At 45.9% G+C, this 88,823-nt stretch carries 75 protein-coding genes, 1 tRNA gene and 1 pseudogene (1 of these 77 only partly in view); 52 read left to right on the forward strand and 25 right to left on the reverse strand.

Going from position 1 to position 88,823, the window contains the following annotated elements; translation table 11 throughout:
- The 13 genes from prc to RHEIN_RS02480 form a co-directional block, all read left to right on the forward strand.
- Nucleotides 1-1,897, forward strand: partial view of a carboxy terminal-processing peptidase gene (gene prc / locus RHEIN_RS02420; protein ID WP_008897378.1) — the 3' portion only. Its footprint begins 122 nt before the window's first position; the window shows 1,897 of its 2,019 coding nt (coding positions 123-2,019); the start codon falls outside the window, past its left edge; the stop codon is at nucleotides 1,895-1,897.
- 106 nt (nucleotides 1,898-2,003) lie between these two features.
- Nucleotides 2,004-3,551 (forward strand): Na+/H+ antiporter NhaC, encoded by a 1,548-nt coding sequence (nhaC, locus tag RHEIN_RS02425; protein ID WP_008897379.1) that lies wholly within the window; start codon nucleotides 2,004-2,006, stop codon nucleotides 3,549-3,551.
- Between the two features lie 188 nt (nucleotides 3,552-3,739).
- Complete coding sequence (gene pepN, locus RHEIN_RS02430) at nucleotides 3,740-6,322, forward strand: aminopeptidase N (protein ID WP_008897380.1); 2,583 nt, start codon at nucleotides 3,740-3,742, stop codon at nucleotides 6,320-6,322.
- Between the two features lies 1 nt (nucleotide 6,323).
- Nucleotides 6,324-6,545 (forward strand): DUF2835 family protein, encoded by a 222-nt coding sequence (locus tag RHEIN_RS02435; protein ID WP_008897381.1) that lies wholly within the window; start codon nucleotides 6,324-6,326, stop codon nucleotides 6,543-6,545.
- A gap of 303 nt (nucleotides 6,546-6,848) precedes the next feature.
- Nucleotides 6,849-8,999 (forward strand): DUF1302 domain-containing protein, encoded by a 2,151-nt coding sequence (locus tag RHEIN_RS02440; RefSeq protein ID WP_008897382.1) that lies wholly within the window; start codon nucleotides 6,849-6,851, stop codon nucleotides 8,997-8,999.
- Nucleotides 9,000-9,019: 20 nt separating this feature from the next.
- Nucleotides 9,020-10,381: a DUF1329 domain-containing protein gene (locus tag RHEIN_RS02445; RefSeq protein WP_008897383.1), complete on the forward strand. Its 1,362-nt coding sequence runs from the start codon at nucleotides 9,020-9,022 to the stop codon at nucleotides 10,379-10,381.
- Between the two features lie 76 nt (nucleotides 10,382-10,457).
- The gene (locus RHEIN_RS02450) at nucleotides 10,458-11,477 is read left to right on the forward strand and encodes a WD40/YVTN/BNR-like repeat-containing protein (RefSeq protein WP_008897384.1); all 1,020 of its coding nucleotides are present in this window, start codon (nucleotides 10,458-10,460) and stop codon (nucleotides 11,475-11,477) included.
- A 1-nt stretch (nucleotide 11,478) separates the two neighbouring features.
- Nucleotides 11,479-13,797, forward strand: a complete 2,319-nt coding sequence (locus tag RHEIN_RS02455; protein WP_008897385.1) for an efflux RND transporter permease subunit — start codon at nucleotides 11,479-11,481, stop codon at nucleotides 13,795-13,797.
- A 237-nt stretch (nucleotides 13,798-14,034) separates the two neighbouring features.
- A complete protein-coding gene (locus RHEIN_RS02460; protein ID WP_008897386.1) occupies nucleotides 14,035-18,870 on the forward strand; it encodes an NAD-glutamate dehydrogenase in 4,836 nt (1,611 codons plus the stop codon).
- Nucleotides 18,871-18,971: 101 nt separating this feature from the next.
- On the forward strand, nucleotides 18,972-19,985 hold the full coding sequence (gene pyrD / locus RHEIN_RS02465; RefSeq protein ID WP_008897387.1) for a quinone-dependent dihydroorotate dehydrogenase: 1,014 nt from the start codon (nucleotides 18,972-18,974) through the stop codon (nucleotides 19,983-19,985).
- A gap of 109 nt (nucleotides 19,986-20,094) precedes the next feature.
- Nucleotides 20,095-20,613, forward strand: coding sequence for a cell division protein ZapC domain-containing protein (locus RHEIN_RS02470; RefSeq protein WP_008897388.1), 519 nt, complete (start codon nucleotides 20,095-20,097; stop codon nucleotides 20,611-20,613).
- Nucleotides 20,614-20,711: 98 nt separating this feature from the next.
- Nucleotides 20,712-21,890, forward strand: a complete 1,179-nt coding sequence (locus RHEIN_RS02475) for a lysophospholipid acyltransferase family protein (protein WP_008897389.1) — start codon at nucleotides 20,712-20,714, stop codon at nucleotides 21,888-21,890.
- Nucleotides 21,868-22,128, forward strand: coding sequence for a DUF2960 domain-containing protein (locus RHEIN_RS02480; RefSeq protein ID WP_008897390.1), 261 nt, complete (start codon nucleotides 21,868-21,870; stop codon nucleotides 22,126-22,128). Before RHEIN_RS02475 ends, RHEIN_RS02480 begins: the two co-directional genes overlap by 23 nt.
- A gap of 79 nt (nucleotides 22,129-22,207) precedes the next feature.
- Here the strand turns inward: RHEIN_RS02480 and RHEIN_RS20255 are convergent, their stop codons facing one another.
- A complete protein-coding gene (locus RHEIN_RS20255; RefSeq protein WP_008897391.1) occupies nucleotides 22,208-25,216 on the reverse strand; it encodes an HD domain-containing protein in 3,009 nt (1,002 codons plus the stop codon).
- 204 nt (nucleotides 25,217-25,420) lie between these two features.
- Here RHEIN_RS20255 and RHEIN_RS02490 point away from each other — a divergent pair, with 204 nt between their 5' ends.
- Nucleotides 25,421-25,603: a type II toxin-antitoxin system CcdA family antitoxin gene (locus RHEIN_RS02490; RefSeq protein WP_008897392.1), complete on the forward strand. Its 183-nt coding sequence runs from the start codon at nucleotides 25,421-25,423 to the stop codon at nucleotides 25,601-25,603.
- A gap of 100 nt (nucleotides 25,604-25,703) precedes the next feature.
- Here the strand turns inward: RHEIN_RS02490 and RHEIN_RS02495 are convergent, their stop codons facing one another.
- Both RHEIN_RS02495 and ald read right to left on the reverse strand, forming a co-directional pair.
- Entirely contained in the window at nucleotides 25,704-26,132 is a 429-nt protein-coding gene (locus RHEIN_RS02495) for a DUF192 domain-containing protein (protein WP_008897393.1), read from the reverse strand.
- Nucleotides 26,133-26,229: 97 nt separating this feature from the next.
- On the reverse strand, nucleotides 26,230-27,351 hold the full coding sequence (gene ald, locus RHEIN_RS02500) for an alanine dehydrogenase (RefSeq protein WP_008897394.1): 1,122 nt from the start codon (nucleotides 27,349-27,351) through the stop codon (nucleotides 26,230-26,232).
- A 135-nt stretch (nucleotides 27,352-27,486) separates the two neighbouring features.
- On the opposite strand from ald, the gene lrp reads away from it, so the two are divergent.
- The 7 genes from lrp (at nucleotide 27,487) to RHEIN_RS02535 (ending at nucleotide 34,720) form a co-directional block, all read left to right on the forward strand.
- On the forward strand, nucleotides 27,487-27,972 hold the full coding sequence (gene lrp / locus RHEIN_RS02505; RefSeq protein WP_008897395.1) for a leucine-responsive transcriptional regulator Lrp: 486 nt from the start codon (nucleotides 27,487-27,489) through the stop codon (nucleotides 27,970-27,972).
- 197 nt (nucleotides 27,973-28,169) lie between these two features.
- Complete coding sequence (locus RHEIN_RS02510) at nucleotides 28,170-30,827, forward strand: DNA translocase FtsK (RefSeq protein WP_050801132.1); 2,658 nt, start codon at nucleotides 28,170-28,172, stop codon at nucleotides 30,825-30,827.
- 11 nt (nucleotides 30,828-30,838) lie between these two features.
- The gene (gene lolA / locus RHEIN_RS02515) at nucleotides 30,839-31,465 is read left to right on the forward strand and encodes an outer membrane lipoprotein chaperone LolA (RefSeq protein WP_008897397.1); all 627 of its coding nucleotides are present in this window, start codon (nucleotides 30,839-30,841) and stop codon (nucleotides 31,463-31,465) included.
- On the forward strand, nucleotides 31,462-32,787 hold the full coding sequence (locus RHEIN_RS02520) for a replication-associated recombination protein A (protein WP_008897398.1): 1,326 nt from the start codon (nucleotides 31,462-31,464) through the stop codon (nucleotides 32,785-32,787). The genes lolA and RHEIN_RS02520 overlap by 4 nt, the downstream gene beginning before the upstream one ends.
- Entirely contained in the window at nucleotides 32,787-33,161 is a 375-nt protein-coding gene (gene crcB / locus RHEIN_RS02525; RefSeq protein ID WP_008897399.1) for a fluoride efflux transporter CrcB, read from the forward strand. The genes RHEIN_RS02520 and crcB overlap by 1 nt, the downstream gene beginning before the upstream one ends.
- Before the next feature lie 5 nt (nucleotides 33,162-33,166).
- Nucleotides 33,167-34,459 carry a serine--tRNA ligase gene (gene serS / locus RHEIN_RS02530; RefSeq protein ID WP_008897400.1) on the forward strand — a complete coding sequence of 431 codons (1,293 nt, stop codon included), beginning with the start codon at nucleotides 33,167-33,169 and terminating at the stop codon, nucleotides 34,457-34,459.
- A gap of 63 nt (nucleotides 34,460-34,522) precedes the next feature.
- Nucleotides 34,523-34,720, forward strand: coding sequence for a hypothetical protein (locus RHEIN_RS02535; RefSeq protein WP_008897401.1), 198 nt, complete (start codon nucleotides 34,523-34,525; stop codon nucleotides 34,718-34,720).
- Between the two features lie 29 nt (nucleotides 34,721-34,749).
- Here the strand turns inward: RHEIN_RS02535 and RHEIN_RS02540 are convergent, their stop codons facing one another.
- The 5 genes from RHEIN_RS02540 to RHEIN_RS02560 all read right to left on the reverse strand — a co-directional run bounded on the left by RHEIN_RS02540 (nucleotide 34,750) and on the right by RHEIN_RS02560 (nucleotide 37,025).
- Complete coding sequence (locus RHEIN_RS02540; protein WP_008897402.1) at nucleotides 34,750-35,085, reverse strand: TusE/DsrC/DsvC family sulfur relay protein; 336 nt, start codon at nucleotides 35,083-35,085, stop codon at nucleotides 34,750-34,752.
- Nucleotides 35,085-35,336, reverse strand: coding sequence for a DsrH/TusB family sulfur metabolism protein (locus RHEIN_RS02545; RefSeq protein ID WP_008897403.1), 252 nt, complete (start codon nucleotides 35,334-35,336; stop codon nucleotides 35,085-35,087). The genes RHEIN_RS02540 and RHEIN_RS02545 overlap by 1 nt, the downstream gene beginning before the upstream one ends.
- A 1-nt stretch (nucleotide 35,337) precedes the next feature.
- On the reverse strand, nucleotides 35,338-35,691 hold the full coding sequence (gene tusC, locus RHEIN_RS02550) for a sulfurtransferase complex subunit TusC (protein WP_008897404.1): 354 nt from the start codon (nucleotides 35,689-35,691) through the stop codon (nucleotides 35,338-35,340).
- A complete protein-coding gene (gene tusD, locus RHEIN_RS02555; protein ID WP_008897405.1) occupies nucleotides 35,691-36,053 on the reverse strand; it encodes a sulfurtransferase complex subunit TusD in 363 nt (120 codons plus the stop codon). Before tusD ends, tusC begins: the two co-directional genes overlap by 1 nt.
- 303 nt (nucleotides 36,054-36,356) lie before the next feature.
- A complete protein-coding gene (locus tag RHEIN_RS02560) occupies nucleotides 36,357-37,025 on the reverse strand; it encodes a Bax inhibitor-1/YccA family protein (protein WP_008897406.1) in 669 nt (222 codons plus the stop codon).
- 168 nt (nucleotides 37,026-37,193) lie between these two features.
- Between RHEIN_RS02560 and RHEIN_RS02565 the strand changes: the two genes are divergently transcribed.
- Nucleotides 37,194-37,284 (forward strand) — tRNA-Ser (locus RHEIN_RS02565).
- A gap of 198 nt (nucleotides 37,285-37,482) precedes the next feature.
- Here RHEIN_RS02565 and sppA read toward each other — a convergent pair.
- Nucleotides 37,483-39,366 carry a signal peptide peptidase SppA gene (sppA, locus tag RHEIN_RS02570; RefSeq protein ID WP_008897407.1) on the reverse strand — a complete coding sequence of 628 codons (1,884 nt, stop codon included), beginning with the start codon at nucleotides 39,364-39,366 and terminating at the stop codon, nucleotides 37,483-37,485.
- 340 nt (nucleotides 39,367-39,706) lie between these two features.
- Here sppA and RHEIN_RS02575 point away from each other — a divergent pair, with 340 nt between their 5' ends.
- The 5 genes from RHEIN_RS02575 to RHEIN_RS02595 all read left to right on the forward strand — a co-directional run bounded on the left by RHEIN_RS02575 (nucleotide 39,707) and on the right by RHEIN_RS02595 (nucleotide 45,836).
- Nucleotides 39,707-41,725: an oxidoreductase gene (locus tag RHEIN_RS02575; RefSeq protein ID WP_008897408.1), complete on the forward strand. Its 2,019-nt coding sequence runs from the start codon at nucleotides 39,707-39,709 to the stop codon at nucleotides 41,723-41,725.
- A 401-nt stretch (nucleotides 41,726-42,126) separates the two neighbouring features.
- Nucleotides 42,127-43,359 carry a glucose-1-phosphate adenylyltransferase gene (gene glgC / locus RHEIN_RS02580; protein ID WP_008897409.1) on the forward strand — a complete coding sequence of 411 codons (1,233 nt, stop codon included), beginning with the start codon at nucleotides 42,127-42,129 and terminating at the stop codon, nucleotides 43,357-43,359.
- 55 nt (nucleotides 43,360-43,414) lie between these two features.
- Nucleotides 43,415-44,818 carry a glycogen synthase gene (locus RHEIN_RS02585; protein WP_008897410.1) on the forward strand — a complete coding sequence of 468 codons (1,404 nt, stop codon included), beginning with the start codon at nucleotides 43,415-43,417 and terminating at the stop codon, nucleotides 44,816-44,818.
- Between the two features lie 123 nt (nucleotides 44,819-44,941).
- A complete protein-coding gene (locus tag RHEIN_RS02590) occupies nucleotides 44,942-45,502 on the forward strand; it encodes an NAD(P)H nitroreductase (RefSeq protein ID WP_008897411.1) in 561 nt (186 codons plus the stop codon).
- A gap of 28 nt (nucleotides 45,503-45,530) precedes the next feature.
- Nucleotides 45,531-45,836 carry a hypothetical protein gene (locus RHEIN_RS02595; RefSeq protein WP_008897412.1) on the forward strand — a complete coding sequence of 102 codons (306 nt, stop codon included), beginning with the start codon at nucleotides 45,531-45,533 and terminating at the stop codon, nucleotides 45,834-45,836.
- Between the two features lie 69 nt (nucleotides 45,837-45,905).
- On the opposite strand, the gene asnS is transcribed toward RHEIN_RS02595, so the two are convergent.
- The gene (gene asnS, locus RHEIN_RS02600; protein ID WP_008897413.1) at nucleotides 45,906-47,306 is read right to left on the reverse strand and encodes an asparagine--tRNA ligase; all 1,401 of its coding nucleotides are present in this window, start codon (nucleotides 47,304-47,306) and stop codon (nucleotides 45,906-45,908) included.
- Nucleotides 47,307-47,407: 101 nt separating this feature from the next.
- Between asnS and RHEIN_RS02605 the strand changes: the two genes are divergently transcribed.
- Entirely contained in the window at nucleotides 47,408-47,782 is a 375-nt protein-coding gene (locus RHEIN_RS02605) for a hypothetical protein (RefSeq protein WP_008897414.1), read from the forward strand.
- Here RHEIN_RS02605 and bioA read toward each other — a convergent pair.
- The gene (bioA, locus tag RHEIN_RS02610) at nucleotides 47,779-49,086 is read right to left on the reverse strand and encodes an adenosylmethionine--8-amino-7-oxononanoate transaminase (RefSeq protein WP_008897415.1); all 1,308 of its coding nucleotides are present in this window, start codon (nucleotides 49,084-49,086) and stop codon (nucleotides 47,779-47,781) included. The genes RHEIN_RS02605 and bioA overlap by 4 nt on opposite strands.
- A 119-nt stretch (nucleotides 49,087-49,205) precedes the next feature.
- On the opposite strand from bioA, the gene bioB reads away from it, so the two are divergent.
- The 5 genes from bioB to htpX all read left to right on the forward strand — a co-directional run bounded on the left by bioB (nucleotide 49,206) and on the right by htpX (nucleotide 53,849).
- On the forward strand, nucleotides 49,206-50,252 hold the full coding sequence (gene bioB, locus RHEIN_RS02615; protein WP_008897416.1) for a biotin synthase BioB: 1,047 nt from the start codon (nucleotides 49,206-49,208) through the stop codon (nucleotides 50,250-50,252).
- Between the two features lie 8 nt (nucleotides 50,253-50,260).
- Entirely contained in the window at nucleotides 50,261-51,412 is a 1,152-nt protein-coding gene (locus RHEIN_RS02620) for an aminotransferase class I/II-fold pyridoxal phosphate-dependent enzyme (RefSeq protein ID WP_008897417.1), read from the forward strand.
- On the forward strand, nucleotides 51,409-52,188 hold the full coding sequence (locus RHEIN_RS02625; RefSeq protein WP_008897418.1) for a methyltransferase domain-containing protein: 780 nt from the start codon (nucleotides 51,409-51,411) through the stop codon (nucleotides 52,186-52,188). The genes RHEIN_RS02620 and RHEIN_RS02625 overlap by 4 nt, the downstream gene beginning before the upstream one ends.
- A 3-nt stretch (nucleotides 52,189-52,191) precedes the next feature.
- On the forward strand, nucleotides 52,192-52,863 hold the full coding sequence (gene bioD, locus RHEIN_RS02630) for a dethiobiotin synthase (RefSeq protein WP_008897419.1): 672 nt from the start codon (nucleotides 52,192-52,194) through the stop codon (nucleotides 52,861-52,863).
- Between the two features lie 119 nt (nucleotides 52,864-52,982).
- Nucleotides 52,983-53,849, forward strand: a complete 867-nt coding sequence (gene htpX, locus RHEIN_RS02635; protein WP_008897420.1) for a protease HtpX — start codon at nucleotides 52,983-52,985, stop codon at nucleotides 53,847-53,849.
- Nucleotides 53,850-53,915: 66 nt separating this feature from the next.
- Here the strand turns inward: htpX and RHEIN_RS20260 are convergent, their stop codons facing one another.
- Nucleotides 53,916-54,857, reverse strand: a complete 942-nt coding sequence (locus RHEIN_RS20260; protein ID WP_008897421.1) for a GGDEF domain-containing protein — start codon at nucleotides 54,855-54,857, stop codon at nucleotides 53,916-53,918.
- Between the two features lie 188 nt (nucleotides 54,858-55,045).
- Here RHEIN_RS20260 and RHEIN_RS02645 point away from each other — a divergent pair, with 188 nt between their 5' ends.
- Nucleotides 55,046-55,279: a TIGR02647 family protein gene (locus tag RHEIN_RS02645; protein ID WP_008897422.1), complete on the forward strand. Its 234-nt coding sequence runs from the start codon at nucleotides 55,046-55,048 to the stop codon at nucleotides 55,277-55,279.
- A 28-nt stretch (nucleotides 55,280-55,307) separates the two neighbouring features.
- Here the strand turns inward: RHEIN_RS02645 and RHEIN_RS02650 are convergent, their stop codons facing one another.
- From RHEIN_RS02650 to RHEIN_RS02660, 3 genes are read right to left on the reverse strand one after another with little or no spacing between them, the layout of a single operon-like run.
- Nucleotides 55,308-57,206, reverse strand: a complete 1,899-nt coding sequence (locus tag RHEIN_RS02650; protein ID WP_008897423.1) for a transglutaminase family protein — start codon at nucleotides 57,204-57,206, stop codon at nucleotides 55,308-55,310.
- Nucleotides 57,200-58,147, reverse strand: coding sequence for a DUF58 domain-containing protein (locus RHEIN_RS02655; RefSeq protein WP_008897424.1), 948 nt, complete (start codon nucleotides 58,145-58,147; stop codon nucleotides 57,200-57,202). The genes RHEIN_RS02650 and RHEIN_RS02655 overlap by 7 nt, the downstream gene beginning before the upstream one ends.
- Nucleotides 58,144-59,058 carry an AAA family ATPase gene (locus RHEIN_RS02660; protein ID WP_008897425.1) on the reverse strand — a complete coding sequence of 305 codons (915 nt, stop codon included), beginning with the start codon at nucleotides 59,056-59,058 and terminating at the stop codon, nucleotides 58,144-58,146. Before RHEIN_RS02660 ends, RHEIN_RS02655 begins: the two co-directional genes overlap by 4 nt.
- A gap of 234 nt (nucleotides 59,059-59,292) precedes the next feature.
- Here RHEIN_RS02660 and RHEIN_RS02665 point away from each other — a divergent pair, with 234 nt between their 5' ends.
- Nucleotides 59,293-60,642 carry a class II 3-deoxy-7-phosphoheptulonate synthase gene (locus RHEIN_RS02665; RefSeq protein WP_008897426.1) on the forward strand — a complete coding sequence of 450 codons (1,350 nt, stop codon included), beginning with the start codon at nucleotides 59,293-59,295 and terminating at the stop codon, nucleotides 60,640-60,642.
- Nucleotides 60,626-61,717: a 2-dehydropantoate 2-reductase gene (locus RHEIN_RS02670; protein ID WP_008897427.1), complete on the forward strand. Its 1,092-nt coding sequence runs from the start codon at nucleotides 60,626-60,628 to the stop codon at nucleotides 61,715-61,717. Before RHEIN_RS02665 ends, RHEIN_RS02670 begins: the two co-directional genes overlap by 17 nt.
- On the opposite strand, the gene ppsR is transcribed toward RHEIN_RS02670, so the two are convergent.
- A complete protein-coding gene (ppsR, locus tag RHEIN_RS02675; RefSeq protein WP_008897428.1) occupies nucleotides 61,714-62,523 on the reverse strand; it encodes a posphoenolpyruvate synthetase regulatory kinase/phosphorylase PpsR in 810 nt (269 codons plus the stop codon). The two genes, RHEIN_RS02670 and ppsR, sit on opposite strands and share 4 nt — an antisense overlap.
- Before the next feature lie 139 nt (nucleotides 62,524-62,662).
- Between ppsR and ppsA the strand changes: the two are divergent.
- Nucleotides 62,663-65,037 (forward strand): annotated as a pseudogene (gene ppsA, locus RHEIN_RS02680) (phosphoenolpyruvate synthase).
- A 172-nt stretch (nucleotides 65,038-65,209) separates the two neighbouring features.
- Nucleotides 65,210-66,166 carry an ADP-ribosylglycohydrolase family protein gene (locus RHEIN_RS02685; protein ID WP_008897429.1) on the forward strand — a complete coding sequence of 319 codons (957 nt, stop codon included), beginning with the start codon at nucleotides 65,210-65,212 and terminating at the stop codon, nucleotides 66,164-66,166.
- A 42-nt stretch (nucleotides 66,167-66,208) separates the two neighbouring features.
- On the opposite strand, the gene fur is transcribed toward RHEIN_RS02685, so the two are convergent.
- Nucleotides 66,209-66,649 (reverse strand): ferric iron uptake transcriptional regulator, encoded by a 441-nt coding sequence (gene fur / locus RHEIN_RS02690; RefSeq protein ID WP_008897430.1) that lies wholly within the window; start codon nucleotides 66,647-66,649, stop codon nucleotides 66,209-66,211.
- 152 nt (nucleotides 66,650-66,801) lie between these two features.
- On the opposite strand from fur, the gene RHEIN_RS02695 reads away from it, so the two are divergent.
- A complete protein-coding gene (locus RHEIN_RS02695; RefSeq protein WP_008897431.1) occupies nucleotides 66,802-67,278 on the forward strand; it encodes a DUF4442 domain-containing protein in 477 nt (158 codons plus the stop codon).
- Between the two features lie 36 nt (nucleotides 67,279-67,314).
- Here RHEIN_RS02695 and fldA read toward each other — a convergent pair whose 3' ends face one another.
- From fldA to RHEIN_RS02715, 4 genes are all read right to left on the reverse strand, one after another.
- A complete protein-coding gene (gene fldA, locus RHEIN_RS02700; RefSeq protein WP_008897432.1) occupies nucleotides 67,315-67,845 on the reverse strand; it encodes a flavodoxin FldA in 531 nt (176 codons plus the stop codon).
- Nucleotides 67,846-67,857: 12 nt separating this feature from the next.
- Entirely contained in the window at nucleotides 67,858-68,130 is a 273-nt protein-coding gene (gene ybfE / locus RHEIN_RS02705) for a LexA regulated protein (protein ID WP_008897433.1), read from the reverse strand.
- A 14-nt stretch (nucleotides 68,131-68,144) separates the two neighbouring features.
- On the reverse strand, nucleotides 68,145-68,342 hold the full coding sequence (locus RHEIN_RS02710; RefSeq protein WP_008897434.1) for a DUF2788 domain-containing protein: 198 nt from the start codon (nucleotides 68,340-68,342) through the stop codon (nucleotides 68,145-68,147).
- Nucleotides 68,343-68,405: 63 nt separating this feature from the next.
- Entirely contained in the window at nucleotides 68,406-69,167 is a 762-nt protein-coding gene (locus RHEIN_RS02715; RefSeq protein ID WP_008897435.1) for an alpha/beta fold hydrolase, read from the reverse strand.
- Nucleotides 69,168-69,469: 302 nt separating this feature from the next.
- Between RHEIN_RS02715 and seqA the strand changes: the two genes are divergently transcribed.
- From seqA to RHEIN_RS02745, 6 genes are all read left to right on the forward strand, one after another.
- A complete protein-coding gene (gene seqA / locus RHEIN_RS02720) occupies nucleotides 69,470-70,036 on the forward strand; it encodes a replication initiation negative regulator SeqA (RefSeq protein ID WP_008897436.1) in 567 nt (188 codons plus the stop codon).
- A gap of 9 nt (nucleotides 70,037-70,045) precedes the next feature.
- Nucleotides 70,046-71,692, forward strand: a complete 1,647-nt coding sequence (pgm, locus tag RHEIN_RS02725) for a phosphoglucomutase (alpha-D-glucose-1,6-bisphosphate-dependent) (RefSeq protein WP_008897437.1) — start codon at nucleotides 70,046-70,048, stop codon at nucleotides 71,690-71,692.
- Nucleotides 71,693-71,846: 154 nt separating this feature from the next.
- Nucleotides 71,847-74,342, forward strand: coding sequence for a glycogen/starch/alpha-glucan phosphorylase (locus RHEIN_RS02730; protein WP_008897438.1), 2,496 nt, complete (start codon nucleotides 71,847-71,849; stop codon nucleotides 74,340-74,342).
- A gap of 184 nt (nucleotides 74,343-74,526) precedes the next feature.
- Nucleotides 74,527-74,835 (forward strand): hypothetical protein, encoded by a 309-nt coding sequence (locus RHEIN_RS02735; RefSeq protein WP_008897439.1) that lies wholly within the window; start codon nucleotides 74,527-74,529, stop codon nucleotides 74,833-74,835.
- 123 nt (nucleotides 74,836-74,958) lie between these two features.
- Entirely contained in the window at nucleotides 74,959-77,997 is a 3,039-nt protein-coding gene (gene ydiJ, locus RHEIN_RS02740; RefSeq protein WP_008897440.1) for a D-2-hydroxyglutarate dehydrogenase YdiJ, read from the forward strand.
- Between the two features lie 178 nt (nucleotides 77,998-78,175).
- Entirely contained in the window at nucleotides 78,176-79,969 is a 1,794-nt protein-coding gene (locus RHEIN_RS02745) for an AsmA family protein (protein WP_008897441.1), read from the forward strand.
- A 67-nt stretch (nucleotides 79,970-80,036) separates the two neighbouring features.
- On the opposite strand, the gene RHEIN_RS02750 is transcribed toward RHEIN_RS02745, so the two are convergent.
- Both RHEIN_RS02750 and fabA read right to left on the reverse strand, forming a co-directional pair.
- Nucleotides 80,037-80,411, reverse strand: coding sequence for a VOC family protein (locus RHEIN_RS02750; protein WP_008897442.1), 375 nt, complete (start codon nucleotides 80,409-80,411; stop codon nucleotides 80,037-80,039).
- A gap of 142 nt (nucleotides 80,412-80,553) precedes the next feature.
- On the reverse strand, nucleotides 80,554-81,066 hold the full coding sequence (gene fabA / locus RHEIN_RS02755) for a 3-hydroxyacyl-[acyl-carrier-protein] dehydratase FabA (RefSeq protein WP_008897443.1): 513 nt from the start codon (nucleotides 81,064-81,066) through the stop codon (nucleotides 80,554-80,556).
- Nucleotides 81,067-81,183: 117 nt separating this feature from the next.
- Here fabA and RHEIN_RS02760 point away from each other — a divergent pair, with 117 nt between their 5' ends.
- Both RHEIN_RS02760 and RHEIN_RS02765 read left to right on the forward strand, forming a co-directional pair.
- Nucleotides 81,184-81,441, forward strand: coding sequence for a hypothetical protein (locus tag RHEIN_RS02760; protein WP_008897444.1), 258 nt, complete (start codon nucleotides 81,184-81,186; stop codon nucleotides 81,439-81,441).
- Between the two features lie 78 nt (nucleotides 81,442-81,519).
- The gene (locus tag RHEIN_RS02765) at nucleotides 81,520-82,374 is read left to right on the forward strand and encodes a 6-pyruvoyl trahydropterin synthase family protein (RefSeq protein WP_008897445.1); all 855 of its coding nucleotides are present in this window, start codon (nucleotides 81,520-81,522) and stop codon (nucleotides 82,372-82,374) included.
- Nucleotides 82,375-82,410: 36 nt separating this feature from the next.
- Here RHEIN_RS02765 and RHEIN_RS02770 read toward each other — a convergent pair whose 3' ends face one another.
- On the reverse strand, nucleotides 82,411-83,421 hold the full coding sequence (locus RHEIN_RS02770; protein ID WP_008897446.1) for a metal-dependent hydrolase: 1,011 nt from the start codon (nucleotides 83,419-83,421) through the stop codon (nucleotides 82,411-82,413).
- 116 nt (nucleotides 83,422-83,537) lie between these two features.
- Nucleotides 83,538-85,334, reverse strand: coding sequence for a M61 family metallopeptidase (locus RHEIN_RS02775; protein ID WP_008897447.1), 1,797 nt, complete (start codon nucleotides 85,332-85,334; stop codon nucleotides 83,538-83,540).
- Nucleotides 85,335-85,384: 50 nt separating this feature from the next.
- On the opposite strand from RHEIN_RS02775, the gene hinT reads away from it, so the two are divergent.
- The 5 genes from hinT to RHEIN_RS02800 all read left to right on the forward strand — a co-directional run bounded on the left by hinT (nucleotide 85,385) and on the right by RHEIN_RS02800 (nucleotide 88,784).
- Nucleotides 85,385-85,735 (forward strand): purine nucleoside phosphoramidase, encoded by a 351-nt coding sequence (gene hinT, locus RHEIN_RS02780; protein ID WP_008897448.1) that lies wholly within the window; start codon nucleotides 85,385-85,387, stop codon nucleotides 85,733-85,735.
- Between the two features lie 90 nt (nucleotides 85,736-85,825).
- Nucleotides 85,826-86,224 (forward strand): acyl-CoA thioesterase, encoded by a 399-nt coding sequence (locus RHEIN_RS02785; RefSeq protein WP_008897449.1) that lies wholly within the window; start codon nucleotides 85,826-85,828, stop codon nucleotides 86,222-86,224.
- 77 nt (nucleotides 86,225-86,301) lie between these two features.
- On the forward strand, nucleotides 86,302-86,769 hold the full coding sequence (locus tag RHEIN_RS02790) for an Mpo1 family 2-hydroxy fatty acid dioxygenase (protein WP_008897450.1): 468 nt from the start codon (nucleotides 86,302-86,304) through the stop codon (nucleotides 86,767-86,769).
- A gap of 121 nt (nucleotides 86,770-86,890) precedes the next feature.
- Nucleotides 86,891-87,973: a sensor histidine kinase gene (locus tag RHEIN_RS02795; RefSeq protein ID WP_008897451.1), complete on the forward strand. Its 1,083-nt coding sequence runs from the start codon at nucleotides 86,891-86,893 to the stop codon at nucleotides 87,971-87,973.
- Complete coding sequence (locus RHEIN_RS02800) at nucleotides 87,957-88,784, forward strand: LytR/AlgR family response regulator transcription factor (RefSeq protein ID WP_008897452.1); 828 nt, start codon at nucleotides 87,957-87,959, stop codon at nucleotides 88,782-88,784. Before RHEIN_RS02795 ends, RHEIN_RS02800 begins: the two co-directional genes overlap by 17 nt.
- Nucleotides 88,785-88,823 lie beyond the last annotated feature (39 nt).

Genomic DNA, 88,823 nt, shown 5'->3' on the forward strand with positions numbered 1-88,823 from the left:
AATTACCAATTACTTTACCCGAGAGCATTATTTAGGCTTACGCATTGACGATGAATTGTCGTCTAAAGTCTTCGACCGCTACCTGAAAAGTCTGGATTTTTTCCGTAACGTTTTGCTTAAATCTGACGTGGACAGCTTTGAAAAGTACCGTAACGAATTTGATAACGGTTTAGCGAAAGGTCAGTTTGATTTCGCTTTTCAGATGTTTAATTTAAGTCTGACCCGCCGTTTAGAGCGTTATGACTACGCTATCAGCCTGCTGGACAAACCTTTTGATTTCACTCAAAAAGACAGCTATGAGTTTGAGCGCGAAGACGCCCCTTGGGCCGCCGACGTAGCACAACTTAATGAGTTGTGGCGTCAGAAGGTGAAGTTTGATGCGCTGAATCTGAAGTTAGCAGGTAAAACAGCAGAAGAAACGACAAAACTGCTGAAAAAACGCTACGAAAACGCAAAAAAACGTTTATTACAAACTGAAAGCGAAGATGTGTTTCAGATCGTGATGAACTCTTACGCCCGCAGCATTGAAGCTCATACCTCGTATTTATCGCCACGTAACGCTGAACGTTTCCAGCAGGAAATGAATCTGTCGCTGGAAGGCATAGGGGCTGTACTGCAAAGTGATGATGATTTCACTGTTATTATGAGTCTGGTGCCTGGTGGCCCTGCTGATATGACAAAAAAAATCAAACCCAAAGATAAAATCATTGGTGTGGCGCAGGGTGAAGAAGAATTTGTTGATGTGGTCGGCTGGCGTCTTGATGATGTCGTGGATCTGATCAAGGGACCTAAAGGCTCCACTGTACGTTTACAGGTGTTAGTGGGCGGTGATGCGTCCAAAGGCGTTCCTACTCAGATTTCTATAGTGCGGGATAAAATCCGTTTAGAAGACAGAGCAGCAAAAGCTGAAGTGCTGGAGCCTAAATTAAGCCCCTTGGGTAAAAAGATTGGCGTAATCAATATTCCAAGCTTTTATAACAACCTGACCGAAGATGTGAAAAAAGAAATTGCCAGCTTAAAGCAGCAGAATGTGGACGGTATTATTGTCGACTTACGTGGCAACGGTGGTGGTTCTTTACCTGAAGCAGTGTCTTTAACAGGTTTGTTTATAGAAAAAGGCCCTGTAGTACAAATTCGCGAAGCAGGCAATCGTATCGGTATCAGTCAGGATCAGGACGCCAGTATATTTTATGACGGCCCTTTAACTGTGATGGTGGACCGATACAGTGCTTCGGCTTCTGAAATTTTCGCTGCAGCTTTGCAGGATTATGGTCGTGCTTTGATTGTAGGTGAACACACCTTTGGTAAAGGTACAGTGCAGCAGCACCGTGCTTTAGGCCGTGTTTATGATATGTTTGAAGAGTCGTTAGGTTCGGTTCAGTTTACTATCGCCAAGTTTTACCGTATCGATGGTGGCAGTACCCAACACAAAGGGGTGACTCCGGATATTTTATTCCCTTCACCTATAGAACCAGGCGAGTGGGGCGAAAGCAAAGAAGAAAACGCTTTGCCGTGGGACAGTATTCCAGCTGCTAAATACAGTGCGTCAGATGAGATTAAAAAGGCGTTGCCTCTGTTACAGCAAAAACATCAGGAACGATTCAGCAAAGAAACTGAATACAAGTACCTGATGGACGATATAGCGCTGTATACCAAAGAAAAAGATGAAAAGACCATCTCGTTAAATGAGCAGGAGCGTCTGAAGAAAAAAGACGAAAACACAGCCCGTGATTTAAAACGAGTGAATGAACGTTTAACCCGACTGAAGTTACCAGTGGTAAAAAGTCTGGATGACTTGCCTGAAGTGCTGGAGAAGCTGGACCCATTGCTGGAAGAAACAGCTCAGATCACCGCGGACATGTTAAGTCTGGGTCATCTGGCAAAACGCGCTCACTAACATAAATATGAAGGGGTCAGAGTGATTGGTTGCAAGCAACCCATGACTCTGGCCCTTTGCTCATTACAACAGAAACTGGCTGAAGCCAGTCGTGAAGAGAAGCCCCATGGAACAAAAATCTGCACCACGCCTTATTAAAGCCCCCAGTTTTTTAGATGCCAGCATACCGCTGATTGTTTTAGTAGTTTTACTCAGCCTGTCGGTTTACCTCTATGGCAGTGACTCCTCTTATGGCGCCAACCAAATCGCTTTGTTTGTGGCTGCTTTTGTTGGTGTGATTATAGGTTTAAAAAATGGTTATGGCTGGGCTGATATTGAACAAGCCATGGTTAAAGGCATTTCGTTGTCTTTAGGGGCTTTGCTGATCCTGTTTTCTGTTGGAGCTTTAATTGGTACCTGGTTGTTGGCCGGTACTGTGCCTACATTGATTTATTATGGTTTGCAGCTGTTGGACCCGTCCTGGTTTTATGCTGCAAGTTGTATCTTGTGTGCCATTGTTGCCATCAGTATCGGCAGTAGCTGGACTACAGCTGCCACTATAGGTGTGGCTTTGATAGGTGTAGCAGCAGGTTTGGGGATGTCGCCTGCTATCACAGCTGGCGCTATAGTCTCAGGTGCTTATTTTGGCGATAAAATGTCGCCTGTCAGTGAAACCACAAACTTAGCTCCTGCTGTGGCCGGTTCAAACTTATTTGACCATATCCGCCATATGACCTGGACTACAGTACCCAGCCTGATCCTGGCTTTGATTATTTTTGCTGTGATTGGATTTAACGCTGACGCTGCGGCGGATGACACACAAATTCGCGCTATCAGTGAATCCTTGCAGCAACATTTTAATATCAGCCCTGTGATGTTGGTGCCTTTATTGGTCTTGATGGCGATGGCTGTGAAAAAAGTACCGGCTTTTCCAACTGTATTTATCGGCGCTTTGTTAGGCGGACTCTGGGCTGTGTTATTTCAGCCTGAGTTGGTGGCTAAAATGGCAGCTCCAGTAAATGCAGGTTTGACATCCAGTATAAGTCTTTTGTTTCTGACTATTGATTTAGAGGCGTTAAACCATGTATTAGCTCCATTACAAGTAGTCTGGAGTACTTTGCATGGTGGTTTTGTTATAGAAACCCAGAATGCTCAGTTGGATAAGCTGCTAAACGGCGGTGGTATGGTGAAGATGCTCAATACCTGTTGGCTGATTTTTTCGGCCATGATGTTTGGCGCTGTGCTGGAACATGTAGGTTTATTACGTAAGTTTGTTGAAGCAATTTTGCATAAAGCACACAGTACAGGTTCATTAATTACCAGTACTATTGCCACTTGTATTGCGACTAATATTTTAACCGCCGATCAGTATATGGCCATTGTGATGCCAGGCCGGATGTTTAAAGAAGAGTATGAGCGTCGGGGTTTAGCTCCTGTGAATTTATCCCGTACTTTAGAAGACGGCGGTACTATTACCAGCCCGTTAATTCCGTGGAATACCTGTGGTGCCTATATGCACGGTGTATTAAACGTGAACCCGCTGGATTACGCCATGTATGCATTTTTTAACCTGATTAATCCGGTTCTGGCCGTGATCTATGCTTATATGGGCATTAAGGTACTCAAACTGACACCACCAGATACGCCAATTACAGCGGCCGTACAAGGTAAATAACAGAAAAGGCCAGTTGAAGAACTGGCCTTGTTTTATTCGCAGCCATCCATGGCGCTCCCCCTACCGGGCCAACGCTTCGCGTTGTTAAAAATTGCTCCGGGAAATTTTTATGTACAGGATGTACGGTACGTCGGAAATGCAGGAGCACAATTTTCGACGTTAGCATTAACAAAAAGAGAGAGTTTGTGATGAGCCAGGTATCGAGCCGTCAGGCAAAAAAACTAAGTGACTACAAAGCACCAGAATTTACTATTACCGACGTTGAGCTGAGTTTTGAGCTGAACCCACAAGCGACAAAGTTAACTGCGGTATATCAATTGGAGTCAGCCAGTGGTCAAGCTGGCACTTTGATTCTGGATGGACAAGAGCTGAAGTTATTGTCTGTATCATTAGATGGTCAGCTATTAAATGCCGATTGTTATCAGGTCACTGCTGAGCAGTTGATCCTGCCAGGTATGCCAGCCAAAGCACAACTCGAATTGAACATAGAGCTCAACCCTCAGGCCAATACGGCGCTCGAAGGTTTGTATTTATCCAATGGCGCCTATTGCACTCAATGTGAAGCTGAAGGTTTTCGTCGCATCAGCTATTATCTCGACAGACCTGACGTCTTAGCCCGTTTTACCACTCATATTATTGCTGACGATACAGCTTATCCAGCGCTGTTAAGCAACGGCAATCTGGTCAGCTCCACTCTGCTGTCTGATGGTCGTCGCCATGTCACCTGGGTGGATCCATTCCCAAAACCAAGTTACTTATTTGCCTTGGTTGCAGGGGACTTTGATTGCTTAAAAGGCAGTTACACCACAGGCTCTGGCCGCGAAGTAGCACTGGAATTTTATGTCGATAAAGGCAACAAAAACCGAGCTCAGTTTGCGTTAGAATCGCTGCAGCGCGCTATGTTGTGGGACGAGCAAACCTTTGGCCTGGAGTACGATCTTGACATCTACATGGTGGTAGCAGTCGACTTTTTTAATATGGGCGCGATGGAAAATAAAGGCTTAAATGTCTTTAACAGCAAGTATGTGCTGGCCGACCAGGAGTCTGCTACAGACACCGACTTTTTTAATATTGAATCTATTATTGGTCATGAGTATTTCCACAATTGGACAGGCAACAGAGTCACCTGCCGTGACTGGTTTCAGCTGAGTTTAAAAGAAGGCTTAACTGTATTTCGGGATCAGCAATTCAGCGCTGATATGGGCTCAGCTACCTTAAATCGTATTGATGCCGTGAAAACCATTCGCACAGCGCAATTTGCTGAAGATGCCGGCCCCATGGCCCATCCTATCCGGCCACAGCAAGTGCTGGAAATGAATAACTTTTATACCGTCACTGTGTATGACAAAGGGGCTGAAGTTATTCGTATGCTACATACTTTATTGGGCCAGGACGGTTTTCGAAAAGGTATGGATTTATACTTTAAACGTCACGACGGTCAGGCGGTCACTTGCGATGATTTTGTCAATGCGATGCAGGATGCGAATAAACGCGATTTAACGCTGTTCAGCCGCTGGTATCAGCAATCCGGTACGCCAGAATTAAAAGTTCATAGCCAGTTTGATGCAAAAAAACGTGAATTTAAGCTTTTGATGCAACAGCACACGCCTGCCACTGCGGATCAGACCGATAAAGAGCCTCTGCTGCTGCCTGTGCGCGTTGAATTGCTGGCTGAAGGGGTAAGCCTGCCTTATCTGCTGGAAATGACGGAAACGCAGCAGGAGTTTAGTTTTGCTGTCAGTCAAAAACCTGTGCCTGTACTTTTGGCTGATTTTTCGGCACCAGTAAAATTACAGTATCAGTACAGCATGGATGAGTTGTTGCAAATTGCCCGTGATGCCAAAGATGGGGTTGCGCGTTGGGATGCCATACAACAGCTGTGGCAAATTCAGGTGAAAGCCGCTATTGAAGCAAAAAGCTCAGGATCTGAGTATCAACTGCCTGCTGCTTTGTTTGAGTTTTACCGGCAGCTGTTGTTCAAGCCTTTGGATGATTTAGCCTTTACTGCAGAACTATTAACAGTGCCTGCTTACGATATGGTGGCAGAACAATTTGATGAAATACCAGTTCAGGATCTGGTTTTTGCTTTGCATAGTTTTCAACAGCAGTTGGCCACTCAACTGGCAGAGCAGTGGCAGCTTTGTTATCAGTCCTTGCAAGCAGAGGCTTATCAGTATCAGCAGCAACAGGTTGCTAAACGTGCTTTGCGTTCTGTTTGTTTGCATTATCTGGCTTTTGTTGCTGGCACGGATGGATTATTACGTCAGCAATACGACAACAGCGATAATATGACCGATCAGTTAGCTGTACTGCGCTCTTGTCGCAGTGCTTCGCATCCGCTGTTCACAGAATTGATGAATGCCTTTGAGCAGCGTTGGAATAAAGATGTATTGGTGCTGGATAAGTGGTTCAGTTTGTCGGCTTCTTACCCGCAACCCTCGGTCTTTTCAAGCTTGCAGCAGCTGACGGCGCATCCGCAATTTAGCTGGCAAAACCCGAACAGGGTACGGGCTGTATTTGGTGCTTTTTATCAGCAAAATCCTGCTATGTTTCACTCCGACGACGGTCAAGGCTATCAGCAGCTTGCCGATGTTGTGCTGAAAATGGATGCTATTAACCCTCAGGTTGCATCCCGTTTAGTTACCCCTCTGTTGTCGTGGAAAAGGTATCAGAGTGTTCGCCAGCAGCAACTAAAAGCGGTATTACAGGCTATGCTGGCAAGGGATCTGAGTAATGACTTGTATGAAAAAGTGAGTAAGAGCTTAAGTTGATATGCGACAGTACAAATTCAGACTGATGCTGGATGTTGATCAATGTCTGGCTTTTTATCAGGGCTTGTACACCGACGTGGTGGTGCAGGCCGATAATGGCCAGACAGTACAGCTGCCGCTGCGGTATTTCCGGCCTTACATCAGCCATGCCGGAGTGAATGCGCGCTTTGTATTAACCTTAACCGAACAGGGCAAGTTCAGCAGTTTAGAAAAAATAAATTAGAGTTATTACTTAAAACGCTAACTTAAAACAAAACAGGCAAAATCTGTCACTTTAGCTATTATTTTCATTCAGTTAGATGATCTTCACTCAACTGGTCAAACCGGATTGAGTGGCAGTAGGGTACTTTAAGCAGGGCAAAGGGAAAAAACTGAATAAAAATCAACAGATTTGACTGTTCGCAAGCCTTGCGCCACGATCAAAATGATGTAATGATTTCTTCGATACAAGCTGACCTCCGAGCAGTTGGTTGGCTCAAAATAAAAAATAACAAAATACCTGCAGGGACAGGGGGGGAGATAACGAATGAATACTAAGCCAGGTGCCTTCGTCAGAAGTACTTTAGCTCTGGGTGTTGCTTCTGCACTATTGGCCTTGTCGGCCACCAGTGCTCAGGCTGCCACCTTTGATTTTGATGATGTGAAAGTTGTATTTGACTCTACGTTTTCTTACGGTGCCAGTTGGCGTGCCGAGGATCGCGACTGGGACACCATCAGTAAGGTGAACCACCCACGATTCAACTGGACAAATTACAGTGCTTTTAGCAATCCTATTTACACAGGTGCACAAATTTGGGCTCAACCTGGTGCGTATTCCAGTAATGGTGATGCCGGTAACCTGAATTATGACCGCGGCGATATGTTCTCAGAAGTGTTCCGTGGTACTCATGAATTATCTATAGCTAAAGATGATTTTGGCTTTTTTGGTCGTTTCACTTACTTCTACGATTCTGCCTTAATGGATGAAGAGGGTGCTTATACCAATCCTATTTCAGGCAACAGAGCAGACCCTTGTGCTGATGACGACGCAAAAGCTTTGGCGTGTCGTGATCTACGTTTATTAGATGCTTATGTCTATGGCAACTTTGCATTAAACGATGGCGCAAATCCGTTATCTGTGCGGGTAGGTAATCAGGTATTAAGCTGGGGTGAAAGTACCTTTATTCAGCACGGTATTAACATTACTCCGATTGACGTGGGTGTAGCACGTAGCCCAGGCGCTGAATTAAAAGAAGCTTTTATTCCTGTTGGTATGGCATGGGCTTCTTTAGGTTTAACTGAAAACCTGACGGCTGAAGTGTTTTATCAGTACGAGTGGAAAAACAGCTATCTGCCAGTGCCAGGCACTTATTTCTCAACCAACGATTTTGCTGGTAAAGGTGGTTACGACCAGAATATTCAGTTAGGTTTTGCGGGTAACCCGGATATCGATCTTGATTTCCTCGTCAGCGAAATGAACTTAATATCACAAAGCGCACCGGCTTTACTGGCTGCTTTGACAAACCCCGCAGCGACAACGGCTCAGCGTAATGCCGCTGTAAACGCTATGCTGGCTTATTCCACTAAAGTCACCTTAAGACCAAAAGGCTCTGCAGGTGAAATTGAACCTGAAGACGGTGGTCAATACGGTCTTAAGCTTGAATATTTCGCGTCAGAGCTGAATGACACTGAATTTGCCGTTTACCATATGAACTACCACAGCCGTACCCCTCTGATTTCAGGTATAGCTTCAGATTTTGGTACTAAAGACCCGGTGACTGGTGTTCCAGGTCTGCAAGGCATACGGCAGTCTCTGCAATATCTGTCAGACAACGTCGGTGGTATTACCAAAGACAATATTGTCAATATGGATGTGTTTTCCAAAGGTCTGATTGAATACCCTGAAGATATTAAACTTTACGGTTTCAGTTTTAACACTACAGTAGGTGGCACCTCAGTGGCAGGCGAATTGTCCTACCGTCAGGATGAACCTCTGCAAATTGATGACGTGGAAATTCTGTACGCTGGTATGCCTGAGCAGTTAGCCAACGCAGGTTTGCGTGGTGAACTGGAAGGGATCAGTCAGATTGGCCGTTTTGATGGTAACAAAGTAGCTCCGGGCGATTCTGCTCAGGGTTACATTCTGTCTGACACCACTCAGGCTCAGGTGACTATCACTCACTTATTTGGTCCTATGTGGATCGCTGATAACTTCTCTATGTTAGCTGAAGTGGGTGGTATCAAAATTAACGATATGCCGGATCCATCGGTGTTACGTTTAAATGGTCCAAATACAGACCGTAGCGGTGGTCCTTTGATGGGTACCATCAATGGTGGTCCTCTGGTGAATAAAGATGGTGTGCATACCGCATTATCTAATGGTGCCGAAACTAACCCTTTCCCAACTGCATCAGCCTGGGGTTACCGTTTATTAGCTAAAGCAGATTTCAACGACGTGTTTGCTGGTGTGAATATGTCACATCGTGTGGTGTTCTCTCATGACGTGAACGGTATTACACCTGATCCACTGTTTATGTTCTCCAAAGATAAAAAATCTGTGGGTTACACTGTTGCTTTTGATTATCTGAACCGCTGGTCATCTGAGTTTTCTTACAATGCCTTCTGGGGTGGTGTAGGCACAACGAACAATACAGCTGACCGTGATTTTGTATCTTTTAACATTAAATACTCTATTTAAGGGACGAGGCGAAAACCATTATGAAAAAACTCACCCTGATTGCATCCACTATTGCGCTGGTTCTTAGCTGTGGTGCTATTGCGAAGTTAACTCCGGATCAGGTAGCCCGTCTGGGTGCTGATCTGACGCCGCTGGGCGCGGAAAAAGCAGGTAATGCCGATGGCAGTATTCCGGCATGGGAAGGTGGTATTACTGCAGCTCCTGCTGGTTACAAACCAGGTGATCACCACCCTGATCCATTTGCTGGCGACAAAGTACTCTTCACTATTGATAAATCCAATCTGGATCAATACAAAAACATGTTGAGTCCAGGTCAGATCAAGCTGTTTGAAGCTTATCCAGACAGTTACAAAATGAATGTGTACCAAAGCCGCCGTACCGCGTCTTACCCACAGTATGTTTATGATGCAACAAAGAAAATTGCAGCAAACGCAGAACTGGTAGAAGGTGGTAACGGTATCATTAACGCAGCCATTGGTATTCCTTTCCCAATTCCTGCGAACGGTTTAGAGGCGATTTGGAACCATATTTTACGTTTCCGTGGTGTCGCAGCCAGCCGTAACGGCGGTCAGGTTGCACCTACAGCTTCTGGTGACTACGTGACCATCGGCTTTGATGAACAAATTATGTTCAAGTATTCAGCGCCTGATGCGACAGTTGAAGCGCTGGAAAAAGAAAATATTTTGTTCCGCTTTAAGCAAGCTGTGACTACACCAGCTCGTTTGGCCGGTACTGCGCTTTTAGTGCATGAGACTATGGATCAGGTAAAAACACCTCGTCAGGCATGGACTTATAACACTGGTCAACGCCGTGTACGTCGCGCACCAAACGTCGCTTATGATGCACCAGGTACAGCTTCTGATGGCCTGCGTACTACAGATGACTTTGATATGTTTAATGGTTCACCAAACCGTTATGACTGGAAGTTAGTGGGTAAACAAGAGCTGTTTATTCCTTACAATAGTTATAAACTGCACAGCAAAGACGTGAAGTATGCCGACTTGATCAAACCAGGTCACATCAATCCTGAATACGTTCGCTGGGAAAAACACCGTGTCTGGGTGGTGGAAGCCAACCTGAAAAGTGGCACCAGCCATGTGTATGGCAAGCGCGTATTCTTTATTGACGAAGACAGCTGGCAGGTTCACGTAGCAGACTTGTATGACAACAGAGGCGAGTTATATCGTGTTGCTGTGGCCCATGGTCTGAACTACTACGAAGTACCAACACACTGGAGTACGCTGGAAGTTTTCCACGATCTGAATACCCGTCGTTATATTGCGATTGGTTTAGACAACGAAGACAAGATGTATGATTTCTCTGTGCCGTTAACAGACAACGACTTTACCCCAGCGGCCTTACGCCGTGAAGGTACCCGTTAATCTGTAAACATTGAATAAACGGTTGGCTTTATGCCAACCGTTTTTGTTTTTAAATTGATGCTGAGTGTAAACTCTAATGAAGGTTAAACTTTTATCCTCTGTCGCAGCGCTGCTGCTGACAACCCAAATTCAGGCTGAGTCTGCGGCACCAACGCCTTCTTACATGATGCCTTTGGCTGAAAAAGCTGTGCTGACGGATTTGATCCGCGTCAATGACCAGCTTTTTGTTGCTGTGGGCGATCGTGGCCATGTGTTGGTCAGTAAAGACAGCAGCCACTGGAATCAAATTCAGACCCCTGTGCAAAGCTTGTTTACTTCAGTCTATTTTTCCGATGACAAACATGGTTGGGCTGTAGGGCACGACGCGACTATTATTGCCACACAAGACGGTGGTCAAAGCTGGCAGTTGCAGCAATTTAAACCAGAAACGGACAAACCTCTGTTTGATATTTTATTTGCTGATGCCAACAATGGCATAGCTTTAGGTGCTTATGGCATGTTTTACCGGACTACTGATGGCGGTAAAAGCTGGTTAGATGAATTTCATCTGGAACTGGTTGGCGCTGAGGATCAGGAGTATTTGAAAGAGCTGCAGGAAACCGACCCTGATGCCTATTTAGATGAACGGGCATCTGTATTGCCACATTTTAATCGCATTTATCAACACAACAATGTGTTGTATCTGATTGGTGAAGCGGGTTTTTTTGCAACCAGTTCAGATTTTGGCAAAAGCTGGACCCGTCATCCTGAATTTTACAATGGCTCTTTATTTGGCCTGGCTATGACAGCAAAAAACACGCTGATTGCAGCAGGTTTACGCGGCAATGTGTTCAGAAGTACGGATCTGGGCCAAAGCTGGCAAGAAGTACAACATGGCCAAAGCAGCACATTAAACAGTGTGTTAACTGACGCAGGCACTATCTATCTGACGGGTAATGCCGGTACTTTGTTAGTTAGCCAGGACGATGGTGTCAGTTTTACCTCTGTGCCAACACAAGACAGTAAAGCCATTTTGAATGCCGTCGCAGTCAAGGATCAGCTGATTATAGTGACCGAAGCTGGAATTCGAACCTTAGCAATCAAGAAGCCGGAATAACATGAGTCTGAACCGAATTGTAACCAGCTGCGAGACGGTATTATTCCGTCACAGACCTGCTGTGATTGTACTTTTTATACTCGCCACTTTGTTTTTATTATTTAAAGCCAGCCAGATCAAACTGGATGCTGCTTTTACGAAGAATATTCCTCTGCAGCACGAATATATGCAGACTTATATGCAACACGCCAAAGATTTTGGTGGTGCCAATAATATTCTGGTGTCGGTTTGTGATGCCAAAGGCAATATTTTTAATCCGGATTTTTTTGCATCCTTTAAAAAAATCCATGATCAAATTTATTACCTGCCGGGAGTAGACCGTAGCCTGGTCAAATCTTTGTACAGCCCCAGCACGCGTTTTGTTGAGGTGGTAGAAGATGGCTTTGCCGGTGGTCCTGTAATTCCGGCGGAGTTTGCGCCTACAGCTGAAGGCTTGGCAGTGGTTAAATCCAATGTGGAGAAAGCCGGTATTGTCGGCCGTATGGTGGCTGACGATTTCAGCTGCGCTATGGTGACAGCACAACTGTTAGAAGTAGACCCTGATACCCAGCAGAAACTCGATACTATTAAGTTTGCTGCGGATCTTGAACAGCAGGTGCGCGGTCAATACCAAAACGAAAATCTGACCGTACATATCATAGGTTTTGCCAAAATGGTCGGTGATGTGGCTGACGGTGCTAAAGGCGTATTGGCCTTTTTTGCTGTGGCCATCGTTATTACTGCCATCATGGTTTATCTGTTTAGCGGTTCTGTGATGCTGACCTTATTGCCTATCAGTTGCTCGTTAATTGCTGTGATCTGGCAAATGGGCACGCTGACTGTGTTAGGTTTTGGTATAGACCCCATGTCGATACTTGTGCCATTTCTGGTATTTGCTATAGGTGTCAGTCATGGCGTACAGATGATCAACGCCACAGGTAAAAACGTCGCTTTGGGCATGGATGCAAAAACTGCAGCTCAGGCCAGCTTCCGTAAGCTGTTGATCCCAGGTGGTATTGCGCTGCTATCCGATACAGTTGGTTTTTTAACCTTGTTGATTATTGAAATTGGTGTGATCCGCGAGTTGGCTATCACCGCAAGTTTGGGTGTGGGTATTATTATCCTGACCAACCTGATCTTATTGCCAGTATTGATGTCTTACGTCAAATTTAGCGACAAGTACAAGCAGAAAGTACAAACTCCTCATCCCCGTATAGAAAAGTTCTGGTACAACTTATCTGCTTTTGCCACCCCTAAATATGCTGTGGTCATTTTATTAGCTACGGCAGCGCTCTTTGCTTTGGGCTGGCAGCAAAGTTCTTACCTGAAAATTGGTGATTTGCATCCAGGCGCTCCGGCCTTGCATGAAAGTTCAGTCTATAACCAGGATACCTTCCTGATCACAGACCGTTATGCGATTTCAGTGGATTACATCAATGTGATGGTAGAAACACCAGCCAATGGCTGTACTTTCCATGATGTGATGAACAGGGTGGATCAGTTCCAGTGGCAAATGGAAAACGTGCCAGGAGTGCAGTCAGCAGTCTCTTTGGCGTCCGTGTCTAAGTCCATTAATGCGGCCTTTAACGAAGGCAATATGAAATGGAAAGTATTGCCTCGTACTACAGAAAGCCTGGTGCAGTCATCCAGCAGGGTAGAAACCAGTACGGGTTTACTGAACAGTGATTGTTCTGTGATGCCGGTGATCCTTTTCTTAAATGATCATAAAGCCGAAACCATAGAAACTGTGGTCGCTGCTGCGAAAAAAGCGGGCGCTGAACTCAGCACAGACGAGGTGAAGTTTAAGTTAGCTTCAGGCCCTGTAGGTGTCATGGCTGCAACCAATGAAGCGGTAGCTGCAGCCCAGACGCCTATGATGTGGTATGTCTATGGTGCCGTGATAGTGCTGTGTTTAATCAGCTTCCGCTCAGTCAAAGCCACTGTTGCCGTCATAGTTCCGCTTTATGTAGTGTCGGTGCTGGCTACCGCACTGATGACCAAACTTGAAATAGGTTTAACTGTATCCACTTTGCCGGTGATAGCGCTTGGGGTAGGTATAGGTGTCGACTACGGTATTTATATCCTGTCGAACATGACGCAATTGCTGCGTGATGGTATGCCACTGCGTCAGGCTTATTTCACTGCATTAAAAGAAACGGGCAGTGCAGTATTGTTTACGGGTATTACCTTAGCTATTGGTGTCAGCACCTGGGTATTCTCAGCGCTGAAATTCCAGGTGGATATGGGCATATTGCTGACCTTTATGTTTTTAGTGAACATGTTGGGTGCAATTTTGGTATTACCTGCGCTTGCAGCCTTTTTCTGGCGAAAAAATAACTAGTTTTTTTTATGTAAAAAGTTGCATGTTTAAACAAGAAAATGGCCGTAAGGCCATTTTCTATTTACAGCGGATGAATAACTTGTCAAATCAGCTATTTTTACTCTGGTACAACCAGTAACAAAGACATAAATAAAGCTCGAAAAGCCCGTCAATACTCAATAAACTTCGCACCTGACACGCTCTGTATGTAAGTAAACCCGGTATCAACAGGCCGAGGTTTCAAAAAAGGATACAAAAATGGCACTGATAGACGGTCAACCTTCTGTACTACTACAAAATGTAAGTAAGCTTATTCGTTCTAAAGTCAAAGATCAGGTCGAACTGGTCGAAAAATTTGCCCACACTCTGTATGGCAATATGTCTCATGAAGATTTGTTTGGTCGTAACGACAGCGATTTATATGGCGCTGCGCTTAGCTTATGGCAAAGCTTTAATGGTCATACCGGAGGGACAGCACTGATCCGGGTGTTTAACCCTGAAATTGCAAAACACGGCTGGGAATCTAAACACACTATCGTAGAAATAGTGGTCAAAGACAGCCCGTTTTTAGTGGACTCTGTTCGTATGGCGTTAACACGTCAGTCCATTACCACTCATTTGTTATTGCATTACCCACTTCAAACGCTCCGTAACGATAAAAACGACATCACGGACTTTTTTAAGCTGGGCACTGTAGAGCAAGCCAGCGCAGAACAAACTGTGTTCCATATCGAAATTGATCGCATGACAGACAAAGCTGCAGTAGAAGGCTTAACCTCTGAACTGCAGTCTGTGATGGAAGATGTGTCTTTAGCTGTGCAGGACTGGAAACCTATACGTGCAAAATTGTTGCAGGTGATAGCTGACTTGCCAAAACAAGCGTCAGTGAATGCAACTGAACTTGATCAAGCCGTCGAATTCTTAAACTGGATGGCAAAAGACAATTTCACCTTACTTGGCTATCGTGAATACCGCATCAAAGCGGTGGAAGGCGATCATAAAATTGAAAGCGTCAACGACAGCGCTTTAGGTTTAATGCGCCGTTCTACGTCACGAGATTTAATGTTGTCTGATTTACCAGAGCAGGCGCGCAAACAAGCTTTAAATACGTCGTTGCTGATCCTGACCAAAACCAATAATAAATCCCGAGTGCACCGTCCTGCCTATATCGACTACGTCGGTATTAAACGTTTTGACGACAAAGGCCATGTGATAGGGGAAGACCGTTTTATTGGTTTGTATTCATCCTCTTTATACAACAACAGCGCCGCTGATATTCCGTTGTTGAAAAACAAGCTGGCGAAAGTGATGGGCAAATCTGGTTTTGCTCAGGGTACCCATGCTTACAAAGCACTGCTGAATATTCTGGAAACTTATCCACGGGATGAGTTGATCCAGGCGACGACAGACGAGCTGTTGGATGTGTCGACAGGCGTACTGCAAATGCAGGAACGTGACATGACACGTTTATTTGTACGCAAAGACGCCTTTGGCCGTTTTGTGTCAGCTATGGTGTATGTGCCCCGTGAGCGATACAACACTCAGTTGCGTAAAGTCACCCAACAAATTCTGGCGCAGTCTTTGGGCAGCACTGAAGCAGTAGAATTTACGACCTACTTCTCTGAATCTGTGTTGGCACGTACCCATTATTTCGTTCGGATCAACGATAACAATATCGAGTTTAATGTGAAAGAAATTGAACGCAATTTAGTTGAAGCGGCCCGTACCTGGGAAGATAAACTGGAAGCTGCGCTGGTTGGCCATTATGGTGAAGCCCGTGGCCGTGAGCTGGGTCGCAAGTACCTGACCGCTTTCCCTTCGTCCTACAAAGACGAAATGTTGCCAAACGATGCTTTGGTTGACATTGAAAAAATTGAGTCGCTTAACGACGAACACCGTCTGGACATGCTGTTTTACCGTCCACAGGAGGAGCGTAACGACAGCAAAGCTGTGCGTTTGAACCTGTTCCACAAAGACCACCCAATCCATTTATCAGATGTATTGCCTATTCTGGAAAACTTCGGTTTACGAGTGATAGGTGAAACTCCTTATGCGGTGCGTTGCCCGGATGGCTCTGTCAGCTGGATTTTAAACTTCGCTATGGAAGTCAACGGCGCTATGCCAACAGACTTCGAACAGGCGCAGTTATCTTTCCAGGATTCTTTTGCCAAAGTATGGAAAGGCGATCTGGAAGACGACGGTTTTAACCGTCTGATTTTAGGCGCTGGTTTAACAGGTCGCGAAGCCTCGTTATTACGTGCTTATGCTAAATACAAACGTCAGATCGGTGGTACGTTCAGCCAGTCTTATGTAGAAAACGCTTTTGCCCGTTATCCAAAACTGGCGCATTTGTTAGTGCAGCTGTTTAACACCAAGTTCGACCCAGAAAACACCGGTGATGCAGCAGCTATCGAAGCCATTGAAAAGCAGTTAAACGAGCAGTTAGACAACGTAGTAAACCTGGATGATGACCGTATTATCCGTCGTTTTGTTGCCATGATGTCGGCGACCTTACGTACTAACTACTTCCAGCCCAATGCGCAAGGTCAGCAGAAGAGCTACATCTCCTTTAAGGTGAAGTCGTCTTTAGTGCCGGATATGCCATTACCAGTACCAGCTTTTGAGATTTTTGTGTACTCACCGCGCGTTGAAGGTGTGCATTTACGCGGCGGTAAAGTAGCCCGTGGTGGTTTGCGTTGGTCAGACCGTCGTGAAGACTTCCGTACTGAAGTTCTGGGTTTGGTAAAAGCTCAGCAAGTGAAAAACACTGTAATAGTACCAGTAGGTGCTAAAGGTGGTTTTGTTTGTAAAAAATTACCAGAAACAGGCGGTCGTGAAGCTTTCTTAAACGAAGGTAAAGAATGTTACCGCACCTTTATCCGTGGTTTATTAGACGTGACCGACAACATAGTGCAAGGCCAGATAGTTCCGCCTAAATCTGTGGTGCGTTTAGACGAAGATGACCCGTATTTAGTAGTAGCAGCCGATAAAGGCACAGCCACGTTCTCTGATATAGCCAATGCTATTTCTGCTGAATACAACCACTGGTTAGGTGATGCTTTTGCATCAGGTGGTTCAAATGGTTATGACCACAAAGGTATGGGTATTACAGCCCGTGGTGGTTGGGAGTCGGTGAAACGTCACTTCCGTGAAGTGGGCATTGACTGTCAGACCACTGATTTCACTTGTGTGGCTATAGGTGATATGGCCGGTGACGTCTTTGGTAACGGTATGCTGTTATCCAAACATATCCGTCTGCAGGTGGCATTTAACCATATGCACATTTTTGTTGACCCGAATCCGGATGCAGCAAAAACTTTTGTTGAACGTGAGCGTTTGTTTAACCTGCCAACGTCCACCTGGGATGATTACGATAAGTCGTTGATCTCAGAAGGTGGTGGTTTGTTTGCCCGTAGCGCCAAGTCCATCAAGCTGACTCCACAAATTCAGCAGATGTTGGGCACTACTGCAGTCAGCCTGACGCCTAACGAATTTATCCGCGCCGCCTTGATGATGGAAGTGGATCTGATTTGGAACGGTGGTATTGGTACTTATGTCAAAGCCACTGACGAAACTCATGCAGAAGTCGGTGACCGTGGTTCAGAAGCAGTTCGCGTCAATGGTAAAGACGTGAAGGCCAAGATGATAGGCGAGGGTGGTAACTTAGGTACTACCCAGCGTGGCCGTATCGAATACGCTGCCAATGGTGGCCGTATTAACACCGACTTTATTGACAACGTGGGTGGCGTAGACTGTTCAGATAACGAAGTAAACATCAAAATTCTGTTAAACGCTCTGGTAGCCAGCGGTGATATGACACTGAAGCAACGTAACGAGTTATTGGCAGCAATGACCAGTGATGTGGCCGACATTGTTATTAACGACTGTTACCGTCAAACTCAGAGTATTTCTGTGTCTTCAGTGCTGGGCGCTGAGCAGATGAAAGAATACACCCGCTTTATCCATTCACTGGAAAAAGATGGCAAGTTAAACCGTGAACTGGAGTTTTTACCTTCAGACGAAGCCCTGGCAGAACGCACTGCTAAAGGTCAGGGTTTAACCCGTCCTGAGCTGGCCATTCTGACCGCTTACGGCAAGATGGTGATGAAAGAGTGGCTGGTACTGCCGGAAATTTATGAAAACAGTTACTTCAAACGCCATCTGTTTACTGCATTTCCAAAAATGTTACAGCAGAGTTATGCCAAAGAGATGGAAACTCACCCGTTAAAGGCTGAGATCATCGCCACCAAACTGGCGAACCTGATGGTTAACGATATGGGCGCTAACTTTGCTCAGCGTATGATGGAAGAAACAGGTTCTTCTGTGGCTGAAGTTGCAGTTTGTTACACCATAGCCCGCGACTTGTTTGATGTGGAAGCGGTGTGGACCAAACTGGAAGAGCTGGATAACGTCATTCCAGCTGCACTGCAAATTAAACTGTTCCACCAGTTACGTCGCACTATGCGCCGCACCACGCGTTGGTTCTTACGCCACCGTAACAAAGCGCTGGATATTCAGCAGACTATTGATTTCTTCAAACCAGCTTTTGTTGAAATCAGCAATAACCTGCAAAAACTGCTGGCCCCGGCCGAAGCGGAGCAACTGGCAGCCAACGAACAAGCCTTTATTGAACAAGGCGTGCCTGCTGATGTTGCCCGTTATTTAGCTCAGCTGAGCACCAGCTTCTCTGTGATGGATATTGCACAAGTAGCTGATGCTGAGAAAAATTCTCTGCTGTTAAGCGCAGAAATTTACTTCAAGTTGGGTGATCGTTTGGATCTGCACTGGTTCCTTGAGCAAATTACTCAGCAACCTGTGGCAAACCACTGGCAGGCTCTGGCCCGCGCTTCATACCGCGAAGAGCTGGACTGGCAACAACGTGCGTTATCTGCAGTAGTGATACGTGGTTGTGCAGGAGCTTGTGATGCAGAAGCTGTGATCGGCAGCTGGATCACTGAGCATGAACCAGTACTGTCGCGCTGGCGCCATATGCTGGCCGAGTTCAAAACCACCAAGAGCCATGAGTTTGCTAAATTCTCAGTGGCACTGCGTGAACTGATGTTACTCAGCCACCACTGTGATCCTGTGAAATAATTCAGGTTCCAGCTAGAATACACCGGCTCTTTTTAGAGCCGGTGCTTTTTACAGCACACTATGGTATTTGCCTTCCCCTTTACTGATAAAAGCAGGTTGTTATGTTCTATTCAATGGCGCGTTCTTTAATGTTTTGTACAGATGCTGAGTTTTCACACCACCTGGCCCTTGGCAGCTTAAAGCATTTAAAAAATACCCCGGCATCATTGCTGTGGCGTCAGGATTTGCCGAAAAAACCTGTCACAGTAGCCGGTATCCATTTTGATAATCCAGTAGGTTTAGCTGCTGGCCTGGATAAAAATGCCGATTGTATCGACGCTTTTGGTCAGATGGGTTTTGGCTTTATTGAAGTAGGCACAGTGACTCCACGGCCACAGGTCGGTAATGACAAACCACGTTTATTCCGTTTACCTGAAGCCAACGCCATTATTAACCGCATGGGGTTTAATAACAAAGGTGTGGACTATCTGGTTGAGAACGTGAAAAAGTCGACTTACAAAGGTGTGCTTGGCATCAATATAGGCAAAAACAAAGACACGCCCAACGAGCAGGGTAAAGACGACTACATTGCCTGTATGCGTAAGGTCTATGCCCACGCCAGTTATATCACGGTCAATATTTCTTCGCCCAACACACCGGGTTTGCGGGATCTGCAATTTGGTGACGCGCTGTTTGATTTATTGCAGGCGGTGAAAAATGAGCAGCTGGATTTGCAGGCTCAGCAAGACAAATACGTGCCAATTTTTGTCAAAATAGCGCCTGATATGGACGAAGTGGCAGTGCAGCAAGTGGCCGAAACTTTGCTTCGCAGCAAAATGGATGGCGTAATTGCGACCAACACCACCCTGGATAAAAGCTCAGTGCAACACCTGAAATATGGCAATGAAATGGGCGGTTTAAGCGGTTTGCCCGTGCAACAAAAAAGTACAGAGATTATCCGCCAGTTCCGCGCTGCATTAGGACCACAACTCCCTATTATTGGCGTAGGTGGTATAGATTCAGCTAAAGCTGCACAGGAAAAAATGGACGCCGGCGCTAACCTGGTTCAGGTCTATTCTAACTTTATTTACCAGGGCCCTGCTTTGATTAAAGAGATCGTAGAAAGCCTGAAATAGCCCATATGCCGATCAATTTTGGATCCCTGAATCTTAGTCCAAAATAATCTTTAACAGGCGTTAAAAACAAGTGTAGAAAGGCAACATCTTGAATTCACAAGGATTGAGTATGTTGTCTTTATGCCCTGACTGGTGCTGGCAGTATTGCGTTGAGCAAGACCGTTTGGTGTTGCAGTTATCAAACAGCCACCATATTCAAACTGCCTTTAGTGCCAAAGAATTGAAAATGTTACCAGAGCAGCAACGCCTGTGCATGGAACAAGCCCAGCTGTTGATGGATTTTGCCGAAGCTTTGGAAGGCTTATTGCCTGATACTGAACTCTTGACAGTTGCAGCTCAGGCCGTTGCTGCTTTGAGTTTTGTTAAAGCTCCTGTGCAAAAAAGTCACTTGTTTAACTTCTCCAGCATCGAATGTCATACCAATTTAATGAGCATCGCAAAACTTGAAGGTGCAAGCCGGGCTAAAGTGGTGCTGGTGGCCAAAGCAGATCCTATGGTGGATTGCCTGCTGCTCGAATCGATGGAGCTGTTAAACGGCAAGCAGTTAGCTGCAGGCCAGCTGGTTCGGGTGCAACAAAACCGTTTAATGCCGGTGCAATTTGCGCCTCTCTACGCTCTGACTGCCTAATAAAACATCAACTGCAAAGTGATCGGGCCAGATTGCTCTGGTGATCCGTCTGACAACGGGTAGAATAGGGCTCATTTACAACTTTGGGTTTAAAAGCTGTGCCAAATCAAACGGATCCTTTTCAGGATATTCGCCCTTATTTTGACCATGAAGTACCACAAGCGATTAGTCGTTTATTGGACGACGCCGATTTTTTGCATGCCATTTTAAATTACCGTCTGGCCAGCTGGCCTAAAACCGTTCGTTATTTGTTTACTCCTGTATTGCGTTGGTTATTGGCGCGCAAAGCCAAAGGCCTGCGTACTGTGGCCGATGTGCAAAATATGGTGGCTGATTTCTTACAGCAAAGCCTGCAGAAAAGCTCTGCTGGTGTCAGTGTCAGTGGCCTGGAACATCTCGATCCAAAACAAGCTTATTTATTTATATCCAACCATCGTGACATTGCTATGGATCCTGCGTTGCTGAACTGGTGTCTGCATCAAAAGAGCATGGACACTGTGCGTATTGCCATTGGCGATAATCTGCTGAAGATGCCCTGTGCCACTGAGCTGATGAAACTGAATAAAAGCTTTATCGTCAAACGCTCTATTAAAGCTCCCCGCGAAATGCTAAAGGCTCTGGGCCATTTGTCGGCTTATATCAAAGATTCTCTTGAGACTGGCCATTCCATCTGGATAGCGCAAAAAGAAGGCCGGGCTAAAGATGGTTTGGATCAAACCGACGAAGCTATTTTAAAAATGTTTAATATCGAAGGTAAAAAACGCGGTATGGATTTTGCGACTTATATGCAGTCGCTCAATATAGTGCCAGTGTGTTTATCTTATGAATTTGACCCTTTGGATCAGGCCAAAGCCAACGAGCTGTATATGCTTGCCAGCACGGGCGAATACAAAAAATCTGAAATGGAAGATATTCAAAGCATAGTGCAGGGCATAGTAGGGCAAAAAGGCCGGGTGCATGTGCATTTTGGCGAAGCCATTCAGGCTACGTTTCAGGACCCTGCCGCTTTAGCTGCGGAGATTGACCGCCAAATCTGGGCTGGTTATAGGTTATATCCGGTCAATTATTTAGCCGCAGAAATGGACGTAGAATTGGACCCTGGCGAAGACAGTCTGTGGTACCAAACCAAAATGGCTTCATTACCTACAGAATTAAGATCCTATGTGCAGCAAATGTATGCAGCACCCGCACTGAAACAGCAGCAGACTTTAGCGCAGCAAGAACAGCTGGCTGCACAACACAAGGAGCTGGAAGATGGCGCGACATATCAGTTATAAATTCAAAGGTGAATGGAAAAAAATTCCTTTCAGCTACGACAAATACGCCGATAGCTACGAAGCCGTCGCTGCAGCCGAAGGCATAGACTTAACTGCCTTTCGTAAAATGGAGCAGCAAGTCGCCATTACCGCCAAAGGCACAGGTGCGCTGAAGGACTATCGCAAAAACGCTTTTGTTAAAATGGGCTTTAGCGAAATTTTGCTGCTGCGGGATGATCAGGAACCTTTTAATCTTTGATATGTAATATTATTTGGTGCAATTACTCAGAACATTGCACCTTGAAGTCGCCAGCAAACTGTTAAAAATCTTATGTAGATTAATCAATTAATTCTCTACTACGTCTCCATTCGACTTTGTGTGGGCTATTTTCCATAACCGTATTATCTATATAGTTAATTAGTTGTTTATAAATGTTCTTTATTTCAGCTATAGGTAAGTCGGATTTGAGATTGGGCTGAACCCACATACAAAGCGCTTCCAACTGGACATCAGTACATTCAATTGAATTAACTATGTCTCCTAAGTTACCCTTGAACAAATAAGGTAATAATAATATATCTGACTCAGGGTGAACGAAATCAAAAAGATCATAAGCTCTTACTTCTTTTCCCTCTTTTAAAAATAGTTTTGACCAAGCACTGTTTTTCTCACAATGTAAAGTATATCTCCTGTTTCTCCGACCTCGAATGCAAGATGCCAGACTGTTTGACAAACTATCTTCATTATAATACGGTTGGTATTCTCTCTTTAGCTGATAATAAACCATTTTTCTGTAGCGACTGGTATTTGTCTGTTTTGTGGGCATATTTTTTCCAGCATCTATTATTTGAATGGTTCCCTTAATCGTTTTTAACCAATAGCTGAACATTATATGCATGCTTAAGTCACGGATATCGCTGCCAAACGCTATGTCACAATTAGCTGGCACTTGACCATCAGATGCTCGTTTGGCAACGAATAACTCGTTACAACCAAATGCATCATTATATGTTTGATGTTTTGAATGCTCTGGGCAGTTAAGGTTTAACCATTCCTCTGATAATTTTTTAGCCAGATCAATCCAATCTGCGCCATACCCAATAGCCATCGCCTCCAAAAATAGTGAATAAGAGTGTCTATTCTTACCCTCAAGTAGTTCGCATTGTTCTATGTTTGATAAATCATATTGAACTTGGTCTTTTAGCGCTTCCAAGAGAACGTCTCTAAATTCTGTTTCTGCATCATTTATTAGGCGCTCTCTATTTGCTGTAAGCCATGAACTTGCTTTTCCTGACATAAGATTCATTTCAATATCTACATATGGTATAACTTTTTTATATTCAAATGATTGTCCACGAAAAAATACACTCAGGTAGTTAAACCAGTCATTTGGAGCATACTTTAGTGTAAGTTGATGTTTGCCTATACTAATCAGCCTTCTGCTTTCTGTATTTATATTGGGCTCAATATCAATATGGTGCTTTCCATCTTTAGTAACTAGTTGAGGGATCGTTTGAATAAGTGAGTTCTCATAGAATTCTAAAAACTTATCTGCTATTGTCGCTGCTTCAAGCGGAAATGTTTCATGAAGTACAGGGTCCATAGACGCAAAAAATTGGCTTGAAACTTTTCTGTTTTCTCTCGAAGACAATACCCAAGAGCGAGCAAATTTATCTAACTCAAACTCAGCTTTAATTTCTGTTCCAAAAGGGTGCGTAAAGTCATTATCCATTAACTCTAAGCTGACTAAGCCTTGTTTCGGTCCTGTTGGACTATACAATGTCACTTTTAGTACTTGATTCGTGAATATGCTTTTTGTTGTGACAATTATTTCGTCGCAAAGCAGGAAAATACTTTGCAATCCAATACCAAAAGTACCGGAAGGTTTCATCCATTCAGGCATAGTATTTATTCGGTTTTGCCGCTCAGTATTTCTATGTGAACCACCAATCTGCAACATATAACCTAAATCATCTAAACTGATGCCAGTTCCTTCGTCGGATATCGTCAAGCACCAGCGAGATTTGTCAGGGTTGCTTCCGGTTCCTAGTTCGGTCAGGGTTGCTTTGACATTAGCTGAATTAAGAAGCTCTTGCATTTTTGGAGTGTAGGGTGACTCATAGTCAGCGGGCGAAAGTTGTTTTTCGTTTAAAAGCCATATTTTCAACAAAGTTGCATCTACAGCATTTTGTAATAATTCGCGGATACAGGAATATTTTGAGCTGTATAAGTTGTTACCCTGAAGTAGTTCTATTGCTTTTTTTGTATCTAATCCAAATTGTGGTTTTTGTCCTTCATTGAGGATTTGTAGTTTTCCACTCAACCTTACTTCAAGCGCCCCAAGGGTAGGTAGCAAGCCTAAGTCTCGGCTGGGCACGATATCTTGCCAATTTACCATCTGATATTGGATTTCTTGCTTCAGCCAGTTAAACCAGTTAAATGTCTCCAGATAGCCATCAATCGACGAGCATTCTGCGCTAATTTCAATACGCTCCCTGTCTATCCTCAAATGCCGAATACCAGCATGCTTATCTTCATGTGCTTTGGTCAACTGAGGCCTGTTTTCACCTGCTATACGCTGCATAACAGGGCAAAACCTGTTGTCGTCCAGATCAAGCAAATCGCCCATACGCAGTAAGCAAGCAATAAATCGTGGGTGACAATCTTCTTGGGCTAAACCAGCTTCACGAAATGGCAGGCCTTTAGGGCCTAAAATTTCTTCGAACGGAGCACCATGCATTTGGCAGACACGGCCAAGTAACTTGAAAAGTCGGGCTGGAATTAGTTCTGTTCTGGGGGAGCTGATGCCAGCACTATCCCATGGCGTTTGGACTATTTTTTCTGCTCTGGCTGGATGTTGTCGTCTAAACCATTCAGCCATCAGGTTACGAAAACTTTCTACTGCTTCCAATGGAGTATTGGAGCCAGAGAAGCAGGTTGTCATTTTTTTTGTGTCAAAACTTTTAGCGAATGTGTGGAGCGGGTTATTTGGTTCGTTGCGAATTGAATTCAGATAGTGTTTGAACTCCTGAGTCGCAAAAGCTTCTTCAATGTCGCTTTGGGGGACAACCATACCAATGTCATGCCAGTAGGCTGCTTCAAGTAACAGCCATGTGTCAGTAGCCGTGAGGAGCTTAATATCTTCCCCCAGTAACCGCTCAATGTTGATTAGAATTTGTTTGCTATGAGATTCATCGTGGCGGCTATAGTGCGGAAAAATACTGCCAATAGTCTGTAGGGCTTTAGGTATTAACTTCTCATCAAAGCCCCACTGATTAACAAGCAGTGATAATGCGGAGTGTTCTTTTTCTTTATCTTTTAAATGCTGTATTAACCGATCTGCCATAGTTCGCCGCCTTTCTTCCTTGTTTTTACGTGGGATGAATATCTGAACAGTCTTAGCGCTGTTTATGGAAACAAGATGACATGCGACAAAGTGTTTGTAAATTCAGATTAGCGCCTCTCATAATGAGAGGCTAAATAAACTTACCTGCACATGCCAATGTGCATATGCAATTTTTCTAGCATAGACAATCTTGTAGAGGTTTTTATGGCCGATTTGTATGCTGTAGCAGCACCCCAAAAATCAGCGCCCCTTGAGCGTGCGCTGAAAGAAAAACTGACTAAATACGAAGCGGCTCAGTGGGTTGAAGATAATAGTGCAGCCATTAAACGCTACAACGAATTTGTGGAACAGCATGGCTGTTTTGGTGATGAATTCAGGAGCTTTTAATCGCCGTTCTTGATGTATATGCAAAAATTGGACTTCGTTATCCATAAGTAATGTCTCTGTTGCAATGCCGCGTCGCGGCGATTGCAACCTACAGGTCCGATTAATCACATTTCTTACCACAACGGATAATCTTAGTACCGGCTGCTAAACCCTGAGCTTTAAACCAACCTTGCGGCATTTCCAAAGCGCCTATAGCCGGACCTTGGGATTTTTTGCCTTTTTTATCATAGGGATAAAGGAATTGTATTGGCTCTATGGTCCAGTCCGCTTTGATATAGGCGATATCCAGTGGCACTTTGGTGTTCAGCATCCAAAATGACAATATGCGCTCTTCTTCGTAAATAAATAACATGCCGTTTTCTACTTTATCGCGGTACATCAGGCCGCGGGCGCGTTGCTCTGTGGTTAAGGCCAGCTCTACTTCGAGTTCAAGGTGGCCCACTTTGATCCATTCTTTTTCAAACTGGATATCCTCAACAGCAACAACAGAAAAACTTAAAGCAAAAAGCGCAGATAACAGATAGTTCATGATAAAAAACCTTTGAGGATCAAGCCGAAAGACTAACGGAATTTGCAGAAAAAAAAAGGGCGACCTAAGGCCGCCCTGATAAGAAGTGCTGTAAAAATTACAGTGCTGCTAACACTTGCTTAGGTTCAACAAATGGCAGATTTAACGCGTCTGCTACGTGTTGGTTTACCACATGACCATTGATCACGTTTAAGCCGTTTAACAGGTGTGCATCGTCCAGCAATGCCTGTTTGTAGCCTTTGTTGGCTAAACGGATAATAAATGGCAAAGTAGCGTTGTTCAGAGCAAAAGTAGACGTCAGTGGCACTGCGCCTGGCATGTTGGCCACACAGTAATGCACTACGTCATCAACAATGTAAGTTGGATCAGCATGAGTAGTGGCTTTAGAGGTTTCTACACAACCGCCCTGATCGATAGCCACGTCAACAATGGCAGAACCAGGCTTCATACGTTTGATATGATCCGCAGTCACCAATTTAGGTGCAGCAGCGCCTGGAATTAATACACCACCAATGACTAAGTCAGCAGATAACACATGTTTTTCCAGCGCATCTACAGTGGAGTACACAGTTTTTACTGCGCCGTTGAACTGAGCATCGATACGACGTAATACGTCTACGCTGCGGTCCAGTACCACAACGTCAGCACCCATACCCACAGCCATCTGAGCTGCGTTAGTACCGACCATACCGCCACCAATGATGACAACTTTGGCAGGCTCAACACCAGGTACGCCACCTAATAACATACCGCGACCGGCACATGATTTCTCTAAAGCACGGGCACCAGCCTGAATAGACATACGGCCAGCAACTTCAGACATAGGGGCTAATAAAGGCAAGCCACCACGGTTGTCTGTGACTGTTTCGTAAGCGATACAAATAGCTTTGGATTTGATCAGGTCTTCTGTTTGCGGCAGATCCGGTGCTAAGTGCAGATAAGTGAACAGGATTTGGCCTTCACGTAACATAGCGCGTTCAACAGCCTGTGGCTCTTTTACTTTGACAATCATGTCAGCTTGAGCAAAAACTTCAGCTGCAGTTGCTAATACTGTTGCACCAACGGCCTGATAGGCGTCGTCACCAAAACCAATGCCACTACCTGCATTGTGTTCAACAATAACACTGTGGCCCAGAGCTGTCAGTTCACGCACGCTGGCTGGGGTCATACCGACGCGGTATTCGTGGTTTTTAATTTCTTTAGGTACGCCAATAATCATGATATTCCGCCTGTGTAGGGTTGGGTAAAATTTTTGCCTAGTATAGTTATAGATTTGTAGTTTTACCTGTTGTTTTTTCGATGAAGTGCAGTTATAAATCCTGTTATAAATTCAAAAGTAAAATTTTTATCTGCTATGTACGAAACCAGTAAAAGTGTGAAAAAACTAGACAGGATTGACCGCAAAATTCTGACTGAATTGCAAAAAGATGGCCGTATTGCCAATGTTGAATTGGCCAAAAGGGTAGGGCTCAGCGCAACTCCTTGTCTGGAGCGGGTGCGTAAATTAGAAGCCGAAGGCTATATTCTGGGCTATACAGCGCAGGTTGACCCGAATAAAGTAGGTTCCGCGTTACTGGTTTTTGTTGAGATCACCTTAAGTAAAACTTCACCCGAGGATTTTGATGAGTTCAGCAAAGCGGTGCAGAAGTCGCATGAGATCCAGGAATGCCATTTAGTGTCCGGTAGTTTCGACTTCTTACTCAAAACCCGGGTTGCTAATATGGCGGCTTACCGTGAGTTGTTGGGCGAAACCTTATTACGTTTACCCAGTGTGCGCGAAAGCCGTACTTATGTGGTGATGGAAGAAGTAAAACAGACCACTTTTATTGCGGTGAACTGATTCAGGCGTCTTCAATAGGGCTATAGCATCAAAGACGTAGGGGTTTTGTACAGCCGGTGTTCAGGCGTTAAAGTTTATATAAGCCTTAGTCGCTGTAGTTATAGTCAATAAGGCTGTAGCTTCAGGTTATGCGGCCATAAAGGGGTGCATCAGAGTTGTCTCTCTGGTATCTTAAGTGGGTAGAATTCTTAGAATAAATGGGACTTGTTGTGTTGAGTGAAGCCAGAAGGTTGCGAGCCAAATTATTGTTTTCTTTAAACGGAATGCAGCGTTTATCTGAAGTAGGGTTAATCCTCAGCTTTGGTTTAGCTGCCTTTATGTTATTGGCTTTGATGTCATTCGATCCGGCCGACCCAAGCTGGTCTCAGGCGGGTTATCAAACCGCTGTGCATAATTACGCAGGGCCTAAAGGCGCCTGGATTGCTGATATTCTGTTATTTACCTTTGGCTGGATAGCTTATTTAGTGCCGCCACTGGTGGCCTTTGCTGGTTATTTGTTAACTCGCCGCGCTAAAGCGCTGATGGAGATGGACTTTCTGATCCTGGGTTTACGCCTTATAGGTTTAGTTTTAACTATCCTTTGTGCCAGCGCCATCAGCAGTATTAACTTTAACGATATTTTCTATTTTTCATCCGGCGGCGTAGTAGGGGATGTTGTCACTTCTATGCTGATGCCAAACTTTAATTTTATTGGCACCATACTGTTACTGCTCTGTGGTTTATCTACGGGTTTAACTTTGGCTACAGGTATTTCCTGGGTCACAGTGGCAGACGAGCTGGGCGCTTTAACTATGCGTCTGCTGGTGGCGTTGTATCAGGCTCCAACCCGTTTAGGACATTATCTGGCGCAGCGCTCTGCGGCTAAAGCGGCGTCGCCTTTATCCTTTCAAACCGAATCCACAGTACCGCAACAGCGTCGTGAACCAGAAATGGACACTGAAATGTCCAAACTGACGCACACCGAACCTGCTGTGGCACCGGAAATTATCAGATTAAGCCCTGTGCGTAACGAAGCCACAGAGTCCGCCTTTGTTGCACCTGAAGAAGAACAAATTCCTTTGCCAGAGATTGAAGAGGTGCAAACTCAGCCAAGCCGGGCTTATTTCCCTGGAGCAGAGCGGGTAGAGCCTTTGCCTTTTGCTCCTTTGGATGAAAAAACCGAAGCAGTGGCTTTTGTTAGTGTAGATACGCTGGCTGACGACGATTTAAGTTTTTCAGCTGTGGACGATGCTTATTACCCTGAGCAATTACAACATCTGGAACAAAGTTTTGCAGAGTTAGAACGTCAGGCTGTGGTTGAGCCAGTGATGATCGACGAGGAAGAAGACGATACACCGGACGCTGCTCATTTCAGTCCGGATGATTTACCTTCTTTAGCTTTATTAGACAGACCAGACAAGGCCACTAATCCTATAGATCCTGCTGATTTAGAGCGTGTATCCCGTTTAGTGGAAACCAAGCTGCTGGATTTTGGTGTCGATGCCAAAGTAGTAGCTGTATTGCCTGGCCCTGTGGTCACCCGTTTTGAGCTGGATTTAGCACCAGGCGTGAAAGTCAGTAAAATTACCGGTTTATCTAAAGACTTAGCTCGTTCTTTATCTGCCATCAGCGTGCGGGTAGTAGAAGTGATACCGGGTAAGTCTTATATAGGTTTAGAGCTGCCTAACCAGTTCCGCGAAATAGTTCGTTTATCTGAAGTGATAGGCGACGACATCTTTATTCAGTCTAAATCGCCATTAACTATGGTGCTCGGTAAAGATATTGCCGGTAAATCCGTAGTGGCCGATTTAGGCCGCATGCCGCACTTATTGGTTGCCGGTACTACAGGCTCTGGTAAGTCTGTGGGTGTCAACGTAATGATCTGTAGTTTGCTGTATAAATCCACGCCTGAAGATGTGCGCTTTTTAATGATTGACCCCAAAATGCTGGAATTGTCTGTCTATGAAGGTATTCCGCATTTATTGACCGAAGTAGTGACCGATATGAAAGAAGCGGCCAACGGTCTGCGCTGGTGTGTCGGTGAAATGGAACGTCGTTATAAGCTGATGTCGGCCCTTGGTGTACGTAACTTAAAAGGCTACAACCAGAAAATTCAGGACGCCATAGCTGCAGGTACTCCTATTCGTGACCCGATTTGGAAGCCAAGCGATAATATGATGACCATGCCACCAGAGCTGGAGAAGTTGCCTTCTATTGTGGTGGTCATTGACGAATTTGCCGACATGATGATGATTGTGGGTAAAAAAGTAGAAGAGCTGATTGCCCGTATAGCGCAAAAAGCCCGTGCTGCAGGTATTCACCTGATTTTAGCGACACAGCGTCCTTCAGTGGACGTGATCACAGGTTTAATTAAAGCCAATATTCCAACCCGTATGGCCTTTCAGGTCTCGTCAAAAATTGACTCCAGAACTATTTTGGATCAGCAGGGCGCGGAAAGCTTATTAGGTCAGGGTGATATGTTGTATCTGCCGCCAGGTTCTGGTGTGCCTACCCGTGTGCATGGTGCTTTTGTGGATGACCATGAAGTGCATGCTGTGGTGTCGGACTGGAAACGCCGTGGTAAACCTAACTATATTTCCGAGATTTTAAACGGCGAGCCGTCAGAAGATAGTTTGCTGCCGGGCGAGAGTATGGAAGGCGATGACGCCGAATCCGATCCGCTGTTTGATCAGGCGGTGGCTTTTGTCACAGAAAGCCGCAAAGCTTCGGTTTCAGGTGTACAAAGACGCTTCCGTATTGGCTATAATCGCGCAGCCCGTTTGGTGGAACAAATGGAAATGAGTGGTATCGTCAGTGGTGCAGGCCACAACGGCAACCGCGAAGTATTAGCGCCTCCTCCTCCTAAAGTATTTTAACTAAGGTGTATATGAAAAAAACTGTAGCAAATAAAGCTGTTGTCCTGGTGTTGTCTCTGATGCTGCCTGCTTTTATGGCTGTGGCGGATCAGGCGGATGCTTTACAGAACAAATTAGCCCGCTTAACCAGTTTTCAGGCCAGTTTTGATCAAACCGTTGTGGATGCCAGCAACAAGCTGATCCAGCAAGGCGAAGGCATGTTGTCACTGAAGCAGCCTTCTTTATTTCGTTTTGAAACTCAGACGCCAGAGCCAAATCTGTTTATCGGCGATGGCAAAACGCTGTGGTTTTATGCTGAAGTTTTAGATCAGGTCAGTATTTATGATGCCAAAGAGCAAGTGCAGAAAACTCCTTTTGTGCTCTTAACTTCGCATGACCCTAAGTTATGGGCTCAGTACGATGTTACAGGCGCTGATGAGCAGTTTGATATCACACCAAAAGATCCTGGCAATGCAGTAAAAAAACTCAGCCTGAAATTTTCTGGTTTGGCGTTATCGCAAATGGTCGTGATGGACAGCAATGGTCAGAACAGCACTTTTGAATTTAATCTGGTGCAATACAACACACCGCTGGCATCAGAGCTGTTTGAGTTTGCTATTCCAACGACTGCTGAAGTGGATGATCAACGCGTCAAGTGAACAACCTCGGCTTTGAATTTCACGACGATATAAGGCCTCTGGCAGCGCTGCTGAGGCCAACTCAATTATCGGATTATGTCGGGCAGCAGCAAGTGCTGGGGCCTGGCACACCTCTGCGCAAAGCGATAGAAGCGGGGCGCATTTCTTCGCTCATTTTATGGGGCCCTCCTGGCACAGGCAAAACGACTTTAGCCGAGCTTATCGCCATTTATGCCAAAGCAGCCATTGCGCGTTTATCTGCTGTTACTGCTGGTGTCAAAGAAATACGCGAAGAAATTCAGGCCGCCAAACAACGTTTAGCCCAGAACCAGCGCACCTTGTTATTTGTTGATGAAGTGCACCGCTTTAATAAAGCACAGCAGGATGCGTTTTTACCTCACATCGAAGATGGCACCATTATTTTTATTGGTGCCACCACAGAAAACCCGGCTTTTGCGCTGAATAACGCTATGTTATCCCGTGCCCGTGTCTGTATTTTAAAAAAGCTGACAGCAGAGGATCTGACCTTGGTGACAGAGCGCGCTGTGGCTCATTATCAGCAGCATGGCCAGCAGGTTCAGATAAGCAGTGACGCCCAATCTTTATTGCTGCAACTGGCTGATGGCGATGCCAGACGTTTATTAAACTTATTTGAACAAGCGGTTGAAACTGCGCAGCAAGGCACAGCTGTGACTGAACTGACTGCTGACTTATTTCGTCAGTTGGTGCCACGGCAATTGCCGGGTTTTGATCAGCAGGGTGATATTTTTTACGATTTAATTTCGGCCTTTCATAAATCGGTGCGGGGTTCTAATCCTGATGCCGCTTTGTATTGGTACTGCCGTATTTTAGAAGGTGGCGGCGATCCTTTGTATGTGGCTCGCCGTCTGCTCGCTATCGCCAGTGAAGACATAGGCAATGCTGATCCACGGGCTTTAACTATAGCTTTGGATGCCTGGGATACCTTTGCCCGGGTAGGACCTGCCGAAGGTGAGCGGGCTATAGCTCAGGCTGCTGTGTATATGGCGTTGGCGCCTAAATCCAATGCGGTGTATAGCGCCTTTAACCAGATGCGCCAGTATGTGCAGCAACACCCCTCTTATGAAGTGCCGGATCATTTACGTAATGCGCCTACTGCTTTGGCAAAACAACAAGGTTTTGGCAAGGCCTATCGTTATGCACACAATGAACCTGGTGCATATGCAGCGGGTGAGGTGTATTTACCGGAGCAAATGGCTGGCCTGAAGTTTTACACGCCTTCTGATCGTGGCTTAGAGAAACAAATGCAGGACAAAATGGCCTATTTAGCTATGATGGACCAACACGCAAAAGGACAGGGTTAATGCATGCCTATCTGGCTGTAGCTATTGGTGGCGGATTAGGCGCTTGTTGCCGTTTTGGTTTAGGCGAATTAATGCTGCATCTTTGTGGTAAATCATTCCCTTTTGCGACTTTGCTGGTTAATATTCTCGGGTCTTTTGTATTAGGCCTGCTTTATGGCCTGTTTTTAGCCGAACATCTGACGGTTGATCCGTGGAAAACCTTGATCGGCGTAGGTTTTTTAGGTGCCTTTACTACCTTTTCGACTTTTTCACTCGACACTGTTTTACTGCTGCAACAAGGCGATTTGGTGAAAGCCGGCCTGAATGTTGTGCTGAACGTGCTGATTTGTTTAACACTCGCCTGGCTGGGTTTAAAGCTGGGCTCAATGAAGTAATCACTATGTTAGATGCAAAATTTTTAAGAGCCGAATTGGCTCAGACCGCCCAACGTTTAGCGGACCGTGGTTTTCAACTGGATGTTGCTACGCTGGAGACGCTGGAAGCACAGCGCCGTGAGTTGCAAATGGCGACTCAGGATTTACAGAATTCACGTAACACTAAATCCAAGGCGATAGGCCAGGCCAAAGCCCGTGGCGAAGACATCCAGCCATTACTGGCGGAAGTGGATGGTTTAGGTGCACAGCTGGAAGAGGCTAAGCAAAAGCTCGATGCGGTATTAGCCCAGTGGGATACTATTGTCAGCGCTATTCCAAACTTGCCTCATGAGTCTGTGCCAGCAGGTAAAGATGAAACCGGCAATGTGATGGTGCGTCAGTGGGGTGAAGCCCGTGCTTTTGAATTTGAACCTAAAGATCATGTGGCCTTAGGCGAAGCGCTGGACAAAGGTCTGGATTTTGAAAATGCGGTAAAAATCGCAGGTTCACGTTTTGTCGTGATGCGTGGGCAAATTGCCCGCCTGCACCGTGCTTTAAGCCAGTTTATGCTGGACTTACACACAGAACAGCATGGCTACACTGAGCTGTACGTGCCTTATCTGGTGAACGCTGCTTCATTGTACGGCACTGGCCAGTTGCCAAAGTTTGGTGCAGATTTATTCCATACCAAACCAGCCACTGAAGAAGGTGTGGGTATGTCGTTGATCCCAACGGCCGAAGTACCTGTGACTAACCTGGCTCGTGACTGTATTTTTGAACTGACAGAATTGCCACAAAAATACACTGCTCATACGCCGTGTTTCCGCAGCGAAGCGGGTTCCTATGGCCGTGATACCCGTGGCTTAATCCGTCAGCATCAGTTTGATAAAGTGGAATTAGTCCAGTTAGTGCATCCGGATCAGTCTTTTGCTGCTTTGGAAGAGTTAACAGGTCATGCGGAAAAAGTATTGCAGCTGTTAGGTTTACCATACCGCACTATGCTGCTTTGTACCGGTGACATGGGTTTTGGCTCAACCAAAACTTATGACCTGGAAGTGTGGTTACCGGCACAAAATACGTACCGTGAAATTTCTTCCTGCTCAAGCATGGGTGATTTCCAGGCTCGTCGTATGCAAGCCCGTTTCCGTCCGGGTGAAGGCAAAAAGCCAGAACTGTTACACACCTTAAATGGCTCAGGTTTGGCTGTGGGTCGCACCTTGGTTGCTATTCTTGAGAATTACCAGCAAGCTGATGGTTCTATTCAGATCCCAGCAGTGTTGCAGCCTTATATGGGTGGTAAAACGGAGATCCGCTGTTAATCTGAACTTTGTGTTCTTTTTGTAAGGAGCAGCTTTTCTGCTCCTTTGTACTGGGTAAAGCTGATGTCATTAATCAAAGAACAACAACAAAATTCAAAAAAGACTCCGATCCCTCGTCATGTGGTTGTGCGTAAAACCAGGCCGAATCCTGTAAAGACCATGTTGCGCTGGGTATATTGGTTGATATTGATTGGTGTACTTGCAGTGGTGGTGATCACCAGTTTTGAAGCCGGAATGGGCATGTACAAAGGGCTGAATTAACAGCCTTTTGTTTTTTTAAGCCCTTTGGTTCAGAGACACTTTGCCGGTTTTGGCAAACCGGCAATACGAGTGGCTTGTTTAGCCGGACCTTCCGGAAACAACAGAAATAAATATTTACTGTTGCCTTTATCTGCCCCCAGTTTTTCTCCCATGCTTTTCACCAGTAAACGTATGGCAGGAGAGGTTTGATACTCCTGATAAAAAGCACGGACAAAATTCACCACTTCCCAGTGTGCCTCTGTCATTTCGATCTGTTCTAACCGGGCAAATTCCTCTGCCAGCTCTGGTGTCCACAAAGTCAAATCAGCCAGATAGCCATGTTTATCCAGAGGGTAGCGCAAGTTATTTAAAATCAGTTCTGTCATCAGAGTTGTTGCTTCGCTTGTAGCACTAATGCAAACCACTGGCTGTCATTGAGTGCGGTAAAAGGTTCGGAGATCATCACGCCACGTGCTGCGGCATCTGTGGCCAGGCAATACATAGCACAAGGCAGGTTATTGAGCAGAGGGCTTTGCATTAAATACACAGCCTCTTGCCTTAATAAAACTTTATCTGCTGCATCGGCCAGGGTGAGCAAGGCTGGTAGCTGGTTGTGACTTAAATCAAATAGTCTCATATCAGGCCTTAATCAGATGCTGCTGCGTTAAAAGCAATTGGCTAAGCTCATGGGGCTCCAAAGGCTGAACATCCAGCATAAGCGCATTGGTTTGCAATTTACGTTGCCGTAACGATTCGGCGCAGATATACAACTGGTCAATATCGTACAGCTCAAACAGTTTAAAACTGCGTCTGAAGTCTTTGACCATTAAGCCAGAGCTGTCATCGGCTTTTAGCAACTGATACACAGCATCATCGCTAAATATAACGCTGACCTGATGGTCAACTGCAGCTAATGCAAAAATTAAGTCCAGACTTTCGCGGGCTTCAATACCTTGCAACGGCAACCTGGTCACTAACACAGCTATCTTCATCAAAATTGCACCAGTTTATCGACCTTTGCCAAACGCATCGCAAATTCAGCTAAACCAGCAGCTGTATAACCATGTGCTGGCTTTACCTCATCAGAGCAGACACCACGTTTCTCAGCAGCAGTGACACAAAACAGCAAGGGGATTTGATGCTGGCAGCAAAACTGATGTAGCCTGGCCGAAAGCTTGGGTTCGTCTGAAGGTAAATCAATCAGAGCCGAGGCTGCATACACTGCATCCCGGTATAAAAACACCGAATCCACAGTATGACCAGCCGCAACAGCCTGCTGCATAAAACGCAGGGCGCTGACAAAACTTTGGCCTTGCAATACCGGGCCTTCAATCAGAACGGCAAAACTGGTCATGTGTTTACCTTTCGCATCGTCATTATTCTAAATAACCCTTTACCGAAGGATATATGATATATAGCCAAAGTAATTGGAGTTGCAGGGAGGCGACCAGTGATCGAGACCCCAGGAGCATAGTTGTCCTATGTGCAATTGGATTGAAGCGAGAGTTCGCCGTTCACCTCAACCATCATACGCCACAAACTACTGGGGCGAGAGCACGCAGTCAACAAAGCTGCAGCTTCAAGTACGAAGGCTATAAAAATGCCCCGCACATTGGCGGGGCATTTTACTGCAACATCAGCTTATCTCAAGCCTTAATTAATCATCGCTGCCCATAATACCCAGTAACTGCAGTAACGAAGTGAACAGGTTAAAGATATTCAGGTATAAACCCACTGTAGCGCGGATATAGTTGGTTTCACCACCATTTACTATACGGCTGGTATCAAACAGAATTAAGCCAGACATAATCATCACTACAGCTGCGTTAATCGCCAGGTGCAGGGCAGGGATCTGGAAGAACATATTGGCTAAACCAGCCACTATCACCACAATCAGACCTACAAACAAGAAGCTGCCCATAAAGTTAAAATCTTTACGTGAGCTTAAAGCGTAAGCAGACAAAGAGAAAAATACGACGGCTGTTAAGCCTAAAGCTTGCATAATCAGCTCAGGGCCGTTTGCTGTAGCTGCAAAACGGTTCAGCAAAGGGCCAATAGAGGCGCCTAAACAGCCCGTTAAAGCAAATACCCAGAAAATACCACTGGCACTGTCTGCTTTTTTCTGTACGACAAAAATTAAACCAAAAGCCACCAGGGTAAATACCAGACCCAGGCCAAAACCGAAGTTCATCGCCATGGAAATACCGGCAGTGACAGCGCTGAATGCTAAAGTCATGGCCAGCAGGAAATAGGTATTACGTAGTACTTTGTTGACTTCAACGCTATGGCCGATATGGCCAGTTTGCGTGTTTTGGTTGTAGGACATTGCTGTTCTCTCCATTCAATAGTTACTTTTCTGACTTAATAATACTTGGGAAGTTCCCAAAGTGCCAGCAGTTATCTTTGTAAAACAATTCAATCATTTACCTTGTTTTATCAAAGTATAAAAAAATGCTTTTCTTTCGCAACTGATCTGATTATCATACGCGGCGCCGGAGGGGTGGCAGAGCGGTTTAATGCACCGGTCTTGAAAACCGGCGAAGGTTAATAGCCTTCCGAGAGTTCGAATCTCTCCCCCTCCGCCATTATTCCCAGAACCCGTATCAGCGAAAGTTGATACGGGTTTTACGTTTTTCTATCCTGCAAAACGCCCTCCGGGCCAACGCTGTCGCGTTGTTAAAAAAGGTTCCCGACCTTTTTGTTATGTTTTAGTGGATCTGATTTTTTCACAAGCAATAAAAAAGCCGCACGAGGCGGCTTCTTTAATCGACTTAAGACTTCACTTAGTTCACCGCAGTACAACTCATACAGACAGAGTAGGTGCCTTTTGGATCGTTAAACTGCTCCAGTACTTTAAAGTCCTGATCCACCTGAGTCACAATTTTCTTCAGCAGTGGGCTAAGGCTTGACTGGCTGGATTCAGGTAACAAAGCCTGTACTGTGCTTGAAGCAAACATATCACGCAGCAGTTGTTCTGTAGGTGTTAATTCCTGTTCCATCACTTTAATGTCGTATTGCTTTAAGCCTGCTTTTTCAGCAGCTGCCGCAATAGCGTCATCAAAGGTGCCCAGTTTATCCACTAAGCCAAACTCCAGTGCCTTGGTACCAGTCCAGACACGGCCCTGAGCAACCTGGTCAACAGCTTCTTTGCTCATATTGCGATTTTCGGCCACCATGCCAATAAAATCATCGTAGCCTTTGTTGATCAGCAGTTGGAAAATACCTGACATTTGTGGTGTTAAGCCTTTGAACAGCGGTAAACCTGAGCTTAAACCTGCTAATTCCGAGGTCGCTACGCCATCAATATTCAACCCTAAGACTGGCATGGCATTTTCCAGCGTATGGAATAAACCAAAGATACCAATAGAGCCTGTGATGGTAGTAGGGGAAGCCCAGATTTCGTTGGCTGGCGCTGCTATCCAATAACCACCTGATGCAGCCACTGCGCCCATAGAGGCTATAACAGGTTTGCCGGCAGCTTTTAACAGTTTGATTTCCTGACCAATAACTTCAGAAGCAAAGGCACTGCCACCACCACTGTCAATACGCAGAACCACAGCTTTCACTTTTTCATCAAAGCGGGCTCGACGTAACAAGGCGGCTGTGGTGTCTCCACCAATAGTACCGGCTTTAGCAGAACCGTCGATAATAGTGCCACGAGCTACCACTACTGCTACTTTTTCAGTCAGCGGGTTGTCGTAATGCGCTGGAGGCAAGACCAGATCCTGATAATCGTTAAACTGCACCTGATTAAAGCTGTGTTTTTTGTTTTCACCCACTAAAGCAATCAGGTCCTGACGGAATTCTTCGCGGGTTTTGATGCTGTCTACTAATTTAGAATCCAGCGCATACTGAGTCATATCACCATTCACTGCCTGCAGTTTCTGGTATAAAGCCGTGATTGTTTCGTCAAAGTTATCGACGGCAAAACCACGACGTTCAGCTACTTGTTGTTTGTAACTGGCCCATAATTCGTCTAGCCATGCCTTGTTTGCTTCTTTGGCTTCATCCGACATGGTGTCGCGGGTAAAAGGTTCTACTGCAGATTTATAAGTGCCAACTTTGAAGACATGAGTGGTCACTTTTAATTTTTCTAACGCAGATTTGTAATACATAGGGAAGCTGCCGAAACCTTCCAGCAAAACTGTGCCCATAGGGTTTAAGTTAATGCTGTCGGCGTAGGATGCCAGGAAGTACTGGTTCTGGCTGTAATAATCGCCTGTCGCCAGCACTTTTTTGCCGGCTGCTTTAAAGTCCTGCAATGCAGCACCTACCATGGTTAATTTATCCATAGAGCCTCTGCCAAAAGAAGACAGGTCCAGCACTATGGCCTTGATACGTTCGTCTTTTTGGGCTGCCTGAATGGTTTTCACCAGATCAGTGACTAAAATTTCCGGCTCTTCGTCCTGCGAACCCATACCTTCGCTAAGGATCTGGTCCAGAGGGTCAACATAACGTTTCTCTTCAACCAAATCACCGGACAAGTTCAGAATTAAAGCTGCACTTTCCGGGACTTCCACTTTATCGTCGCCGCTGAAAACAGAGACCAGTACCACGATAAATAAAATGGCAAAAATCAGATTAAAAGTGATGTGGCGAATCAGACTGATAGCGCGCCAAATACCACCAAAAAAGCGTCTTAAGATCCCAGGTTTTTTCTCAGACATATGATGTACCTATAGTTTTGGCAAAGTAATAAGGGCTTATGCTAACGAATTTACTGTCAAAGCTCAGGGGGAATTTGTAAGTAAATGTTTATTTACCCTTCGTACTTATAGCTGCAGCGTCGTTCACTGCGCTCCTCACCCCAGTAGTTTGTGGCAAATGATTGTTGCGATGACGGGCGAGGTCTCGCTTCAATCCAATTGCACATAGGACAACTATGCTCCTGGGGCCTCGATCGCTTGTTGCCTCGCTGCATCGTCAATTACTTTGGGTATCTCTTGCGATAACGCCGCAAAACGGCTACATTCTTTGCATTCAACAGGTACGACCAGAGAGAATGTTGTGGCATATCCGCATTTATTAGCCCCACTGGATTTGGGCTTCACTCAATTAAAAAATCGCGTCATTATGGGTTCTATGCATACTGGCCTGGAAGAAGAAAAACAAGGCTTTGATAAACTGGCTGCCTTTTATGCTGAACGGGCTAAAGGTGGGGTTGGTTTAATTATCACCGGGGGCATCAGTCCGAATTTTCGTGGCAATCTGGTGCCTTTTGGCAGCCAGCTCACCTGGTGGTGGCAGGCTGGTAAACATAAAAAGGTGACAGGAGCTGTGCATCAGCATGGCGGCAAGATATGTATTCAACTGCTGCATGCAGGCCGATATGGTTATCATCCATTTAGTGTTGCGCCAAGCAGTGTGCAATCACCCATTACACCTTTTAAACCAAAGGCTTTGTCTGACCGCCAAATTCGCAGCACTATTGCTGACTTTGCACATTCCGCCAAACTAGCCAAAAAGGCAGGGTACGACGGCGTGGAAATTATGGGGTCGGAAGGCTATCTGCTGAATCAGTTTTTATGCAGCCGTACCAATCAGCGCACTGATCAATGGGGTGGTAGTTTTGAAAACCGTTGCCGTTTTGTGCTGGAGATCTTAAAAGCGGTGCGTGAAGCCTGTGGCGAAGATTTTATTATTATTTATCGTTTGTCGATGCTGGATTTGGTGGAGGATGGTAACAGCTTCGAGGAAGTCATAGCTTTAGCTTCTTCTGCAGCCAAAGCTGGCGCAACTATGCTCAACACAGGTATTGGCTGGCATGAAGCCCGGGTGCCAACCATTGGTACTATGGTTCCCCGCGCTGCGTTTAGCTGGGTGACAGAGCAAGTTCGCAAACATGCCAGTATTCCTGTGATTGCAACCAACCGCATTAACGACCCGCAAGTAGCTGAAACTATTCTTGAATCAGGACAGGCGGATATGGTCTGTATGGCGCGGCCATTTTTGGCTGATGCAGATTTTGTTAATAAAGCCGCTGCTGATCAGGCGCATCTGATTAATACCTGTATTGCTTGTAATCAGGCCTGCCTGGATCATGTATTTCAGAAAAAACGCGCCAGTTGTTTAGTCAACCCGCGGGCTTGTTACGAAACTGAGCTGAATTTTGAAACAGCTGCTTCGAAGAAAAAAATTGCGGTCGTAGGGGCTGGACCAGCAGGTTTGGCTTTTAGTGTTTATGCAGCCTCCCGTGGTCATGAAGTCACTTTGTTTGATCGTGGCAGTGAAATTGGCGGTCAGTTTAACTACGCCAAACAAATACCTGGTAAAGAAGAGTTTTATCAGACGCTGCGTTATTTTGGCGAGATGCTGAAAGTCAACAAGGTGAATGTGCAGCTGAATTCTGAGCAAACAGCAGAAAGCTTGTCTGCTGGCGGTTATGATCATGTGGTTTTGTCCAGTGGCATCAAAGCCCGTCAGCTGGATATTCCGGGTTTTGATCACCCTAAAGTATTAAGTTATCTGGATGTGCTGAAACATCATAAGCCTGTTGGCCAAAATGTAGCAGTGATAGGTGCAGGTGGTATAGGTTTTGACGTGTCTGAGTATCTGACAGAACCTCATTCATTGACCTTGCAACCCGAAGCCTGGTTAAAAGACTGGGGTATAGATAAAGACTATCAAAGCCGTGGTGCTTTGTTGGCTGATGCGCCAGCACAACCTTCAGAACGTAAAGTATTTTTGCTGCAACGTAAAACCAGCAAAGTGGGGGCTGGCCTTGGTAAAACCACAGGCTGGATCCACCGCAGCTCGTTAAAGAAAAAAGGCGTGGAGATGCTGGCCGGCGTCAGCTATAACAAAGTTGATGATGCAGGTCTTTGGATCACTATTAATGGTCAGGAACGTTGCCTGGCAGTTGATAACGTCATTATTTGCGCCGGACAGGAGCCAGAACGGAGTTTGCATCAGCAACTGCTGGATGCTGGCCAACAAGTGCATTTGATAGGCGGTGCTGATGTTGCCGCTGAGCTGGATGCAAAACGGGCTATCCGTCAGGGGGCAGAACTGGCTGCCCGTCTGTAATAAAACCTCTGTAGTGAACTGGTTCCACCCAATACCAAGTGGGTGGAACTGTGTTTATCCTGTTTATTGCTTTGTTCTGATCGACCCCATGAAATATATTTTTCTAACTTTCACTTGCTAAGCCTACCTAATTCCCGCTATTACTCAGGTCGTGATTGCATTCGTATGCATAAAAGTTCTGTTCAATTCTGGTGCAATAGCGAATCTCTGCACCAAAATGGAATTTTGTCATACCTGTGTCATCTGTTGTTCCTAAATTAAATGTCCACAGAGGCGTTGATTCATTTGGAAAACAACAATTTTTTCAGGCTGTTGCCTGTTGTGGTATCAGCTTTGCTTTCACAAAAACAGAATAAAAAAGTAATAGTTAAATTGTCGGGTTTATTAACAGGGAGACTTATATGTCTGGTGTACTTACCATGATTTTAGCGGGGGGCGAAGGGACCAGACTGGCACCTTTGACCGGAGTCAGAGCCAAACCAGCAGTGCCCTTTGGTGGCAATTACAGGATTATCGATTTTGTACTGAATAACTTTGTGAATTCAGATCTGTTACAGATTTTTGTGATCACTCAGTTTAAATCACATTCACTGATGAAACATTTAAGCCGTGCATGGCGGGTCACAGGTTTAACCAACAGATTTATTGACCCTATTCCTGCGCAGATGCAAACAGGTAAGCACTGGTACCTGGGCACTGCAGATGCGGTCTATCAGAATCTGCATCTGATCCAAGGTATAGATCCGGAGCAAGTCTGCGTATTTGGTGGCGACCATATCTACAAAATGGATGTGCGGCAGATGTTAAACTTTCATCGGCAGAACAATGCGCTGCTGACTGTCGCTGCTATTCCTGTGCCTGTGTCTCAGGCTCATGAGTTTGGTGTCATTGAAGTCGACAGCACAGGAAAAATGGTCGGTTTTGAAGAAAAGCCTAAATCAAATCCTAAAACCATTCCGGGACGTCCTGATTATGTGCTGGCCTCTATGGGCAATTATATTTTCGACGCTAAAACTTTAGTTGAGGTGCTGAACGAAGATGCAGCTCAAATTGATTCAAAACACGATTTTGGTCATAACATTATTCCGAAGATGTACCCGGCAGGTAATGTGTATGTGTATGATTTTTCGACAAACATGATCCGAGGTGAGCAAGAGGACTCCAAAGGCTACTGGCGGGATGTGGGGACTATAGATTCTTACTATGAAGCCAACATGGATTTAATTTCAGTGCAGCCGCCGCTGGATTTATACAATAAATACTGGCCGCTACGCAGTTACACACCTCCTATGCCGCCTGCGAAGTTTGTGCATGACGAAGCCAACAGAACAGGGCAGGCAATCAGCTCTATGGTAGCCTCAGGTTGTATTGTCAGTGGTGCTATCGTGTATCAGTCTATTTTGGGATATAACACTGTAGTGCACAGTCATGCTTACATTGAAAAATGTGTATTGATGGGCAATAACGATATAGGACGGGGTTGCCGTATACGCCGTGCTATCATCGACAAAGATGTGAAAATAGCACCTAATACCATTATTGGAGAAGATCCGGTGCTGGACCGTCAGCGTTTCCATGTGTCTGCTGACGGTGTTGTGGTGATCCCAAAAGGGGCAATGGTAGGATTTGACTGATGCTGGGGCTGTAAAGGCCGCAGATCAAACAGCGGCCTTTAGTGGGAAATGATCAATGCGTGTGTTGTTTTTATGCAGTGAGTTTGAAGGTGTAATTAAAACCGGGGGTCTGGCTGATGCCAGCCGGGGTTTAGCTACAGAAATGCAAAAGTTGGGACATGAAGTCAAGGTAGTGCTGCCTCGTTATGGCAGCCTTTACTCTGTTCCGGTCGAAGAGAATTGGCAGTCCGTCTATTTTGCTTTGGGCGGACAGCCTCAGGGCTGCGCTGTCCGTCCTCTGTTAAATTCAGAAGTGCCGCTGGCACTGATTGAGCATCATGACTATTTCGGCCGGCCACGGCCTTATGATGACGGGCAAGATGCCTATCCGGATAATGCGTTGCGTTTTGCATTTTTCTGCAAAGCGGCTTTGCAGTGGTGTGTGGAGACAGGCTGGGTCCCTGATCTTATTCATGGTCATGACTGGCAAACTGGCATAGCGGCCTATTATTTAAAGCAGTTTTATCAACATGCTTTGCCTGGCACCAAAATGCTCTTTACCATTCACAATGGCGCTTATCAGCAAGCTTTATCTGCGGCTGACCGGGCTCAGACTGAAGTTTATCCATCCACTGCTATGGCAGGTTCAAGCATGCTGGCTTTGGGTCTGGCTTATGCGGATAAAGTAAATACAGTCAGCAAAGGTTATGCCACTGAATTATTGTCTGAACCTGCTGCAAATGGGCTGGCCGCTTTGTATCAGGCCCGGGGTGAGGATTTCTCCGGTATTCTCAATGGCTGTGATTATGAGCAGTGGGATCCGGCGACGGATCTGTATCTGACGGCTCAGTACAGTCGCACTAAACTCAAAGGCAAACTGGCCTGTAAAATTGAATTGAAGCAGCGTTATGGCCTTGAGCCAACCACGGCGCCACTTTTTGTCTTGGTGAGTCGGGTGACTGAACAAAAAGGTTTTGCTTATTTATTGCCAGCTTTGGAGCAATGGCTGGCTGAAGCCGATGCGCAAGTGCTGATGATGGGCACTGGGGATCAGGCTTATATTGGCCGATTGCAGGCTTTAAACGAAAAATTCGCCGGACGTTTTGTTTTTGTTGAAGGTTTTAATGAAGCTTTATCCCATCAACTGGAAGCTGCTGGTGATTTTTTCCTGATGCCATCTTTATTTGAACCTTGTGGCTTAAATCAAATTTACAGCTTACGTTATGGTACTGTGCCTCTGGTGCGTTTAACGGGCGGCTTAAAAGATACGGTACGTGATTTAGCCGATAGTGAGCCAACAGGCATAGGTTTTGTTGAACCAACGGCACAGGCACTGTTGGAGGCTTTAAACAGAGCTTTGAAATTGTATCAGCAACCTGAATGGTACAAAGAAGTGCAACAAAGGGGTATGCAACAGCGTTTTGGTTGGGCAGAATCAGCCTTGCAATATCAGCTGTTGTATCAACAGCTTCAGGCCTGATCCGGACTTTATTCTATTATTCCGCCCAGTCCTTGAGCAAACAACGACTACAAGTGCAAAAGCTGTTGTATGGACAAAATAAAGTTTGGTAGCCTTAACTGAGCTAAATCAAAGGGTTTCTATATGGATGCTGTTACGTTATTAACAACCCGCTATTCTTCTGCACGTTTAACCGAACCTGCGCCCAGTGGCGAAGCTCTGGCTATCATCAAACAAGCCGCCTTGCAGGTGCCTGATCATGGTCATTTAAGACCCTGGCGTTTTGTAGTGGTCAATGGCAAAAAGTCTCTGGAGAAGTTAGGCGATATTTTTGCCGAAGCTGCGCTTGAGGAAGATCCGTCTGTTGCCAATGAACTGATCGAGCGTGCCCGGCAGTTGCCTTTGCGTGCTCCTATGGTGATTGTTTGTATCGCCAAATGTGTTAATCACCCTAAAGTTCCTTTATATGAGCAAACCCAGTCGGCCGCTTGTGCTGTGATGGCGATGCAGCAGGCAGCTTTTGCCCAGGGTTTCGGTGGTATCTGGCGCACAGGCGCTTACACTCAGTATGAATTCGTAAAGCAGGCTTTTGAGCTGGGTGAAGACGATGAAATTGTTGGTTTTCTGTATTTAGGTACTTGCGCGCAGGAAGTTGCGGCCAAAGCACCTTTGGCTGTGGAAGAGTTTTTCAGCGATTACCAGTAATTAGAGCCCGAAGGATTGAAATCAGACCATGGATCAACGCAGTATTTTTATCAACCAGGTCAGGCAGCAGTTTGACCAGCTGTTCCAGGCGAAAAAAGCTGGTCAGAACGTACTGGCATTAAAACACAGGGCTGAAGGTTTTTTTTATGCAGGGGAGTTACTGGGACTGGTCGATAAAGCTTTGTTACAGCAACTGATGGAGCAAAGTTACCTTGAGGTCTTCGGTGTCGCTTTGTCCAAAGCGACCTCTTATCAGACTGAACGCAAGCAAGCCTTAGAAAACGAGTTTTATCAGTACTTTGAAGAACCGGCTTTTAACAGGGTGCGTAACTAAAGCTGCTTCGTCAGTTTAATGCCAGAAAAAAGGCCTCAAATGAGGCCTTTTTGCTTTAACAGCTCTAGCTTAGAAATCAGCATTGCCTGGTGTACGAGGGAAGGCGATGACATCACGTACGTTGCCCACACCAGTGACATAAGACACCAGACGCTCAAAACCTAAACCAAAACCAGCATGTGGCACTGTGCCGTAACGGCGCAGGTCGCGGTACCAGCTGTAATCTTCTTTATTCAGACCCATCTGGTCCATACGGGCATCCAGCTGTTCTAAACGTTCTTCACGCTGGCTGCCGCCTATGATTTCACCAATACCTGGTGCCAGAATATCCATAGCAGCCACAGTTTTGCCGTCTTCATTCATCCGCATGTAGAAGGCTTTGATGTCTTTTGGATAGTTTTGCAGAATAACTGGAGCACCTACATGCACTTCAGCTAAGTAGCGTTCGTGTTCAGACTGTAAATCCACACCCCATTCCACAGGGTAATCAAATTTCTTACCGCAGTTTTTCAGAATTTCAACCGCGTCTGTGTAATCCATACGAACAAAACTTGAGTCGATCATGTTTTGCAGACGGCTGACTGCATTTTCGTCCACACGTTCAGCAAAAAACGCCATATCGTCAGCACGTTCTTCCAATACTGCTTTAAACACAAACTTCAGCATGTCTTCAGCCAGCTGCGCCACGTCTTTTAATTCAGCGTAAGCCACTTCGGGTTCAATCATCCAGAACTCAGCTAAGTGACGGGTGGTGTTTGAGTTTTCAGCACGGAAGGTCGGACCGAAGGTGTACACCTTAGACAAAGCGCAGGCATAAGTTTCAACATTCAACTGGCCTGATACCGTCAGGAAAGTTTCCTTACCGAAAAAGTCCTGTTTGTAATCAATAGCGCCTTTATCATCGCGTGGCAGGTTTTCCATATCCAGCGTACTAACACGGAACATCTCACCAGCGCCTTCAGCATCAGCACCTGTAATGATAGGCGTGCTGATCCAGTAGAAACCACGTTCGTGGAAGAAACGATGAATAGCCTGAGCTAAGCAGTGACGTACACGGGTGATAGCACCAACCATGTTAGTACGGGCACGTAGATGCGCCTGTTCACGCAGGTATTCCATGCTGTGGCGTTTTGGTGCCATAGGGTAGGTGTCCGGGTTTTCAACCCAGCCAACTACTTCAACAGTAGATGCCTGGATTTCAAAAGCCTGACCCTGACCTTCTGATCTGGCGATAGTACCAGTCACAATGACAGAACAGGCTGTCGTCAGACGTTTCACTTCGTTTTCGTAATTATTCAAATCAGCCGGAGCAACGGCCTGAACTGCATCAAAGCAGCTGCCGTCGTGCACGGCTAAAAATGAAATCCCGGCTTTGGAATCACGCTTAGTGCGGATCCACCCTTTTACTGTGACTGTATCGCCCACCTGATACTGGCCAGACAGCACATCTTTGATTACTGCATGCGTCATGCAACCTGCTCCAACTTACTTAAGAAACTGTAAAAACCCAAAAGCAGACATCATACTGAGGCAAAGACTGAACACAAGTAAAAATTGTGAGGAATTCCAAAATGAGCGCTTCAGAGCCCGATCTTAAGCCAAAAGAGCGTCGTAAAGGCGCAGATTGGCTGATGTTGCTATTGGCAATGCTGAATCTGGGCGCCTGGTTTTTATTGATTATGGGTCTGGCATTGGCGCATGTGGCCAAACCTGAGTTTAACAGTGGTCTGGTGCAGTACTGGGGCATTGCCATTGAACAGGAATGGGATAGGGAACTTGTGGTAAAGCTGGAAGTGTTAGTGCGCTGGTGTCTGGTATTTACTGCAGCCACCTTGGTATTGCATCAGTTTCGCAATAGACGCCGTGACGATGGCTGGCGCTTAAACTTATTTTTTCTGCTGTTTTTAAGCGCCGTGGTGTTGTTTGTGTTTTCGACTATTGATTAAGCCCCTGGTAAGGCTTTTACGTCTTTTTGCTGGACCTGATGGCTCAAAAGGCACAATGCAGAGGTCAGTTTTGAAAGCTGTGTTGGGCTGATGATATAAGGCGGCATTAGATACAGCAGCTTACCAAAAGGCCGGATCCAGACACCCAGTTCAACAAAAGCTTTTTGCATCGCCGCCACATCGACATTCTGTTTCATCTCGACCACACCTATAGCACCCAATACCCGTACATCAGCGACATAAGGCGATAAACGGCAGGGTTTAAGTTCCAATTTTAATTGCTGCTCTATGGTTGCAACCTGAGCTTGCCATTGATTCTGCTGCACCAGTTGCAGGCTTTTTAGCGCCACAGCACAAGCCAGTGGATTGGCCATATAAGTAGGGCCGTGCATTAAAGCTGGCACTGCGCCTTGTGCTATGCCGTCTGCGACTTTGTCGTTGCACAAAGTCGCGGCAAGCGTCAGATACCCACCTGTTAAGGCTTTGCCCAGACAAATAATATCCGGGCTGATGTCTGCATGATTACAGGCAAACAATTTCCCGGTCCGACCAAAACCTGTGGCTATTTCATCGGCAATGAGTAGCACCTGATACTGATCGCACAGCTTACGCGCCAGTTTTAAATAATCCGGATGATAAAACCTCATACCACCGGCGCCTTGCAATATAGGTTCGAGAATAAAAGCCGCTAAGTGCTGGTGATGCTGTGCAAATAAAGCGGTCAAAGCCTGCTCATCTTCAGGCAAAAATTCTCCATCAAACTGACTTTGTGGCGCTGGGGCAAAGAGCTGCGGAATAATTTGATCTTTAAACATCGAATGCATGCCGTCTATTGGATCGCAGACCGACATAGCGGCAAAGGTATCGCCGTGATAGCCTTTTTGGATTGTCAGTAAACGGTTTTTCTCTTGCTGACCTAAACCTAACCAGTACTGCAGCGCCATTTTAATCGCCACTTCGACGGATATAGAGCCGCTGTCGGCAAAAAAGACTTTAGTTAAACCCTGTGGCACCATCTGCAGTAATAACTTCGCCAGATCTACTGCAGGCTGATGGGTAATACCACCAAACATCACATGGCTCATTTTCTGACTTTGGGTCACCAGAGCTGCATTTAATTCAGGATGATTGTAGCCATGAATAGCAGCCCACCAGGATGAAGTGCCATCAACCAAGGTTCGGCCATCCTCCAGCATCAGCTCGCAGCCATGGGCGCTAACCACAGGATACACAGGCAAAGGTGTGCTTAAAGAGGTGTAGGGATGCCAGATATGCTGACGGTCAAACTCACGATCTATGCTCATAAAATAACCTGAAGTAAACTTTGTGAACTGGTTGGCGTTGACATGGCGCTAAGGGCCGATAGACTAACGGAAAATTTAAAAGACCACAATTTGTCTGTGGCTTGTCTTCGGGGAATTTTATGTCTGCAGTTTTACCACTTCGTCACAACTGGACTCTGGCGGAAGTAAATGCATTATTTGCATTGCCTTTTAATGACTTAGTCTTTCAGGCCCAGACAGTGCATCGTCAGTTTTTTAAACCTAACGAAGTGCAGATCAGCACCTTGTTGTCGATTAAAACCGGCGCCTGTGCTGAAGACTGTAAATATTGCCCTCAAAGCGGCCATTACAATACTGGTCTTGAGCGTGAACGTTTATTGGAAGTCGAAAAAGTATTAACTCAGGCCAAAGCCGCTAAAGACAAAGGCGCCAGCCGTTTTTGCATGGGCGCTGCCTGGAGCAATCCAAAACAACGTGATATGCCATTTTTGATGGAAATGGTCAAAGGCGTAAAAGAGATGGGTTTAGAAACCTGTATGACGCTGGGTAAACTGGATGCAGGTCAGGCGCAGGAGTTAAAACAAGCCGGTTTGGATTATTACAACCATAACCTGGATACCTCGCCTGAGTTCTACGGTGAAATTATCACCACCCGTACTTATCAGGACAGATTAGATACGCTGCAGCATGTGCGTGATGCCGGCATGAAAGTTTGTTGTGGTGGCATAGTGGGCATGGGCGAGTCGGCAAACGACAGATCTGCGCTTTTAATGCAGCTGGCAAATTTGCCGGAGCACCCACAAAGTGTGCCTATTAACATGCTGGTGAAAGTGCAGGGCACGCCAATGGAGAACGTCGAAGACTTAGATGGCTTTGAGTTTATCCGCACTATAGCGGTGGCCCGCATTATGATGCCGCAAAGTCATGTACGTTTATCTGCGGGTCGCTCTCGCATGAACGAACAAATGCAGGCGCTGTGTTTTCTATCAGGTGCTAACTCGATATTTTATGGTGATAAGTTATTGACCACAGAAAACCCTGAAGCGGATGCCGATATGTTGTTATTCGCCAAGCTGGGCATTGTGCCTGAGCAGCGTCATGATGTATCAGACGAAGCCCATGAAGCGGCTTTGGCAGACGCTATTAAAGAGCAAAATACGCCGTCTTTATTCCACAGCGCGGTTTAAGTTTATCTATGGACAGGTTACAGCGCTTTGCGCAGCAGATTTTGGAGCGCAAAGCAGCTGGCTTGTATCGGCAGCATCCGGCTATTGATTCGTATCAGGGTCGGTTGTTGCAAAACAAGCAAGGTGCTTATCTCAATTTTTCCGGCAATGACTATCTGGGTTTAGCCACAGAACCACAGCTGATCAAAGCTCTGGCCGAAGGGGCTGAACGTTTTGGGGTGGGTAGTTCAGGTTCGCCTTTAGTCACAGGTTTTCATTATGCCCATCGTGCTTTATCCGATGAGCTATGCGACTGGCTGGGCGTGGATGATGTATTGCTGTTTTCTTCTGGTTTTGCTGCCAATCAGGTGATGCTGCAGCATTTAACGGATAAAACCGATCAGCTGCTTTTAGATAAGCTTTGCCATGCGTCCTTGATTGATGCGGCTCTACATGCTGATGCGGGCTATAAACGTTTCCCTCATCAGGATTTAGCAGCGCTGGACATGTTGTTACAACGTTACCCTGCAGCTTTGGTGGTGACCGAAGGCGTATTTAGCATGGATGGCGATAGTCCGGATTTACCCGCTGTATCTGCACTTTGTAAAAAAAACAAAGCTGATTTGCTATTGGATGATGCTCATGCTTTAGGTGTGTTGGGGCATGAAGGCAAAGGTAGCTGGGATGCACAAGGCCTTCAATCCGGCGATATGTTGTGCCTGATGGCCAACTTTGGCAAAGCCTTAGCAGGTCAGGGTGCTTTTTTGGCAGGTTCAGCCACCATGATTGATTATTTGCGCCAGTTTGCCCGGCATTATATTTACAGCACAGCCTTATCTCCGGCTTTGTGCTGGGCGATGAAAATTTCTGTTGAGTTAAGCCGTAGTCAAGAGTGGCGCAGAGACAAACTGAACGATAATATTCAGCTGTTTAAAACTCTTGCTGCTGGTGCTGGTTTCAGTTTATTACCATCAAACACCGCGATACAACCTCTGATTATTGGCGATTCAGACAAAGCCATGTTGATAAGCTCAGCGCTTAAAAAACAAGGCATTTGGCTGAGCGCCATACGACCACCCACAGTACCGCAGGGCAGCGCAAGGTTACGCATTACCTTGTCCGCCTTACATCAGAGCGACGATATTCGATGTTTAGTGCAAAAGCTGGAGCAACTGATATGAATGCGCTGGCTTTAACGGACGATATAGCCCGTCATTTTGGTCGTGCCCGTGAAAGTTATGAACAGGCTGCACGTTTACAACGGCTGGTTGCAGCTAAAGCCTTGAGTTTATTAAAACCGACAGATGGATTGTTGCTGGATTTAGGCTCTGGCCCTGGCTGGTTTCATCCAGAGTTAAAACAACATTGCACCGACTTAATAGCGCTGGATTTAAGTCATGACATGTTACAAAAAACCAGGGAAGCACTACATGCCACTTTAGTAGTTCAGGCTGATGCTCAGTCTTTACCTGTAGCGAGTGAAAGCATCAACCGGGTCTTCTCCAGCCTGATGTTGCAATGGTGCGAACAACCACAGCTGGTGCTGCGAGACATCAACCGCGTATTAAAACCTGGTGGTTCAGCTGTGATCAGTACCTTGCTCTATGGCACTTTAGAGGAATTTAAACAGGCATGGGCACAGGTGGATCATCATCAGCATATCAACCAGTTTTTGCCATTAAGCTTCTTTCAGCAAGTACAACAGCAGTATCCGGAATTAGGCTTAGAGCTTCTGACTGAACAGGTGCAGCTGTCGTATCCGGATGTGCTGGCTTTGGCTCGGGAGTTAAAAGATTTAGGCGCCAATACAGTCACCCAAGGCCGTAATAAAGCCTTAACTGGTAAACAACGCTGGCAAAAAGTTCAGCAGGCTTATCCATCCCGTTGCATCGACGGAAGCATCAGTGCCAGTTATCAGGTGTTGTATCTGGTCCTTACTAAGAAAAGCAAAGAGTAAAAAATGCAGACAGTTTTTATCACGGGCACAGATACAGATGCGGGCAAAACTTATGTGGCTGTGGCATTGCTACAAGGCTTAAAAGCTCTGGGCCATCGCACTGTGGCGCAAAAACCAGTAGCAGCCGGGGTGAATGAAGCAGGTTTTAATACTGATGCTTTGCAATTGCTGCAGCACGCGACAGAGTCGTTAAGTTATCAGCAGGTGAATCCTTATTGTCTGACCGATGCAGTAGCCCCGCACCTGGCTGCAGCAAAAGCAGGACTTTGTATAGACCCTATCATTCTGACCAAAGAGTTACATAAGCTCCAAAATGTGGATGCTGATATAGCTCTAGTAGAAGGTGCTGGTGGCTGGTTATTACCACTGGATGATCACAGTACTATGGCGGATTGGGTGACAGAGCTGCAATTGCCAGTGCTATTGGTGGTGGGGATGAAACTTGGCTGCTTAAACCATGCTTTATTGACGGTACGTGAAATTGAACACTCTGGCCTGAAGCTGCTAGGCTGGGTGGCCAATTGTATTGACCCGGACATGGCTTATCAGCAGGAAAATATCAGCTATTTACAACAAAAGCTGACAGCGCCATGTCTTGGCGTTTTGCCTTACCAGTCCGAACCACAGATCAATGCAACGCTTGCCACGGCTTTTGTTCAAGCGCTCCTGGATTAGTGTTAAATAACGCACCGATAACTCCATTCATCTTTATTTACAATTGCTTGTCGCACTTTCATTGAAAAAACGCTTCTAAGCCATATAGTACAAGCAGTAGCTTAATAAACGAGGTATCTATGAAGCGAATTATACTGTTCTTAGCCACAAACCTGGCGGTGATGTTGGTGTTAAGTATAGTACTTAGCATTGTTTTCCGTGTGCTTGGCATTGATAGCCGCAGCATAGGCGGCCTGTTGGTATTTGCAGCAGTATTTGGTTTTGGTGGTTCGTTCATTTCATTGTTTATGTCGAAATGGATGGCCAAACGTTCTACCGGTGCTGTGGTGATCACCCAGCCACGTAATGCCACTGAGCAGTGGTTATTTGATACGGTGCGCCGTCAGGCTCAGCAGGCTGGTATTGGTATGCCTGAAGTGGCCATTTACGACTCACCGGAAATGAACGCTTTTGCCACAGGGGCCAGCCGTAACAATGCGCTGGTGGCTGTAAGTACAGGCTTAATGCGGAATATGCGTGAAGAAGAAGTGGAGGCTGTGCTGGCGCATGAAGTCTCACACGTCGCTAATGGTGATATGGTGACTCTGACGCTTATTCAGGGTGTGGTGAACACTTTTGTGATCTTCTTTGCCCGTTTAATTGCCGGTGCGATCAGCGGTAACCGCAATGACGAAGGCGGCAGCAGCAATGGTTTTGCGTATATGATGACTGTTTTTGTGCTGGAAATGGCTTTTGGTGTGCTGGCCAGCATTATCGTCATGTGGTTCTCCCGTCAACGTGAATACCGTGCTGATGCGGGTGCAGCCAAACTGGTTGGTGCCAATAAAATGGTCGCAGCGCTGGAGCGTTTACGTAATAACCACGAAAGTCAGTTGGAAGGTTCAATGATGGCTTTTGGTATAGCCAGCAAACCTGCTGCATCAGAGCTGTTTTTAAGCCATCCACCGCTGGAAAAACGTATTGCAGCATTACGTGGTGCTTTTTAAGCCAAGGCGTTAGCAACATAGTACAAAGAGGAACTTCGGTTCCTTTTTGTTTTTATAAAACCAGGCTTAACACATCATCACCTGATTTCTGCCTGCTGCTTTGGCCTGGTACAAGGCTTCATCTGCGGCCTGAATTAAGTTAAAGGCTGTAGTGCCATGCTCAGGATAACAAGCCAGGCCAGCAGACAAGGTAATACTGATGGTCTGATGTTTAGCAAAAACCTGAGCTTGCTGTACATGCTGCCGCCAGTTTTCCGCCAGATGTCTGGCTTGCGCAGCGTTCGTATTAGGTAAAATGACCAGAAATTCTTCCCCGCCGTAGCGGAACAAAATATCGGTACGTCTGCTTTGACGAAGTAAATGTTTTGCCACCATTTCAATCACTGTGTCGCCGGTCTGATGACCGAACTGATCATTGAGTTGTTTAAAATGATCCAGGTCCAGCATCACCACAGCCAACGGTTTTTGATTACGTCTGGCCAACGCCAGCTCACGCTCCATAAATTCATTAAGGAAACGACGATTAAATAAATTGGTTAAGGGATCACGGATAGCTTGTTCACTGATGCGATTCTTCAGTTGCTCTATATCTGTTAGCCGCTTTTGCAGCTCATCTTTCTGTTGCTGCAGCAACAGCAGAGCATTCTGCTGTTCGCTGATATCCTGCATCACCAGTAAATAACTGGCAGGATCCGAAGGCTCTGGTTGCTCAAGTTGCATTTTAAAATGCCGGCAGTTGTCCTGGTCTGTACTCAGGCACCAGAACACAGGCTTTTGATGCTGGCACAGCAGCTGCAATTGGCTGATAAAATCGGCTGGAAGCTGGTTTAACCCCTGAGCACGGGATCTCAGCCGCAAATTAAATAACTGCTGAAAGGCGGTGTTGCTTCGCAGCAGTTTTATGTTTTGATTTGTCTGACGTTGCAGCAATGCAAAGGGCGTGGACAAGGACTGAAATAAGTCCGTCCAGCCAGGAAAGCTATGTGGTGTTGATGGTCCTTTTGTCACGAGGTACGCAGCTCTTTGACCTTTGCCTGACTATAGGAAATATCTGCCTAAAAATACAGCAAGCTGTATTAAAAACAGTCGGTTTTTGTTGGCGAAGAACGGAATATAAAGAGTACAGGCACTTTTGCTGGAAAAATTGTCAAATAGGGTCTAGTTTCTAGCAAAACAACGACAAAGGAAAAGACGAGATGCCGGTAAATTCACAATTGAATGATGAGATTCGTATTTTGACTTTATTTAACCTGGACACTTCGCTGGAAGGCATTAAGGCCCATAAATCAGCCGATCCAGGTGCAAAAGAAGCCATTGAGCGTTTACATAAAAAAGGCTTATTAACCCAGGCCGACGGCGGTTATCTGACCGATCTGGGGCGTAATTGCGCTGAGCATTTACAAAGCGCGTTGCGTATTCTCAGTACTTAATAGCCCAAGCTTTGAACTGACAGCACTTTCAACCCACAGTACTGTTATGTTTTGCCAATTGATGGAGCAGTTTGCGACACTGTTGCAACTGCTCTTGCTGCTCTGCAAATTCAAATCGCTGATAAGCGGATAATAGTTCATTCAGCTCTGTGCTCAGTGCGGGATGAAGAGCAGTCAGTTGGCGCAGGTATGACTCCATACTCTGATAATCCGCCTTTTCGCCATAAGGCCGCAGTACCTTCAGCATCCGTTGCCGTAACAGAACATTCTGGCTTTGGCTGCTGCGCTGTAGCCAGAGGTAAATAATCAGCACCAGAAGCAATGATGTTGTGATGCCTGTGGCTATCCATAACCAAGGCATGGTTTTAAAATAATGCCAGATAAAACGCTGCTCTGTCTGATCAAAACTCAGTACCCAAACCGACCAATAATAATCCAGCCATTCCAGCTGCTGCAGCCAGCTGCCTAAAAATCCACGCTGAAAAAACTGATCTAAAAATTGCCGTTCAGATAAAGACAATGCATCAGATAAGCCCTGGGTTAAACGCAGAGGTGCAACTATCACAGTGGCATCAAAACGTCGCCAATAGCCGTCTTCCAGATACTCAACCCAGGCATGAGCATCTTTTTGCAACACTTGCAGATAATCGCCTTGAGTCTGCCAGACGCCGCCCTGATAGCCAGCAACCACACGGGCAGGAATACCGGCAGCGCGAAACAGATAAGCTGCTGCAGAAGCATAATGACCACAGAAGCCCACTTTGTGCTGAAATAAAAACTGATCCACCTGAGCCTGTTGGTTCAATACAGGCGGGCGCAGACTGTAACTGAATTGCTGCTGTTCAAAATACTGGTATAAAGCCCGGGCATAAGCTGAGGCTGTTGTGTGCTGTTGTTTGAGTTGTAACGCCAGCTCGCTGGCTTGCGGGTTGCTGTGACGCAATACCAGATTGCGTTTTGCTTCCTCAGTGTTTTGTTGGGCAACAGCCGAACCATTTGAGGTCAGGCTATAAGAAAAACGTCTGCTGATCTGCTGGCGGCTTTCTATTAAACCAGCAGCAACAGTCTGGACTTGCCCCTGCAATTGACTGACCTGGCCCAAACTAAAGAGGCTACGCTGAAAATGGGGTTCAACCACTAACTGGTATTGATAGCGGCCTGCTGTGGTCACTGGCTGTTGTGGCGTACGCTGTAAATCGGGTAGCCAGTCCTGACCATTAAAAGCTTCAAACACTTTGGCCCGCCAGTAGAGTTCATGCTGAGCAGGTTTTTCATTAGCAAACTCAACTCTGAACGCCAGACTGTCGTTTTGCACTAATCTTTCCAGTCCTCCCAACGACAGCTCATCGGCTAAACCTGTTTGGGCCTGATGCTGCCTTTCGGTTTGCCATAAAGGTGGTAGCCTTGGAAACAATACAAAAAGAGCGATACAAAAAGGCATGACCCAAAGCAGTAAACGAATGTCGGTCCAGCGAAATTTACTTTGTTGCACCGGAGCAAAGAGCAGGTAATGCAAATACAAATTGCAGAAAAATAACAAAAACACCGCGCTGGCAAACCACAGGCTTTGATTGAGCATAAAACCTGTGGTGATTAAAAAATACTGCACCCACACCAGCTTTTTGGCGTGTGGGAGTTCAGAATGAATAGAAAAAAGTCGCAGAGCGGCTGAAAAAAACAACAACTGCAGCATGGAATCCTGCATATCCTGTTGCCATAGCTGCGAAAGCAACAACAGGCACAACATCACAGCCAGCGCATTGATGGTCATCATCCTGACTTTTTGCTGTGCTTTAAAGCTGATGTATTTAAACAGCAGAATGCCCATCAGCACCAGACTGGACCACCAGCTTAAGCCCTCTTGCAGCAAGGCTAATAACATCAGCTGCACCAGCAGGGCTGTGGGAATAAATGCCGGATTCAGCATAAGGTCAGAGCCTGTAAACAACGATGCAAATGAGCCTGCCCCTGATCGGGGCCAATAGTACTGAGTGGGGTGCTCAGACTGTAACTTTCGCCTTGTTGTTCATACTGATGCAGCAAAACGCAAAATTGTGACAGCTGCAGCTCCAAAGCAGCGCCTGTGGCAGTGACGATCAGTGTCTTGGGTAAAGCAGGCACAGTGGACTCTGAGTTCTGCCGAACCACAGGTTGCCAGGGATTTTTTGCTAATCGTTTCCAGTCGATGCTCGAAGCCTGATCTCCGGGCAGATAAGGTGCCAGTTGATCCGGCTGATCCGGGATCTGCTGGCGTGGCGCTGCATTGGTATTTTTTAATTCAGCGGCTGCCGGGTAAACCCAGTAGGGCTGCTGCAACTGAATATAGGTCCAGCAACGGATCAAACCAAAGGGAAAATAGGATTCAAGCTTAAAGCGCTGTAGCTGATAAAAACCCCGCTGACGCTGATAAAGCTCCAGCTGTACCAGCTCTGGCAGAGTTTCAAATAAAAGGGCTTCAAACTCATCACCGGAAAAAGACAGCATTTTTTTATGCTCTGTATGGCTTAAAGCTAAGCTCAGAGTCAGACTTTGGCCGGCATAGGTGTGTAAAGGCATAGATAAAGGTGGGCTGGTTTTTAGCTGTAATCTGTACAGATTAAAAAAAGCCGCCAGAATGCAGCAACAGAATAACGACAGCAGCAGATAAGCACAAAGCAGGATCAGGTTGTTTTGATAGTTACTGCCAAAGACGTATAACAAAATAATCAGCAGCACAAACCAGGCGCCATAAGCGCTGGGGAAGACATAAAGCAGATGCTGGCGCAAGGTGAGTTCAGTGGACGCAGGCTGACGTTTATCCAGCCAGCGATAAAATCTCAGCCTGAGTTTCTGTTTAATTTTTTGCCACACTGTCATCTTTAGTGTCATAGAGGGCAAGGCACCTTGCGCAGTAATTGCAGACTCAGGCTTTTGTTGTCTCTGGAAGAACCTGGATTAAGCCTGTGTTCTGCCACAGAAGGAAACACCTGTTGCACATCCTCTGCTGTGGCGTAATGACGACCGGACAACAAAGCAAAAGCTTTAGTGGCTCTTAACAAAGCCTTAGCTGCCCGTGGTGAAAGTGGCAGGCAATCCTGCTGCTGCCTGCTTTGTGTCACCAACGCCAGCAAATAATCAAGCAAGGCATCACTGACTTTGATCTGAACCACTTGCTGTTGCAATAACAGCAGTTGCTGCTCGTTAATACAAGGGAGCAGTCCTTCTAAACGGGATTGGCCATGATCCTGCTGCAGTATCAGTTTCTCCGTCTGCAGATCCGGAAAACCCAGGGCAAGGCGCATCAGAAAACGGTCGAGTTGTGATTCAGGTAAGGCATTGGTACCAGCATGAAACAACGGGTTTTGGGTGGCTATCACAAAAAAGGGTTTAGGCAAAGGGTAAGACAAACCATCAACAGACACCTGTTTTTCTTCCATGGCTTCGAGTAAAGCACTTTGAGTACGGGGGCTGGCTCTGTTTATTTCATCGGCCAACAAAATCTGACTGAAAATAGGGCCACTGCGGAACTGAAACTCCTGAGTGTCTTTTAAAAACACCGATTGCCCCAGCAGGTCCGCAGGCAACATATCATTAGTAAACTGAACTCTTTTGTAATGAACTCCCAAACTTAGAGCCAGTGCATGGGCGAGGGTGGTTTTACCTAAACCTGGTAAATCTTCAATCAATAAATGACCTTCTGACAATAAACAACACAAGGCCAACCGCACGGCCTGAGGTTTACCTAAAATTACCTGATTCAGCTTCTGCTCTAACTGCTGTAAAGCCTGAATTTCCACCATAAAAGCTCCGTTTTAAATGCCGCTTTCAGCGCCAAAACCTTGCTAAAAAAGGCTTGATATTTTCAGATGTTTAGACATCTGGGTGTTTTTGTCGATAAATTTCGGACTATTTATACTTTTCCGCGCAATATACTCATTTAAGCATTGAATTTAGCCGCCAATAAATTTACTTTGTCTGCGGATAAATAACCTAGTGACATTAACTATCAACTCAGACTTATAGGACTACTTAAAGTGACGACCTGGACGCCTCAAAGTTGGCGAGCTTTTCCAATCCAACAACAACCTCATTACGATGATCAGGCTTTACTCAGCACTGTTGAGCAGCAATTGCACAAATATCCGCCTTTGGTGTTTGCGCAAGAGACTCGTGATCTCTTTAGTCAGCTTGGTCAAGTGGCTGAAGGCAAAGCATTTTTACTGCAAGGTGGCGATTGTGCGGAAAGCTTTAGTGACTTTAATGCACCAAAAATTCGTGACACTTTTAAAGTATTACTGCAAATGGCCGTGGTGCTCACCTTTGCCGGCGGTTGTCCTGTAGTTAAAGTAGCACGTATGGCTGGCCAATACGCCAAACCCCGCTCCAGTGATTTAGAAACCATAGCTGGTGTATCTCACCCCAGCTACCGTGGTGACATAGTCAACAGCTTTGAATTTACGGCAGAAGCCCGCAAGCCAGATCCAAACCGTTTAATGACGGCTTACCATCATTCAGCGGCCACCTTAAATTTGTTACGTGCTTTTGCACAAGGTGGATTAGCCGACTTGCATCAGGTCAGCCGCTGGAATCTGGGTTTTGTCGATGCCAATCCACTGAAAGGCCGCTATCAGGATGTCGCTCAGCGCATTCAGGAAGCGCTGCGGTTTATGGAAATTTGTGGTATCACGGCTGAAAATTCACCGTCCATTCGTGAAACGTCCTTGTATACCTCGCATGAAGCCTTGCTGCTGAACTATGAAGAGGCCTTGACACGCCGTGATTCGTTAACAGGTGAATGGTACGACTGTTCAGCTCATATGGTCTGGATAGGTGAACGTACCCGTCAGTTGGATCATGCGCATATTGAGTTTTTCCGTGGTATCAAAAACCCTGTAGGTGTGAAAGTAGGCCCTGGTATGGATGAAGTGGATTTATTGCGCTTAATTGACGCTTTAAACCCGGAAAATATTCCTGGCCGCCTGACCTTAATCACACGGATGGGCGCTGATAAGCTGGCTGAGAAATTACCAGCCTTAGTGCGTCGGGTTGAGCGCGAAGGCCGCAAAGTGGTCTGGAGTTCCGATCCAATGCACGGCAATACAGTCAAAGCCAGCAATGAATACAAAACCCGTGACTTTGAAGCGATTTTGCGTGAAATCCGTTATTTCTTTGCGGTGCATCAGGCAGAAGGTACTCATGCCGGTGGTATCCACCTGGAAATGACCGGCGATAACGTTACCGAATGTACGGGTGGCGCTTATGGTTTATCAGAAAACGATTTAAGCAAACGTTACACCACCCAGTGTGATCCGCGCTTAAATTCAGATCAGGTGCTGGAACTGGCTTTCCTGATCGCAGATACCCTTCGTGCGGTCCGCAAATAAAAATACTACTGCTGAACTGCTGTCTGATTTTTCAGCCAGCAGTTCAGCGCCTCTGCGTGTTGCTGTAGTTGGTGCTGGTGCTATAGGTTGTTACCTCGGTACCATGCTTTGTCAATCTCCTGCTTTTGAAGTGTTTTTTATCGGGCGCGAAAATATGGCGCTTGAAGCTGCTGCTTATGGTTTAACAGCTCAGGATTTAAATGGCGCCTGTTATAGGCTTGCCTCACCTGCTGTTTATACTGAACTTGACGTTCTTCGTAGTGCAGAGCTGGTGCTGGTTACAGTCAAAGCTTTGGATCTGGAATTCCTATTACCCCAGCTTGTATATCATCTTTCGGCCGATTGCATTGTCGTCGCTTTGCAAAATGGTGTGGCGATCAGGCCCTTGTATCAGCAGTTTTTAACTCAGACTGTGATCCGTGCCATAGTGCCCTTTAATGTGGTAAAAATCAGGCCAGGCTTTTATGCCCGGACTACAGGTTCGGACATGATCTGGCAACAGACTGCCGATCCACGAATTTTAGCTGTCCTGACTCAGTTGCAACGACAGGGCATCAGTTCAAAACAACAGGACAGTATGAAAGCAGCCGAGTTTGGTAAATTATTACTCAACCTGAACAACGCCATTAACGCTTTATCTGATATTCCATTGCAGCAACAATTATTACAACGTCCTTATCGGCTGTTACTTGCAGCTGCCATGCTGGAGCTGCTGGACTTATGCAAGCGCCTGCAGATAGAAACCTACTCTTACACCAGTATTCCCAACAGTTATATTCCCTTGCTGTTACATAGCCCAAATTGGTTATTTAAGCGACTGGCAAAAAAAATGCTGGCCATATCGCCAGATGCGCGTTCTTCGATGTGGGATGATATTCAGGCCGGAAAAACCACCGAAATAGATTTTCTCAATGGTGCTGTTGTCACTTTAGCTGAACAATTGAAGTTGGATGCACCAGTCAACAGATTGCTGGTGCAACTCGTCAAGCGTAAGGAAAGAGGTGAGCCCATCCGGCTTTGCCCCTTGCATGCACAGCGGTTGCTGCAAGAGGCCAGCACAAGCGAAAAGGCCTAATACTTTTGACGTTTTAAACCGGTTTGCGACAAAATTTTCGCTGAAATTTCCTCAATCGACAAATGAGTCGAATTTAAAAAAGGGATTTTTTCTTTCTGATACAAAGCTTCCACTTCATCTAATTCCAGTTTGCATTGGCGTAAAGACGCATATTTGCTGCCGGGCCGACGTTGTTCCCGGATCTTGCTTAAACGCTCAGGAGTAATGGTTAAACCAAACAATTTATTCTTCTGAACTTTGAGTTCAGGCGGCAAACGCAGCATATCCATATCTTCCTGCACAAAAGGGTAATTGGCCGCTTTAATGCCGTACTGCAGCGCCAGGTATAAACTGGTAGGGGTTTTACCTGAGCGGCTGACTCCTACCAGAATAATATCGGCCTTGGCGTACTCCTTTAAATTTACGCCATCGTCATTAGCCAGTGCATAGTTCACTGCATCAATACGAAAATCATAAGTTTTTTCATGAATGCTGTGAGTGCGGTGCGTTTTTGGCATAGCAGCTACGCCTAATTCTTTTTGCATGGGCTCAATAAAGGCGTTCAAAAAGTCATAACAGACGCCATCGCTGCTATTAATAATCTGGCGTAACTCTTCGTCAACAAAGGTCTGAAAAATTAAAGGTCGGATACCGGTTGTTTTATAACGATCGTTTATTCGTTGTTTAGCTTGTAATGCGATCTCGGCAGTTTCAACAAATGGGATGGTGACATGGTCGAATTCCGCCGGAAACAGTGAAAGCAGAGCGTGTCCGAACACCTCAGAAGTAATGCCTGTGCCATCAGATATATAAAAGGCTGTTCTCACGGTTTTCTCCATTTTGTCGTTATTAAATTACATTATAAATTAAGGTTTTATTTAACTTTGGTGCCAGTGTAGAATTAGCCTGCTTATGTGGCTTGTCATGTAAGCTTACATAACCTGCAACAAAAATTGGAGACTCATTGTGCAAGAATTCGTTGTTTGGTACCAGGACCTGGGCATGCACGACGTTCCTCGCGTTGGTGGTAAAAATGCTTCATTGGGTGAAATGATCAGTAACCTGGCAAATGCAGGGGTACAAGTTCCGGGTGGTTTTGCCACTACAGCTTATGCCTTTAATCAATTTCTTGAACAGAGTGGTCTGAACGAGCGTATTTATCAAGTGTTGGATGGCCTCAACGTTGATGATGTCACAGCTCTGGCCAAAGCCGGTGCGCAAATTCGCCAATGGGTGATTGATACACCGTTCCAAAGTGAATTCGAACAGGCTATTCAAACGTCATACCAGCAGCTGCAACAGGGCTGTGCTGAAGATGTCTCCTTTGCAGTGCGTTCATCGGCTACAGCTGAAGATATGCCTGACGCTTCGTTTGCGGGTCAGCAGGAAACTTTCTTAAACGTCCGTGGTTATGCTTCTGTCATTGAAGCCATCAAACACGTATTTGCTTCATTATTTAACGACCGCGCTATTTCTTATCGTGTGCATCAGGGGTATGACCACCGTGGCGTGGCTTTGTCTGCCGGTGTACAGCGTATGGTGCGCTCAGACTTATCCGCTTCAGGCGTGATGTTCAGTATCGACACTGAATCAGGTTTTGAAGATGTGGTTTTTATCACGTCCTCTTATGGTTTAGGTGAAATGGTGGTGCAGGGCGCAGTCAACCCTGACGAATTTTATGTGCACAAACCTACAGTGATGGCGCGTCGTCCGTCCGTCGTACGTCGTAATTTGGGCAGCAAACTGTTGCAGATGGTGTACTCCAAAGACTTGAGCCACGGTAAACAGGTCATTGTTGAAGACGTGCCAGAGGCGTTGCGTCAACAGTTTTCACTGACAGATGCTGAAGTGCAGGAACTGGCGAAACAAGCCATTATCATTGAAAAACACTATGGCCGCGCCATGGATATCGAATGGGCCAAAGATGGTCAGGACGGTAAGCTGTATATAGTTCAGGCTCGTCCTGAGACTGTGCGCAGCCGCGAAGACAGCAATGAAATGGAACGTTTCCAACTGCAGGGCACAGCGCCCATCGTTGTTGAAGGCCGTGCCATAGGTCATAAAATTGGTTCAGGTAAAGCCAAGGTTCTCGCCAGCATCGCCGATATGGATCAAATTCAGCCAGGTGATGTGTTAGTGACTGACATGACAGACCCGGACTGGGAACCTATCATGAAACGAGCCTCAGCCATTGTCACTAACCGTGGTGGCCGTACTTGCCATGCCGCTATTATTGCGCGTGAGCTGGGTATTCCGGCTGTAGTGGGTTGTGGTGATGCCACCAAAAAATTAAAAACGGTCAGGAAGTGACAGTATCCTGCGCTGAAGGCGACACAGGTTTTGTCTACGAAGGTATTTTAGGTTTTGACGTGATGACCTCACGTGTAGACAAAATGCCGGCGTTGAAAATGAAAATCATGATGAACGTGGGTAACCCTGAGCGTGCGTTTTCCTTTGCGAAACTGCCTCATGCCGGTATTGGCTTAGCCCGTCTGGAATTTATCATCAACCGTATGATTGGTGTGCATCCAAAAGCGCTGCTGAACTTTGATGCGCAGACTGACGAGCTTAAAGCCACCATCAGCCAAATGATGGCCGGTTACAGCTCTCCTGTCGAGTTTTACACCATGAAGCTGGTTGAAGGTATTTCTACACTTGCTGCGGCCTTTTCACCAGAGCGGGTGATAGTGCGGATGTCCGACTTCAAGTCGAACGAGTATGCCAATCTGGTGGGTGGTCGTCAGTACGAGCCACACGAAGAAAATCCTATGATTGGTTTCCGTGGTGCATCACGTTATATCTCTGAAGACTTCCGTGACTGTTTTGCCATGGAATGCGAAGCCTTAAAACGGGTTCGTAATGACATGGGCTTTACCAATGTTGAAGTGATGATCCCATTTGTCCGCACTTTGGAAGAAGCTAAAGCTGTGATTGAACTGCTGGAAGCTCATGGCCTGAAACGTGGTGATAATGGCTTAAAAGTTATTATGATGTGTGAGCTGCCATCGAACTGTTTGCTGGCAGAAGAGTTCCTTGAGTACTTTGATGGTTTCTCCATCGGCTCAAACGACTTAACTCAGCTGACTTTAGGTTTAGATCGTGATAGCGGATTAATAGCGCATCTGTTTGATGAACGTAACCCTGCTATTAAAAAGCTGCTGTCTATGGCGATTCAGACCGCCAAAGCCAAAGGCAAATACGTGGGTATTTGTGGCCAGGGTCCTTCGGATCACGAAGACTTTGCTGCATGGCTGATGGATCAGGGCATTGACTCAGTGTCATTAAACCCTGATACAGTGCTGGAAACCTGGTTATATCTGGCGGAAAAATACGGCCAGTAAGTTGTGAGATTTGTATCTAAGCCAGCCTGAGTGCTGGCTTTTTTTTTCGATAGAAAATGCATCTATTTACTTGATTTTAAAGCGAAGTACTTGGCTTCTTAGCGGCAATACCTTATATATTAGATATGCGCAAAAATTAGCCTCAGATGGCTTTATTACAACGGAGGTCAGCATGAGCGACCCGGTGCTCAAATCTAAAGCGCTTGGTTTGATGTATGGCTTATTGGCTGGAGAAGTGTTGGGCTCCGCTGTTGAAGGCTTACCGCAAAACGAAAGGGATGAGCGACTAAGCTTTGAACTCACTGAAATCTTGCTGCAAAACCCCTGGCAAACCTTGTCCGGACAAGCAACAGACAGTGGTGAACTTTCGCTATTGTTGTGCCGCTTATTGGCCCATTATGGTGAATATCAGGAAGAGGGCGCCTGGCAAGCTTATGAATATTGGCTCAGAACTGAACCTTTTGCCGTACCGGACGAATTAAAACGCGCTCTGTTATCTGAGCAGGATGAAGAGTCTGCGGAAACTACAGCTTTAGCTCGCGTGGCGCCTGTGGCTTTGATGGTGCCTTACCAGTCTTTACCCCAGCTTGCGGCATGGGCTATGGCCGATACGGCTCTGACTCATCCCAATATGCTTTGTCAGCAAATCAGCGGCCTGTATGTAATGGCGCTTGGGCATGTGCTGGAAAATGATTGCAGTGCAGATGAACTGTATCAATTGATCAAAGACTGGGCAGCACAACTGAAAGTGGATAAACGTATTATCCGGGTTATTGATCAGGCCTTATTTATGCCACCTACAGATTTTGAGCAGCCTGATGCTCAGGTGCTGGTCTGTTTTCAAAATGCGATCTGGCAGCTGTTGTATGCACAGGATTATCTGGATGCCATGCTTGATACTATCAAACGAGGCGGAGACACAGCCAACAACGCTGCTGTGGCCGGGGCTTTATTAGGCGCCTGTTATGGTGTGGCAGAAGTGCCACAATTGCTGCGAAATGCTATTACCCATTGCAGACCACTGAAAGGCCAGTTTGGTGTGCATCAGCCTCGCCCGGAATGTTGCTGGGCCAATGAGGTGGAGTATTTAACAGAGCAAATTTTAACAGGCACAAAAAAACCGGACTAGCCGGTCTTCTTAACGTCAAACCTGGTGCATCAGATCAAAACCTTATTTGCTGTTGCGGGTTTCTTCGCAGGACTTTTTATCCACACATTCGCCGTACAGATACAAACTGTGGTGCGTCAGCTTAATACCGTTTTTCTCTGAAATTTCTAATTGCTTGCGTTCAATGTCGTCATCTTCAAACTCGATAACTTTACCGCAGTTTAAGCAGACTAAGTGATCGTGGTGATCAATGCGGCTTAATTCAAATACCGACTTACCACCTTCAAAATGGTGGCGGGTGACAATGCCTGCATCATCAAACTGGTTTAATACACGGTATACAGTGGCCAGACCAATATCTTCACCCAACTCCAGCAAAATCTTATACACATCTTCGGCACTGATATGCTGATGATTCGGGTCCTGCAAAATATCGAGGATCTTCACTCGTGGCAGTGTGACCTTAAGGCCTGCTTTACGTAATTCGGTATTATGATCTGACATGGATTCTTCTACTCTTTCTTGAATTTCAAATGATTATAAGGCCATTACCAATAGAAGCAACCTATAAATCTGCCCCTTATTGCATACAAAGCGCAGACAAAGCTCAAACAAGGGGTTAGAATTCGGCTAAACAGGTCTTACCAGAGGTTGTTATGCGTTGGGCGTTTAATCCTGCCGTGATGCGGCATTTATTAAATTTGTGGCCACCATTTTTTTTCAGTGGCATTAAAGTGGTGGAATTGGCGCAGGACTACAGATACTGCAAAGTGGAGCTAAAAAACAGGCCCTGGACTCGCAATATTAATAGCAGTCAATTTGGTGGCTCTATGTTTGCGATGACCGATCCTATTTATCCGCTGATGCTGATGGGCACCCTGGGTAAAGAGTATATGGTGTGGGATAAACAGGCTGACATCAATTACATCACACCGGGCCGTGGCAAATTAACGGCTGAATTTTTGCTGACAGACAGCGAGCTTGAACATATCAAACAACAAACCGAAGCGGGGGAGAAATATTTTCCTGATTTTGTTGTGCATGTAAAAGACAACAAAGGTGAGTTGGTGTGCGAAGTAAAACGTAAAGTGTATATCCGAAAAAAACCGAAGTACCGCGAAGTATCTCAGTAGAAAAATGGGGCAGAGCTGAAGCTCTGCCCCTGAATATTACAGATTCTCCAGCTCTTTTAAGCTCAGTTCATCATAAATCTGCTTACACCATTGTTTGACACGTTGCTCTGTTAATTCGGGCTGACGGTCTTCGTCTATGCCTAAACCAACAAAGTGGTCATTGTCTGCCAGGGCTTTAGACGCCACAAAGTTGTAGCCTTTAGTTGGCCACTGACCAACCAGAATAGCGCCTTTAGGCTCAATAATGTCACGCAGAGTACCCATAGCGTCCAGGAAATACTCGGCGTAATCTTCCTGATCACCACAGCCAAAAATAGCGACCAGCTTATTGTTGAAGTCGATATTTTCCAGCTCAGGAAAAAAATCGTCCCAGTCACACTGGGCTTCACCGTAATACCAGGTCGGGATACCTAACAGCAACAAATCATAACCGGCAATTTGTTCTTTTGTGCTTTTGGCAATATCCATCACATCAAACAAATGTTTGCCCAGCTCTTTTTGAATCATTTTTGCGATATGTTCAGTGTTACCTGTATCGCTACCAAAAAATATACCTACAGTTGCCATAACTTTCGCCTTCTACCTGGTCAACGCTTGTTCTAAAACCCATTCAATATAGGCGCTACGTGTCATATTTTGCTGCTCTGCAGACAAACTCAGCTGTTGATACAACTGTTCTGACACTTTGCACTCTATACGCTTTAAACCTTTACTTCGATCGCGTTTGATTTGATTGCGCTTGTTCAGCTTTAACTGTTCTTCCCGTGGCAAAGGATTAGTCCTAGGCCGGCCGGGGCGCTTTTCATGCGCAAACAAATCTATTGTTGTGCGATCTGTGGCTATTTTAGCCATGTCGCGCACCTCATTTATTCGACAAAATACTCAAAAATCACTTTAGCTAAAAAAGCCGCAGGTGATAAAAACAGCACTAACCACACAAAAATTTTGCCAAAACGAGGAGCGTTACTTTTTTTAAGTACATCCCAGATGGCCATCACGATAAACAGATAGAGGGCACCTACACCCAGAAACAGACCTAAGGTCTCAAACTGCTCAATATTCATAATGACCCATAGCCCCAAAAAATTGCGCGCACTATAGCACAATTTTATTGGGAATTAGTTGCGTTAACTCAATAAAAAGTCAGTGACTATTTTCGCAAAAGCGACAGGTTTTTCTGCGTGTAGCCAATGCCCTGTGCCCATAATGACTTTTGCTTTACTTTGCGGAAAGAGTACAGCGATTTGGCTCTGGTGTTCCGGCAGCAGGTAGTCTGACTCCGAGCCTTTTATAAAGAGCGTAGGTCCGGAGTAAGGGCCTTTGCTGGCGGGCGCTTCCAGCAACTGCTGATAGTTAGCAATCAAGGCCTTGATGTTAAAGCGCCAGTGGAACTGATTTTCCTCTTTATATAAACTTTTTAGCAGAAACTGCCGTACCCCGTTTTCTGAAATAGCTAAAGCCAGTTGCTGATCGGCTTCTTGTCTGCTTTGTAAGCTGTTCAAGTCAATAGCATCCAGCGCAGATAAAATCTCCAGATGCCGTGGTCTGTTTTGCACTGGCGATATATCAGCCAAAATGAGTTTATTGACTCTGTCCGGGTAGCGCAGCGCAAACTCCATCGAAATTTTGCCGCCCATTGAATGGCCTAATAATGCCACTTGATCCAAACCCAAATGATCAAGAGTATCTCTGATATCCTCTGCCATCAGTGCATAGGACATGCTATCGTGCCAGTCTGAACGACCGTGATTACGCATGTCCAGATTGACCACTTGCCATTGTCCGGCTAAAGCGCGGGCAATCACGCCAAGGTTCTCGTAACTACCAAAAAGGCCGTGGATCAATACAATAGCTTGACCCTGGCCTGTGATCTCGGTATGTAATATCATTATTGTTTCCGATTTAACGACCTGAATTAACGACTTAGGGGCATGGTATCAAAACTGCTGGCTGGCGTCAGCGACTGCCTCTTTGTATAGCCAAAGTAATTGGTGTTGCAGGGAGGCGACAAGGGATTGAGACCCCAGGAGCATAGTCGTCCTATGTGCATTGGATTGACGCGAGAACTCGCAAGAAATGCCTGGCGGGTATTTTCAGAGTTACTGGGGCGAGAGCATGCAGTCAACAAAGCTGCAGCTTCAAGTACGAAGGGTATATAATGGCTTCACTTTCAAAAACGCGGACTAACTTCATGAAAACCATCGAAATAGATGACGACCTTTATCAATTTATCGCCAGTCAGACTCAACAGATTGGTGAAAGCGCCTCTGATATTCTGCGCCGTTTACTGATTGCCAGCCTGACAGAAGCACAGGCTCCTGCTGTACCAGCTGCAAAACAAGCGGCTAAAGCCGCAGTTGAAGTTGCTCCAGAAGCTGTAGCGGAAAAGGCTACAGTCAGTGCTGCAGCTGTTGAAAAAACAGGTTCAGTTTTTGATTTTATCAGTCCACAGGATTTATCGGCTGAGCAAAGTGTAGTGGGCCGGTTTTTGTTTATTTTATCGGCCTTATCCCGCGCTCATCGTGGTGATTTTGCTCAGGTACTGGAAATTAAAGGTCGTAACAGACTGTATTTTGGTCAGTCTGAAGCCTCTTTGTTGGAAGCGGGCAGCAGTACCAACCCAAAACCTATTCCGAATACAGATTTTTGGGTGATCACCAATTCCAATACCACTCGTAAAAAAATGATGCTGACGGAAGTTGCCAGCAAATTAGGCTACAGCTCTGTTGAGGTTGAACGGATCCGCGATTTGTTATAAGGAGTTTTTATGTCGTTACATCCGCTGGCAGGGCAAACTGCCCCGGCCGCCATGTTACCTAATATAGCTCAACTGATGGCTGCCTATTACAGCCTGAGCCCTGATGTGGCTGTGACCAGCCAGCAGGTTAGCTTTGGCACTTCAGGCCACAGAGGTGGGGCTTTACTGAAGTCCTTTAATGAGGCACATATTCTGGCCATAGTGCAGGCCGTTGCAGAATATCGTAAGCAGCAGGGATTTAACGGCCCATTGTTCCTCGGCAAAGATACCCACGCTTTGTCTGAAGCTGCTTTTGTCACTGCGTTGCAAGTACTGATAGCCAATGGTGTTGAAAGCCGTATTCAGCAGGATGGCGGTTTTACGCCAACCCCTGTGATTTCTCACGCTATTCTGGCGTATAACAAAGGCCGTACAGCAGATTTAGCCGACGGTCTGATCATTACGCCTTCGCATAATCCACCTGAAGATGGGGGTATTAAATACAATCCACCTCATGGTGGCCCTGCAGATACAGATGCGACAGACTGGATCCAAAAACGTGCCAATGCTCTGTTAGCCAGTCAGTTAGCCGGTGTACAAAAACTAAGCTACGAAGCAGCACTGTTATCACCTTTGTGTGTGCACATCGACTATATTCAGCCTTATGTGGATGACCTGGCGAACGTCATTGATATGGCCGCTATTGCCAAAGCCGGTGTAAAAATTGGTGTCGACCCTCTAGGTGGTTCAGGCATCGCCTTCTGGCCTGTAATTGCCAAAACTTATGGTTTGAATATCACTGTCGTCAATGAGCGGGTGGATCCGGCTTTTAGTTTTATGCCTTTGGATAAAGATGGCAAAATCCGTATGGATTGCTCTTCTGCTTATGCCATGGCAAATCTTATTCAACTCAAAGATCAGTTTGATGTGGCTATAGGCAACGATCCTGATTTTGACCGTCACGGCATAGTGACCCGAAGTGGCGGTCTGATGAATCCAAATCATTATCTGGCTGTCGCTATTAACTATTTATTAAGCAACAGACCTTTATGGTCTACCGACTTAGCTATAGGCAAAACCCTGGTGTCTTCGGCCTTGATTGACAGAGTGACAGAAGGCCGTGGTCGTAAAGTATACGAAGTACCAGTTGGCTTTAAATGGTTTGTTGAGGGCTTGCACCAGGGGACAGTGGCTTTTGGTGGCGAAGAAAGTGCCGGGGCCAGTTTCCTGCGATTTGATGGCACTGTCTGGTCAACGGATAAAGATGGTTTTATTTTAGGTTTACTGGCAGCAGAAATGCTGGCAAAAACCGGAGTGGATCCGTATCAGCAGTATCAGTCATTAACCAAAGAATTTGGTTCACCTTTGTATCGCCGTCTGGATGCTGCTGCTTCAGCAGAGCAAAAAACAGCGCTGAAAAACCTGGATGTCAGCAGTGTTCAACAGACAGTGCTGGCTGGTGATCCTATACTTGCTGTGCTTACAAAAGCTCCAGGAAATAGTGCCAGTATTGGCGGGGTGAAGGTCGTTACGAAAAATGGCTGGTTCGCTGCGAGGCCCTCAGGTACAGAAAACAGTTACAAAATTTACTTAGAGAGTTTTGTTGATCAACAGCATTTAATGCAGCTTGAATCTGACGCCAAAGCCTTTGTAGACGCGGTGTTCGCTGCTATTTAAGCTCCGAAAACAGCCTGTTATCGTGTTGTAATAAAATTACGATAATAGGCTTTATTTCCGCAAATTCTTGACTATTGCCCGCCATTTTTGTAATTTTTCTACAACTACAGTTATTAAAAAAGCGGCTCACCGCTCATCAAACCGGGATTTGGCAATGAAAAAAACGACTTCAAAGGCAAAAGCTTCAGTGGCTATTGCAGCGCTTCCGAGCACGGAAGAGTTAAAAAACAGCATTATTAAACATTTACACGGTAGCCTTGGCACTGATGTCAACAAGGCCAGTCCACAGGCCTGGTGGCGTGCGACCTGCGCTGCGGTGAACGAGTATGTATATGATGGTTTGCGTAATACCCAGCGCACTCACTATCAACAAAATACCCGTGCTATTCACTATTTCAGTCTTGAATATTTAATGGGCCGTTTATTCAGCAACAACCTGCATAACATAGGCGTGTATGACGCCGCCAAAACTGCGTTGGCTGAGTTGGGGCTGAATATTGTTGATCTGGAAGATCAGGAAGAAGATATGGCATTAGGCAACGGCGGTTTAGGCCGTTTAGCTGCTTGCTTTATTGACTCTATGGCCACGTTAAACTATCCGGCTATCGGCTACGGTATTCACTACGAACACGGTTTGTTTAAGCAGGAGTTCTCTGACGGTCGTCAGATCGAGCGTCCGGACAGCTGGCGTGAATACGGCAACCCATGGGAAATTTGTCGCCCTGAGTCTGTGCAGGAAATTTCGGTCTATGGTTATGTAGAAACCACCTATGACTTGCAAGGCAAAATGAAAAAAGTGTGGCACCCTGGCCGTATTATCAAGGGTGTGCCTTGGGACATTCCAGTTGTGGGTTATCAGGGCAGTTCAGTCAACGTATTACGTTTGTGGGAAAGCCGTGCCAGTGATTTCTTCAACTGGGACGTATTTAACTCAGGTGGTTACATTGATGCAGCGCGTCAGAATATTGAAGCTGAAACCATTTCTAAAGTCTTGTATCCAAACGATGAAACTGATGCAGGTAAAGAATTACGCTTAATTCAGCAGTACTTTTTCTGTTCCTGTTCACTGAAAGACATTATTCGCCGTTACAAACGTGCCAATGGCGATGACTGGAGCAAGTTCCCGGAGCAAGTGGCTATTCAGTTGAATGACACTCACCCTGCAGTGGCTATTCCTGAACTGATGCGTATTCTGGTCGACCGTGCTGAAATGAGCTGGGACGATGCCTGGAACATTTGTCAGCACGTATTTGCCTATACCAACCATACCTTGTTGCCAGAAGCTCTGGAAAAATGGTCAGTGCGTTTATTTGAAAAAGTATTGCCACGCCATTTAGAAATCATTTACGAAATCAACCGTCGCTTCCTGGTAGAGCAGGTGGATGTGTTATGGCCTGGCGATAACGACAAAAAACGTAAGCTGTCTATTATCGAAGATAGCCACGAACCTATGGTGCGTATGGGCCATTTGTCTGTGGTCGGTTCATTCCGGGTCAACGGCGTAGCGCAAATCCACTCCGATTTAGTGAAATCTGATTTATTCCCGGAAATGGTGGCTTTGTGGCCAGATAAATTCACCAACGTTACCAACGGTGTCACGCCTCGTCGCTGGTTAAAAGCCTGTAACCCACGTTTAGCTAAGTTGCTGGATGAAACCATTGGCGATGAATGGCCACGGGATTTAAAACAACTGAATAAATTTGCAGCTTTTGCTGATGATCCTGCCATTCAGGACGCCTTTATGGCGATTAAACAGCAAAACAAAGCTGATTTAGCCACTGTAGTGAAAAAGCTGACTAATATCAGCATCGACCCACACGCTATTTTTGATATTCAAATCAAAAGGTTGCATGAATACAAACGTCAGCATCTGAACTTACTGCATATTCTGGCGTTGTACCGTCGTATTTTGCAAAACCCGGACTACGACATGGTGCCCCGTGTATTCCTGTTTGGCGCTAAAGCGGCTCCTGGCTACAAGCTGGCCAAAGAAATTATTTACGCCATCAACAAAGTGGCTGAGAAGATCAACAACGACAAGCGGGTTAAAAACCGTCTGAAAGTGGTCTTTATGCCAAATTACCGTGTAACGCTGGCAGAAAAAATGATCCCTGCAGCTGATGTGTCAGAGCAAATCTCTACCGCAGGTAAAGAAGCTTCGGGTACAGGTAATATGAAGCTGGCGCTAAACGGCGCTATCACTGTAGGTACGCTCGATGGTGCAAATATTGAGATTGCTGAGGAAGTAGGGGCTGATAATATTTCTATCTTCGGTTTAACTGTCGATGAAGTGAAAGCACTGCAGGCCAAAGGCTACCACAGCTGGGATTATTATTATCAGGATGCTGAAATCAAAGCCATTCTCGACTGGCTGGAAACCGATTACTTCACGCCGGGTAAACCAGGTGAGTTGTCGGCGATAAAACGCAGCTTACTGGAAGGTGGTGACCCCTACTTAGTACTGGCCGATTTCCAGTCTTATGTCAAAGCACAAGAGAAAGTGGATGGCTGGTACCGTGATCAGGCAGGCTGGGCGAAAAAAGCCATACTGAACACGGCCTTGATGGGCAAATTCACCTCAGACCGCTCTATTGAAGACTATGTAGAAAAAGTCTGGAAACTGGATGCCTGTAAAATCAGCCAGCAGTAATTCAGTCCTCTTTTGACAGAGCCCACTTCGGTGGGCTTTTTCTTTAGCTGATGGGATAACACTTCAAAGCGCAGGCTGAACTATTTGTTACAATTTGCAGTCTTACCCGGCATTGGGATTTCGTTTGATCATCCCCATTAAGTTTTACAGAGCCAATAAACAGGCGTTTTAAAGAGAGCAATCAATGAATTATCAACAGCAAGCCCAACAATGGCAGGCCTTATTCCGTCAGAAACAGCAGGGCAGTTTCCTTAGCCGTGTTCTGCTTTGGCTGGTGGCCGGCATCATGCTGGTGTTTGCCATGGGTGTGTTACTTTTTGTACTGATGCTGAGCTGGTTACTTATTCCGGTGTTTTTATACAAAAGACACCAATTGCGTAAACAGGGCAAATCTTTTTTCGAGCAGGCGCAACAGCAACAACAAGGCAGAAGCTCAGACGCTTCAGGTCGGGTGATTGAAGGTGAAGTGCTGGAACGTAAAAACGACAATTAACCCACTTATCCCTTCAATGTAAGCGCAGCAGGGCATTGGAAAAACTGTAATTTTTTTCCGACGCCCTGACCATCTATCCTGTGCTTTGGTATACTCGGCCCAGTTTTAAATCTGGTGCGTCCTATGATCCCGAAGTTAACTGCGACAGAAACACTTAATCCCCAGGTACAGGCTTATGTTACTGCCTTAACAGCTGCTGGTTTTACCGGCGATATTGAAGTGAGTTACGCCAGCCGTTTAGCAGTAGCAACAGACAACAGCGTGTATCAGCAACTGCCTGCTGCCGTGTTATTGCCGAAATCTGCTGCTGATGTGCAGCTCATTTGTTCTTTGTCTCAGACGGTGAGTTTTAGCGGCATAAAATTTACCCCTCGTGGTGGTGGCACCGGCACTAATGGACAGGCTTTAACTTCGGCAGTTGTGGTGGATTTATCCCGCCATATGCGTGAAATTATTGAAATTAATGTCGAGGAACGCTGGGTCAGGGTGCAGGCTGGTGTGATTAAAGATCAGCTGAATGCCTTTTTAAAACCTTATGGTTTTTTCTTCTCCCCGGATTTATCCACCTCAAACCGCGCCACTATAGGCGGTATGATCAACACAGACGCTTCAGGTCAGGGCTCTTTGGTTTACGGCAAAACCAGTGATCATGTGTTATCCCTTGATACAGTGCTGATTGATGGCACAGCGCTGCATACTTATGCTATGCCTCTGGCTGAAGCAGAGCAACAGGCCGAGCGTCAGGACAGCATTGGCCGTGTCTATCGTCAGGTGTTATCCAGCTGCCGTGATTTTCGTACTGACATTCTAAAGACTTTTCCTCGCCTGAACCGCTTTTTAACAGGCTATGACCTGGAGCATGTGTTTAATGAGGATTTAACTCAGTTTGATTTGTCCCGTGTTATTACCGGTTCTGAAGGCTCTTTAGGTTTTGTCACTGAAGCTAAATTAAATATTACGCCAATAGCCCCCTACAAATGTCTGGTGAATGTGAAATACGACAGCTTTGAAAGTGCACTGCGTAATGCGCCATTTTTAGTGGCGGCACAGGCGACCTCTGTTGAAACCGTAGACAGCAAAGTGCTGGATTTAGCCCGCAACGATATTATCTGGCATCAGGTAAAAGACTTTATTGAAGACGTGCCTGGCAAAACTATGCTGGGCCTGAATATGGTCGAATACAATGCTGAAGACGAAGCGGATATGGCGCAAAAGGTTCAGCAGTTAGAAGCTCGTTTACAAGAGTCTGTGAAAAATGGTGAGTCGGGTATTATTGGTTATCAGTTGACCTATGATAACAACGCTATCACTCAGATTTATGCCATGCGTAAAAAGGCAGTGGGTTTGTTAGGCAACGCCAAAGGCAGTAAAAAGCCTATTCCTTTTACCGAAGATACCGCTGTTTCTCCAGAAAATCTGGCTGATTTTATTATGGAATTCAGAGCCTTACTTGACAGTCACGGTCTGGCCTATGGCATGTTTGGTCATGTCGATGCCGGGGTGTTGCATGTGCGGCCAGCCTTGGATATGTGTGACCCGGAGCAGGAAAAACAGTTACGCGTTATCTCTGATCAGGTGGTAAAACTAACGGCTAAATACGGCGGCCTGATGTGGGGCGAACATGGCAAAGGTTATCGCAGTGAATATGGCCCGGAGTTTTTTGGCGAGGCTTTATTCACAGAACTGCGTAAAATCAAAACAGCGTTTGACCCTTTTAATCGTGTGAACCCGGGCAAAATTTGTACTCCTATCGACAGCACAGAACAGTTGGTTAGTGTTGATGATGTTAAACGTGGTTTTTACGACCGGCAAATTCCTGTGGTGGTGAAAGATAGTTTCGACAGTAGCTTAAACTGCAATGGCAACGGCCTTTGTTTTAACTACGAAGAAAATTCCCCCATGTGCCCGTCCAGTAAGGTCACTAAAGACAGACGTCATAGTCCAAAAGGCCGGGCCGGTTTAATGCGGGAATGGCTGCGCTTAATGAGTAATCAGGGCGTAGATGTGTTGGCGCAGGAACAAGAGCTGTTGAATAAATCGAACAGCTTGTCCGGAGTAGTATCCAAAATTAAAAACAGCTGGCAGAAAAAACAGGGCCAGTATGATTTTTCACATGAAGTGATGGAAGCAATGGAAGGCTGCCTGGCCTGTAAAGCCTGCGCCGGTCAATGTCCTATCAAAGTGGATGTGCCATCCTTCCGGGCCCGTTTTATTCAGTTGTACCATAGCCGCTATTTACGACCCGCCAAAGATTATCTGGTTGGTAACATTGAACGCTCAGCGCCTTTGCTTGCCAGTATGCCGAAGGTAGTGAATTTTTTCCTGCAGCAAAGCTGGATGGCCGCACTGCTGAAAAAGACAGTGGGCTATGTTGATACACCACAATTATCAGTACCCACCTTAAAACAAAGGGTTGAGGGCCAGTACCACTTTGATTTAACAGCCCTGCAAGCCTTGCCAGAGACTGAAAAGCAAAAACTGGTGCTGTTGGTGCAGGATCCTTTTACCAGCTTCTACGAAGCTGATTTAGTGGCTGACGCGCTGAAGCTGATAGAGAAACTGGGGTTCAGGCCTGTACTGCTGCCATTTTTACCCAATGGCAAACCCCAGCATGTAAAAGGCTTTTTACGCGATTTTGCCAAAACTGCGAAAACAGCCTCTGATTTTTTAAATCAGGTGGCCGCTTTAGGTGCGCCGCTGGTGGGTTTGGATGCCTCTTTAGTGCTGGTGTATCGGGATGAATATGTCAAAGCTTTAGGCTCGCAGCGTGGCAACTTCCAGGTGGACTTATTCCATGAATGGCTGGTAAAACAAAATTTACCTGCATTGCAGACCAAACAAAGCTTTAGCTTGCTTGCTCATTGCACCGAAAAAACTGCTTTGCCATCGACAGAAAATCAGTGGAAACAGATCTATGCCAAAGCCGGATTAGAGCTCAAAGCTTTGTCTGTTGGGTGCTGTGGTATGGCCGGAACTTATGGTCACGAAGCGCAGAATTTTGACAACAGCAAAAGCTTATACGAGATGAGCTGGCAGCAGAATGTGCAAAACACCGGCGCTGATCAGGTGCTGGTGACAGGGTTTTCCTGTCGCAGCCAGGTGAAACGTTTAGAAGGCGTTAAACCTAAACATCCGCTGCAGCAGCTGTTGTTGTTGCTGTAGTTTATTCGGGTGCCTGTGGGGCAGGCCTAAAGTCTGCTCCTGCTGATTTACAGTCCCACTAAAAGTCATCAAGTTCAGCTAAGGTTTATGCCGCTGAGCTATGCTATGCATTCGCTTTTTTATCAGGTCGTTCAGTTATGATTGGCCCAAAGTACAAATGACCCAAAGGAAAATGGATATGAATTGGTTTAAATGGCTGCTGGCTGCCGTTGTTGGTCTTCTCGCAGTAACGGTATTTTATCTGCTGGTTCTGTTTGATTTAAATGACTTTAAAGCAGAAATTACCCAAAAGGTTGAACAACAAACCGGACGACAGCTGCACATCGCAGGGGATATAGGCTGGACTGTCTACCCAAGTCTGGGCGTGTCGCTTTCTGATGTCACCTTATCCAATCCTGAAGGTTTTGTGCCTGAGCAAATGCTGGAAGTTTCAACACTGGTGGCGGCAGTGGCGTTGATGCCATTGCTGAATAAAGATCTGCAAATTCAGCAACTGCATCTGGACGGTGTAACAGTTAATCTGGTGACAGCTAAAAATGGCAGAACCAGTATGGATGGCCTGACTTCAGACCAGGCAGTTGCTTCTGCTCCTGCTGAAACTACAGCACCTGTATCTGCTCCGGGTTCGCAGCAACTGCAACTGGAAGATGTATCCATTCGCAATCTGCAATTAAATATGATCACCGAAGGCAGCCCGACTCAAAGCCTGACGCTGAAATCATTAAATTTAACTGATTTTAAAGCCAATGAATGGGCTCCACTGGATTTTGAACTGCTGGTTAAATCCGATCCAACCCAGTTGAATTTGAAAGGTTCAGCGCAGTTGCAACTGAGTAACAACAATCAGTTGGTGCAGCTGAAAGACTTTGTACTGGATACTGAGTTTCAGGGCCTGCCATTGAAGCAGTTGGTGTTAGAGACAGATTTAAAACTAGCGCTGGATAAAAAACAACTGGATTGGCAATGGCAGAAACTTGAGCTGGATGACATCAAAGGTTCAGGCCAACTGGCAGTGAATTACGCCAAACAAGCAGTGATTAAACTGGACTTGAAACTGGATGAGGTGGATACAGCTGTTTATATGGCGGAAAACACCTCAACAACAGAAGCTGAAGCTGCGTCCAACACTGAACCTGATTTAACAGCGTTGCGCCAGTTTGATCTGGATTTAAAGCTGGCAGTCAAAACTCTGAAAGTGAGCGGCCTTCATACGGAAAATCTGCAATTGGAGTTGAGCAACAAAGCAGGGTTGGTTCAAATTCAAAATGCCAGCGCAGATTTATACGATGGCAAAGTGGTGGCCAAAGCCACACTGGACGCTCGCAAAACGCCAGTCAGCTATAGCTTCAATAAACAGCTGTCCGGCTTGGCGCTGCGACCTATGCTGATAGATGGCGCTGATATTGATTTGTTAAGCGGCACTGCAAAACTCAGTATTGAGGCCAAGGGCCACAGCTTATTACCAGAGCAACTGAAGAAAAACCTGCTGGCCAATGGCAGTTTTGAAATCACAGATGGTTCTTTGTATGGCGTCAATATTGCGCAAATGATCCGTAATGCCAAAGCCACTTTAAAAAATGAAGCGCAAAGCACGGACAATACAGAACAAAAAACCGACTTCTCCAGCTTAACAGGCAGTTTTAATCTGACGGACGGGGTACTGACCAACCCTGATCTAAAAATGGCGGCACCATTATTACGTCTTGCTGGTAAAGGGTCTGCCAATCTGCTGACAGAAGCTTTGGATTATCAGTTAAGTACGGCGCTGGTGAATACCTCTAAAGGCCAGGGCGGTAAAGAAAAAGACGATCTGGCGGGTGTGGAAATACCACTGAAAATCAGCGGTACTATGCAAGAGCCGAAGTATTCACTGGATACCAAAGCATTATTTGAAACACAGCTAAAAGACAAAGTTGAAACGCAAAAAGACAAACTTAAAAACAAACTGCTGGAAAAACTAGGCGGGCTTTAATACGTTTTAACTAAATCAGCTTACAAAGCAGGGGCATAGTAGCCCCTGTTTTTGTTTTAAGCTGTTGTTATTTCATGGAATGCACAGCGACTTTATTACCTTCCGTATCAATAAAACTACCGATAAAACCATGTTCACCTATCGGCATTTTTTCCATCACCAGGCGACCTCCGGCTGTAACCACTTTAGCCAGAGGCTGATTGACATCATCGGCCACAAAATACACCAAAGTACCAGTGGTGGAGGGCTGACAATCAGGATCTTTGACTAAAGCTCCGGCACAACCAGGAGCAGCGTGGTCGTAACTAAACATCGCCATCAGGCTGGGGCCCATTTCCATCATTTCAAATTCAGCGCCTAAAACAGCGGCGTAAAAGGCACAGGCACGGTCCATATCCAGCACAGGAATTTCAAACCAACCCACAGGGTTTATTGCAGACATAACAGATCTCCTTGTTGTGAAACACGAATTAAATGCAAAGAGTGTAGCGGAAGCATGAAGAAATGGGTGTGATTAAAATGGGTAAAAATTCAGAAACAAAAAACGGAGCAAAAAGCTCCGTTTTTTTAATTTGAAATCATCGTCAGAAGGCAGACGTATCCTGAAACAAACCTACTTTCAGCTCTTTGGCCGTATAGATCTCACGACCGTCGACACTGACAGAACCTTCAGCTATGCCCATAAACAATTTACGTTTAATCACACGGGTCATATCGATACGGTAGGTTACTTTTTTTGCAGTAGGCAGAATTTGACCAGTGAATTTCACTTCACCTACACCTAAAGCACGGCCTTTACCAGGACCACCAGCCCAACCCAGGAAGAAACCGACCAGTTGCCACATGGCATCTAAGCCTAAGCAACCAGGCATCACCGGATCCCCTTTAAAGTGGCAATCAAAAAACCACAATTCCGGATTGATATCGAATTCAGCGATAATTTCACCTTTGCCGTATTTGCCACCTTCTTCCGAAATGTGTACAACACGGTCAATCATCAACATATTGTCTACCGGCAACTGGCTGTTGCCTTCGCCAAATAATTCCCCACGGCCACAGGCCACTAAATCTTGTTTTGTAAAGCTATTCTTAGTCATGTATGTTAGATCCATCATCAAGGCTGGGCCACTTTAGCGAACACTTGTAAGCTAAACAAGTCCGATTAGTCAAGCTGACCTTCCGAAATCAAATTAACAGCATAAGATAGAAGCATTATGACGGAACAGGAAAAAAAACGAATTTCTAATGCTGAAAAACAACAGCGTTACAGAGAGCGGCAAAAAGGCTCTGGCAAAAAAGAGTTGCGCGGTTATTTAACACCAGAAGCTTTAGCCTGTTATCAGGAAATTCAGCAAAAAACCGAATGGAACGACAGTGTACTGCTCAGCAATGCCATTCGTTTAATGTATGCAGCCCATAAACTTGGACAAATAGGTTTACTGAATGGCTGGCTGACTGAACATAAAAAATAAGGCCAGCTTAACGGGCGCAACGTATTGCTTTATAATGTCGCCACTTTTTGCTGTTACAGCGCCATCCGGAAGTATTTTATGATTTTATTTGTCCGCGACTTAACCGTCATCGATTTTTCGTACCTTTGCCAGCAGCGTGGTTTGTTAGGCGAAAGTTATATTGTTGATGTGGAGTTGCATGGGGACTTGGATCAAACCTCTATGGTGTTTGATTTTGGTCTGGTAAAAAAAGTCATTAAAAAAGCCATCGACCAGTTGGTGGACCATAAACTGGCTATTCCCGCCTTGAGTCCTGCTACACAGCTGATTAAAGGTGAAGTGGAGCAGGTATTCTTCAGTTCAGCAAAAGGCCTGCTACAAGTAGCATCACCTGCTGAAGCCTTTGCGGTTATTCAGGCCGAAAAAATTGATATGGCTTCAGTCACAGAATTCTTAACTGAACAAATTAAACCTCTGCTGCCAGATAACGTGGCCAAACTGGTGTTACAGCTGCGCACTGAACAAGTCAGTGGTTTTTCTTACCATTACACCCATGGCCTGAAAAAACATGATGGCAACTGCCAACGTATTGCTCATGGTCATCGTTCTACTATTCAAATTTTTGATAACGGCATGTTGTCACCTAAGTTAGGCAAATACTGGAGTGAGCGCTGGGAAGATATTTATCTGGCGACCGCTGAAGATCAAATTGAAGCTTCCGCCTTACGATACTTAAAAGCCGAAGCTGATGCGCTGAACTTTGCTTACAGCTCTGCTCAGGGTTATTTTGAAATTTCACTACCAGCCAGCACTTGCGAAGTGGTGCCTTGCGACACCACAGTGGAATGTTTAGCACAATATATAGCCACTACAGTGAAAGAATTACATCAGCTTACTGCAGTAAAAGTGGTTGCTTTTGAAGGTGTTGGCAAAGGCGCTATAGCTTTTGCTTAAAAATCCCGGGTCAGAGTTCAGGTTCTGACCCGAATTTTACTTCACTAAATCAGACAACGGAATTTGAGTTTTAGCCAGAACCCGTTGATACAACCAATCAAAACTTGCCGCATTGTCGCGTGGAAACTCCAGCTGCACCGGGGCTTGAGGTTGTTCATTCGTAGCCACCACAAAACTAAAGCTGTAAAAAGGCGCCATGCCCATCCGCAGATCCGTCACCAACAGTTGATCCTCTTTTTGTTCCAGTTGATAAAAACCATGACTAAACCAGGCTAAACGTGCCACAGCAGGGTTATCCTGCCATTGTTCAATCAAGGCTGTATCCCTGGGGAAACTTCGCCATTGCATCTGTGTTGAGCCATCAAGCAAAGAATAATACCCTTCAAGGTACTGATCTTCGTTCACCACCACAGCGCGCCACAATAAGGTATTAAAAGGGGTTGCAGTCACCAGCAGTTGATCGGCTTGTTGGCCTGAATCGGCCAGCTGTTGTTTCACTTCCGCATAAGCCAGTTGTTGCGCCACTACACCAAACAACAAATAGGCAGTGCTCAAGGCCAGGCCTGCAGTATTCCAGTAGGTTTTAGACCAAAACGCCAGCAGAAGCCCCAGCAACAAGGGCAGAGTATAAAGCGGGTCTATGATAAAAATGCTGCCCACTCCAAAAGGATAATCGCTAAAAGGCAGCGCAAGCTGGGTGCCATAAATAGTCATAGTGTCCAGCAGCGCATGGGTCAGCAGCACCAGTAATACCGCCAGCACAGTCTGTTTAAACAGTTGAGGGCGACCTGATAACTTCACCAACAGCCAGGCAAAAAGTGGCGAGACTAAAGTTAAATAAAACAAGGAATGGCTTTCAGTGCGGTGCATGGTCATGTCACTGATCGGATCGCCATGGGATATCAATACATCCAAATCGGGCAGGGTGCCAAATACAGCGCCCGCAGCAGCTGCATGCCAGACTTTCATCTGTTTATTGCGGATGGGTTTATGAAAAGCCGCGACACTGACAGCGGCACCTAAAGCTATTTGTGATAACGAATCCATAGATCCCTTCATACTTGTAGCCACAGCCTTTTTGCCGCGTGCTCATTTGATTTCTGTTTGAATACATGACGGGCGCGGATAAACCGCGCCCCTACACTTATCGACTTACTGCCATTTCAATTATTTTGGCTATGAAGAGGTGTTACCCCAAGCCACTGCCCGGTTTTTTTCTGATCAACCAGCTGTAAATACGTCAAAGTTGCAGGCGCAAGTTCAACCGCCATCGATAACTGCACTAAGCGTTGTTTACGGAACAGATGCAAAGTCAGTACGCTGCCAATCTGGCTTTGGTTGAGCTGACGCCAGAAGTTTTGCTCTGTGGCTTTGACCGCATTAACAGCAATTAACTGATCCTGCGCCATCAAGCCTGCTTTGTAGGCAACAGAACCCAGAGGCACATTGGTGATCTTTAAACCTTCAGAACTGGCGCCAAATGCAGCACCAAAAGCGCGCGCCGGATAAGCTGGCGCTTTACTGCCGGATAAGTCTTTGCTGTGTTCCTGTTGGCGCAGGGCTGTGCTTAAACCAAGATGGGGCAAAAGTTCAGCCAAAGGCAAAGCAGTGTTGCCATAGACCCAGCTGTACAATTGGCTTGCTATGTCTTTCCCTGCATAGTCTGAGCAAAGCTGAATAAACTGCTGTTCAGTGCTGCCTGAAGCTGGTTCGCCATAGGTTTTCCAGGCGAACTGCATTAAGGTATCCAGCGTCAGGCCTTTACTGCGTAATAAAGCATCCAGACACAACGCAATCAGACTGCCTTTGGTGTAATAGCTGACCACAGCATTGACGGCGTTTTCATCTTGCTTGTAATACTTAGTCCAGGCGTTGAAGCTGCTCTCTGCCACAGATTGCACCTGCTCTGATGGGCTAAGCTGTACTCTGTTGATGGTTTTTTCCAGCACAGCAAAATACTGCTCCTGCGTCAGTACACCACAACGCACCAAAGCCAAATCATCATAGTAGGAAGTAAACCCCTCGTATAACCAAAGCTGGCTTGTGTATTGCTCTGTGTTTAACCTGTAAGGTAAAAACTGGGCTGGTTTAGCCCGTTTCACCCACCAGGTATGAAAGTACTCATGGCTGCAAAGGCCAAGCAAATTTTGATAATCGGCTGTGCTTTCGTCAGGACGTTGTGGGTTCGGAAGATCCTGATGAGTCAGCAGCAATAAAGTGGAATTATGATGCTCCAGGCCGCCATAGCCTGAATCTGTCACCCAACATAAAAACCAGTACTGGGTTAAATCTGCCGGCAGGCCAGCAAATACCTGCTGTTGTTGCAGGCATATGCGTTGCAGCTCTGTTTTAAAACGTTCGAGATCCACCTGCTCATGGCCCGCCAGCACCAAATAATGTGGCACTCCACAGACATCAAATTCGGCGATATCCAGTTTACCTAACATCAATGGGGTGTCGATCAGTTGTTGATAGTTATCGGCCTGATACAGACCACATTGCAATGGCCGGGTTGTGCGGGCTGGGGATAAACCTGTAGCCACCTGCCAGTCTAAAAACTCAGGCGCCTGAATAGTTAAATTGATTGGTGAAGCCTCCATGCCTTTAACTTCAAGGCAGAGAGCCGCCGGATTTAAAATAGCCAGTTGATCGTCCAGGTAACAACCGCGCACCGACAGATCAAAGGCATAAACTTTATAACGCACAGTCAGCTGTTTTTGATGGTGACTCAATTGCCAGCTTTGTTTATCCAGCTGAGTCAGGGGCAAATCACCTGAATCATCAAAAGCTTCAACAGAGTGCAGATGTTTGGCAAAATCCCTCACCATATAACTGCCCGGGATCCAACTGGGCAGGCTTAGGGTGATCACCTCTTTATTCTGTGGTGTAAAATGCAGTTCAACCGCAACCAGATGTGCTGTAATGTCAGCAATGCTAAGCTGGTAAGCCAATGGCGTCATACCCTATACTCCCGAACGTTATCTGCGCATTATTTTATAAGGATCTTCTGATGGCTCAAGAAACTATTTTCAGCAAAATCATTCGCCGCGAAATTCCGGCCGACATTTTATACCAGGACGAATTAGTTACTGCCTTTCGTGATATTAATCCACGGGCACCTACTCATATTCTAATTGTACCTAACGTATTGATACCTACAGTAAACGATGTGGAACCACAACACGAGCTGGCTTTGGGCCGTTTATTTACCGTAGCCCGTAAACTGGCCGCTGAAGCGGGCATTGCCGAAGACGGTTACCGTTTGATTATGAACTGCAATCAGCATGGCGGTCAGGAAGTCTATCATATTCATATGCATCTGGTCGGTGGGAAAAACTTAGGGGCTATGGTGGCGCGCTAAGCTATTTTTTGTCGGATAAAACCCGGTCATTGTCTTGCAATTGCCGGGAAAGCTTCTAAAATTCGCGCCTTATTTCTGCCGGAGAACCTTATGACTGACGACGCTTTACTTGCCAAACGTATCGAATACGCTGTGACCCGTGTCACAAAGACGGTATTTCCTGGTCGCACTAACCATCACAATACCTTATTTGGTGGTGAAGCTTTAGCCTGGATGGATGAAGCAGCTTTTATAGCGGCCACCCGTTTTTGCCGTAAACCTTTGGTGACTGTGTGTTCGGACAGAGTGGATTTTAAAGAATCTATTCCTGCGGGTTCCATTATTGAGCTGGTTGCCCGTATTGAGCATGTAGGCCGCACCAGTATTAAGGTGAACGTCGATATTTTTGTAGAAAATATGTATGACGACGATCAGCATAAAGCCATCTCAGGTAACTTCACTTTTGTGGCTTTAGGCCCGGATCGCAAGCCAGTCCCTGTGTTAGGCTGATCACTCGGACATATTGAGCTTTTGTTGGCTCAGCAGTAGAGTGGGACCATCTATCTTTGCTCTGAGCCAGATAAAACATGAAAACTATCCACCAATGGTTTGCTGAATATGGCGTCAGCCATCAAAACCCCACCAACAAACTGATCCACTGGTTTGCTGTCCCCACTATTTATTTCACTGTGTTTGGCCTGCTGTGGCAAATCCCAATGCCTTTTAGCTTGTTTGCAGAACAACAAATTACCTGGCCTTTAGTAATTGCTATGCCTGTGCTTGGTTTTTACTTCAGCTTGTCTTTTGCCATAGGTGTGGCAATGACCTTGTTTACCGCTTTGGTGGTGATGCTTATTCGTGCTTATGAGCAATATGTCAGTCTGGATATCTGGCTGGTTTCCTTGCTGTTATTTATTGTGATGTGGGTGTTGCAGTTTATTGGTCATAAAATTGAAGGCAAAAAGCCGTCATTTTTTCAGGATCTGCAGTTTTTATTAATTGGACCAGCCTGGCTGATGGGTTTTATCCTGCAAAAATTGAAGATCCATTATTAACTGATCCTACCTGTATTGCGACTAATGGAGAGCTAACCAAGTCTAATCCCCGAGCTGAGGCTCTCCAAGCTCCTGTTGCTGAGATACAATAGGGGTAAGCTTTAATTTAGTTGTATCTATTTTGCAAAAATTTTTTGAAGACCGTCATCGCCTGTTTTGGTTGCTGCACACTCTGGGTTGGGTGGGCTTTGCCTTAATCAGCTATTTAGGTTCCTTGTTTCAGGAAATGCGCAGTGCCTACTGGATAGTAGTAACGCTGGATGCATATGCTGGCTGGTTGTTGACTATTCCACTGCGTTACGCTTTTCAGCGCGTATGGCATTGGGAACCCTGGAGAATGATGCTCAGCGTATTGGCGGTGGCTATATTAATAGCTGCTGTCTGGACTGTGTTTCGTAACTTTAACTACTGGGAAATTTACCGCCACGGTTTCAGACCGGATAGCTGGACTCAGTATTTCCGTCAGACCACTGTGGGCTTTTACGTATTGTTAAGCTGGAGCGGCTTGTATTTTGGTATTAAGTACTATCAAACGCTGCAGCAGGAAAAGCAAAAGTCGCTGACGGCCAGTAATAAAGCCCATGAAGCTCAGCTGAAAATGCTGCGTTATCAGCTCAATCCACACTTTTTGTTTAATACCTTAAATGCAATATCGACTTTGGTCTTATTAAAAGAATCGGACACAGCGAATAAGATGCTGGTTCGGCTCAGTGATTTCTTGCGTTATTCACTCTATAAAGATCCAATTAAAAAAGTGCCGCTGCAACAGGAGTTGTATGCTGCCAATCTGTATCTGGAAATAGAAAAGGTTCGGTTTTCAGAACGTCTGACTATTATTTACGACATTGATGAAGCGGCCGATCAGGCTTTGGTTCCTAGTCTGATTTTGCAGCCTTTGGTTGAAAACGCTATTAAATATGCGGTTGCCAGCCAGACCTGTGGCGGCAAAATAATGATCACAGCACAAAAATTTGGCCATGACTTACTGATGGAAGTGGCAGATGACGGGCCTGGAATGGTGATTTCCGATGGTCTGCCAAAAGGGGAATCTGGCGGAGTAGGTTTGGTTAATACCAAAGAGCGATTAGCGGCATTGTACGATCGCAATTTTTCTTTGGTCTTAACACACAACCATCCTCGGGGTTTGAAAGTAAATATCAGAATACCATTTGAAACAGAGAGTACAGATGAAACAAATGCTTAAGGTCATAGTGGTCGACGATGAACCGTTAGCCCGCCGCGGTATGCTGGTGCGTTTAGCTGACTTTCCTGAACTGGATATTGTGGCAGAGTGCAGCAACGGTGATGAAGCTGTAGCTGCTATCCGCGAACATCAGCCAGATGCGGTGTTTTTAGATGTCGAAATGCCAGGACTGGATGGTTTCGGCGTATTAAAGCAATTGCAGCAACAGCAGATTGATTTGCCTTATGTGGTTTTTGTGACTGCTTACGATCACTATGCATTAAATGCCTTTGAAGTGCAGGCACTGGATTATGTACTCAAACCTGTGGAAAAAGAGCGTTTAGCTGCTGCTGTCAGTAAGCTGACGAAAAACTTTGAAGCCAAAGATGACCAGCGTCACAAAGGCCAGTTAGCTGCTGTAGTGGCGCAGCTGACAGGTGAAAAAACCGATCAGATTTTACAGCGTCTGGATCAGTCGCAACCTGTAATGAACGAACGTTTCCCTGAAGCGATCAGCATCAAAGACAGTGGCGAAATCACTCGTGTCCCCGTCAGTGCCATCGATTGGGTGGATGCAGCCGGTGATTATATGTGTATTCATACCCGAGACGGTCAAACCCATATTTTGCGCCGCACTATGAAAGAACTGGAGCAAGAGCTGGATCCGAAGCTATTCGTCCGGGTACACCGTAGCGCCATAGTCAATGTAAATACCATAGCCAAGCTGCAAATGCTGGCGAACGGTGAACATCAACTGATGCTGACCAACGGTCAGGCTGTGAAGGTCAGCCGCAGCTACAAAGACCGCGTCAAAATGGTGTTTAACTCTTAAGTCGCTTAAGCTGCTTTGCATAAAAAAACCTCCTTCCGG

This window comes from Rheinheimera sp. A13L, from assembly GCF_000217935.1.
Taxonomy (GTDB): domain Bacteria; phylum Pseudomonadota; class Gammaproteobacteria; order Enterobacterales; family Alteromonadaceae; genus Pararheinheimera.

Excerpts from the sequence above, each read along its gene's own strand:
- nhaC (WP_008897379.1), top strand. The coding sequence starts at position 2,004 with ATGGAACAAAAATCTGCACCACGCCTTATTAAAGCCCCCAGTTTTTTA.
- pepN (WP_008897380.1), top strand. The coding sequence starts at position 3,740 with ATGAGCCAGGTATCGAGCCGTCAGGCAAAAAAACTAAGTGACTACAAA.
- RHEIN_RS02435 (WP_008897381.1), top strand. The coding sequence starts at position 6,324 with ATGCGACAGTACAAATTCAGACTGATGCTGGATGTTGATCAATGTCTG.
- RHEIN_RS02440 (WP_008897382.1), top strand. The coding sequence starts at position 6,849 with ATGAATACTAAGCCAGGTGCCTTCGTCAGAAGTACTTTAGCTCTGGGT.
- RHEIN_RS02445 (WP_008897383.1), top strand. The coding sequence starts at position 9,020 with ATGAAAAAACTCACCCTGATTGCATCCACTATTGCGCTGGTTCTTAGC.
- RHEIN_RS02450 (WP_008897384.1), top strand. The coding sequence starts at position 10,458 with ATGAAGGTTAAACTTTTATCCTCTGTCGCAGCGCTGCTGCTGACAACC.
- RHEIN_RS02455 (WP_008897385.1), top strand. The coding sequence starts at position 11,479 with ATGAGTCTGAACCGAATTGTAACCAGCTGCGAGACGGTATTATTCCGT.
- RHEIN_RS02460 (WP_008897386.1), top strand. The coding sequence starts at position 14,035 with ATGGCACTGATAGACGGTCAACCTTCTGTACTACTACAAAATGTAAGT.
- pyrD (WP_008897387.1), top strand. The coding sequence starts at position 18,972 with ATGTTCTATTCAATGGCGCGTTCTTTAATGTTTTGTACAGATGCTGAG.
- RHEIN_RS02470 (WP_008897388.1), top strand. The coding sequence starts at position 20,095 with ATGTTGTCTTTATGCCCTGACTGGTGCTGGCAGTATTGCGTTGAGCAA.
- RHEIN_RS02480 (WP_008897390.1), top strand. The coding sequence starts at position 21,868 with ATGGCGCGACATATCAGTTATAAATTCAAAGGTGAATGGAAAAAAATT.
- RHEIN_RS20255 (WP_008897391.1), bottom strand. The coding sequence starts at position 25,216 with ATGGCAGATCGGTTAATACAGCATTTAAAAGATAAAGAAAAAGAACAC.
- RHEIN_RS02490 (WP_008897392.1), top strand. The coding sequence starts at position 25,421 with ATGGCCGATTTGTATGCTGTAGCAGCACCCCAAAAATCAGCGCCCCTT.
- RHEIN_RS02495 (WP_008897393.1), bottom strand. The coding sequence starts at position 26,132 with ATGAACTATCTGTTATCTGCGCTTTTTGCTTTAAGTTTTTCTGTTGTT.
- ald (WP_008897394.1), bottom strand. The coding sequence starts at position 27,351 with ATGATTATTGGCGTACCTAAAGAAATTAAAAACCACGAATACCGCGTC.
- lrp (WP_008897395.1), top strand. The coding sequence starts at position 27,487 with ATGTACGAAACCAGTAAAAGTGTGAAAAAACTAGACAGGATTGACCGC.
- RHEIN_RS02510 (WP_050801132.1), top strand. The coding sequence starts at position 28,170 with ATGGGACTTGTTGTGTTGAGTGAAGCCAGAAGGTTGCGAGCCAAATTA.
- lolA (WP_008897397.1), top strand. The coding sequence starts at position 30,839 with ATGAAAAAAACTGTAGCAAATAAAGCTGTTGTCCTGGTGTTGTCTCTG.
- crcB (WP_008897399.1), top strand. The coding sequence starts at position 32,787 with ATGCATGCCTATCTGGCTGTAGCTATTGGTGGCGGATTAGGCGCTTGT.
- serS (WP_008897400.1), top strand. The coding sequence starts at position 33,167 with ATGTTAGATGCAAAATTTTTAAGAGCCGAATTGGCTCAGACCGCCCAA.
- RHEIN_RS02535 (WP_008897401.1), top strand. The coding sequence starts at position 34,523 with ATGTCATTAATCAAAGAACAACAACAAAATTCAAAAAAGACTCCGATC.
- RHEIN_RS02540 (WP_008897402.1), bottom strand. The coding sequence starts at position 35,085 with ATGACAGAACTGATTTTAAATAACTTGCGCTACCCTCTGGATAAACAT.
- RHEIN_RS02545 (WP_008897403.1), bottom strand. The coding sequence starts at position 35,336 with ATGAGACTATTTGATTTAAGTCACAACCAGCTACCAGCCTTGCTCACC.
- tusC (WP_008897404.1), bottom strand. The coding sequence starts at position 35,691 with ATGAAGATAGCTGTGTTAGTGACCAGGTTGCCGTTGCAAGGTATTGAA.
- tusD (WP_008897405.1), bottom strand. The coding sequence starts at position 36,053 with ATGACCAGTTTTGCCGTTCTGATTGAAGGCCCGGTATTGCAAGGCCAA.
- RHEIN_RS02560 (WP_008897406.1), bottom strand. The coding sequence starts at position 37,025 with ATGTCCTACAACCAAAACACGCAAACTGGCCATATCGGCCATAGCGTT.
- sppA (WP_008897407.1), bottom strand. The coding sequence starts at position 39,366 with ATGTCTGAGAAAAAACCTGGGATCTTAAGACGCTTTTTTGGTGGTATT.
- glgC (WP_008897409.1), top strand. The coding sequence starts at position 42,127 with ATGTCTGGTGTACTTACCATGATTTTAGCGGGGGGCGAAGGGACCAGA.
- RHEIN_RS02585 (WP_008897410.1), top strand. The coding sequence starts at position 43,415 with ATGCGTGTGTTGTTTTTATGCAGTGAGTTTGAAGGTGTAATTAAAACC.
- RHEIN_RS02590 (WP_008897411.1), top strand. The coding sequence starts at position 44,942 with ATGGATGCTGTTACGTTATTAACAACCCGCTATTCTTCTGCACGTTTA.
- RHEIN_RS02595 (WP_008897412.1), top strand. The coding sequence starts at position 45,531 with ATGGATCAACGCAGTATTTTTATCAACCAGGTCAGGCAGCAGTTTGAC.
- asnS (WP_008897413.1), bottom strand. The coding sequence starts at position 47,306 with ATGACGCATGCAGTAATCAAAGATGTGCTGTCTGGCCAGTATCAGGTG.
- RHEIN_RS02605 (WP_008897414.1), top strand. The coding sequence starts at position 47,408 with ATGAGCGCTTCAGAGCCCGATCTTAAGCCAAAAGAGCGTCGTAAAGGC.
- bioA (WP_008897415.1), bottom strand. The coding sequence starts at position 49,086 with ATGAGCATAGATCGTGAGTTTGACCGTCAGCATATCTGGCATCCCTAC.
- bioB (WP_008897416.1), top strand. The coding sequence starts at position 49,206 with ATGTCTGCAGTTTTACCACTTCGTCACAACTGGACTCTGGCGGAAGTA.
- RHEIN_RS02620 (WP_008897417.1), top strand. The coding sequence starts at position 50,261 with ATGGACAGGTTACAGCGCTTTGCGCAGCAGATTTTGGAGCGCAAAGCA.
- RHEIN_RS02625 (WP_008897418.1), top strand. The coding sequence starts at position 51,409 with ATGAATGCGCTGGCTTTAACGGACGATATAGCCCGTCATTTTGGTCGT.
- bioD (WP_008897419.1), top strand. The coding sequence starts at position 52,192 with ATGCAGACAGTTTTTATCACGGGCACAGATACAGATGCGGGCAAAACT.
- htpX (WP_008897420.1), top strand. The coding sequence starts at position 52,983 with ATGAAGCGAATTATACTGTTCTTAGCCACAAACCTGGCGGTGATGTTG.
- RHEIN_RS02645 (WP_008897422.1), top strand. The coding sequence starts at position 55,046 with ATGCCGGTAAATTCACAATTGAATGATGAGATTCGTATTTTGACTTTA.
- RHEIN_RS02650 (WP_008897423.1), bottom strand. The coding sequence starts at position 57,206 with ATGCTGAATCCGGCATTTATTCCCACAGCCCTGCTGGTGCAGCTGATG.
- RHEIN_RS02655 (WP_008897424.1), bottom strand. The coding sequence starts at position 58,147 with ATGACACTAAAGATGACAGTGTGGCAAAAAATTAAACAGAAACTCAGG.
- RHEIN_RS02660 (WP_008897425.1), bottom strand. The coding sequence starts at position 59,058 with ATGGTGGAAATTCAGGCTTTACAGCAGTTAGAGCAGAAGCTGAATCAG.
- RHEIN_RS02685 (WP_008897429.1), top strand. The coding sequence starts at position 65,210 with ATGAGCGACCCGGTGCTCAAATCTAAAGCGCTTGGTTTGATGTATGGC.
- fur (WP_008897430.1), bottom strand. The coding sequence starts at position 66,649 with ATGTCAGATCATAATACCGAATTACGTAAAGCAGGCCTTAAGGTCACA.
- RHEIN_RS02695 (WP_008897431.1), top strand. The coding sequence starts at position 66,802 with ATGCGTTGGGCGTTTAATCCTGCCGTGATGCGGCATTTATTAAATTTG.
- fldA (WP_008897432.1), bottom strand. The coding sequence starts at position 67,845 with ATGGCAACTGTAGGTATATTTTTTGGTAGCGATACAGGTAACACTGAA.
- ybfE (WP_008897433.1), bottom strand. The coding sequence starts at position 68,130 with ATGGCTAAAATAGCCACAGATCGCACAACAATAGATTTGTTTGCGCAT.
- RHEIN_RS02710 (WP_008897434.1), bottom strand. The coding sequence starts at position 68,342 with ATGAATATTGAGCAGTTTGAGACCTTAGGTCTGTTTCTGGGTGTAGGT.
- RHEIN_RS02715 (WP_008897435.1), bottom strand. The coding sequence starts at position 69,167 with ATGATATTACATACCGAGATCACAGGCCAGGGTCAAGCTATTGTATTG.
- seqA (WP_008897436.1), top strand. The coding sequence starts at position 69,470 with ATGAAAACCATCGAAATAGATGACGACCTTTATCAATTTATCGCCAGT.
- pgm (WP_008897437.1), top strand. The coding sequence starts at position 70,046 with ATGTCGTTACATCCGCTGGCAGGGCAAACTGCCCCGGCCGCCATGTTA.
- RHEIN_RS02730 (WP_008897438.1), top strand. The coding sequence starts at position 71,847 with ATGAAAAAAACGACTTCAAAGGCAAAAGCTTCAGTGGCTATTGCAGCG.
- RHEIN_RS02735 (WP_008897439.1), top strand. The coding sequence starts at position 74,527 with ATGAATTATCAACAGCAAGCCCAACAATGGCAGGCCTTATTCCGTCAG.
- ydiJ (WP_008897440.1), top strand. The coding sequence starts at position 74,959 with ATGATCCCGAAGTTAACTGCGACAGAAACACTTAATCCCCAGGTACAG.
- RHEIN_RS02745 (WP_008897441.1), top strand. The coding sequence starts at position 78,176 with ATGAATTGGTTTAAATGGCTGCTGGCTGCCGTTGTTGGTCTTCTCGCA.
- RHEIN_RS02750 (WP_008897442.1), bottom strand. The coding sequence starts at position 80,411 with ATGTCTGCAATAAACCCTGTGGGTTGGTTTGAAATTCCTGTGCTGGAT.
- fabA (WP_008897443.1), bottom strand. The coding sequence starts at position 81,066 with ATGACTAAGAATAGCTTTACAAAACAAGATTTAGTGGCCTGTGGCCGT.
- RHEIN_RS02760 (WP_008897444.1), top strand. The coding sequence starts at position 81,184 with ATGACGGAACAGGAAAAAAAACGAATTTCTAATGCTGAAAAACAACAG.
- RHEIN_RS02765 (WP_008897445.1), top strand. The coding sequence starts at position 81,520 with ATGATTTTATTTGTCCGCGACTTAACCGTCATCGATTTTTCGTACCTT.
- RHEIN_RS02770 (WP_008897446.1), bottom strand. The coding sequence starts at position 83,421 with ATGGATTCGTTATCACAAATAGCTTTAGGTGCCGCTGTCAGTGTCGCG.
- RHEIN_RS02775 (WP_008897447.1), bottom strand. The coding sequence starts at position 85,334 with ATGACGCCATTGGCTTACCAGCTTAGCATTGCTGACATTACAGCACAT.
- hinT (WP_008897448.1), top strand. The coding sequence starts at position 85,385 with ATGGCTCAAGAAACTATTTTCAGCAAAATCATTCGCCGCGAAATTCCG.
- RHEIN_RS02785 (WP_008897449.1), top strand. The coding sequence starts at position 85,826 with ATGACTGACGACGCTTTACTTGCCAAACGTATCGAATACGCTGTGACC.
- RHEIN_RS02790 (WP_008897450.1), top strand. The coding sequence starts at position 86,302 with ATGAAAACTATCCACCAATGGTTTGCTGAATATGGCGTCAGCCATCAA.
- RHEIN_RS02800 (WP_008897452.1), top strand. The coding sequence starts at position 87,957 with ATGAAACAAATGCTTAAGGTCATAGTGGTCGACGATGAACCGTTAGCC.